Below are 113619 nucleotides of genomic sequence, written 5' to 3'. Positions count from 1 at the left end.
CAGCGCGCAGGAGACGCAGGCCACCGCCATGCAGCTCGCGGAAGCCGCCGAACACCAGGCGCAGGAGATCGGCTCGGCCTCCGAGCGCATCAACGAGATCGCGCTCTCGATCGACCAGGTCTCGAAGAACTCCGCCGAGTCCGCGGAGGTGGCGCAGCGCTCGGTGCAGATCGCCGCGAAGGGTGCGGGCGTGGTGCGCCAGACGATCGCCGGCATGGACTCGATCCGTGACCAGATCCAGGAGACGTCGAAGCGAATCAAGCGCCTCGGCGAGAGCTCGCAGGAAATCGGCTCGATCGTTGAACTGATCAACGACATCTCCGAGCAGACGAACATCCTCGCGCTGAACGCCGCGATCCAGGCGGCCTCGGCCGGCGAAGCGGGCCGCGGCTTCGCGGTCGTCGCCGACGAAGTGCAGCGACTCGCGGAGCGCGCGTCCAACGCGACGAAGCGAATCGAGACGCTGGTCCAGACGATTCAGAGCGATACCAACGAAGCCGTCAGCTCGATGGAGCAGACGACCTCGGAAGTCGTCTCCGGTGCGCGCCTCGCCGAGGACGCGGGTACCGCGCTGGGCGAGATCGAAAAGGTCTCGACCGACCTCTCGAGCCTCATTCAGGGCATCTCGCAGGCCGCGCAGCAGCAGTCCCACGCCGCGTCGAGCATCACCCAGACGATGACCTCGATTCAGTCCATTACCGCGCAGACCTCGCAGGGCGCCAGCCAGACGGCGGCCTCGATTGGAAACCTCGCGCAGCTCGCCGCCGACCTGCGCCGCTCGGTCGCCGACTTCAAGCTGCCGGCCTGACCCCCGACGGACCTGCGAATGAACCTGGTTGCACCTGGCTGCTGCGGCACGATGTCCCTTTTCCCTGACGGATCGGGACGCCGTGCGCGCGCCGAGGCGCGAGGTGCACGATGATCGCGATGCGCGAAGTGATCGATACGACCACACTCGGCTGGATCAAGCCGGAAATCGACGAGACCCTCCGGCAGGCCCGGCAGGAGATCGAGGCCTACCTCGACAACCCGTCGGACACCGCGCGCATGCGCGCCTGTGCCGCGTTCCTGCACCAGGTGCACGGCACGCTGCACATGATCGAGCTCGACGCGCCGTCGATGGTCGCGTCGGAGATGGAACAGCTCGCCGTCGCGCTGCAGAACGCGGCCGTCACCGATCGTGACGAGGCCTGTGCGGCGCTGCTGCGCGGCGTCGTGCAACTCCCCGATTACCTGGAGCGCCTGCAAGGCGGGCATCGGGACATCCCGATCGTGCTGCTGCCGCTGCTCAACGAGCTGCGCGAGGCGCGCGGCGAGGTGGGACTCAGCGAGAGCGTGCTGTTCGCACCGGATATCGAGCGGCCGGTCCCGGCGCCCTCGGCGCAGGGCGGTGACGCCCGCGCCGCGGCGACGCGCTTTGCCGACGCGCTGGCTGCATGGCCCGAAGAGGGTGCACCCGCCGATCCGGCCGGGCTCGCCGCCGCGCTCGACGAGCTCACCCAGGCGGCCCAGGGCGAAGCCGTGCAGCGCATGCTGTGGGTCGCCTCCGGCGCCGCCGCGGCCGTCGCCGACGGTGCACTGGCGCCCGAACGGGGCCTGCGCCAGGCGTTCTCGGCCGTGGAGCGTGCATTCCGTGACGCGGGCGAGGGCGCGACCCTGTCGACGGGCGACCTCACCGGCGAGCCGACCCGCCAGGTGCTCTATCACGTCGCCCACGCGCCGGCGGGCCATGCGCGCCTCGACGAGCTGCGTGCCACCTTCGAACTCGACGCGATCCGCGCGACCGACAGCGAGATCGCGCATGCACGCGGCTCGCTCAGCGGCCGCAATCGCGCGCTACTCGACACCGTGTCGGCGGCGATCAAGGAAGACCTGATGCGCGTCAAGGACGCGCTCGACATCCACCTGCGCACCGGTCGCATCGAAGTCGCCGAGCTGCGCCCGCAGGTCGACGCGCTGACGCAGATCGGCGACACGCTCGGCATGATGGGCCTCGGCGTGGCGCGTGGCGTGGTGATGCAGCAGCGCGACGCGATGGCCGACGTCGTGCACGGCCGCCGCCCCGCCGACGAGCACGCGCTGCTCGACATCGCCGGCGCGCTTCTTTATGTCGATGCTTCGCTCGACGACCAGGTCGCCCGCCTCGGGCTGGACCAGGCCGAGGACGACAGCGGCGACGCACTCGCCCGCGAGTCGCGCAAGGTGCTCGACATCGTCGTGCGCGAGGCCATCGCCAACTTCGGCGACGCCCGCCAGTCGTTCGTCGCCTTCGTCGAGACCGGCTGGGACCATGCCGAGCTCGCGGAAGTGCCGCGCCTGCTCGAGGAGGTCGCCGGCGCGATGCGCATGGTGAACCTGCCCGATCCGGCCGAATACCTCGTCGCCGTCGCGCGCTACACGCAGCAGCGCCTCGTCGATCGCCACCACGTGCCGACCAGCGTCGAGCTCGACGCCCTGGCCGATGCGCTGGCGAGCCTCGAGTACTACCTCGAAGCCCTGCGCGACCAGCGCCCGAACCGCGAGGGCATGCTCGACATCGCGCGCACCAGCCTCGAATCGCTCGACTTCTGGCCGATGCCGGGTGGCGCGAGCGTCGACGCCGCCGACGCCGAGCCGCCGATCGAGGCGCCTCTCGCCGCCGAGCCCGCGGTCGATGCCGCGATCGCCGAAGCCGTGCACGAGGCCGAGGACAACGGCCTTGAGCACGATGCCCAAGAGGACGCGCTGCTCGCCGAGATCGCGCAGTCGCTCGCCGTCGTCGACCTGCAGGCGCGCGACGAGGACACGCCCGTCGTGCACGAGTCGCCCGTGGTGGACGTTGCCGCCCTGGACGCCGTCAGCCCGATCGCCGAGGTCGACGCGGTGCCAGCCGACGGCTCCGTCTTCGGTGGCTTCGAGGCGAATGCCGACATCGACGACGACATCCGCGAGGTCTTCCTCGAGGAGCTGTCGGAGGAGATGGACAACCTCGCGACGCTGATGCCCGAGTGGCGCGCGGCGCCGCAGGACAACGACCGGCTGCGGCCGATCCGTCGTGTCTTCCACACGCTCAAGGGCAGCGGCCGCCTCGTCGGCGCCAAGGTGCTCGGCGAGTTCAGCTGGAAGGTCGAGAACATGCTCAACCGCGTGCTCGACGGCACGCGGCCGGCCTCGCCGGCGGTAATGGCGATCGTCGACCGCGCCGCTAGCACGCTGCCGGAATTCCATGCCGCGCTTGCGGGCACGGCGTCGGTACGCGCCGACCTCGCGGGCATCGAGGCGGTCGCGGACCGCGTCGCCGCGGGCGAGGAAGCCTTCTACACGCCGGCCGCCGCACTGCCGGCCGCGCCGGTGGTCGAAGAGATCGCGATTGCGGAAACGGTGGCGCCGGTCCTCGAAGCCCCCGTCGTCATCACGGCCGATGCGGGCGAGCCCGCCTACGTCGATCCGGTGCTGCTCGAGATTCTGGCCACCGAGGTCGACGGCCACCTCGCGACGATCGACGCGTGGCTCGAGACGGCGCGTCGCCAGCCGCAGCGCGTCGAAGACCGCCTGCAGCGCGCGATCCACACGCTCAACGGCGCGTTCGCGATGACCGAGGTGCCGGTGATCCCGGCGGTCACCGGCCCGGCCGAGACGTACGTGAAGCGCCTGCTCGCCTCGGGCACCGCCCCGAGCGCGGACGGCGTCGCGGCAATCGGCGAGGTCGCCGACGCGATCCGCACCACGCTGGCCACGCTGCAGGCCGAGCGCCCGCACGTGCCGCATTTCGAAGGCCTCGCCGGGCGCATCGCCGCGCTGCGTGACAGCCTGCCGGATGCGCGGATGGCACCGGTCGAGGATCCGTCCGCCGAGGCCGACTTCCTGCAGCTCGAAGCCGCGCAGGCCGAAGCCGAGCGCGCGGAAGCCGAGCGCGCCGAACAGGAACGTATCGAGCAGGAGCGGATCGCCGCCGAACAGGCGGAGGCCGAGCGTCTGGCGGCCGAGGAAGCCGCGCGCGTCGAGGCCGAGCGCGTCGAGCAGGAGCGCATCGCGGCCGAGCAGGCCGAGGCGGCGCGTCTGGCCGAGGAAGAAGCGGCGCTTGTCGACGCCGAGCGCCTGGCGGCGGAAGAAGCCGCCCGCGCGGAGGCCGAACGCATCGAGCAGGAGCGTCTCGCGGAGGCCGAAGCCGAGCGTGTGGCCGCCGAGCAGGCCGAAGCCGAGCGTCAGGCGGCCGAGCAGGCACGCCTCGAGGCCGAAGAGATCGAAGCCCGTCGCCTCGCCGACGAGGCCGCGGCGCGGGTGGAGGCCGAGCGCCTCGCCGAGGAAGCGGCGCGCGCCGCGGTCGACGTCACGGGTGTGACGGGCAACGCGGCCGCCGTCGACGGGTCCGAGCATGCGGATGCCGACGAAGGCGGACGCATCGAGGCCGAGCGCCTTGCCGCGGAGGAGGCCGAGCGCGCCGAGGCCGAACGCCTTGCTGCTGAGGAAGCCGAGGCGGAGCGTCTTGCTGGCGAAGCCGCCGAAGCCGCCGCACGTGCCGAGGCCGATCGGGTTGCCGCCGAGCAGGCGGACGCCGTGCGCCGGGCCGAGGAAGCCGAGCTGCAACGCCTCGCGGACGAAGAGGCTGCGCGTCTGCAGGCCGAGCGCGTCGCGGCGGAGCAGGCCGAGGCCGAAGCCGCCGAGCAGGCGCGTCTCGAAGCCGAGCGTCTCGCCGCGGAGGAAGCCGAGCGTGTGGCAGCGGAGGAAGCCGCCCGCGCCGAAGCCGAGCGGGTTGCCGCCGAAGAAGCCGCGCGTGTCGAAGCCGAGCGCCTCGCCGCCGAGGAAGCCGAGCGCGCCGAAGCCGAGCGCATCGCTGCGGAACAGGCCGAAGCGGAGCGTCTCGCCGCAGAAGAAGCGGCGCGCATCGAAGCCGAGCGTGCTGCCGCGGAGCAGGCTCGCCTGGAGGCGGAGCGCGTCGAACGCGAGCGCATCGAGGCCGAGCGCCGCGAGGCGGAGCGCTTGGAGCAGGAGCGTCTCGAGGCCGAACGCCGAGAACAGGCCCGGATCGAGGCGCAGCGCGCCGAGGCCGAGCGCGTGGAGCGCATCGCCGCCGAGCAGCGCATGGCCGAGCAGGTGCGCACCGCCATCGCGGCCGCGGCCGCCGCTGTGCAGTCGGGTGATGCGCTGCCGCCCAGCGTCAGCGATGAAGCCGATCCGGACGAGGCACTCGACCTCACCGGCCTCGACCCCGAACTCGTCGACATCTTCGTGGAGGAGGGCGTCGACCTCCTCGACCATTCCGACAGCCTGCTGGCCCGCCTGCGCGAGCAGCCGGACGACCGCGACACGCTGGTCGGCCTGCAGCGCGACCTGCACACGCTGAAGGGCGGCGCACGCATGGCCGGCATCATGCCGGTCGGCGAGCTCGGCCACGTCATGGAATCGCTGCTCGAGTCGGTCGTCGAACACCGCGGCGAGCTCGGCCGCGACGGCGTGCCGCTGCTCGAGCGCGGCTTCGACCGCCTGCACGGCATGGTGACCCGCGTCGGCGAGCGTCGTGCGATCGGCATGCCGCTCGCGCTGATCGCGATGTTCGAAGCCCGGGCACGTGGCGAGCGCCTGCCGGCGTCGATGCTCGAGGCGATCGCGCCGTCGGTGCCTGCAGTGCCGGCACCGGTTGCGGAGCTCAAGCCGCTGTCCGCGCCGATCGGCGACCAGCCGGTGCTCGGCGACGAGGACGACATCGCGATCCGCGCGCCGCAGGAGCAGGTGCGCATCCGCGCCGACCTGCTCGACCGGCTCGTCAACTACGCCGGCGAGGTCGCGATCTACCGCGCCCGCCTGGAGCAGCAGCTCGGCGCGTTCCGCTCCGCCATCGGCGAAATGGAAGCGACGAACACGCGTATGCGTGACCAGCTGCGCCGCCTCGAGATCGAGACGGAAGCGCAGATCGTCGCCCGCTACCAGCGCGAGGACGTCGCCGAGCGCACGTTCGATCCGCTCGAGCTCGACCGCTTCTCCACGTTGCAGCAGCTGACCCGCGCACTTTCGGAGTCCGCGGCCGACCAGACGTCGCTGCAGAACACGTTCGACGACCTGACCCGCCAGTACGAGACGCTGCTGCTCCAGCAGTCGCGTGTCTCGTCCGAGCTGCAGGAAGGCCTCATGCGCACGCGCATGGTGCCGTTCGACGGCCTGCTGCCGCGTCTGCGCCGCGTGGTCCGCCAGGCGTCCGGCGAGCTCGGCAAGCACGTCGTGCTCAAGCTCGAGGGCACGCAGGGCGAGCTCGACCGCAACGTGCTCGAGCGCATGACGGCGCCGCTGGAGCACATGCTCCGCAATGCCGTCGCGCACGGTCTCGAAGCGCCGGAGCAGCGCAGTTCCGCCGGCAAGCCCGAGGAAGGCACGATCCGCATCGCGGTCCGCCGCGAAGGCTCGGAAGTCGTGCTGGAAGTCGGCGACGACGGCCGCGGCCTCGACCGCGAGGCGATCCGTCGCCGCGGCATCGAGCGCGGCCTGATCCGCGAGGACGCACCGCTCGCGCAGTCCGACCTCGACATGCTGATCTTCGAGCCGGGCTTCTCGACGGCCGACGAGGTCAGCCGCCTCGCCGGTCGCGGCGTCGGCATGGACGTGGTCGCATCGGAAGTGCGCCAGCTCGGCGGCACGATCGACATCCGCACCGAGCAGGGCCGCGGCACCACGTTCACCCTGCGCCTGCCGCAGACGCTCGCGGTCACCCAGGCGGTGTTCGTGCGCATCGGCGAGACGAACTTCGCGGTGCCGATCGCGTCGGTGCGCGGCGTCGGCCGCATCTCCCGCGAAGACCTCGCCAAGGCGATCGAGAGCGAGGACGGCGGTACCTTCCGCTACGGCGGCGAGGACTACGCGGTCCACGACCTCGGACGCCTGCTCGGCGGCGCCTCGGCGAAGGCTGAAGGCCTGCTGCAGATCCCGCTGATCCTCGTCCGCGCCGGCGAACTGCGCGCCGCGGTCACCGTCGACCAGGTCATCGGCAATCGCGAAATCGTGGTCAAGCCGGTTGGCCCGCAGGTCGCCTCGGTGCCGGGCATCTTCGGCGCGACGATCATGGGCGACGGTCGCGTCGTCGTGATCCTCGACGTCGCGCCGCTGGTGCGCCGCCAGGCCACGCTGCCGCGCGACTACCAGCCGGTGCTGCCGCAGGTCGAGAAGCGCGTCGTGCCGCTGGTCATGGTGGTCGACGACTCGGTCACGATGCGCAAGGTCACCGGCCGCGTGCTCGAGCGCCACGGCTTCGAAGTGGCGACGGCGAAGGACGGCATCGACGCGCTCGAGCGCATGGCCGACGTCGTGCCGGACCTGATGCTGCTCGACATCGAGATGCCGCGCATGGACGGCTACGAGCTCGCGCAGGCGATGAAGAGTGATCCGCGCCTTCGCAACGTGCCGATCGTGATGATCACCTCGCGTACCGGCGACAAGCATCGCCAGCGCGCCTTCGACCTCGGCGTCAACCGTTACCTGGGCAAGCCGTACCAGGAGCCGGAGCTGATGCGCAACGTCAACGAGCTGCTCGGACTGGTCACCGCGCATGAATGACACCACTCCCCGCGTCGCCCTGCTCGCCCGCGCCGGCACCGCCCGCGACTGCGTGCGCGGCGCCTTGCTGGAGATCGGTGCCGACGTGGTCGTCGAGGCCGATCCGGCGAGCGTCGAGCCCGATGCCATCCGCAGCGCCGCGCCGCGCGTGGTCATGGTGGTGCTCGACGCGGTCGCCGAGGACGCGCTCGGCCGCCTCGACGACGTGCTGGCCGATCCCGGCATCGAGGTGATGTTCGAGGAGGCCGAGATCGCCGCCGCGCGCGAAGGCTGGGAAGCCGCGCGCTGGCGCCGGCATCTGGCTGCCAAGCTGCTGCATCGCGGCGATGTCTTGCCGCCCGTCGCTGGCGCAGGTGTCGTCGCCGCCGTCGATCCGCTGTCCGTGCAGCTCGAGGACCTGATCGCGAGCGACGAGGATGGCCTGCCGCCGCTCGTCGCGGCCGAGCCGATCGAGGCGCCCGCGGGCGGCAGCGATTTCTCCATCTTCGACCCTGTCGCCGCCGAGGCCGCGCTGGAGCCGTCCGGCGATTTCGTGCTGACGCTCGAGGGCCTCGAGCTCGAAGGCGCCGGTGGTGCCGCGCTGCCGCCGGTGACCGGCCCGGATTTCGCGGCGAGTGACTTCGATCCGCTGCTCGCCGAGCTCGACGCGCAACTGCCGGAACCCGCACCGCTGCCGGCGACCGACTGGGACGGTGGGCTGGTCGAATCCTTCGACGTCACCGAGGCCGCGGAAACCACGCGGGCGGCGACCGGGCAGGCGAATGAAGCTGCTACCGGCGGCTTCGGCGAGCTCAGCCTCGCCGACGACGTCGCCCCCGTGGGTGGCGCAGCGGCCGGTGGTGCGCGCTTCTCTGCGGACCTCGACGACCTCGAGCGCCGCATCTCGTCGCTGAGCCTGGTCGACGACGCGCCCGCGCCCGGCTCGGCGTTCGCGTCGGCCGCGGCGGTCACGCCGGGCGCCGACGCCTCGTCCGCGATTCCGGCGCGCGGCGCGCCCGGCGCGGTCCTCGTGCTCGCCGGCATCGGCGGGCCCGACGCGGTGCGCCAGTTCCTCGGCGGACTGCCCGCAGGCTTCGGCCGCGCGGTGCTCATCCGCCAGCGCCTCGACGGCGCGCGCTACGACAAGCTTGTCGCGCAGATGCAGCGCGCCACGTCGCTGCCCGTCGCCCTCGCCGACGCGGGTGGACCGGTGCTGCCGGGCCACGTCTACATCCTCGGCGACGACGTCGGCCTCGCGGACACCGGCGGTCTCGTCTTCGTCGCCGATGGCGGTGCGTCGCTGCTCGATCGCCTGCCCGCCGGCGAATCGGCGGTGATCGTTCTCAGCGGCGCCGATCCGGCGCTCGCGAACGAGATCACCGCACTCCGCCAGCGCGGTGCCTTCGTGGGCGCGCAGACGGACGAGGGCTGTTACGACGCCGCCGCGGCCACGGCCGTGGCCGAGCGGGGCGCGATGCGTGCGCTGCCGTCCGAACTCGCCCGCCAGCTCGACGGGCGCTGGAGTTCCTGAGAGGTCCACCGTGTCGAAGAAGAAGCGCAATCGCCGTCCCGCCCCCGCTCCGGCCCCTACCGCGTCGCCCGGGAGCACCGCGCCGTCGCTGGACGCCGTGCTCGAAGAGATGAGCGAGGACATCGCCGCCGAGGCGCAGGCCGACGCCGAGATCCATGCGGCGGCCGCCCCGGTCGTCGAGGCCGCGCTCGCACAGGCGGCCTCCGCCGACCGCTCGCAGCGCGCGCATGCCGCCCCGGTCGCGGTCGACGCGCCGCAGGACGCCCCGCCGACGCCCGCACTGGTGCCGTCCTGGGCGACGCACGAGTCGGGCGACATCCGCGGCGTGCTCATCCAGGTGGCCGGCGGCCGCCTGCTGCTGCCGAACGCGACGATCGCCGAGGTGCTCTCCTACGCCGAGCCCGAGCGCGAGGCCGATGCCGCCGACTGGATGCTGGGCCGCCTGCGCTGGCGCGGCTGGTCACTGCCGCTCGTGGCCTTTTCGCAGTTCGCGGGGCTGGGGCAGGAGCGTCCGGGCTTCGGTAGCAAGGTCATCGTGCTCAAGGCGCTCGGTGGCGATCGCAGGCTGCCGTTCTTCGCCGTGCTGACGCAGGGCTTTCCGCGCCTGGTCACGGTGTCGCGCGCCGCGCTTGAGGTGGAGGCCGCCGAGGGCGAGCTGCCCGCCGGCGTGCAGGCACTGGTGCGCCTCAACGACGAGCCCGCACTGCTGCCGGATCTGCTGCAGATCGAGGCGAAGCTGCGCGAGGCCCGCGAGGCGCGCGACGCGGCCTGAGCGTCGAATTCTCAATGTCGTCGACGGCCGCCTCCGGGTGGCCGTCGTCGTTTTGAAAGACGGGGGCGTGCCTTGTCGGCGGCGCGGCGTGCACTCGCCCGGCGCGCCGAATGCAATGAACTCGGCTGCAATGCGTCCGCGGTCGGACCGGACGCAAACTCCGTCGTTCATCCCGCCTCGGTCGCCCGTCCTAGCCCCAGTCGCCGAAACGCGCCTGCAGCGCGGCGATGGCCGCGAGTCCCGCGGTTTCCGTGCGCAGGATGCGCGGACCCAGGCGCAGGCCTTCGAACCCGGCGGCCTGCAATTGCTCGCGATCGAGCGGCGACCAGCCCCCTTCGGGTCCCACGGCGAGGCACAGGCCCGCCTCGCCGGGCGCCGGCATCGCCTGCAATGCGTGTGCACCCGATGGATCCAGCCAGAGGCCGCGGATGCCCGGCGGCAGCGCGGCGAGCGCCGCGGCGAGCGGAACCGGTGCGGTCACGTCCGGCACGACGGCACGTCCGCACTGCTCGCAGGCCGAGGCGACCACGCCACGCCAGTGGTCGAGCCGCTTGGCGGCGCGCGCCTCGTCCAGCCGCACGTCGCTGCGCTGCGACCACACGGGCCGCACGCCGTGCACGCCCAGCTCGGTCGACTTCTGCAGGATCAGGTCCATCTTCTCGCCGCGGGCGACGCCCTGCAGCAGCACGAGCCGGAGCGGCGATTCGCGGTGGACCGGACTCGCCGTGCCGATGCGCAGCCGTGCCTCGCGCTTGCCCACGCTCGCGAGCGTCGCCGCGTAGTCGTGGCCGTCGCCATTGAAGGCGACGCAGGCATCGCCGACGGCAAGTCGCAGCACGCGCGTGAGGTGCGCGGCCGGACCTTCGGGGAGCACGACCTCCGCGCCCTCGGCGAGCGGCTGCGGGATGTGCACGCGGGTCAGGCGCATGGAACCTCCATCGCGGCGATGTCGATCACCTCGGCGGTGACGCGCCCGAGCTGCGCGAGCGCTTCCTCGCCGATGCAGTACGGCGGCATCCAGTACAGCACGTCGCCGAGCGGGCGCAGCAGCACGCCGCGGTCGAGCGCCGCGCGATACGCATGCAGGCCACGACGGCCCGGCGCTTCGCGCGCGACGCCGTCCGCGCCGGGCACGGCGCCCGGCGCCATCTCGATCGCGGCGATCATCCCCGTCTGCCGCACGTCGATCACGGCGGGATGCGCGCGCAACGGCGCCGCGAGCCGCGCCATCGCCGCGCTCGTCGCGCGGTTGCGCTCCAGTACGCCGTCGGCTTCGAAGATATCCAGCGAGGCGAGCGCGACGGCGCAGGCGAGCGGATTGCCGGTATAGCTGTGCGAATGCAGGAACGCGCGCTCGCGCGAATCGTCGAGGAAACCATCAAAGATCGCCTGCGTGGCGAGCACCGCCGCGAGCGGCATCGCGCCACCGGTCAGGCCCTTCGACAGGCAGAGCAGGTCCGGCGCGATACCGGCCTGCTCGCACGCGAACATCGTGCCGGTGCGGCCGAAGCCGACCGCGATCTCGTCGGCGATCAGGAAGACGCCGTGCGCATCGCAGAGCTCGCGCACGCGGCGCAGGTAGGCCGGATGGTGCATGCGCATCGCGCCCGCACACTGCACGAGCGGCTCGAGGATCAAGGCGCAGACATCGCCGCCGTGGCGGTCGAGCAGCGCGCCGAGTGCGTCGGCCGCGCGGTGGGCGCGCTCTTCCGCGGTCTCACCCGGCACCGCGAGGAATGCGTCGGGCGACGGCGCGAACAGTGCCTCGGCGAGCAGCGGCGCGTAGACGCGGCGATACAGCGGGATGTCGCCCACCGCGAGAGCGCCGAGCGTCTCGCCGTGGTAGCCGTTCTCGAGCGCCACGAACTTCGTGCGCCGGTCCTCGCCGCGGTTGCGGAACCAGTGGAAGGCCATCTTCAGCGCCACTTCGACGCCCGCCGAGCCGTTGTCGGCATAGAAGACCTTCGCGAGCGGGGCGCGCCCGGCCTCGCGCGGCGCGATCGCGAGCAGGCGCTCGGCGAGCTCGACGGCCGGCGCATGCGAGCAGCCGGCGAGGATCACGTGCTCGAGCGTGGACGCCTGCTTCGCGAGCGCGGCGGCCAGGCGCGGCTCCGCATGACCGTGGATGCAGGTCCACCAGCTCGACACCGCATCGAGATAGCGCCGCCCGTCCATGCCGACGAGCCATTCGCCCTCGCCGCGCGCCACCGGCAGCAGCGGCAGCACGTCGGGGTGTTCGCGCATCTGCGTGCACGGATGCCACAGCACCGCGAGGTCGCGGCGGCGCCAGGCGTCGGCGGGGCTTTCGCGGGGCTCTGCTAGCATCGCGGCATCGTGATCGAACCTGTCCATCCCGCCATTATCCCGCGGCTTCGCGTCGCGGCGTCGCGTCCGGGCGCGACGGCATGAAGACGCTGCCGACCATCCACCGCATCACCGAGCACGAGGCCGGCCCGTACCGCATGGAGCGGCTCGACCTCGAGTTCAGCAACGGCGAGCGCCGCCAGTTCGAGCGGCTGCACGGGCGCGGGCATGGCGCGGTGATCGTCGTGCCGATGCTCGACGACGACACCGTGCTGCTGGTGCGCGAATACGCCGCGGGCTTCCACCGCTACGAGCTCGGCCTGGTCAAGGGCCGCATCGACGCCGGCGAGACACCCGAGCAGGCCGCGGACCGCGAGCTCAAGGAAGAAGCCGGCTACGGCGCGCGCTCGCTGCTGCGCCTGCGCGAGCTCACGCTGGCGCCGACCTACATGTCGCATGCCGCGCAGCTGGTGATCGCACGCGACCTCTATCCGGAGCGGCTGGCGGGCGACGAGCCCGAGCCGCTCGACGTGGTGCCCTGGAAGCTCGACGACCTCGGCCAGCTGGTCCTGCGCGACGAGTTTTCCGAAGGCCGCTCCATCGCGGCACTGTTCATCGCCCGCGAATGGCTTAGGCGCCCGGCATGATCGATCCCACCCTGCGCGAGGACGTCATCGCGCTCGCCTACGCCGCCGCGCGCGAGATCCTCGTGGTCTACGGCGAGGATTTCGACGTCGAGCGCAAGACCGACGCCTCGCCGCTCACGCAGGCCGACCTCGCCTCGCACCGCTGCATCGCCGACGGCCTCTCGCGCCTCACGCCCGACATCCCGGTGCTCAGCGAGGAGGCCGAGCACAAGGTCGCGGCGGACATCCGCCGCAGCTGGCCGCGCCTGTGGATCGTCGATCCGCTCGACGGCACGCGCGAGTTCGTCAAGCGCAACGGCGAGTTCAGCGTGAACATCGCGCTGGTCGAGCATGGTGTCGCGGTATGGGGCGTCATCCAGGCGCCGGTCACCGGCGTCGCCTGGCACGGCGGGCCCGGCCTCGGTGCCTTCCGTCGCGAGCAGGCGCAGGCGATCGACCGCACGATCGCCGTGCGCACGGCCCAGCCGCCGCTGCGCATCGCCGCGAGCCGCTCCCATCGCGACGGCCGAAGCGAGGCCTTCATCGACGCCGTCGCGCGTGAGCGTGGCGACGTGGAGCAGCTCAACCTCGGCTCGTCGCTCAAGTTCTGTCGCATCGCCGAGGGCGGCCTGGACCTCTATCCGCGGTTCGGCCCGACCTGCGAATGGGACACGGCCGCGGGGCAGGCGATCCTCGAAGGCGCCGGCGGGCGCGTGGTCGATCCGCGCGGCCGGCCGCTGCGCTACAACCAGCGCGACACACTGCTCAACGGCGACTTCGTGGCGGTCGGCGACACGGCGTTGCCGTGGGCCGACTGGGCCGAGGCCGCGAACCGCATCGCGCCACGCGCATGAGCGCAGGCGATCCGCGCGACATCGACACGCTGCTCGCGGTGATGGCGCGCCTGCGCGATCCGCAGCGCGGTTGTCCGTGGGACCTGCAGCAGACCTTCTCGACGATCGCGCCGTACACGATCGAGGAGGCCTACGAGGTCGCCGACGCGATCGAGCGCGCGGACCTCGACGACCTGCGCGGCGAGCTCGGCGACCTGCTGCTCCAGGTCGTCTTCCACGCACGCATGGCCGAGGAACGCGGCGCGTTCGATTTCCGCGACGTGGTGGCCGCGATCGTCGACAAGATGGTGGGCCGCCACCCGCATGTCTTCGGCGATGCGGACATCGCCGACGCCGAGGCGCAGACCGCGAGCTGGGAGGCCATCAAGCGCCGTGAGCGCGAGGCGGCAGGCGACGACGACCGCTCCGTGCTCGCAGGCATCGCGCGTGGCCTGCCCGAATGGCAGCGCGCGGTGAAGCTGCAGAAGCGCGCGGCGACGATCGGCTTCGACTGGCCGGGCCCGGGGCCGGTGATCGACAAGCTGCACGAGGAGATCGACGAGGTGCGCGTGGAATTCGCCTCGCTCGCGGCAGGCGAGGCTGGGGCGCATGATCGCCTCGAGGACGAGCTCGGCGACCTGCTGTTCGTCGCGGCGAACCTCGCGCGGCATGCCAAGGTCGACCCGGGTGCGGCCCTGCGTCGCGCGAACGCGAAGTTCGAGCGGCGCTTCCGTGCGATGGAGCGCCTCGCGGCCGCCGATGGCGTGGACCTGGCAAGCCTGGGTCTCGACGCACAGGACGCGTACTGGCTGCGGGCGAAAGCGGAAGAAAAGCGCGACGCCTGAGATCGGCGGGTCGCGGGCACGGTGACGGCAGATGTGCGTATCGCGCGAAGGCGCTGGCCTGCCGGGCTCGCGACGAGCGGTCGATCGAGACGGCGTGCATCGGTCGATCCGCGGTGTCACACGCTGTTGCCGCTCACCTGCGGTGCCGGCCGCTCCACGTGGCATTTCCGGTCGCCACCTACAATCGCCCGATGGACTACCAGCTCGTCATTAAGCTCTATCGCAAGGCGCTCGCGGACGAGGGCTTCCTCGCCACGCTGGAGAGTGACCTCAAGGCGGCGCTCGGCGCTGCCGTCGAGACCGAAGGCCACGATGTGAAGCCCAAGGAGATCGTGATCTACATGCTCGCGGCCGATCCACGCGTCGCCTTCCGCAAGGCGCGCGACGTGCTCGCACGGCACGGGGTCGAGAACGGCGTCTCCGCGGCGTTCCGCAACGCGGGCGGTGCGCAGTTCACGTCGATCTGGCCGCTGCGGCCGATGCGCAAGTTCACGCTGCCGTAGCGCGATCGACGCGTGTCGCGACGGCGCAGCGGTCGCTCAGTCGAGGAAGATGAGCCAGGCCGCGACGACGACGAGCGCGAAACCGGCCCAGTGGTTCCACTTGAGCGGCTGGTCGAGATACCAGGTTGAGAAGCCGGCGAAGACCAGCAGCGTGATGATCTCCTGCATCCCCTTGAGCTGCGGCGCGCTGTAGACGGTGCTGCCGATCCGGTTGGCCGGTACCATCAGGCAGTATTCGAACAGGGCGATGCCCCAGCTCGCCGCGATGGCGAGTGCGAGCGGGGCGGTGCGGTACTTGAGGTGGCCGTACCAGGCAAACGTCATGAAGAGGTTCGAGCCGAGCAGCAGCAGGACGGGCAGGGTGTAGGCGTTCATCGTCGTCAGGGGAAGTTGAGTGAATGCGGGCGTCTTCACGGCGCCTCGACCGGGCAGGCGGCACCTTTCACAAAACTGAAGGAGGGCTCCCACCATGCAGACCAACCGCGACGGCGGCCTCGTGCTCATCATCGAGGACAACCGCAACATTTCCGAGATGATGGGCGAATACCTCGAGAGCCGCGGCTTCGAGGTGGACTACGCTGCCGACGGCCTCGACGGCTACCGGCTGGCCGCCGAGAACAGCTACGACGTGCTCGTGCTCGACCTGATGCTCCCGCGCCTGGACGGCGTGGAAGTGTGCAAGCGGCTGCGCGAGGAAGCGCGCAAGTCGACCCCGGTGCTGATGCTGACCTCGCGCGACACGCTCGACGAGAAGCTCACCGGCCTGTCCGCCGGCGCCGACGACTACCTGACCAAGCCCTTCGCGATCCAGGAACTCGAGGCCCGCCTGCGCGCCCTGATCCGCCGCGAACGCCGCCAGGTGGGTGGCGAGGTGTTGAAGGTGGCGGACCTCGTCCTCGACCCGGCCTCCCTGCGCGTGACCCGCGGCGGCGTCGAGCTGCAGCTCTCGCCGATCGGCCTGCGCCTGCTCACGATCCTGATGCGCGAGTCGCCCCGCGTGGTGAGCCGCCAGGAGATCGAGCGCGAGATCTGGGGCAATGGCCTCCCGGATTCCGACACGCTGCGCAGCCACCTGTACAACCTGCGCAAGACGATCGACAAGCCCTTCGACAAGCAGCTCCTGCATACCGTGCAGTCGGCCGGCTATCGCATCGCGGATATTTCGCAGCCGCCGGAGTAATCCGGCGACTCCATGCCGCACGCGCTTCCCCGCAAGATCAAACTCGCGTTCATCGCCCAGGCGCTCATCGCCAGCCTGGTGATGGCGCTCGGCATCGCCGCCGCCGCCACCGGCGTGCGGCAGGTGCTCGTGCGCGAGCGCGTGAGGCAGGAGGCCGCCGAGACGTGGCGCCGGATCGAGGCCGACGCCTCGGTCGGCCTGCCGGGCAATTCCCGCATGCAGACCTACTTCGTGCCGGCCGGCGGGGCCTTCGAGGCCGTGCCTGCGGCCTACCGGCCGCGTGAGCCCGGGCTGCGCCTGCCGCTGTGGGGACGTCCCGCGGTGCTGGTCGAGAAGCGCGGGCAGGGGACGCTCGTCACCGTCTTCAACCCGACCCTCAGCGACAACGCGATCGTCTGGACGGCCGGGCTCAGCCTGCTCCTCGCGCTGCTCGTCACGTACGTCTCCGCCTGGCTCACCTACCGGAGCTCCAGGCGGCTCGTCGCACCGGTGAGCTGGCTCGCGGGCGTGGTCGCGCACTGGGACCCGCGCGCGCCGAATGCCGGTGCGCTGAGCCCGCAGCGCCTGCCGGTCGACGCCGGCACCGAAGTGCGTCGGCTTGCCCGCGCGCTCAACGGCCTCGCCGGCCGGGTGGCCGAATACATCGAGCGCGAGCGCCATTTCACCCGCGACGCCAGCCATGAGTTGCGCACGCCGCTCACCGTGATCCGCGTGGCCACCGACATCATGGCCGCCGACCCCGAACTGCCGCCGCGCATGCATCGTGCGGTCGGCCGCATCCAGCGCGCCGGGCACGACATGCAGGCGGTGATCGACGCCTTCTTCATTCTGGCCCGCGACGCCGAGATCGAAGCCGAGAGCGAGCGCTTCGACGTGCACGAGGTCGTCGACGACGAGGTCGAGTCGGCGCGCACGCTGCTGGGCGACAAGCCGATCGAGCTGCTCGTGACCGACCGTGGCGGCGGCTACATCGACGCGCCGCGGCGCGTGCTGTCGCTGATGGTCGGGAACCTGCTCAGCAACGCGATCCGCTTCACCGAGCGCGGCCGGGTGGAGGTGGTGATCGAGAACGATCGGATCGAGGTGCACGACACGGGCGTCGGCATGTCGGAGGAAGCGATCGCCAAGGCCTTCGACGCGTTCTACCGCGAGGACCGCGACCGCGAAGGCGGCATGGGCATCGGCCTCTCGATCGTGCGCCGCTTGGGCGAGCGCTACGGTTGGCCGGTCGAGCTCGCGAGCACGCCCGGCCGCGGTACGGTCGCGACGATCCACCTCGCGCGCTGAACGCCCGCCCGCATCGCGTCAACCGCACGCCGCGGCGTGCGTTATGCACGTTTTCGAGTCCAGAGCGCCCATGTCCCCGACCCCGCCCGCCGCGCCCCGCCGCTCCCGCCGCCGTTTCGTGGTCGCTGCGCTGGTGGCCCTCGCTGCGGCCGCATTCGCCGCGTGGTGGCTGCGCGGACGCGTGCCGGACGAGGCCGACTCGGGCTTCCGCACCGCGCGCGTGGAGCGTGGCGACATCCGGGTGAGCATCTCCTCGACCGGCGCGCTGAGCGCGATCTCCACGGTGGTGGTCGGCAGCGAGATCTCCGGGCGCGTCACCGACGTGCTCGTCGACTTCAACGACACCGTGCGCAAGGGGCAGGTGCTCGCGCGGCTCGATCCGAGCACGTTCGAGGCCCAGATCGCGCAGGGCAGCGCCGCGATCAACGCCGCGCAGGCGAATGCGGCGCAGGCCGCGGCCGCGCTCCGCAATGCCGAAGCCGATTACCGCCGCAAGGCCGAACTGGGGCGGCAGCAGCTGATCGCCCGCGCCGACGTGGACCTCGCCCGCGCGAACCTCGAGCAGGCGCGCGCGCAGCTCGGGGCGTCGCGCGCGCAGGTCGCGCAGCAGCAGGCGGGCACGCGCACGACGAGGCTCAACCTCGGCCGCACCGAGATCCGTTCGCCGGTCGATGGCGTGGTGCTCACGCGCACCGTCGAGCCCGGCCAGACGGTCGCCGCGAGCCTGCAGGCGCCCGAACTGTTCAAGCTCGCCGAAGACCTCTCGAAGATGCAGATCGAGCTCGCCGTCGACGAGGCCGACATCGGCCAGGTCAAGGTGGGCCAGCGCGCGACGTTCACGGTCGATGCCTTCCCCGAGCGCCGCTTCGTCGGCGAGGTCGCGCAGGTGCGGCTGTCGGCGACCACGACGAACAACGTGGTGACCTATCCGGTGGTGATCGCCGTCGACAATGCCGACGGTGCATTGCTGCCCGGCATGACCGCCAATGCCGAGATCGTCGTCAACCAGAAGGCGAACGTGCTGCGCGTGCCGAATGCCGCGCTGCGCTACAAGCCCGCCGACAACGCAGCGGGGCCCCAGGGCGGCGGCGCGCCACCCGCGGGCGCGGGTCGTGGTGGCGGCATGGGCATGGCCGAGGACCTGCAGCGCCTCGCGGCTTCGCTGCAGCTCTCGCCTGCGCAGCGCGTGGCCTTCGATGCCGCGCTCGGCCAGATGCGCGAGCGGATGCAGGCGCGCACGGCGGCCGCACCGGGCGGCGGGGAGGGCGGGAGCCGGCTGTTCGGCGGTGGGCCCGGCGGGCCGGGCGGTGGCGCGCAGCGCCGCGCGGGCGGCAACGGCGGCGATGCCGGCGCGTTCCGCCAGCGCATGGTCGAGCGCATGGGCCAGCAGTTCGCCGCCTTCCGCGCGACGCTGTCGCCCGTGCAGCAGCAGCGCTGGGATGTCGGCCTGACGGAGCTCGCTGCCGCGCGTCGCGCACCGCTCTACCTGCTCGTCGACGGCCGCCCGAAGCTCGTGACGGTGCGCGTCGGCGCGAGCGATGGCACCTCCACTGAGGTCTCCGGCGCGGTGAAGGAAGGCGACGTCGTCATCACCGGAACCGAGCGCGCCACAAAATGAGCACGCCCGTCATCGAGACGCGCGGGCTCGGCAAGGTCTATTCGGCGGGCACCGAGGCGGAGGTCGTCGCGCTTCGCGGCGTCGACCTGCGCATCGACCGCGGCGAATTCGTCGCGATCATGGGGCCGTCGGGCTCGGGCAAGTCGACGCTGATGAACCTGATCGGCTGCCTCGATACCCCCAGCGAGGGTGCGTACCTCTGCGACGGCATCGATGTCGCCACGCTGGACGCCGAGGCGCGCGCGCAGCTGCGCCTGCACAAGATCGGCTTCGTCTTCCAGGGCTTCAACCTGCTCACCCGGCTCGATGCGCTGGAGAACGTGGCGATGCCGCTGGGCTATGCCGACATCCCGCGTGCCGAGCGTCTGGCGCGCGCGCAGGCGGCACTGGAGGCGGTCGGGCTCGGCGCGCGTGTCCACCATCGGCCGAGCGAGCTCTCCGGCGGCCAGCAGCAGCGCGTGGCGATCGCCCGGGCCCTGATCAATCGCCCGCCCGTGCTGCTCGCCGACGAGCCCACGGGCGCGCTCGACACGAAGACCGGCGAGGAGATCCTCGCGCTGTTCAAGCGCCTGCGCGACGAGGGCCACACGATCGTTCTGATCACGCACGATGCGGAGGTCGCCGCGCATGCAGACCGCGTGTTCGTGATGCGCGATGGCGAACTGCATACGCAGACCGCGGACGAGGCGGCGCACCTCGCGGAGGTCGCGCAGGCGATGGGCGTCGCCGTCCCGGCCTCGCCGACCGCGCCCGGAGCGCCGCGATGAAGCTCGGGGAAGTGATCCGCACCGCCACGCATTCGCTGCGGGGCAACTGGCTGCGCAGTGCGCTGACCTCGCTCGGCGTGATCATCGGCATCGCCGCGGTGATCGTGATGGTTTCGGTCGGGCAGGGCACGCAGGCGGAGATCGACAAGCTCGTCTCCGGCCTCGGCTCGAACCGGCTCGACATCATGTCCGGCGCGGGCCGCGGCTTCGGCGGCGTGCGCACCGGCTCGGGTTCGAACTGGACACTCACCGAGGAGGACGCCGACGCCGTGCGGGCCGAGCTGCCGGAAGTGCAGTACGTGGCCGCGAGCCTGCGTGGCGGCACGCAGGTGGTCTATGCCGAGGCCAACTGGTCGACGCAGTGGCAGGGCGTGCAGCCCGACTGGTTCGCGATCAACGGCTGGGAAATCGCGAGCGGCGAGGGGCTGCAGGCGTCGGACTACGGCGGCGGCAAGTCGGTGGTGCTCGGCGAATCCGTGCGCCGCGAGCTGTTCGGCGACGAGGACGCGGTCGGCCAGACCGTGCGCATCGGGCGCGTGCCGTTCACGGTGGCCGGCGTGTTGAAGTCCAAGGGGCAGGGCGGCTTCGGGCAGGACCAGGACGACCTGGTCGTGGTACCGCTCGAGACCGCGCGGCGCCGGCTGATGGGCGCGACGGGCGCACCGCCCGGAGCGGTGCAGCAGATCGCGGTCGGCGTGGCCAATGCGGACGACATCGCCTACGTGCAGGGCGAGATCGAGGCGCTGCTGCGCCAGCGGCATCGCATCCAGCCGGGCGACGAGGACGACTTCTCCGTGCGCAACATCGCCGAGGTCGTCGCCACGCGCACGCAGGCCACGCGGCTGATGAGCCTGCTGCTCGGCGCGGTGGCGAGCATCTCGCTGATCGTCGGCGGCATCGGCATCATGAACATCATGCTGGTGTCGGTGACCGAGCGGATCCGCGAGATCGGCCTGCGCATGGCCGTGGGTGCGGGACCGCGCGACATCCGTCGACAGTTCCTCGCCGAAGCGATGCTGATCTCGCTCATCGGCGGGGCGCTCGGCATCGTGATCGGCATCCTCGGCGCGCTCGCGGTGGAGAAGTTCGGCGCACTGCCCGCGAAGCTCGACGCGCAGGTGATCCTGCTCGCCGCGGGCTTCTCGATCGCGACGGGCCTGTTCTTCGGCTACTACCCGGCGCGCAAGGCGTCGCGGCTCGATCCGATCGAGGCGCTGCGCTCGCAGTGACCGATACGGCGGAGGCGGCCCGAAGGCCGCCTCCGCGATGCGCCGTCCATGGCGCGTGCTGCGATCAGCGCGAGTAGAGGAGGCGGTCGGGCGAGCCGTTCTCGCCGGAGACGCGGCCGGTGGTCGCGTTGTTCGTCAGCCAGCTCTTCACCGTGGCCGGCGACGCCGACGGGCTGCGCTGCAGGTACAGCGCCGCGGCACCGGCCACGTGCGGCGAGGCCATCGACGTGCCGCTGATGGTGTTGGTCGCGGACGTGCTGGTGTACCAGGCCGAGGTGATCGACGAGCCCGGCGCGAAGATGTCCACGCAGGTGCCGTAGTTCGAGAACGACGAGCGCGCGTCGGTGTTCGTGGTCGAGCCCACCGTGTACGCACCCGAGGCGCGCGCCGGCGAGTAGTTGCAGGCGTTCGAATTGTCGTTGCCCGCGGCCACCACCACCGTCACGCCCGCCGCGTTGAGGTTGTTCACCGCGGTGTCGACCGCCGAGGACGCGCCGCCGCCGAGCGACATGTTCGCGACCGCCGGCTTGACGTGGTTCGTGCGCACCCAGTCGATGCCCGCGATCACGCCGGAGTTGGTGCCCGAGCCGTTGCAGCCGAGCACGCGCACCGGCACCAGCGTGACCGACTTCGCGACGCCGTAGGTGGAGCCGCCGACCGTGCCGGCCACGTGCGTGCCGTGGCCGTTGCAGTCGTTGCTGCCGCGGCCGTCGTTGATGGCGGTGTAGCCCGAGCTCACGCGGCCACCGAACTGCGAGTGGTTGGCCAGGATGCCCGTGTCGATGATGTAGGCCCGCACGCCGGCGCCGGTGTAGTCGTAGATGTAGGTGCCGTTGAGCGGGCGATCGCGCTGGTCGACGCGGTCCAGGCCCCAGGTCGCGCCGCTCTGCGTGGCGTTCACGCTGACGACGGCGTCCTCCTCGATGAAGGCCACGCGCGGGTCCTTCAGCATGCGCGCGACCACGCGCTCGTCGCCCTTCAGCACGAAGCCCTGCAGGGCGTTGCGGAAGACGTGGTTCACGCCGCCGCCATGGCGCGCGGCGAGGTCCACCGCGGCGCTCTCGGCGGCGATGGCAAGGCCCTGCGCGCGCGCGACGCCAGCGGGCGTCTGCAGGCTGCTGGGCTTGAAGACGACGATGTACTGGCCTTCGATCCGGTTCTGGGCCCGGACGAACTCGCCGGCGGTCGCTGCGGTGGTACCGAGGACGAACGTGACGGCGACGGCGAGGACGTGCTTGCTGATCATGTGAACTCCATTCGGGGGATATGGATCGGTGGGCGCGCGCATTCCTGCGCCGCGCACCGCGATTCGCTCGCGGCGCGGCGAGAGTTCGAAGCGCGCCGAAAACGTGTCAACCGGACGGTTGCGTATGTGCAGGCGTCTTCACGGTGCGCCTGATGTGAAGGCGCGCGTGAAGGCGGCTGTATCAGCCTTGAAACACGGGCACTGCGGTGTGAAGGGCGGCGGCCGGATTGCGTTCGGAAAACTCGTCGTCGCGTGAAGAAGATCATCGCGATTCGTGTTGCAGCGCACAGTGCGTGTGCGCAGGCGGTAAAAACGACAGACGAGCCCGCAAGCGGCCAACACGGGGTGCGGAGCGTTCACCGACGTCATCGTTCCGTATGCTCTGGCGGTCCTTCCGGAGCCCTCCATGCGCGCCTTCCTGCCCGTCCTGCTCGCCGCCGCCGCGACCGCCGCCCACGCCGGATCGCCGTCTCCCACGCCGCCTGCCGGGCGCACGGCCCTGGTGATCCACGGCGGTGCCGGCTTCGTGCCGAAGGAATCGCTGAGTGCGGCCGACCTGCGCGACGTGCACGGCACGCTCGGCCGCGCGCTGGATGCCGGCAATGCCGTGCTGCAGCGCGGCGGCAGCGCGCTCGATGCGGTCACGGCCGCGGTGCTCGTGCTGGAGGAGAGCCCCCGCTTCAATGCCGGCAAGGGCGCCGTCTTCAACGCGGTGGGCGGCCATGAGCTGGACGCCGCGATCATGGAAGGCCACACGCGCCGCGCGGGCTCCGTGGCCGGCGTCTCCACCGTGCGTAATCCGATCCGGCTGGCGCGCGCCGTGATGGAGAAGAGCCCGCACGTGATGCTCGCCGGCGCGGGCGCCGAAGCCTTCGCCGATACGCTGCCCGAGATCGAGCGCGTCCCCAACGACTGGTTCGACACGCCGCACCGTCGCCAGCAGTTGGAGAAGGCGCAGCGCGAGGAGAAGGCGAAGCGCGCCGCCTCGCGCGACGCGCCGACCGACCAGCCGACCTACTTCGGTACCGTCGGCGCGGTCGCGCTCGATCGCGACGGGCGCATCGCGGCGGCGACCAGCACCGGCGGCATGACCAACAAGCGCTGGGGCCGCGTCGGCGATGCGCCGATCATCGGCTCGGGCACGTGGGCCGACGACCGCTGCGGCGTCTCGACCACCGGCTGGGGCGAGTTCTACATCCGCGCCGCCGCGGCGCATGACATCTGCGCGCGCATGGCGTACCGCGGCGACACGCTCGCAGCAGCGTCGGACGAGGTCATCAACCGCGTGATCCCGGCCCTGGGGGGCGACGGTGGCGCGATCGCCATCGATCGCGAGGGCAACATCGCGATGCCGTTCAACAGCGGCAGCATGTTCCGGGGCTGGGTGCTCCCCGACGGTCGCCGCGGCACGGCGGTGCACGGGCAGGGCATGGAGCGCTGAGCGGCGGCGCTTCACTCGCAAGGCATCGGTCCGATCCGACGCCGCCCGCGTCGGCGGCCGTGCACCGGCGGGACTGGAGCGCCGAGGGCGCGGCATCGCGCAGGCGGCTGTCGGCATTGGACGTCCGGCGTGTGCCCGGCTGCACCTTGAACGCGCCGGCTTGCGGTGGCTCCGCCTTCGCCGCATGTACGCGACGCGAGCCATCACGCCGACGCCCCCTCACAGGCCGCCCGCCACCGGCCCGAGCCGGCACCCCGCCCGCCGTATGGCAGAATCCCCGCCTCGCCGGCGCCGCCCGGGCCGGCCGCGAGCCCTTCGATGACTTCCGCATTCCCGGTGCCCGGCGCCGGATCCACGACGCCCACGGGACGCGCCCGCCATGGCTGACCACATCGGCCACCTGCCGCGCCACCCGATGCGCATCCTCAAGGCGGCGCGCTGGTCGCTGCAGGGGCTGGCCGCGGCGTGGCGGCACGAGTCGTCGTTCCGGCTCGAGGTCTGGCTGTTCGTGGTGCTCGCGCCGCTCGCCTGGTGGCTGGGCGCATCGGCGGTCGAGCGCGTGCTGCTGATCGGCTCGATGCTGCTGGTGATGGCGGTCGAGCTGCTCAATTCGTCGGTCGAGGCCGTGATCGAGCGCTACGGCGCCGAATTCCACGAGCTCGCCGGCCGCGCGAAGGACATGGGCTCGGCGGCCGTCTTCGTGACCATGCTCGTCGTCGTGCTGACGTGGGGCGCGCTGCTCGGCCCGCGCCTGCTCGCCGCATCGTGATACCGCGCGGCCTGCCGCGCCTGCTCCCTTAAGGAACCACGTTCGATGGAAATGCTCTTCGACCCCCAGACCTGGATCACGCTCGTCACGCTGAGCGCGATCGAGATCGTGCTGGGCATCGACAACCTCGTCTTCATCTCGATCGCGGTCAGCAAGCTGCCCGTGCACCAGCGCGACACCGCGCGGCGCTTCGGCATCGCGGTGGCCTGCATCACGCGCATCGCGCTGCTGCTCACGCTCGCCTGGCTCGCCGGCCTCACCGATCCGCTGTTCTCGATCTTCGGCATCGGCATCTCGATCCGCGACCTCGTGCTGATCGTCGGCGGCCTGTTCCTCGTGGTGAAGGGCAGCGCGGAGATCCGCGACCTCATCGTCGGCGAGCCCGACGAGGAGGACATCCACACCAAGCCGGCCGCATCGTTCGGCATGGTCATCGCGCAGATCGCGGTGATCGACATCGTGTTCTCGCTCGATTCGGTCATTGCCGCGGTGGGCATGGCGAACCAGAAGGCGGTGATGGTGACGGCCATCCTGCTCGCGGTAGCGGTGATGCTGCTCGCCTCCAAGCCGCTGGGCCGCTTCATCGACGCGAACCCGACGGTGAAGATGCTCGCACTGGCTTTCATCGTGCTGGTGGGCGTGTACCTGATCGTCGACGGCTTCGGCGTGCACCTGCCGAAGGGCTACATCTACGCGGCGATGGGCTTCTCGGCGCTGGTCGAGGTGCTCAACCTCGCGGCCAAGCGCCGCGCGCTGCGGCAGGCGTTGCCGGACTGACGTCCGCCACCGTGCACGCCGTCCACGGGCCCGCCTCGCGCGGGCCCGTTCCGTTCGGGCATCACGTCGTGTTTATTGCCGCTGGCGTGTAGTTCGCCGGCCGGCGCCGACCGGCGCACCGAACGAGGACACCCATGCGCAAGCTGCTCGCCGCCCTGTTGCTGTCCGTCGTCGCGACCCTGCTGTCGGGCTGCGGCTACAACCAGATCCAGCAGAAGGACGAGGCCGTCGATGCCGCCTGGTCGCAGGTGCTCAACGTGTACAAGCGCCGCGCCGACCTCGTGCCGAACCTGGTCGCCACCGTGCGCGGCTATGCGAGCCACGAGCAGCAGGTTCTGACGCAGGTGACCGAAGCGCGCTCGCGCGTGGGCTCGATCAACGTCAACGCGAACGACCCCGATTCGCTGCGCCAGTTCCAGCAGGCGCAGGGCGAGCTGCAGAGCGCGATCTCGCGCCTGCTGGTGGTGAGCGAGAACTACCCGCAGCTCAAGGCCGACCAGAACTTCATCGCGCTGCAGACGCAGCTCGAGAGCACCGAGAACCGCATCGCGGTGGAGCGCCAGCGCTACATCGAGGCGGTGCAGGACTACAACACCTACATCCGCAAGTTCCCGGTGAACCTGACCGCGATGATGTTCAATGCCGAGCGCCGACCGAACTTCACGGTCGAGAACGAGGCGCAGATCTCCCATGCGCCGACGGTCGACTTCGGCAATGCGCCGCAGGTGCAGATGCCGCCCGCGCCGGGCGCCGCCCCGCAGCCGGTGCCGCCCGCGCCGGCCCAGCAGCAGGCCCCGGCGCTTCCGCCGCCGGCCACGGGGCCGCAGCCGCTGCCGCCGGCCTCCGGCGCGCAGCCGACGACGCCCGTCCCGGCGCCCGCACCCGTCCAGCGCTGATCGCGCCGCATGCGGCGCAGCGCGCTCCGGGTCCTGCTCGTCCTCGCGCTGGTCGCCGTCGCGTTCGCGGCGGCGGCGCAGAAGATCGCCGCGATCCCGCCGCTGACGTCGCCTGTGATCGACACCACCGGCACGCTCGATGCGGCGAGCCGCCAGCAGCTGGAGCAGCAGGCGCTGGCGCTGCGCCAGCGCAAGGGCGCGCAGCTGCAGATCCTGATGGTGCCCACCACGCAGCCGGAGGACATCGCCTCGTTCGCGGTGCGCGCCTTCGACCAGTACAAGCTCGGCCGCGAGAAGGTCGACGATGGCGTGCTGATCGTGGTCGCCAAGGACGACCGCCGGGTCAAGATCGAGACCGGCTACGGGCTGGAAGGCGCCATTCCCGACATCACCGCGCATCGCGTGATCCAGGAATACATGGTGCCGAGCTTCCGCCGCGGCGACTACGCCGGCGGCTTGCGCGAGGCCACCGCGGTGCTCACCCGCCTGATCGATGGCGAGGCGCTGCCGGCGCCGATGGCGCAGCAGGTTCCGGGTGGCGTCGCACCGGGCATCGGCGGCGCGCCCGCCTCGCGGGGCAATCCGATCCTCGGCCTGATCGCCGCCCTGTTCGTGGCCCAATTCGCGCGGGCACTGTTCGGGCGCGCACCGGCGTTCGTGCGCGGCATCGCCGGTGCGGGCTTCGCAGGCGGGGCGGCGCTGCTGCTCTCGTCGCTCGCTTTCATCGGCCTGATCGGCGCCGGACTCGGCTTCTTCCTCGGGCTCACAGGCGGGCGGCGCGTGCGCTATGCGCGCGATGTCGGCTACGGCGGCTTCGGTGGTTTCGGCGGCTTCGGCGGGGGTGGCTTCGGCGGTGGCGGCGGCTTCGGTGGCGGTGGTTGGGGCGGTGGTGGTGGCATGAGCGGAGGCGGCGGCGCCTCCGGGAGCTGGTGAGCATGCGCGTCCTCCGCCATCTGCTCGCGCCCTCGTCCGCACGCCGCTTCCCGCCGGCGTGCCTGGAGCGCATCGCCGGGGCGATCGCCGCCAGCGAAGCCCGCCACACCGGCGAGATCTGCTTCGCGGTCGAGGCCGCGCTGCCGCTGCAGGCCGTGCTGGTCGGGCTGCGCACGCGCGAGCGTGCAGCCGAGATCTTCACGCGCCTGCGCGTCTGGGACACCGACGGCAACAACGGGGTGCTCGTCTACCTGCTGCTCGCCGACCACGCGATCGAGATCGTGGCGGACCGCGGCTTCAATGGACGCGTCGGCGACGACGAGTGGTCGGCGATCTGCATGCGGATCGCCGATGCATTGCGCGCCGGGGAGGGCGAGGCCGGCATCCTGCGCGCGATCGAGTCGATTTCCGCGATCCTCGAACGCCACTTTCCGCGCGGGGAAGGCTACATCGATACCAACGAGGTGCCGGACCGCCCGCACCTGCTGTAGCGGCCGCGCGCCCGCGGGGCGACAATGGCCGCCCCGCCACGGACCGCCGGCCTGATGACGATCCTGCACGACATCGACCCGATCGCCCTGCACCTCGGCCCCGTGCAGGTGCACTGGTATGGCGTGATGTACCTGCTCGGCTTCATCGTGGCCTGGTGGCTCGGACGGAGTCGCGTGCGCGCCGGCCGGCTGCCGGGCGTCAACGAGCAGGCCTTCGGCGACCTCCTGTTCTACGGGATGCTCGGCGTCGTGCTCGGCGGCCGTCTCGGCTACGTACTGTTCTATGCGTTCGGCGACGTGCTGAAGGACCCGCTGATGCTCGTGCGCATCTGGCAAGGCGGCATGAGCTTCCACGGCGGGCTACTCGGCGTGATGGTGGGGGTCTGGCTCTGGTGCCGCCGGCATCGCATGCACTTCATGGACGCGATGGATTTCGTCGCGCCTCTGGTGCCGTTCGGGCTGGGCTTCGGCCGGCTCGGCAACTACATCGGCGGCGAGTTGTGGGGCAAGGAGACCGGCGCCGGTTGGGGCGTGATCTTCCCGCGCGGCCTGCCCGACGCGCTCGCCGGCGCGCCGATGGCCCAGCTGCGCGAACTGCATGCGCAGGGCACGCTCGGTGCCTTCGCGCGGCATCCCTCGCAGCTCTACCAGGCGGTGCTCGAGGGCATCGTCATGGGCGGGCTGCTGTGGTGGTACTCGCGCCGGCCGCGCCCACGCTATGCGGTGGGCGGCATGTTCGCGCTGCTCTATGGCGTGTTCCGCTTCCTCGTCGAATTCGTGCGGGAACCGGATCGCCAGCTCGGCTACCTCGCCTTCGGCTGGCTCACGATGGGCCAGGTGCTGAGCCTGCCGCTGATCCTGCTCGGGCTGTTCTGGCTGTGGTATTCGCGCCGCCAGCCGACGCTGCAGCCGGCGCCCGTCGCCACGGCAGGCTGACATGCAGCAGTACCTCGATCTCCTGCGCCACGTACTCGAGCACGGCACGGAGAAGTCCGACCGCACCGGCACCGGCACGCGCAGCGTCTTCGGCTGGCAGATGCGCTTTCCCCTCGCCGACGGCTTCCCGCTCGTCACCACGAAGAAGCTGCACCTGCGCTCGATTGTCCACGAGCTGCTGTGGTTCCTGCGCGGCGAGACGAACATCGCCTACCTGCGCGAGAACAAGGTCAGCATCTGGGACGAATGGGCCGACGAGGCCGGCGAACTCGGCCCCGTCTACGGGAAGCAGTGGCGCCGGTGGGCGGGCAGCGACGGCACGGAGATCGACCAGGTGCGCTGGGTCGTCGACGAGATCCGCCGCAATCCGGACTCGCGCCGCCTGATCGTCAGCGCCTGGAACGTGGCGGACCTGCCGAAGATGGCGCTCATGCCGTGCCACACGATGTTCCAGTTCTACGTGGCCGACGGAAAGCTCAGCTGCCAGCTCTACCAGCGCAGCGGCGACATCTTCCTCGGCGTGCCGTTCAACATCGCGAGCTATGCGCTGCTCACGCACATGGTCGCGCAGGTCTGCGGGCTCGGCGTCGGCGACTTCGTCCACACGCTCGGCGACGCGCACCTGTACTCGAACCATTTCGAGCAGGCACGCGAGCAGCTGACGCGCACGCCGCGCGCCCTGCCGACGCTCCGGCTCAACCCGGCCATCGACGACCTGTTCGCCTTCACGTTCGACGACATCGCGATCGAAGGCTACGACCCGCATCCGGCGATCAAGGCGCCGGTCGCGGTCTGAGCGCGATGCGCATGCGCGACACGGCCGCCAGCCCGCTCGCGCGACTCGAGCACCGGCTCGCGCGCCATCCGGACATCGGCCTGCTGCTGCTTCGCATCGTGATAGGTGGGCATCCGGTGGTGATGACGTGGGACAACGTCACCTCGTGGGCGCGCATGCTCGAGTTCCGCGACTTCCTCGCGCACCACGGCTTCGCGTTTCCACTCGCCTGCGCGCTGCTCTCGGTGGCCGGGCAGTTCCTCGGCGGACTCGCGCTCGTGCTGGGCTTGTGGACGCGCCCGGCCGCGCTCGTCGTCTGGTTCAACTTCATCGTCGCGATCGCGATGGTGGATGCGAAGGCGCCGTATCCGGCCGCCTTTCCCGCGCTAGCCCTCGTTGCCGGCGGGTTGTGCCTCGCCTCCACCGGGGCCGGGCGGCTGTCGCTCGACGCACGCCTGCGCGAGCGGCTCTGATGCGCGTCTCGATCGTCGTCGCCTACGACCATGCACGCGCGATCGGCGTCGACGGCGGCTTGCCCTGGCACCTGCCGGACGACCTCAAGCGCTTCAAGGCGCTGACGCTCGGCAAGCCGCTGCTGATGGGCCGCCTCACCGCCGAGTCGCTCGGTCGCGCCTTGCCCGGGCGTACCAATCTCGTCCTCACGCGCAGTGGGCGGGTGCCATTCGCGGGCATGCAGGCGGTGGGATCGTTCGACGAGGCGCTCGCCGCGGCGCGCGCGGAGTCGGCCACCGAGCTCGCGGTCATCGGCGGCGGCGCGGTGTTCGAGGCGGCGCTGCCGATCGCGACGCACCTGCACCTCACGGAGGTGGACACGCGCGTGCCCCGCGCCGACGCCTGGTTCCCGCCGATCGATGCGCAGGGCTGGCGGGAAGTGCGCCGTGAGCATCATGCCGCGGACGCGCGCCATGCGTTCGCGTTCGACTTCGTGGACCTCGAGCGCGCCGGCAGCACGGCTGCGGAGGCCCCGCGCATCGACTAATGTCGCTTTGCCACCGCGTCGCTCCGGCGTGGTGTGGCGACGCGGGCGGGGAGGCCCGAATGCATGGACGAACCTGTCGCGGAATCCACCGGTAAATCGAGGCGCGTCGTGCACCACGCGGACGACAATCCGTATTCGCGCCCGCATGCTGCGGTGGCCGAGCCGATCGCACGGCGCCACTTCTGGATCGCGGCCCTTCCGGTCGCCGTGGTCGCCGCGCTCGTGGTGCCGCTGCTGATCGCGGGGATCTCGTCCGTCCGCGGCGGCAGCGCGCCGGCCTTCCTCGCCAGCCCGGGTTTCATCGGCTCGCTGCTCGTCGCGGCCGTCGCCGCGGCGGCCACGGTGCGCATCCTCGACCTCCCGCGATGGGGGCGCTATGCGCTCGCGCCGCTGCTCGCCGCGGGGCTCATGGTGGTGCTCTCGTTCCTGCGCGACGTCCTGTTCTGATCCACGCGGCACGTTGCCTGCAGCGGGAGCACTCCGCGATGCGGAGCACTCGCGCCGCGGTCAGCTGCGCTCGGGTCCGCGCCCGGGTGGCCGGCCGCGCTGCGGCGGCCGCGGCCCGCGCGGCTTCGGCGGGCTCGCCGGTACGTCGCGGCCGGGCGCCTGCACGACCTGCAACTCGTCGGTGTCCAGTCGAAGCGCGGTGAGCTTGCCGCCCCAGACCGCCCCGGTATCGATGGCATGCACGCCGTGGCCGATGAACAGCCCGAGCGCGGACCAGTGTCCGGAGACGATCTTCAGGTCGCGCTGCACCTGGCCCGGTACCGCGTACCAGGGATAGAGGCCGATCGGCTGCGTGCCGGGCGGCCCCTTGTCCTCGAACGAGATACGTCCGCGCGGGCTGCAGAAGCGCATGCGGGTGAAGATGTTGATGATCGCGCGATGCCGGTCCATCCCCGCGAGCCGCGGGTTCCATACCGGGCCGTCGCCGTAGATGTTCTTGAGCAGGCGCGTGTACTGGTCGCCGTGCAGCACCTTCTCGACCTCGCGCGCATGGCGCTCGGCCATCGCGATCGTCCACTTCGGCGCGATGCCCGCATGCAGCATCGCCCAGCCGAGCTCGCGGTCGACGTGCATCAGCTTCTGCATGCGCAGCCAGCCGAGCAGCTCGTCGCGGTCGGGCGCGGTCACGATGCGCGCGAGGTCGGCGTTGACCTTCTTCTGCTCGTCCTCGCGGCGCTCGCTGACCGCGAGCAGCGAGAGGTCGTGGTTTCCGAGCACGACGACGCTCTGCTGGCGCAACGAATGCACGAGCCGCAGCGTCTCCAGCGACTGGCCGCCGCGGTTGACGAGGTCGCCGCAGAACCACAGCCGATCGCGCGCGGGATCGAACGCGATGCGTTCGAGGAGGCGTTGCGTCGCGTCGTAGCAACCCTGCAGGTCGCCGATCGCCCAGACCGTCATGCCGTCACGTCCGCGCGCATCAGTGCAGCGTGCGCGGCACGGTCAGGGTGAAGGCCGGGATCGGGGCCTCGAACGGGATGCCATCGTCGCCGAGCATGCGGTAGCTGCCGCGCATCGTGCCGAGGTCGGTTTCCAGCACCGCGCCGGAGGTGTATTCGAAGCTCTCGCCCGGTCCGAGCTGCGGTTGCTCGCCGACCACGCCGTCGCCGTCGACCTCACGCACCTGGCCATTGGCATCGGTGATGATCCAGTGCCGGCCGAGCAGCTTCGCGCCGACGGTGCCGGTGTTGTGCAGGCGCACCGTGTACGCGAAGACGTAGCGGTCCTGCGCCGGCTCGGACTGGTCCTCGAGGTAGCGCGTCCGCACCTCGACGCCGATCGCATGTTCGTGGCCGTTGTCCATCCGGTCGAGTTTACGTGCTGCAACGCCCGTCGCGAAGCCGCCCGAGATCAGGCACGCGCCGCGAGCGCGTTCGCGAGGTCGACGAAGGCCTCCACCGGCACCTGCTCGGCGCGCAGGCCGGGCTCCACGCCGCCGGCCTCGATCGCCGCCGCGTCGGCGACGTTCGACAGCGCATTGCGGAGCGTCTTGCGCCGCTGACCGAAGGCGTCGCGCACCACGCGCGCGAACATCGCGCGATCCTGCACACGCACCTCGGCTGCGGGCTTGGGCACCAGGCGCACCACGGCGGAGTCCACCTTCGGCGGCGGACGGAACGCGCCCGGCGCGACGTCGAACAGCGGCGTCACCCGGCAATAGGCCTGCAGCATCACGCCGAGGCGCCCGTAGACCTTCGAGCCCGGACCCGCGGCCATGCGGTCGACCACTTCCTTCTGCAGCATGAAGTGCATGTCGCGCACCACCGCGGCATGCTCAAGCGCGTGGAACAGGATCGGCGAGGAGACGTTGTAGGGCAGGTTACCGACCAGCCGGATCGGCCTGCCGTGCGCGAGCGCGGTGAAGTCGACGTTCAGCACGTCGCCCTGGATCACCGTCAGTGCGCCGTACGCGGCGCCGGCTTCGGTGAGCGGCGCGATGAGGTCGCGATCGAACTCGATGACGGTGAGCTCGCCGTGGCGCTCGAGCAGCGGAAAGGTGATCGCGCCCTGGCCGGGGCCGATCTCCACGAGCCGGTCGCCGGGCTGCGGGTCCACGGCCTGGACGATCTTCGCGATGACCCCGCGCTCGTGAAGGAAGTGCTGGCCGAACTGCTTCTTGGGCGGCTCGGTGAAGGGGCGCGTCGGATCCATCGACGGATTATCGCGCATGGGCCGGCATGACCGGACCGGAGCCGCGCATCAGCGGAGTGACGCGCCCGCGTTCAGCCGCGGCTTCGGCCGATCGGTGCTGGTTTCCCTTGCTATTGCCATCGTGGATGCGGGCGGGGCCGCCACCCGCTCGACGTTCAGACGGCGGCGGCCTGCGCCGCCCGCGCGGCGGCGAGCCGCGCGCAGAGGTCCGCCGCGGCGAAGAGGCTCGACGGATCGGCGCGCCCCGTGCCCGCGAGGTCCAGTGCCGTGCCGTGATCCACCGCGACGCGCGGATAGGGCAGGCCGAGGGTGATGTTCACGGCCCGCTCGAAGCCGCTGTACTTGAGCACCGGCAGGCCCTGGTCGTGGTACATCGCCACCACCGCGTCGAAGCCGCGCAGCTTGGCCGGAAGGAAGGCGGTGTCGGCCGGGAGTGGGCCGGTGAGCTCGAACCCCTCCGACGCGAGCCGGGCGAGCACGGGTGCGATGACCTCGATCTCCTCGCGCCCGAGATGCCCGTCCTCGCCCGCATGCGGATTGAGGCCGAGCACCGCGATTCGCGGGCGTGCGATCGCGAAGTCCCTGCGCATGGCGGCATCGACGACGCGCAGCGTCCGCTCGACCGCACCGGCGGTGATCGCATCGGGCACCGCACGCAGCGGAAGGTGCGTGGTCACCAGCGCCACGCGGAGGTCATCGTGGCCGAGCATCATCACGACCTCGGCGCCCGCGCGCCGCGCGAGCAGTTCGGTGGTGCCGGTATAGGCGATCCCGGCGTCGTTGATGACTGCCTTGTGCACGGGGCCGGTGACGAGTCCGTCGAACGCGCCGGCGATGCAGGCGTCCGCCGCGCGCTCGAGGGCGGCGATGACGGAGCTGGCGTTCGCGACTTCGAGACGCCCCGGCCGGACCGGCTGGGCGACGGGCATGGGGACGACTGCGAGGCTCCCGGCCGCGGTCGCGCGATCGGTCGCGGATCGGAGTTCCAGCGGCAGGCCGAGCCGGGCCGCGGCGGCCGCCAGCACCTGCGGGTCGGCGAAGGCGGTCAGTCCGTAGGCGCGCGGCCGCTGGGCGAGCCGCACGCACAGTTCCGGCCCGACGCCGGCCGGCTCGCCCGGGACCAGCGCGAGCCGGATGGAGTCCACTCAGCCGCCGGAGGCGGCCGGCGCGGGCGCTGCCGGCGTGACGCTGGCCGTGCCCGTGCGGACGTCGACGAAGGCCTCGCCGCGCATCTCGCGCAGGAAGCGGTTCCACTCGTCCTCGAGCTTGCGGCGGCCGATCGTCTCGGCGACCTGCGCGCGCTTGGTCTGGTCCGTGGCATTCGCCTGGCGGCTGCCGACGCGCTGCACGAGATGCCAGCCCGCCTGCGTACGGATCGGCGCGGACACCTGGCCGTCCTGCAGTGCCGAGACGGCCTGACCGAACTCGGGGCCGAACTGGTCGGCGGTGAACCAGCCGAGGTCGCCGCCGCGCGAGGCCGAATTGGTGTCGCCGGACTCGGTGCGCGCGACATCCGCGAACGTCGCGCCGCCGGCGATGCGCGCGGCGATCGTGTCGATGCGCGCGCGGGCCTGCGCCTCGGTGGTGTCGTCGTCGATGCGCACGAGGATGTGGCGCGCGTTGTACTGCGTGACCATCTGCGCCGGCGCCTCGGCCGCGTCGCGCACCTCGACCAGCTTCAGCAGCTGGAAGCCGCTCGGGCCGCGGATCGGCTCGGTGACCTGGCCGGGCTGCATCTGGCGCACCATGGTCGCGAACGCGTTCGGGATCTCGTCGCTGCCGCGCCAGCCGAGGTCACCGCCTTCGAGCGCGTTCGGGCTGTCGGAATAGCGCGCCGCGGCGGCCGGGAAATCCATCTCGCCCTTGTCCAGCAGGCCCTTCACGCCGCGGATCTTCTTCTCGGCGGTGGCAATCTGCTCGGGCGTCGCGCCCTCGGGCAGCGCGACCAGGATGTGCGCGAGGCGGTACTGCGAGCCGGTGGCCGCGGTCGCCGCGACGGCCGCGTCGATCTCGGCCTCGCTTACATTGATGCGGCCCTGCGCGAAGCGCTGGCGCAGGCGCTGCACGAGCAGCTCGTCGCGGATCGACGTGCGGAACTCGGTGAAGGTGGAGCCGTCGGACGTGACGCGCTGGCGCAGCGCATCGACCGACAGGCCGTTCTGTTGGGCGATCCCGGCGATGGCCTGGTCGAGCTCCTCGTCGGTCACGCGCACGCCGGTCTCCTGCGCGCGGGTGACCTGCAGGCGCGTGAGCACCAGCCGCTCGATGACCTGCCGCTCGAGCACGTCGTCCGGCGGGAGTTGGGTCTCGCGGCCGGCGTACTGCGCGCGGATGTTGGCGATCGCGCGGTCGAGCTCGCTGCGCAGGATCACGTCCTCGTTCACCACGACCGCGATGCGGTCGAGGGGGCGCACGTCCTGGGCGAATGCGGTCGGCAGGACGACGGCGGGCGCGGCCAGCGTCGCGGAGAGCAGGCACGCGAGCAGCGTCTTCATCGGGCGGGATGCGGTCATGGGCTCGGATCGGGAGTCGGGGAGTTGCCGCTCGCGCCGTCGGGACGATTCACCGAGGACGGCGGGACGAGGTAGAGGTCGTCGCGGTCGTAGCCGAGAATAGCACGGCGCAAAACGCGCTCCGCCTTCTGGCCGGCCGAGCCCAGGCCCTTCAGTTCAACTTCCAGTTGGAGGGAATCGTTCAGGTTGCCGGACCGGTCGCGGAGGTAGCGGCGGCTGACCAGCCGGACGGCCAGGCAGCAGCTCTCCCATTGGACGCCGCCGATCGTCTCGAGTTCCTTCTTGTCGAGCAGCGAGTAGTAATAGCGCCCGACCACGCTCCAGTTCCGGTTGATCGGATAGAGGAACGAGAAGTCGACCTGCTCGACCAGCGCCTCGCGGTTCAGCGGGCCCTGCGGGATCGAGGCGTTGTAGGACGGGTTGCGGCGATAGCGGTACCCGAGATTGACGACGCCCTCCTCGCCCACCAGATAGTGGGCACGCAGGCTGGCGAGGTTCTGCCCGCGGAGCTTCGGGTCCCACTGGTAGGCGCCACTGATGATCCAGCGGTCGGAGGGAGAGAAGGACGCCTCCGCGACCCACGCCGACTTGCCCTGCGCGACCGCGGTCTCACCGGGCAGCACGACCCGGCTGTCCTCGAAGTAGCGGATCTGGCCGAGGCTGGCCGACAGGCGCTCGCGGCCGTCAGCCTCGCTGATGAAGCGTGTGGTCGCGGCGATCGTCAGCTGGTTGGCGTCCGTCTGGCGGTCGGGGCCGGTGTAGCGGTTGTCGCGGAACAGCTGGCCCCAGCTGAAGGTCATCGGCGCGGTGTCGAACAGCGGGATGCCGCTCTGGTCGCGGTAGGGAACACGCAGGTAATACAGGCGCGGCTCAAGCGTCTGCAGGTAGCGCTCGCCGCGGATCTCGGTCTCGCGGTCGAAGAACATGCCGGCGTCGACGGAGGTGATAGGCAGCGAGCGGTTCGGCGACAACTGGCCGCCGACCTGCGGGCCCCAGCGGTTGTCGAGTTCGTAGGCGGTGTAGCGCCAGGCGAGCTTCGGCCGCACGAACCAGCTCGCCCCCTCGAGGTTCGCGGCGATGTACGGCTTGAGGTCGAAACGCGTGCCGTCGAACTGGTACTGCGCAGGGGTCCGCGCGTCGGCGCGGTAGTCCGCATGAGAGAAGCGCACGAGCTCGCCGTCCACGCCCGCTTCAAGCCAGCGGCCGAACGGCCGGCCCCACTGCGCATAGAGACGCGGAAGCCGGTCATAGGGGAGGTTCGCCTTCGTGAGCGTGTAGTCGGCGAGCTGGTAATGATCGGCGGTGATGCCGGCATTCCAGTAGCGGCCGCGTGCGAACAGCCCGGTCTCGCTGCGCACGAAGTAGCTCGCTACGCCGTAAAGGCTGTTGCTGAAGTCCTCGAGGTAGTGCGTGTCGCTCACCCAGCCGAGGTTCGCGGTCGCGTACAGGTTGGAGCTGAAGTTGTGGATCGCATTGAGCCCGAACTGGCCGCGATTCTCGTCCGGTAGCCCGGACGCGATCGGAATCCCGTTCAGGTCGAAGAGGTAGCGCTCGGCTTCCCGCTCGGGGAGCTCGTCCTTGGGCATCCAGTTGCCCGAAACGATGCCGCGGCCGCGCTCGTACAGCCAGCGGAACTCGCCGCCGATTTGCGCACCGCGCTTGGTCATGATCCGCGGATGCAGCGTGGCGTCGTAGTTCGGCGCGAGGTTGAGGTAGATCGGCTGACGCCAGTCGAAGCCGTTGCGGCCCGACAGAGAGATCGACGGGTAGAGCAAGCCGGTCTGGCGGCGATCGTCGGTCGGGAACGGGAACCACGGCACGTACAACACCGGCACCTTGCCGATGCGCAGCGTGGCGTTGCGTGCGACGCCACGGCCTCGCGCCATGTCGATGTCGATGCGGTTCGCGCGCAGCTCCCAGGCGCGCTGGCCGGGATCGCACGTCGAATAGGTCGCGCCATACAGCGAGCCACGATCCTCGGCCAGCGCGATCTTTTCCGCGCCACCACTGCCGCGCCGGCGCATGAGCTGGTAGTCGAGGTCGTTGATCGTGTGAGTGTCTGTCTCCTGGTTGCCCTCGGCGCTCTTGGCGACGATGCGCATGCCGGCGTCCTGGTAGCGGATGCTGCCCTCGGCGCGGTAGGTGCCGGTCTCCTGGTTGTAGACGAGGCGGTCGGTGCCGAGGAACTGGTCGCCGCGGCGCAGCTCCACATTGCCCTGAACCAGCGTCTCCTGGTTCTCGATGCCCTCGAGCGCATCGCCTTCGATGTCGGTCGGCTGCTGCACGCGCAGCTGCGAGTTGCCGTCGGTGGCGCTGTCGACGCCCGCGAAGGCGGGGACGGCGTCGCGGATCGGGCAGAGGCTCCAGTCCTCCTCGTCCTCGGCGGCCATCGCGGGAAGGGCCATGGCGATGCACAGCGATAACGGGAGCAGGCGGAGAGTCGTGCGCACGCGGCGGTTCCGTTGACGTGATGGGCGGGGGACGGCCCCATCGGGCGGCTAGATTGCCCCATCGCCGACGGAGCGGCAACGCGAGCCCGCGCATGCTCCAATGCCCGCAGTGGAGGACATATGAGTACGTCGAGCATCGAGAAAACCGACGAACAGTGGCGCCAGGAGCTCACGCCGGAGCAGTACGCGGTGTGCCGCTGCTCGGCCACCGAGCGCGCCTTCACGGGCCGGTTCTGGAACCACAAGGCCGCGGGCACGTATGTCTGCGTGGCCTGCGGCACGGCGCTGTTCCTGTCCGTCGACAAGTACGACTCGGGGAGCGGTTGGCCGAGTTATGTCCGCCCGGCGACGCCGGAGGCGGTGAGCGAGCATGCGGACACGAGCCACGGGATGCGCCGGGTCGAGGTGAAGTGCGCGCACTGTGCCTCGCACCTCGGCCACGTCTTCCCGGACGGCCCGCCACCGACCGGCCTGCGCTTCTGCATCAACTCGGCGTCGCTCGATTTCGTGCCCGAGCCGACGGGCTAGCCCCGTAAAAGCAGGCCCGCCGCGCGCCGAGCGCGGCGAGGCCGAGCCCGGCGACGCGCGTGATCCCCAGGTAGGCCGCCGACACGAGCGGCCGCGGCCCGCGTGCGAGCACGAGCACTTCGATGGCGAGCCCGGAGATCGTGGTCAGCCCGCCGATCAGGCTGATCACCCGGAGCAGCCGCAGCGGCTCGAGCGCGGTCCGGCCGTCGAGCCAGGCGACCCGCCCGCCGGCCAAGAAGCTGCCCAGCAGGTTGGCGACGAGCGTGCCCACGGCAGCCCGGCGCCGTAACGCGCGAGCAGAGCCTGCCCGAGCGCCGCCCGCGGCGACGAGCCACCCGGCCTGCGCCGCCGGCGGGCTCATGCCAGGCCGAACGCCTCGCGGGTCAGGTTGAGCGGCTCGCCTTCGGTGCAGACCACGTCATCCTCGATGCGGATGCCTCCGAAGGGCCGGAAGCGCTCGATGCGGTCCCAGTCGACGGCGCCGGCATGCGGCCCGGCGCGCAGGTCCTCGAGCAGCATGTCGATGAAGTACAGCCCAGGCTCGATGGTGACCACCATCCCCGGCGCGAGCGTTCGCGTCAGCCGCAGGTAGGGATGCCCCTCGGGCTTGGCGATCGTGCCGCCGGCGTCGGACTCGGCGAAGCCCGCCACGTCGTGCACCTGCAGGCCGATGCCGTGGCCGATGCCGTGCGGGAAGAAGGTGCTGCTCACGCCGCTTTCGACCGCCGCCTCGGCGCTGGTCTTAAGCACCCCGAAGTCGCGCAGCACGCCCGCGAGCGCGAGGTGTGCGTCGAGATGGATCCGGCGGTAGTCGACGCCCGCGCGGACCTGCGCGCACATCGCCTGCTGGGCGGCGTCGACGGCGTCGATCAGCGCCTGGAACTCGCCACCGGTGTCGCGCGCGTACGTGCGGGTGATGTCGCAGGCATACCCGTGCGCGCTGGCGCCCGCGTCGATCAGGAAGCTGCGGGATTCGGCTGGGGCATCGCGCTGCAGCTCGGTGTAATGCAGCACCGCGCCATGCTCGTTGAGCGCGACGATGTTGCCGTAGGGCAGGTCGTTCGCATCCTGGCGCGCGGCAGCGCAGTAAGCGAGGTGGATGTCGAATTCCGAGCGGCCCTCGCGGAACGCCGCTTCCGCCGTGCGGTGCGCGCGCACGCCGATCGCGGAGGCCGCGCGCATCAGCGCGATCTCGTACGGCGTCTTGTAGGCACGGTGGTACTCGAGGTAGGCGAGCGCCGCCGCGGGATTGTTCGGCGCATAATCGCCGAGCGCGCTCTGCGGCTCGCCGAGGATCGCGCTCCTGTCTGCAGGAGGCAGATGGGGCCGCGCCTGCTCGGGGGACCGGATGACGACGATGTCGAAGTGGTCGACCCACCAGCCCGACGGCGTCTGGGGGACGACGTGCCAGTAATCGCGCGGTTGCAGGTAGATCAGCTTCGGGCGTGCGCCGGGCGTGTGGACGATCCAGCTGCCGGGCGTCCGTACCAGCGGCACCCACGCCTTGAACTGCGGATTGACCGCGTACGGATAATCGCGATCATCGAAGACCTGGTAGTGCGACGTGCCGCTGGGGACGACCAGGTGGTCGAGGCCCGCGCGGGCCAGGGCGTCGTCGGCGCGCTGCCGGATCGCGTCGAGGTGGGCGGCGTAGAGTCGGGCGGGATCAGGGCTGTGCATGACGGTCGTCCGGGGAGGCGCCGTGGATTCTGACGGATTGGCGGAGCAACGCGCACGGGCCCTGCCACGGCTCGTCGCCGCGCCGTGGCTGATGAGCCTGCTCGCACTCGGGCTGGGGCTCGCCGCGACGTTCGCCTTCGCCAGCTGGCGAGAGCGCGAGGCGCGCCGCGAGGACGTGCGCCGGCTCGAGGCCATCGCGCGCAGCGAGCTCGACGCGCTCTCGCGCGAGCTGCGCGGCTTCGACTTCGCCCTGCGGGGGCTGCAGGTCGGCCTCGGCGGCGCGCCGGTCACGCGCGAGCGTTTCGAGCAGGCGGCATCCGACCTCGGCCTGGTCAGCCGCCTGCCGGGCCTGCAGGCCGTGGTCTATTCCGAGCGGCGGCCCGGCCCGCAGGGCGAGGCCTATCCGACAGTCCATGTCTATCCGGCGGCCGGCAACGAGCGTGTGGTCGGGCTCGACGTGCGCTCGCAGGCATCGAACCTGGCCGCCCTGCAGCGCTCGCGAGACACCGATGTCGCCGCCCTCTCGGCGCCGTTCCGGCTCATCCAGGATCCGGTCGGCCATTCGCCGGACGGGCTGCTGCTGCGCCTGCCGCTCTATGGCCCGGGCCCGCGGCCGCTCGACGTGGCCGCGCGACGCGCGCGCTTTGTCGGCTCGTTCGGCATCTCGTTCCGGATGTCGACGCTCGCCGAGCGCGCGTTCCCGTCGGAATGGCGGCGTCAGCTCGCGTTGCGCATCGTCGACCTCGGTGACGGCACCGAGCGCATCGTCCACGACTCGCGGCCGGCGCAGGCCGCCGTGGGCGGCTGGTCGCGGCGCGACGAGATCGACGTCGGCGGCCGCCGATGGCGCGTCGAGGTCGCGGAGATCGCGCCGCCGCGTGCGTTCGGTCGCGCCGGGCTGCCGATGCTCGCCATTGGCGGCCTCGCGAGCCTGCTGCTCTCGCTGTGGATCGCGTCGCTCGCGAACGCGCGACGCCGCGCCGTGGAGATCGGCGAGGCGATGAGCGCGCGCTACCGCGACAGCGAGCAGCGCTTCAGGGCGGTCAACGAGCTGCTGCCCGCACTGGTCGTGCTCGCGCGGGTGGAGTCGGGCGAGGTCACCTACGCCAACCAGGCCGCGCGCGTGCGGCTCGGCGAAGGTGTGGACGGCGCGCGCTTCGAGGACCTGTTCGAGGAACCCGATCGCCGGGCCGAGCTGCTCGCGCCCGGCGGCCCCGACTGGGAAGGCGTCGAGACGGTGCTGCGCAGCACGAACGGCGATCGCTTCTGGGCGAGCCTGTCGATCCGGCGCGTGACGATCGGCGGGCGCGAGAAGTTCCTGCTGGTCGCCTCCGACATCTCGCAGCAGCGCCAGCTCACCGAGCTGCTCACCTACCAGGCGAGCCACGACGCGCTCACCGAGCTCTACAACCGCCGCGAGTTCGAGCGGCTCGTCGAGCGCGCGCTGGCGCATGCCGCGGCGGGTGGCCCCGTCTGCGCGCTGCTTTACGTCGACCTCGACCAGTTCAAGCTGATCAACGATACCTCCGGCCATTCGGCCGGCGACCAGCTCCTGGCGCAGCTCGCCGGGCTGATGCGCGAGCAGCTGCGGGGCAGTGACGCGCTCGCGCGCCTCGGCGGCGACGAGTTCGGCGTGCTCGCCTGCGACGTGCACGACACCGCCGGCGCGCTGCTCGTCGCCGAGCGGTTGCGCCAGCACATCGACAGCTTCACCTTCGTCTGGGACCAGTCGAGCTACGGCATCACCGCGAGCATCGGCGGGGTTCTGCTCGATCCGCAGTCGACGCTGAAGGAAGCGTTCGCGCGCGCGGACACCGCCTGCTACATGGCCAAGGATGCCGGCCGCAACCGGGTGCACTTCTATTCGGCGAGCGACGACGCCGCGGCGCGCCGGCGCACCGAGATGGAATGGGCGCACCGGCTGCGCTGGGCGCTCGACAAGGATCGTCTGCGGCTGTTCTTCCAGGAGGTGCATCCGCTCGCGGGCTCGGGGGCCGGCGACGCCACACGCGTGGAAGTGCTGCTGCGCCTGTGCGACGAAGACGGCCGCATCGTGCCCCCGGGCGCCTTCATTCCCGCGGCGGAGCGCTTCGGCCTAATGCCGGCGATCGACCGCTGGGTGATCGAGACCACGCTCGCGCATCTCGACCGCATCCATCCGCAGGGCGACGCGCTGCAGTTCGTGGCGATCAACCTCTCCGGCGCCACGCTCGAGGACGAAGGCCTCGTCGAGTTCGTGGCCGCGCTCGTCGCCCGCCACGGCGTGGATCCGCGGCGGCTGTGCTTCGAGATCACCGAGACCGTCGCGGTGCGCAACCTCGCGCAGGTCTCGCGGCTGGTCGGCGCGCTGCGCCGTACCGGTTGCCGAATCGCGCTCGACGACTTCGGCGCGGGCATGTCCTCGTTCGGCTACCTCAAGAACCTGCCGGTGGACATCATCAAGATCGACGGCGGCTTCGTGCGCGACCTGCTCAGCGATCCGATGAGCCAGGCCATCGTGCGCGCGGTGACCGACATCGGCCACCAGCGCGGCCTGCAGGTCGTGGCGGAATGGGTGGACAGCCTGGAACTCGTCGATGCGCTCGCCGCGGTCGGCGTCGACCTCGCGCAGGGCTTCGTGCTGCACAGGCCCGAGCTGGCGGTGCTGCACCGCCCGGCGGTCGCTCAGACGTAGGTCGCGCCCGGCGCGTCGATCCAGGCCCGCAGCCGCTCGAGCTGCCCGTCCTCGATCGACAGGAAGCGGAAGCCGATCCAGGCCTGGCCCGGAGGCGCGGCGGCGTTGCGCCAGAGCAGGTGCGCACCGACCTCGAGCGGCACGCCGCGCCCGGGCACGTCCGGGAGCGCGAAGCGCAGCTGGTACAGGCAGTCCTCGTGCAGCGGCGCGCTCGCGAGCAGCAGCAGCCCGCTCTCGGACAGGTTGCCGAGCTGGCCGACCGCGAGCTCGGTCATCGCGTCGACGACTTCGACGCGCTCCTCGACGCGGCGCCGACGGCTGCGGCGGGATTCGTCGACGGGCGTGCTCATGCATCGTCTCCGGCCGCGGACGGCGCCCGCGAGGCATGGGCGCCGAGGCCCTGCAGCGCGGCGCGCCACGCGCGATCGACCAGGCGCCCGTCGATCGCGGTGACGATGCGCGCATCGCCCGAGGCGAGCTGGCGCGCGAGCTCGTCCAGCGTGGACTCGCCCACGCGCTGCCCGCGCGGATTCACGAACAGCGCATGGCCGGTGACCGGACTGGTCCACGACAGGCGCCGACGCAGCGGCCCCGCCGGGCCCGCGAGCTCGAACCAGGCGCCGGCAGGCAGTTCCTGCAGGCGCTCGAGCTGCCCGCGCTCGCCATCGGTCATGGGCGGCAGGTGCGAGGTGTCGGGCAGCGCGTCCTCGCCGAGGCGCGCGCGCGCCTTGAGCTTGAGCGCGAGTTCGGTGCGGGTCGACGCGGCATCCTCGTCGTCGTCCTCGTTCGTCTCGCCGGCGAGCAGGCGTGCGATACGGCCGGCGTCGTCGGCGTGGTAGCCCACGGCCACCAGCCATTGCTCGACGTTGTCCGCCAGCCCCGGCACGGCCGGCCCGCCCGCGGCGGCGCGCACGAGATCGGCGGTCGCCTCGACGAGCACCTGCCAGTCCGGCCCCTGCTCGCCGTGGCGCAGGTGGCCCAGCGTGAGTACGTCGGCCCAGGCGTGGCGGAGCATGCCGCGATGGAAGACGGGCACGCGCGCGGTCGCGAGGGCGGCCTCGATCACGGCGGTGGCGCGCTGCCGGGCGACGGCGAGCTTCTCCTTGCCGCGCGCGGCCTCGACGTTGCGCCGCTCGGCGATGTCCGCGCGACGCATCGCGGCCTGCATCTGCGTGTCGAGGGACTGCACCGCGGCGCGGAACGCCTGCATCGGGTCGGCTGCGCCGGCCACGTCGGCGACCACCCGCTGCAGGTGCGCGTGCAGCTGCGGATCGATGTCTTCCGGCGCGTACCAGCGCGCGGCGGACTCGGCGACGGCGTTGAGCAGCTCGCGCGCCGGATGGCTGCTGCGCACGAAGAACGCCGCGTCCGCGAGGCCGGTGCGCAGCAGCGGCAGCTTGAGCGCGTCGAGCATGGCGAGCGGCGCCGGCTCCGGCCGTACGTCGCGCAGGACATGCGCATACATAAGACCCAGCAGCTCGAAGGTGTCGCTGTCCTGCGGCGTGAGTGCGACGGCGTGGCCGCGCGCGCGTCGTCCCTGCAGCAGCAGCCACTGGCGGATCGCCTCGATGTCGTGGCCCGCGAGGCTGCGGTCGGCCTGCGCCAGGAACTCCAGGACCTCGGCCGTGCCGAGCTCGGCGCGCTTCTCGGCCAGCGCCTCGCCCGGCCCGCGGAAGCGGTCGGCGATCGCCCGGCGCGAGGCGAGTAGCTCCTGCAGCAGCTGGAACGTGAGGTGGTCGGCCTCCGCGGAGGCATCGGCGGTCCAGCCGGTGAGCGGGCGATCCTGCTCGGCGAGCGCGTCGGTCGCCGGCGCCACGGTGCGCGGCCGCGGGCGCAGCGGCACGTAGGACAGGCCGGGCATGATGCGCTGGCGTGCGAGCAGGTCGTTCGCCGCCTCGGTGATGCCCGGGTACTCGGCGAGCACGCGGCGGTCGAATTCGCGAAGGATCGCGATCCGCAGGCTCAGGCTGAAGCCGTTCGCCGTGGCCGCCTCGAGCATCAGCTCGCACAAACGGCGCGGCCCGAGCGGCACGGTGGCGACGTCGAAGGCCGGCGACTCGGCAAGCACCGCGAAGCGCTGGCAGAGCAGCTGCAGCGGGAGCGCGGCGCGCGCTTCCTGGCGCAGCGCGATCGCGCGCACCTCGGTCGCCTCGTCCTCCTCGTCCTCCTCCACGATGCGCAGCTCCTCGAAGCTCGGCATCGCCACGGGCACCTCGGCCGGCGGCGGCGGCGACCGCGCGCGATCGCGCAGGCCGCCGAGCTCGGCGTCGATCGCCTGCATGTAGGCGGCGATGAAGGCGGCCTGCCGGCGCTGGAGGATCTGCGCCTGCGCCATGTAGCTGACGCTCACGGTGTGCTGGGCGCCACGATCCTGCAGGTGCGCGAGGCGTGCCTCGAGCTCGGGGAGCAGGCGGTCGAGCGGGTCGACGATCAGCTCGAAGGCGAGCGCGTGGATCGATTCGAGCGTCTCCCGCACGCGCCGCGGCAGCGCCGCAGCCGGGAAGGCCGCCGCGGGGATGCGCGAGCTGGGAGGAAACGGGACGGACATCGGGGCCCCACCGATCGTTTCGCTATGAGACCACGGTCACGCGCGGATGTCAGCCGCACAGGGCGCCTCGAGGAACAGTTCGAGGACGTCGTTCAAGAAGCGCTGGCCGAGCGGCGTCGGGCGCACATGCCCGTCGGCCTCTTCGAGCCAGCCGCGTTCGAGGGCGTCGCCCACCGCGTCGGCGATCACCGCGCGCGGCAGGCCCGTGCGCGACTCGAACTGGAGCCAGCTGAAACCTTCATGCAGGCGCAGCGCGTTGAGCATGAACTCGAAGGGCCGACGCGCGGGCCCGATCACCTCGTCGCCGCCGAGCGCGGCAGGCGTGCCTGCGGTCTCCATGTACTTGGCCGGATGCTTGTGCTTCCAGCGGCGCAGGATCGTCTGGTCGGCGCCGAGGCTGATCTTGCCGTGCGCGCCGGCGCCGACGCCGAGGTAGTCGCCGTAGCGCCAGTAATTCACGTTGTGCGCGCAGCGGTGGCCGGGGCGTGCGTAGGCGCTGGTCTCGTAGTGCCCGTAGCCCGCGTCGGCCAGCCGCGCCTGGCAGGCCTCCTGCATGTCCCAAGCGATGTCGTCGTCCGGCAGGCCCTGCGGCGGGCGGGCGGCGAAGACGGTATTGGGCTCGAGCGTGAGCTGGTAGTGGCTGACATGGGTCGGCGCGAGTGCGACCGCGCGGTCGACGTCGGCCTCGGCCATCGCGAGCGTCTGGCCGGGCAGGGCGTACATCAGGTCGAGGTTGATCTCGGCGAAGCCGGCCTCCTGCGCCTGGCGCACCGCGCCCTCGGCCTGCGCGGAATCGTGGATGCGCCCGAGCCGCTCCAGGCAGCCGTCGTCGAAGCTCTGGATGCCGAAGCTCAGGCGGTTCACGCCGGCTGCGCGGTAGTCCGCGAGCCGGCCGTACTCGGCGGTGCCCGGATTGGTCTCGAGCGTGATCTCGCAGCCGGGCGCGAAGCGCAGCCGGCTGCTCGCCTGCTGCAGGAAGCGGTCGACCAGCGCCGGCGGCATCAGGCTCGGCGTGCCGCCGCCGAAGAACACCGTCTGCACGGTGCGGCCCCAGACGAGGGGCAGGTCGAAGTCGAGGTCAGCCAGCAGCGCGTCGACATAGGCCGCCATCGGCAGCTCGCCGCGCCCCTGGTGCGAATTGAAATCGCAGTAGGGGCATTTTCGTACGCACCACGGCACATGCACGTAGAGCGAGAGCGGCGGGGGAATGAGGCTCATGCGTGGTGGGCGTCGCGCGGCAGGCTGGCGGGCGCATGCTCGGGCATGGCGGCCAGCGCGTCGAGCAGGGCCGGATCGATCCGGGCCCGCCGACGGCCGTGGACGATCATCCACAACGTCAGGGCGCGCAGCGTGGCGCAGTCGGGGGAGGGGGCCTGCACGACAAGGATCGGGCGCTCGGCGCCGCGGTCCTCGACCTGCAGCCGGCAGTGCGGCAGCAGGGTGCGGCGGAACTCGACGCGACCGAACTCCCGTGCGGCGGCGTCACGATAGACGAAGCCCGAGCCCAGATCGCGGATGCGCAGCAGGCTGCCGTCGATGACCGCCCACTGCAGGCGGCCGAGCGCGGCGAGGGTCGCGGCGAGCAGCGCCAAGGCGGCGGCAACGGGGCCGGCGAGCGTGAGCGCGGTCGAGGCCACGAGCATGGCGACCGCCGCCATCAGGGCGACGAGGAACGGCTGGCGTTGCCAGCCGGTCTGCAGGATCTGGACGACCGAGCTCATGCGGCTTCCCCGGCAAGGCGCTCGCGCAGGACGGCGACGGCGCGGCCGCGATGGCTGCGGCGCGCCTTCTCGGCCGGATCGAGCTCGGCGGCCGAGCGCCCGGTCGCGGGGTCGAGGAAGACGGGGTCGTAGCCGAAGCCCGCATCGCCCCGCGGCTCGCTCAGGATCGAGCCGTGCCAGCTGCCTTCTGCGATCACCGGCTGGGGGTCGGCGGGATGGCGCAGCAGCACGATCACCGCATGGAAATAGGCCTCGCGGTCGGCGTCGGGTCGGTCCCTCAGCTCGCCGAGCAGCTTGGCGATGTTCGCCTGCGCGCTCGCGGTGGGGCCGGCGTAGCGCGCGGAGTACAGGCCGGGCGCGCCATCGAGCGCCTTCACGCAGAGCCCCGAGTCGTCGGCGAGCGCCGGCAGGCCGCTGGCCCGCGCCGCGTGGCGGGCCTTGAGCAGCGCGTTCTCGACGAACGTGGTGCCCGTCTCCTCGACGTCCTCGATGCCGAGCGCCTGCTGCGGCACGCAGTCGAACCCGAGCGGGGCGAGGAGTTCAGCGAATTCGGCGAGCTTGCCCGGATTGCCGCTGGCGACGACGACCTTCATGCGTCGCATCCTGCAGCGCCCCCGGTGTAGGCGCGGTGGATCAACCGGCCAGCGCGGCCTGCTGGAGCGTGACCAGCTGTGCAATTCCACGCTCGGCGAGGTCGGTCAGCGCCGCGAGCTCGTCGCGGCGGAAGGCATGCCCCTCGGCGGTGCCCTGCAGCTCGATGAAGCCGCCGCCGTCGTTCATGACCACATTCATGTCGGTGTCGCAGTCGCTGTCCTCGGCATAGTCGAGGTCCAGCACCGGCACACCGCGGTAGACGCCCACCGACACCGCGGCGACCGCGCCGAACAGCGGATCGCGCTTGATGTCGCCGCGCGCGAGCAGCCAGCGCGTCGCGTCGACGAGGGCGACATAGGCCCCGGTGATCGCCGCGGTGCGGGTGCCGCCGTCGGCCTGCAGCACGTCGCAGTCGAGGGTGATCGTGCGCTCGCCGAGCAGGCGGCGGTCGACGCAGGCACGCAGCGATCGGCCGATCAGGCGCTGGATCTCCAGCGTGCGGCCGCCCTGCTTGCCGCGCGCGGCCTCGCGGTCGTTGCGGGTGTTGGTCGAGCGCGGGAGCATGCCGTATTCGGCGGTCACCCAGCCCTCGCCCTTGCCCCGCAGGAAGCCCGGTGCCTTGTTGTCGACGCTCGCCGTGCACAGCACCCTGGTGTCGCCGAACTCGACCAGCACCGAGCCTTCCGCGTGCCGCGTGTAGCCGCGGGTGATCCGCACCGGGCGGAGTTCGTCCGGTGCGCGACCGCTCGGTCGGGCGAAGGCGGGAGGCGTGGCGGCCATCGGGCTATCCGGAAAAACGGCGGCTGAGCGTACCATTCGCGCCCCGGCCGCCGGCCGGCAGGAGATGCGCATGTCCATCCGCAGCATGACCGCGTTCGCCAGCGCCGAGGCCAGCACGCCCTGGGGCACGCTCGCCTGCGAGCTGCGCTCGGTGAACCACCGCTTCCTCGAGATCGCGGCCCGACTGCCCGACGACCTGCGCGCCGTCGAGCCGGCGCTGCGCGAGCGCATCGGTGCGCGCGTGAGCCGCGGCAAGGTGGACGTGGCGCTGCGCTTCCGCGCCGCCGATGCGGCGGCCTCGCTGCAGGTCGACCGCGATCGCCTCGTCGAACTCTCGCGGCTCGCGCGCGAACTCGAGGGCCAGTTCCCCGGCCTGACGACCGACTTCTCGCAGCTGCTGCAGATCCCCGGCGTGGTGCGCACCGAAGGCGTCGATGGCGCCGCCCTGCAGGCCGCGGCGCTGGAACTTCTCGACGCCGTGCTCGACGAGTTCGTCGCCTCGCGCGAGCGCGAGGGCGGCAAGCTCGCGCAGGCGATCACCGAGCGCCTCGACGCCATCGCCGGCATCCGCGACACCGTGCGCGACTGCCTGCCCGCGATCCGCGAAGGCCAGCGTGCACGCCTCGCCGCGCGCCTGGCCGACCTGCCGCAGCCGGTCGATGCCGGTCGGCTCGAGCAGGAAGTCGTGATCGCGCTGCAAAAGCTCGACGTCGACGAGGAGCTCGATCGCCTCGACGCGCACCTCGCCGAGGCCCGGCGCGTGCTCAAGCTGCGCGAGGCCGTCGGCCGCCGGCTGGACTTCCTGCTGCAGGAGTTCAATCGCGAGGCCAATACGCTCGGCAGCAAGTCGGTCGACAGCCGCACGTCCACTGCGGCGATCGACCTCAAGGTGCTGATCGACCAGATCCGCGAGCAGGTCCAGAACATCGAATAGGGCGATCGGCGCGATTCCTGCCGCCCAGCGGTTAGGATTCGACGCACGCCCGGCGCCGCCGACCCGACTCCCGCTCCCGACCCGATCCCATGCGCGGAACTCTCTTCATCGTCGCGGCGCCCTCCGGCGCGGGCAAGTCGAGCATCGTCAACGCGGTGCTCGCCCGCGATCCGAACATCTGCCTGTCGATCTCGTTCACCTCGCGCGCACCGCGCCCGGGCGAGCGGCATGCCGAGCACTACCACTTCGTCGAGGCCGCGCAGTTCGAACAGATGGTCGCCGACGGCGACTTCTTCGAGCATGCGCGCGTGCACGGCGACTGGAAGGGCACGGCGCGCCAGTCGGTCGAGCCGCAGCTGGCGGCCGGCCGCGACGTGCTGCTGGAGATCGACTGGCAGGGCGCGCGCCAGGTGCGCGCCAAGGTGCCGGACGCGATCTCGGTCTTCATCCTCCCGCCCTCGCGTGCCGCGCTCGAGGAGCGCATGCGCAAGCGCGGGCAGGACAGCGAGGAAGTGATGGCCCAGCGCCTGCAGGCCGCGCGCGAGGAGATGAGCCACTACGGCGAGTTCGACTTCCTCATCGTCAACGAGGACTTCGGGACCGCGGTGGAGGAGATGTGCGCGATCTTCACCGCGAGCCGCCTGCGGCGCGACCGGCAGGTCGCCCGCCATGCCCGCCTGATCACCGCGCTGCTGGCCGACGACCCGGGTTGACTGCATCGGTCCGACCAAGTCGGTAAATGACTGATTCGTAAGGGAAGGCTTGCCTCGGCGGCGGGTGGCGCCTACACTTGCCGCCCCTTACCGCATTCGCATGGCGCGCCGACCGGCCGCCGGGAGCCCCATGGCCCGCATCACCGTAGAAGATTGCCTGCAGGTCGTCGACAACCGCTTCGAGCTGGTCATGATGGCCGCCAAGCGCGCCCGCCAGCTCGCCGCCGGCGTCGACGCCCAGCTCGAGAATGAGTCCAACGACAAGCCGACCGTCCTCGCCCTGCGCGAGATCGCCGCGCGCCGGATCGACAACGAATACATCGACGCGGTCGAGAAGGCCGAGCGCGAGCGCAAGGAGCGCGAGGCGCTGGAGTGGGCCGCCGCCGAGGTGGTCGCCGACGACGACCTGTCGAAGGGCGACGACTGAACATCGCGCCACGCGTCACCGAGAGCCCCGCCAACGGCGGGGCTTTTCGTTTGTAGGCCGTCACCCCGCGTCGATCCGCGTGAATAAGGCGACGCACCGCGCGTTTGCCGGCGTTGCACCCCGGTGACGCGGCCGTATAGTCGATCCCGATGAGTTCCTTCGACCGCGTCGCCAGCACGAGCGCCCCCGTCCCCGCACCGGCTGCACCGGACGAGGTGCCGCCGTACGTGCTCGAGCTCGAGCGCGCCGCCGCCTACCTGGGCGACGAGCAGCGCGCGCTCCTGCGCAAGGCGTGGCGCCTCGGCGCGGAGGCCCATGCCGGGCAGACGCGCAAGTCCGGCGAGCCCTACATCACGCATCCGGTGGCCGTAGCCAAGGTGCTGGCCGAGCAGGGTCTCGACGTCGAGACGCTGATCGCCGCGATCCTCCACGACACCCTCGAGGACACCGAGCTCAGCCACGAGCAGCTCGCCGCCGAATTCGGCGAGACGGTCGCCGAGCTTGTGGACGGCGTCACCAAGCTCGACAAGCTGCAGTTCCGCGACCGCCAGGAAGCGGCGGCCGAGAGCTTCCGCAAGATGCTGCTCGCGATGAGCCGCGACCTGCGCGTGATCCTCATCAAGCTCGCCGACCGCCTGCACAACATGCGCACGCTCGGCGCGCAGAAGCCCGAGTCGCGCATGCGCATCGCGCGCGAGACGCTGGAGATCTACGCGCCGATCGCGCAGCGGCTCGGCATGAACCTGTTCAAGGCCGAGCTGCAGGACCTCGGCTTCCGCGGTATGCACCCGTGGCGGCACGCCGTCATCGAGAAGCGCATCCGCACGCAGCCGGTGATGCGCCGCGAACTGCTCGCGCAGATCGAGGCGAACCTCGCGCAGAAGCTCGCCAAGGAAAAGCTCATCCACCGGCTGGTGAGCCGGGTGAAGTCGCCTTGGAGCATCTACACCAAGATGCGCATGGAGCAGAAGAGCTTCCGGCAGGTGATGGACGTCTTCGGCTTCCGCGTGGTGGTGCGCAATGTCGGCGACTGCTACCGCGCGCTCGGCGTGGTGCACAGCGCCTACAAGCCGCTCGACTCGCGCTTCCGCGACTTCATCGCGATCCCGAAGGCGAACGGCTACCAGTCGCTGCACACCGTGCTGTTCGGGCCCTACGGCTCGCCGGTGGAGGTGCAGATCCGCACCGAGGAGATGGACCTCGTCGCCGAGCGGGGCATCGCCGCGCACTGGTCGTACAAGTTCGGCGGCGAAGGCTTCAACGGCGCGCAGAGCCGCGCGCACCACTGGGTGACGAACCTCGTCGAGTCGCAGCGCTCGGCGGGCTCGTCCCTCGAGTTCCTCGAGAACGTGAAGGTCGACCTGTTCCCCGACGAGGTCTACGTCTTCACGCCGAAGGGCGACATCCTCAGCCTGCCGCGCAATTCCACCGCGCTCGACTTCGCGTATGCCGTGCATACCGACATCGGCAACACCGCGGTGGCCGCGCGCGTGGACGGCAAGCTCGTGCCGCTGCGCACGCGGCTCGCGAGCGGCCAGCGCATCGACATCATCAGCGCGAAATCGGCGACGCCCAAGCCGCAGTGGCTCGAATTCGTCGTGACCGGAAAGGCGCGCACCGCGATCCGCCAGCAGCTCAAGCAGCTCGGGCACGAGGACGCCGTGCAGATCGGCCACCGCATGCTCGATCGTGCACTGGAAGCGATGGACACCTCGCTCGAGCGCGTGCCGGCGACGCGGCTGGAGGCCTACCTCGCCGAGCATCGCTATCCGCGGCTGGAGGCGCTGCTCGCCGACATCGCGCTCGGCACGCGGATGCCGCAGCAGGTCGCGCTGGTGCTGCTGCGCGAGCGGCCCGGCAACCTGCGAAGGCGCGACGAGGACGTTCGCGGCCCGTCCGCCGAGAAGATCCAGATCACCGGCACCGAGAAGGGCGTCATTTCGTTCGCCAACTGCTGCCTGCCGGTGCCGGGCGACGAGATCATGGGCTACCACACTGCCGGCAAGGGCATCGTGGTGCATCGCCTCGACTGCCCGAACGTCGGCGAGTACCGCAAGTCGCCCGACCGCTGGGTGCCGATCGGCTGGGATCGCGAGGTGCAGGGCGATTTCCATGCTGCACTGAAGATCGAGGTCGACAACCGGCCGGGTGCGCTCGCGCAGATCGCTGCGGCGATCGCGGAGGCCAAGGCCAACATCGACCGTGTCGAATACCTCGAGCGCGATGCGAACGTCGCGGTGCTGCGCTTCGGCATCGAGGTGACCGACCGCCGGCATCTGGCGGACGTGATCCGCAAGGTGCGTCGCGTCACGGTCGCCCTGGGCGTGGCGCGCATCTAGAGGTTTGCGTAATCCGGGGCAGTCGACAGGCGCGGCCTCATCGGGATCGCCAGGTGTCTCTGCACACTGCGGATGTCCGTGGCATGCGTTCCGGCCAGCGAGCCAATGTCACCCTGCGGCGCCGATGTGGCGCGGTACGCGATCCCACGTCGTGGCACGCCTGCGCGGATCGCGTCGCATTCGGCATCGCGAGCTCGCGGCAGGTACACGCCAGCGCGCCGTCACCGGCATTCGCAGGCCTTGAGACGCCCCGCGCCACAATCGCCCGACGGCCAGCGCGTACCATGCGCCGCATCCCACCACGAGGCGACCCATGCGCCAGCCCATCCAGACCGACCGCGCCCCCGCCGCCATCGGCCCGTATTCGCAGGCCGTGCGCGCCGGCCAGACCGTTTTCCTGTCCGGCCAGATCCCGCTGGATCCGTCGACGGGCGAGCTGGTGCAGGGCGATATCGCCACGCAGGCCCGCCGCGCGTTCGACAACCTTCGCGCGGTCTGCGAGGCGGCCGGCGGCTCGTTCGATGGCGTCGTCCGCCTCGGCCTTTACCTCACCGACCTCGGCGACTTCGCCGCCGTGAACGCGGTGATGGGCGAGTATTTCCAGGCGCCGTTCCCCGCGCGCTCGACGATCCAGGTCTCGGGCCTGCCGAAGGGCGCGCAGTTCGAGGTCGACGCGATCCTGGTCCTCGGCTGATCGATGCCCCGCGCGGCGCGACCGACGCCCGCCCTCGCGCCGGCCGGCGACGCGCCGCTGACGTCGCTGCGCGGCTGCGGCCCGGCGCTCGCCGAGAAGCTCGCGTCGCGCGGGCTGTCGACGCTGCAGGATCTGTGGCTGCAGCTGCCGCGCGGCTACGAGGACCGCACGAAGATCGTCGCGATCCGCGAGCTCCAGCCGGGGCATGCGGCGCAGGTCGAGGGTGTGGTCGAGGCGGTCGAGAAGGCCTTCCGCTACCGGCCGATGCTCAAGGTCGCGATCACGGACGAGTCGCGCGGCACGCTCGTGCTGCGCTTTTTCCATTTCCGTGCCGCCCAGGTCGCGCAGTTCCAGCCGGGCACGCGGCTGCGCTGCTTCGGCATGCCCAAGCTGGGCCCGCAGGGACTCGAGATCGTGCATCCGAGCTATCGGGTCGTCGAGCCGGACGAGCTGCTCGGCAGCACGCTCGATCCGGTCTATCCGCAGATTGAAGGCGTCGCGCCGGCGACGCTGCGACGCCTGATCGGCCTCGCGGTCGACCGCCTTCCGCCGGACGAGGCACTGGAGCTGCTGCCCGCCGACTGGTGGGCGGATCTGGGCCTGCCGTCGCTGCGGAATGCGCTGGTGACCGTCCACCGCCCGGCGGCGGGTGACGACGTCGCCGCGTTGCTCGCCGGCCGGCATCCCGCGCAGCGCCGCCTCGCGCTCGAGGAGCTGCTCGCGCACCACCTGAGCCTGCGCGGCCAGCGCCGCGTGCATCGCGCGCAGCGGGCGCCGGCGCTCACCGATCCGCACCTGGCGATGCGCCTGCGCGACGCGCTGCCGTTCCGGCTCACCGGTGCGCAGCAACGCGTCTTCGCCGAGGTCGCGCGCGATCTCGCGCAGCCGGTGCCGATGCTGCGCCTGGTGCAGGGCGACGTCGGCTCCGGCAAGACGGTGGTCGCCGCGATGGCCGCGTTGCTCGCCGTCGGCAGTGGACGGCAGGCCGCGCTGATGGCACCGACGGAACTGCTCGCCGAGCAGCACCTCGTGAACCTGCGCAACTGGCTCGAGCCGCTCGGCCTGCGCGTGGCCTGGCTCGCGGGCAAGGTCACCGGGCGCGCCCGTGCGCAGGTACTTGCCGACGTCGCCTCGGGCGCGGCGCAGGTCGTGGTCGGCACGCATGCCTTGATGCAGGAGGGCGTCGCCTTCCACGACCTCGCGCTCGCGATCGTCGATGAGCAGCACCGCTTCGGTGTGCACCAGCGCCTCGCGCTCGTCGACAAGGGCGCGAGTGATGAGCCTGCGGCGCGCACGGTGCCGCACCAGCTCGTCATGACCGCGACGCCGATCCCGCGCACCCTCGCGATGGCGGCCTACGCGGACCTCGACGTGTCCACGATCGACGAGCTCCCGCCGGGCCGCACGCCCGTGACCACCGTCGTGCTCGCGCAGGATCGCCGCCCGGAGCTCGTCGAGCGCATCCGCCGCGCCTGCGCGGAAGGGCGGCAGGCCTACTGGGTCTGCACGCTGATCGACGAGAGCGAGGAGCTCGAGGCACGCGCCGCGCAGACGACGTTCGACGAATTGACCGCGCAGTTGCCGGAGTTGCGCCTTGCGCTCGTGCACGGGCGCATGCGCCCCGCCGAGAAGCAGGCCGCGATGGCGGCGTTCAAGGACGGCGCGACGCACGTGCTGGTCGCCACCACCGTCATCGAGGTCGGCGTCGACGTGCCGAACGCCTCGCTGATGATCATCGAGAATGCCGAGCGCCTCGGGCTGTCGCAGCTGCACCAGCTGCGCGGGCGGGTGGGGCGGGGGAGCGCGGTGTCGAGCTGCGTGCTGCTCTACCAGCCGCCGCTGTCGCAGATGGCCCGCGAGCGCCTCGCCACGATGCGCGAGACCAACGACGGCTTCGTGATTGCCGAGCGCGACCTCGAGCTGCGCGGCCCCGGCGAGCTGCTCGGCACGCGTCAGACCGGCCTCGCCGGCTTCCGCGTCGCCGACCTGCAGCGCGACGCCGACCTGCTGCCGCGCGTGCAGGCGCTCGGCGAGCGCATCGCCGGGCGCGCGCCGCAACTGGCGGACCGGATCGTCGCGCGCTGGGTGGGCGGGGCGGTGAGGTACGCGTCGGCCTGAGCGTCAGGTCCCGGGGGGCGTCGCCGGCACCGGCACGCGGTCGACGCGCTACTCTCGCGCGTTCCCTGTTCCGGCCCGCGCCCATGTCCGACCGCATTCCCCTCCTGATCGACACCGACCCCGGGGTCGACGACGCGCTCGCGCTGCTGATGGCCTTCAACGACCCGCGGCACGAGGTCGTCGGCCTGACGATCGCGGCGGGCAACGTCGGCCTCGCGCACACGGTCGCGAACGCGCTGAAGCTGTGCGAGGTGGCGGGCGTGGACGTGCCGGTGTTCGCCGGCTGCGCATCGCCCATGCTGCATCCGGCACGGGACGCCGCCTACGTGCACGGGCTGGACGGCTTCGGCGACGTCGGCTTCGAGGCCGCTCGGGCGCAGGCACAGGCCGAGCACGCGGCGCTCGCGATCCTGCGCCTGTCGCACGAGCATGCCGGCCGCCTGCTGCTGGTCGCGCTCGGGCCGCTCACCAACGTCGCGCTGGCGCTCAAGCTCGATCCCACGTTGCCTTCGCGCGTGGCGCGCTTCGTCGTGATGGGCGGGGCGGTCACGGCGCACGGCAACATCACGCCGGCGGCGGAGTTCAACGTCGCCTTCGATCCCGAGGCCGCGCACATCGTCTTCGAGGGTTTTCCCGCGATCGACCTGGCCGACTGGGAGGCCACGATGGCCCACGGCTTCGCGCATGCCGAGTTCGAGCGCTGGCTGCAGGCGCCGTCGCCGCGTGCCCGGTTCTACGATGCGATCTCCGCGAAGACCCGCGCCTGGTCCGAGGGGCGCCGCGGCGAGCACTGGCATTCGGCCGACGCGCTCGCGATGGCCTATGCCCTGGAACCGGACGGTGCGGTCGAGGTGGCCGCGCGGCCGGTGGCCGTCGAGCTCGAAGGCCGCCTCGCGCGCGGGGCCACGATCGTGGACTGGCGCCGGGAGGGCGGGGCGCCGGACAACTGCCGGATCCTGCTGCGCTACGACCAGAGCCGCTTCGAGGGCCTGATGCGGGGCGCACTCGGGGTCTGACGCGGCCGGCGCCCTCACACGGCTTGCACGCCCGGGAGACGGTCCGTATACTGCGCGGCTCCCTGAATCTCTTATTGGTGAATGCCATGAAGAACGGCATCCATCCCGAGTACCGCGAAGTCGTCTTCCAGGACGTCACCACGGACTTCTCGTTCCTGACCCGTTCCACGCTCGGCTCCAAGGAGACGATCAAGTGGGAAGACGGCAACGACTACCCGCTGGTGAAGGTCGACATCTCGTCGGCCTCGCATCCGTTCTACACGGGCAAGAACAAGATCATCGACACCGGTGGTCGCGTCGACAAGTTCCGCCAGCGCTACGCGAAGAAGTAATCCGGCTCCACCGGGTCACCGCGAAGCCCGCGCACGACGGCTGCCCTCCGGGGCGGCCGTCGTCGTTTGCGTGTCCGGCGGCGATCTGCTCCCTGCCGGTGACCGTGTTGGCGCGTCCTATGGCGGGTGGCCGAGCCGGGTGACCCGGGGCGGTTCGCCGGTACCGTTGCCGGGCGAGTTGAACGAGGGCGCCCTCCACTCGGCGATGCCCGCGATGCCCGTCCATTGGACCTTGGTCGCGCACTGCCTGCGCAGGCGCATGTGCGATAATCCGCCGCTTGCGGTCCGTCCGCGAACGACCTTTCTCCTCTCGCCGCGACATGCGCGCGGCACGCTTTCCTGGAGCGCTCCGTGTCCGAGAACACCACCGGCCTGCAGCAGGTCACCCTGACCGCCGGCGACACCAACGTGACCCTGCCCGTGCTGCACCCGACCCTCGGCGCGCCGTGCATCGACATCGCCAAGCTGCCATCGGCGACCGGCGCCTTCACCTACGACAACGGCTTCACCGCGACGGCGAGCTGCAAGTCGGCGATCACCTACATCGACGGCGATGCCGGCGTGCTGCTCTACCGCGGCTATCCGATCGAGCAGCTCGCCGAGAAGTCGAGCTTCCTCGAGGTCGCCTACCTGCTGATGAACGGCGAACTGCCGACCACGCAGGAGTTCGACAAGTTCGAGCACGAGGTCACGCATCACACGATGATGCACGAGGCCTTCCGCACGTTCCTCTACGGTTTCCGCCACGACGCGCATCCGATGGCGATGCTCGTCGGCATGCTCGGCTCGATGGCGAGCTTCTACCACAACGAGCTCGACCTCGAGGATCCGGAGCAGCGCCGCCTCGCGGCGATCCGCCTGATCGCGAAGGTGCCGACGATCGCCGCGGCCTGCCATCGCTATTCGATCGGCTGGCCGATCCGCTATCCGAAGAATTCGCTCGAGTACACCACGCGCTTCCTGCACATGATGAAGGAAGTGCCGGCCGAACCGCTCGAGCTCAATCCGGTGGCCGCCAAGGCACTCGACCTGCTCTTCATCCTGCACGCCGACCACGAGCAGAACGCGTCGACGTCGACGGTCCGCCTGATCGGTTCCACCGGTGCGAACCCCTACGCCTGCATCGCGGGCGGCGTCGCGGCGCTGTGGGGGCCGGCGCACGGCGGCGCGAACGAGGCGGTGCTGAAGATGCTCGCCGAGATCGGCCGCCCCGAGAACGTGGGCAGCGCGGTCGACAGGGCGAAGGACAAGAACTCGGGCTTCCGCCTGATGGGCTTTGGCCACCGCGTCTACAAGAACTACGACCCGCGCGCCGCGCTGGTCCGCAAGATGACGCACGAGGTGCTCGGCGCGCTCAATATCAACGATCCGCTGCTCGAGGTCGCGATGCGACTCGAGGAGGCCGCGCTGAAGGACGAGTACTTCGTCGCGCGCAAGCTCTATCCGAACGTCGATTTCTACTCGGGCATCATCTACAAGGCGCTCGGGATCCCGGTGGAGATGTTCACCGTGATGTTCGCGATCGCGCGCACCGCGGGCTGGGTCAGCCACTGGCTGGAGCAGCAGAACGACCCGGAAAACAAGATCGGCCGTCCGCGCCAGATCTATACGGGCGCCACGCAGCGCGACTACGTGGGCGTCGACCAGCGCTGACGATGCACCGTGCATCGCACCCGATCGAGAAGCCGCGGCCCGTCCGCGGCTTCTTCGTTGCGGGATGGCGGTTCGTCGCGTTCAAGTGGAGCGTCTATGCGCTGCTCGCGCTGAACGTCGCGCTCTATGGGGCGCACGGCAGTTCGACCGAGCAGCTCGACACCGCGGCATGGCTCGCGCTGCTGCTGCTCTTCGAGTGGGAGACCGGCAACTGGTCGATGCGGCCGGGCGCGCGGCTCGTCGTCCATAGCCTGCGCCTGGTCGCATCCGTCGCGGTCGTGGCGGCGTGCGCCGGCTATGCGCTGCAGCGGGAATGGCTCGACTTCGCGAACGCGGCGACGTGGCTGGCCGTGGTCGGGTCGCTGGAGCTGGAAGTGCGCGTGCCGGCGCACCGGACGCGCGTCCATCGCGTCCGCCATGCCGTCACGATGCTGCTCTACCTCGCGCTCGCGGGTTTCGTCGCGGCCTGGCTGGCGATCGGTCTTGCGCAGGGCGGGGCGGGGGCGTGGCTCGACGCCTGGGACGGCGCGCTCTGGCTGCTCGCGTTCGCGGCGATCGAGCTCAATCTCTTCGGCGGACGCCTTACGCACGGCCGCAGCGCGGTCGACCCGTCGCCCGCCCCGCGGACACGGCCCTAGCCCAGCCCGGACTCGAAGCCGTCGATCTCGGCCTCGGCCATCAACTGTCGCAGCTGGCTCGCACTCGCGCGGCGCATCGGCTTTTCGTCGACCGGCGAGAGCGGTGCCTGCCGCAGGACGTCGTGCGGCAGTACGGTCACGTCGAAGGGCAGGTCGTCCGCGCTGAAGATCCACGCGGGAAATTCGTCGTCGCGATGGCGGTCGAGGCGCAGGCGCCGGCTGCGCGATTGCGCGGGGATCCGATGCTCGTCGAAGAAGCGCACGAGTGCATCGGCATCGTCGACGTGCAGGTGGAGGGTCACCGGCGAGCGCGCGTCGGCGGTTCCCTCGAGCACCGGCCCGACCAGGCGGGGGTCGAACGCGCGGAAAAAGCGCATCGCCTCGAGTGCGGCCTCGCGACGGCGCTGGAGCTCGCCGGCGGCGTCGCGGCGGAACAGGCGCTGATACTGGCGCAGCGCGGCCTCGATCTCGGTGTTCCGCGGCAGCGAGGCGTCGTCGAAGATGCCGAGCCGCTCCGCGGCCTTGAGCTTGGCCTGGTGGTAGTCGGCGATGCCGCTCTCGGCCATCAGGCGGGCGGCTTCGCCGGCGAGGCGCTCTCGACGCTCTCGCAGCCGCGACTGGGCGTGCTGGTGGGCGTGCTGACGGGCAGGGCGCATGGCGAGGCTCCGTGGCAGGCGAGGCGGGGTCCGCCGCCGGCTGGGGCACCGGCGCAGCCACGCTAGCACGCCCCTTCGACACCCGCGTTCGCGCGGTCGCCACGTCGCTGTGCGAGTCAGCCTCGCGTCATCATCCTGTGACTGCCGCGCGGCAATACCGCGCGCTGCCGTCAGAAGATGTCGAACGATTCCTCGCTGCGCTCGCCCGAGGACGAACTCGACGGGCCGTAGTCGACGTCGGCCTCCATGCGCTCGAGGTCCTCGGCCTTGACCCACTCCGTGATGCCACCGCCGGTACTGCTCGGGACCAGTCGCCCGCCGGCGCCGACGGCCACTTTCACCATGCCGTCCGGCGGATCGTTCGCCTTGATCGGCACGTCCTTCAATGCGACGCGCATGTAGTCGATCCAGATCGGCAGCGCGGCCTTGCCGCCATACTCGCGATAGCCCAGCGACTTGAAGTCGTCGCGGCCGACCCAGACGGTGGTCACGAGCGGGCCGCCGAAGCCGGAGAACCAGGCGTCGCGGTGATCGTTCGTCGAGCCGGTCTTGCCGCCGACGTCCTCGCGGCCGAGCACCTTCGCCGCGGTGCCGGTGCCGCGCTGGACGACGTCGCGCAGGATGGAGACGATCTGGTAGCCGATGCGCTCGTCGATCGCGCGCGGGGCGAGCAGCATCTTGCTCGTGTCCACCTTCGGGCGGGCAGGGGCGGCGGCGGTCTTGGCGTCCTTGTCCTTGTCCTTCGCGTCCGCCGGCTCGGCTGCCGCGCCCGGCGCAGGACCGAGGTCGAAGCCGTCGACCACCGTCGGGGGTGCCTTGACCTCGCCGCCCGCAGCCGTCGCGGCGCCGCCGCAACCGTGGCAGCCCGTCGCGGGCTTTTCCTTGAAGACGACGGCGCCGTTGCGGTCCTTGACGGTGTCAATGAACCAGGGCGTGACGCGGAAGCCGCCGTTCGAGAACACCGCATAGCCGCGCGCGACCGACAGCGGCGTCAGCGAGGCCGTGCCGAGCGACATCGACAGGTTCGGCGGCAGGTCCTTTTCGTCGAAGCCGAAGTGGCTGATGAACTTGCGCGCGTAGTCGACGCCGATCGCGTCGAGCAGGCGCACCGACACCAGGTTTCGCGACTGCACCATCGCCTCGCGCAGGCGCATCGGGCCGGCGAAGTTGCCCGTGTCGTTCTGCGGGCGCCACAGGTGGCCGACGCGATCGCGGAAGACGACCGGGGCGTCGAGCACGATCGAGGCGGGATTGAAGCCGCGCTCGAACGAGGCCGCATAGACGAACGGCTTGAAGCTCGAGCCCGGCTGGCGCTTGGCCTGCGTGGCGCGGTTGAACTTGTTGCCGGCGAAGCTGTAGCCGCCCGACAGCGCGCGCAGTGCGCCGGTCATGGCGTCGATCGAGACGAGTGCGGCCTGCGCGCGCGGAAGCTGGTCAAGCCGGTAGCTCACCTTCCCGGTGGTGGCGACGGCACCCGGCGTGGCGGCCGCGGCCGCATCCTGGGTGGACGCCGGCTCGCCCTTCGGCATCTCGACGCTCCGGCGCAGGCGTACCACGTCGCCACGCTTGAGCGCGCCGAGGCTCGCGCCCGGCCAGCCGCGGCTGCCGTCGAGCTCGACCGTCTCGGCGTTGCCCAGCACGAACTCCGCGCGACCGCTGCGGGCCGACACGACCACGGCCGGGACGAGGTCGCCCTGGGCGGGAAGATCGCGCAGGCGCTTCGCGGTGGCTTCCACGCTCTCGCCTTCCGCGAGGTCGAAGTGCTTTTCCGGGCCGCGCCAGCCGTGACGGCGGTCGTAGGTGTGCAGGCCCTCGCGCAGGGCCTGGTCGGCCGCGGCCTGCAGCGTCGGGTCGATCGTCGTGGTGACGTGGTAGCCCTTCTTCAGCGCCTCGGGGCCGAAGCGCTCGATCATCTCCTGGCGCACCATCTCGGCCACGTAGGGCGCATAGACCTGCACCGGGCGCTCGTGCGGGCTGGCGTGCATCGGCACGGCCTTCGCCTGGTCGGCCTCGGCGCGCGAGACGAACTTGAGCTGCGCCATCCGGTCGAGGATGTAATCGCGGCGCTCCTTGGCGCGGGCGGTGTTGCTGATGGGGTTCGCCGCCGACGGGAACTTCGGGATGCCCGCGAGCGACGCCATCTCGTCCAGCGACAGCTTGTCGAGCGGCTTGCCGTAGTAGAACTCCGACGCCGCCCCCACGCCGTAGGCGCGATTGCCGAAGAAGCTCACGTTGAGGTACAGCTCGAAGATCTCGTCCTTGCTGAGCTCGCGCTCCATCCGCACGGCGAGCAGCATCTCGGCGAGCTTGCGCGTGTAGCTGTACTCCGAGCTCAGGAAGAACTGGCGGGCGACCTGCTGGGTGATGGTCGATCCGCCGGGCACGCGCCGGTCGTCGGTCGTCGCCAGCAGCCAGACCGCGCGCGCGATGCCTTTGAAGTCCACGCCGTGGTGCTGGTAGAAGCGTGCGTCCTCGATCGCGATGAAGGCCTGCTTCAGGCGCTCGGGCACCTTCTCGATCTGGACCGGGTAGCGCCGCGACTCGCCGAACAGCGCCATCAGGCGCCCGTCCCGCGAGTAGACGTACATCGGCTCCTCGAGCTCGACGTTGCGCAGCGTCTCCACATCCGGGAGCTTGGGCGCGATCACGGCATACAGCGCGCCGGCGGTGATCAGGCCGAGCACGACGAGGCCGGCGGTGGCGAACAGCGCCCAGCGGAGCAGGCGACGGAAACGGGGCATCGGGGGCTTCCCGGAGCGGAACGCGGGGGCCGGCAGTATAGAGGAGCCCCTCGGCGCTTCACTTCGACCTGGCGCCGGAAATCCGGCGAAAAACGGACGGTGACGTTCAGGAATCCGCTGACGGCTTTTTGTCGGAGCCGATCACGAAACGTGATGTCCCGGTTGCCACGGGGTGAAAAGTCCGTTATCTAGGCTCTGCCACACGAAGTGCATCGGAACGCCGTGGCAGGGGAGATCTGAAGTGGGCGTGATCACGAAGAGCCAGCCGGCGATCGTCGGCGTGGATATCAGTTCGACCGCCGTCAAGCTGTTGCAGCTCTCGCGAGCCGGCAACCGCTACCGCGTCGAGCACTATGCGGTGGAACCGCTGCCGCCCAACGCGGTCGTCGAGAAGAACATCGTCGAGGTCGAGGCGGTGGGCGAGGCGATCAAGCGGGCCGTCGCACGCTCGGGCACCCGGGCCCGACACGCGGCCGCGGCGGTCGCCGGCTCGGCGGTGATCACCAAGGTGATCCCGATGCCGTCCGACCTCGATGGCGACGAACTCGAGGCGCAGGTCGAGCTCGAGGCCGCGAACTACGTCCCGTACCCGATCGACGAGGTCAACCTCGACTTCGAGGTGCTCGGACCGATGCCGAACACGCCGGACATGGTGCAGGTGCTCCTCGCCGCGTCCCGCTCCGAGAACGTCGAGATCCGCGCATCCGCGCTCGAGCTCGGTGGGCTCAACGCGAAGGTCATGGACGTCGAGAGCTTCGCGATCGAGAACGCCTTCGCTCTCCTCGCCGAGCAGCTGAAGACGCCGCGCGACGGGCTCGTCGCGATGGTCGACTCCGGCGCCACGATGACTACGCTCTACGTGCTCCGCAATGGCCGCACGCTGTATTCGCGCGAGCAGGTCTTCGGCGGCAAGCAGCTCACCGACGAGGTGATGCGCCGCTACGGCCTGTCCTACGAGGAAGCCGGCCAGGCCAAGCGCCAGGGCGGGCTACCCGAGGGCTACCAGACCGAGGTGCTCGAGCCGTTCAAGGAGGCAATGGTCCAGCAGATCTCGCGCCTGCTGCAGTTCTTCTACGCGGGCAGCGAATTCAACCGGGTCGACCAGCTCGTGATCGCCGGCGGTGGCGCCGCGATCGCCGGCATCGACCGCATGCTCGAGGACCAGCTGGGCATCCCGACCATGGTCGCGAACCCGCTGGCCAACATGACGCTCGGCCCGCGCGTGCAGCCGCACGCGCTCGCGCAGGACGCGCCGTCGCTGATGATCGCCTGCGGCCTGGCCCTGAGGAGCTTCGACTGATGGCCCGCATCAATCTCCTCCCCTGGCGCGCCGAGCGGCGCAAGCAGCGCCAGAAAGAGTTCACGCTGATGCTGGGCGCCACGGCGATCGGTGCCCTGGTGCTCGCGCTCGGCATCAACAGCTACTACGGCTCGCAGATCGACGGCCAGAACGCGCGCAATACGTTCCTGCAGGGCGAGATCACCAGGGTCGAGTCGCAGATCACCGAGATCGACGAGCTCAACAAGACCAAGGCGCGCCTGCTCGCGCGCAAGGACGTCATCGAGAAGCTGCAGTCCAGCCGCTCGCAGATGGTCCACCTGTTCGACTCGCTGGTGCGCACGATTCCCGACGGCGTCGTCCTGATGTCCATCAAGCAGGACGACCAGCTGCTCACGCTCGAAGGGCGCTCGCAGTCCAACGCGCGCGTGTCGACCTACATGCGCAACCTCGAGGGTTCGGGGTGGATGACGAATCCCGAGCTTTCCGTGATCGAAGCGAAGGGCGACGACAAGGGCCTGCCGTACGAGTTCAGGCTGCAGGTGACGCTGGCGAATCCGAACGCGCCGCGCGATACCGATAACGACGGCCTGCCCGACGCGCCGAGTGCGCCGGCCGCTGCGGCCGTGCCTGCCACGACGGTCCCGGAGCAGGTGCCGCCTGCCAGCAGCGCGGCTCCAGCCGGGGCGACCGGCGCAGCAGAGACGAGCACGCCCGCGGCACCGGCCGCGCCCGCCGTTTCGTCGCCGACTACGCCCTCGAACAGCGACTCGGCCGCGCCCTCCGGCCGACGCGATGCGGCTCAGGGAGGTGCCCCGTGAGCAAGAAGATGGATCTGAAGAATCTCGACCTAAACAACATCGGCTCGTGGCCTACTGCGGCGAAGGCGGTGTTCTGCGCGTTGGTCGGGCTCTTGATCATCGGCCTCTTCTGGTCGCTCTTCATCTCCGACAAGACGTCGGAGCTCGAGCGCCTCGAGGGCGAGGAGGCACGGCTGCGCGACGAATTCGTCACCAAGCAGGGCCAGGCCGCGAACCTCGGTGCCCTCAAGCAGCAGCTCGTCCAGATGGAGCAGCAACTCCAGCAGATGCTTCGCCAGCTGCCGAGCAAGAACGAAATGCCGGACCTGATCGTCGACATCTCGCAGACCGCGCTCGCCACGGGCATCACGAACGAGCTGTTCCAGCCCGGGCAGGAGCTGCCGAAGGACTTCTACGCCGAGAAGCCGATCGCGCTGCGCATGGTGGGCACGTACCACCAGTTCGGCGCCTTCGTCAGCGGCGTGGCCTCGCTGCCGCGCGTGGTGATCATGACCATGCACGACATCTCGCTGAAGCCCAAGGGCGCCGCGGCCCCCGGCGTCACCGCCGCCACGAACACGGGGCAGCTCGAACTGTCGGGAACCGTGAAGACGTATCGCTACCTCGACGAAGAAGAAGTCGCTGCAAGCCAGGCCGCCGCGCCCGGCGCGGCGCCTGCGACCGCTCCGGCGCCCGCGCCGGCGGCGAATGGAGGCTGACATGGAGATCCGTATCCTCCGTTCTACGATGTCCGGCCTCGCGGTCCTCGTCCTCGCCGGCGGTTGCGCGCGTGGGGTGACGAGCAAGCCCGGCGACGCGCCGAACCTCGAGAATTTCGTTGCCGAGGTGCGCCGCCGCCCGGCGCCACCGCTCGAGCCTCTGCCGGTGATGCAGCAGTTCGAGACCTTCCAGTACGCGGCGCAGGGCCTGCGCGATCCGTTCAGTCGCGCATTCGCCGATCAGGGCGGCGGCAGTGGGCCGCGTCCGGATTCCGACCGCCGCAAGCAACCGCTCGAAACGTTCCCGCTCGACAGCCTCGACATGGTCGGCACGCTCGGCAAGGGGCCCGGGCTGGTCGCGCTGGTCATGGCGCCGGACAAGGTGACCTACCGCGTCCGCATCGGCGACTACATGGGCCAGTCGGACGGGCGCGTGACCTCGATCCATGACGACCGGATCGAACTGGTGGAACTCGTACCCGACGGAGCCGGGGGCTGGCTGGAACGGCCTGCCACCGTGGCTCTCGACGAACAATAAGCTGAGGGGAATGCGACATGACTTCTAACAACGCCCGCTCCGTGAGGACGGCAAGCCCCTCGAAGCATGGGGTCCGGCTGGCAGGGATCGCTCTCGGACTCGTCGCCGCCATCGGCAGCCTGCAGGCCGCGCCGCAGGCCGCCGCGCCCGCCGCCGTCGCGCCGATGCCGAGTTCTGGCCCGGGCAAGCAGCTTCCGGGTACCGTCGCGGTGTCCGCCATCGACTTCAAGCGTGGCGAGGACGGCTCGGGCCGCCTGATCGTGCGCTTCAGCGGCGACGGCGCCACGCCGGACCTGCGCAAGACGGGTGCCAGCGTCGTCGTCGACGTCGGCAATGCCCAGCTCCCGGCGGAGCTGCGTCGTACCCTCGACGTCAGCGATTTCGCCACCCCGGTGCGCCGGATCGATCCGCGCTCGGCCGGCACCGGCACGCAGCTGGTGCTCGACACGTCGGGCGCCTTCGACTCGATGGCCTACCAGACGGGCCGCGAGTACATCGTCGAAATCACTCCGAAGGCCGCGTCGTCGAGCAGCCGCGCGATGGGTGCGACCGCGTCCGTGCAGGCGGCCGCCTCGCAGGTCATCGCAGCGAACGGCAGCACGCGCTACACCGGCAAGCCGGTGACCTTCAACTTCCAGGACGTGCCCGTCCGGACGGTACTGCAGCTCATCGCCGAAGAGTCCGGCCTCAACGTGGTCGCTGCGGATACGGTGACGGGCAATGTCACCCTGCGCCTGATCAACGTGCCGTGGGACCAGGCGCTCGACATCGTCCTGCAGGCCAAGGCGCTCGACAAGCGCCGCAGCGGCAACGTGGTCTGGGTCGCGCCGCAGGCGGAGATCGCGAAGTACGAGCAGGACCGCGAGGACGCACGCATCGCGATCGACAACCGCGTCGACCTCGTCACCGAATACGTGCAGATCAACTATCACAATGCCGAGGCGATCTATAAGGCACTGACCGAGGCGAAGGGCATTGGCGGGGCTGGGGGCGCTGGCGCGCAGGGTGCGGGCGCCGGTAGCTCGCAGACGGGCGATACGGGCTTCCTCTCCCCGCGCGGTCGTCTCGTCGCCGATGCGCGCACGAACACCCTGATGATCAGCGACATCCCGAAGAAGGTCACGCAGATGAAGGAACTCATCCGCGTGATCGATCGGCCGGTCGACCAGGTCGTGATCGAGGCGCGCGTCGTAATTGCCACGGATACCTTCGCTCGCGAGCTCGGAGCCAAGTTCGGCATCAGTGGCGCGAGCGGTGCCCCGGGTGACCGCAGCAGCCTGGGCTTCGGCGGCAATGCCGACGCGTCCAGCGCGAACGCGCTCGCACGGAGCAACGCGGTGCAGAACGGTGCACGAGGCTTCACGGCAACCCGCGCACTCATGACGAATCTCCCCGCGGCGAACGCCGCCGGCGCGATCGGCCTCTCGATCCTCAATGCCGGCTACCTCCTCGACGTCGAGCTGTCGGCATTGCAGGCCGAAGGCCGCGGCGAGGTGATCTCGAATCCGCGCGTGGTCACCAGCAACCAGCGCGAAGCGGTCATCACGCAGGGCCAGGAAGTCGGCTATGTGACGATCCAGGCCGCCCAGCCCGGGCAGGTGCCGACGCCGAGCGTGCAGTTCAAGGACGTCGTCCTGCAGATGCGCGTGACGCCGACCATCACCAACGACGGTCGCGTGTTCCTGAACATGGCGGTGAAGAAGGACGAGATCGCCGGCTTCGTCGATACGTCGATCGGCGACGTGCCGCAGATCTCCAAGCGCGAGGTGAACACGGCGGTGCTCGTCGAGGACGGCCAGACGGTCGTGATCGGCGGCGTCTACGAGTTCAGCAACCGCGAAGACGTGACCAAGGTGCCGTTCCTGGCCGACATCCCGTTCCTCGGCAACCTGTTCAAGAAGCGCGGCAAGACCAACAACAAGGCCGAGCTGCTGATCTTCGTGACGCCGAAGGTGCTGCACGTCGCCCAGCGCTGATCGCGCATCGCCGTGTGGATCGCATCGGGGCCTTCGGGCCCCGATTGCGTTTCGGGGCGTGAAGGCGCCGTCGGAACCCGCGGCCGCCGTTGCGGTCAGAATGCGACGGTGAACGACGAGGCCCGAATGGACGACGCGACCGATACCACACGCCTGCATCGCATGTTCGCCGACCTGCGCGGTGCACTGGCCGGGGAGATCGTGGGCCAGGCCCTGCTGGTGGAGCGCCTGCTGGTCGCACTGCTGGCCGACGGGCATCTGCTCGTCGAGGGCGCACCGGGGCTCGCAAAGACGAGCGCGATCCGCGCGCTGGCCGCACGGCTGCAGGCGGACTTCGCACGCGTGCAGTTCACGCCCGACCTCCTGCCCGCCGATCTCACCGGCACCGAGGTCTGGCGCCCGCAGGACGGCCGCTTCGAATTCCAGCCCGGACCGATCTTCCACCACCTGCTGCTGGCCGACGAGATCAATCGCGCGCCGGCGAAGGTGCAGTCGGCCCTGCTCGAGGCGATGGGCGAGCGCCAGGTCACGGTCGGCCGCGCGACCTATCCGCTGCCGCCGCTCTTCCTCGTCATGGCGACGCAGAACCCGATCGAGCAGGAGGGCACCTTTCCGCTGCCGGAGGCCCAGCTCGACCGTTTCCTGATGCACGTGCAGATCGGCTATCCCGAGGCGGCGGCGGAGACCGAGATCCTGCGGCTCGCGCGTGAGCGTGCGCAGCGCCAGCTCGACGGGATCGACACGACGGCCGCCGAGGCGCCGGCGCGCATCGGCATCGACGACGTGATGGCCGCGCGCCGCGCCGTCCTGGCGGTGCACGTCGCGCCGGCGGTGGAGCGCTATCTCGTCGAACTCGTGCTCGCCTCGCGTGATGCGGGTCGCTACGACGCCACGCTCGCGCGGCGCATCGCCTGGGGCGCGAGCCCGCGCGGCTCGATCGCGCTCGAGCGCTGCGCGCGGGCCCATGCCTGGCTCGCCGGCCGCGACTTCGTCACGCCCGACGACGTACGCAGCATCGCGCCGGACGTGCTGCGCCATCGCGTGCTGCCGAGCTTCGAGGCCACCGCCGAGGGCTGGGACGGCGGCCGCCTGGCCGGCGAGCTGCTGTCGAAGGTGCCGCTGCCCTGATGCGGCGGCGCACGCGCGCCTGCCGGGTCGGCGCGGCCGGGCGGTCCACCGGTGGGGCGCGCCATGTCTGACGGCGTGGTGCCGAGCCTCGCGGAACTCGTCGCGCTTCGCACCCGCGTGAGCGGGCCGCGGCAGCCGCGCCGCTCGCATGCGCTGCAGGCGGGGCTCGCGCCGTCGCCCGCACGCGGTCGCGGCATGGAGTACGCCGAATCGCGCGAGTACACGCGCGGCGACGATGCCCGGCATGTCGACTGGCGCCTCACGGCGCGCACCGGCAAGCCGCACACGAAGGTCTTCCACGCCGAGCGCGAACGCCTCACGCTGCTCGTCGCCGATACGGCGCCGGCGCTGTATTACGGCACGCGCGTGCGCTTCAAGTCCGTGCAGGCCGCGCGTGTCGGCGCGTTCGCGGCCTGGCACGCGGTCGGCGAAGGCGATCGCATCGCCGCGCTGCGCGGTGGGCCGCGCGAGGCGCCCGTCGGCCCCGGCGGGGGGCCGCGCGGTGCATTGCACGTGATCGACGCGCTCGTACGCTGGTACGCACGGCGGCCGGACGACGACGGCGGGCTCGCGGTGGCGCTCGATCGGGCGCAGCGCCTCATGCGACCGGGCGCGCGGCTCATCGTGTTGACCACGGTCGATTCCGTCGCCGCGATCGAGCCTTCGCGCTGGTCGGCGCTCGCGCGCCACCATGACGTGGGCATCCTGCTGGTGACCGATCCGATCGAGACGGCCCCGCCGGCCCGGCGGCTGCCGCTTGCCGGAGCGGACGGGCGCATCGAGGTCGACCTGGAGTCGCGCGACGCGCGCGCGCGCTGGCTCGCGCGCTTCGCCGCGCCGGTGCAGCAGGCGCTGCACGACCTGCCCGCACGGGGCGTGCGCGTTATCGCGGTCGCGACGCCGGAGCCCGCGGACGCCTGCCTGCCGCTGCTGCGCGGGCGTACCGCACAGGTCGCCTGATGGGGCGCCTCGTGCTGCGCGACGTGCATCTTCCGCCGGCGCCGCCGTGGTGGCCGCCCGCGCCCGGGTGGTGGCTGCTCGCCGGCGCGGTCGCGCTGCTTCTGCTGGTCACCTTCACATGGCGGCGGCGGCAGGCTTCGCGCCGCCGTGAGGCCGATGCCCTGTTCGACGCCGGGCTCGCCGCCGCCGCATCGCCGGCCGGGCGCGTCGCGGCGGCGTCCGAGCTGCTCCGTCGTGCCGCGCGCCGTCGACGCCCCGACGCCGACCGCCTCGCCGGCGATGACTGGCTGCGCTTCCTCGACTCCCCACGTGCCCGCTTCAGCGAGGGCGCCGGGCGGCGCCTGCTGGACGGTCCGTTCCGGCCGGACCTCGCCGAAGACGATGCCGAGGCGGTCGTCGCCCTCGCGCGGCGACGCTTCGCCGAGCTCATGGGCGCCTGATGGACGCGCTGCAGGCCGCCTTCGCCATGCTGCACTGGCCCGCCTGGCTGCTGGCCATTCCCCTGCCGTGGCTGCTGGCGCGCATCGTGCCCGTACCGGCGGCGCAGGGCGATGCGCTGCGCCTGCCGATCGCGGACGCCGCGCAGGCCATCGCCACCGGCCCCGCCGCGCCCTCCACGCGCCGCTTCGGCGTGCTCGCGGCGCTCGCCTGGGCGAGCCTGTGCATCGCCGCCGCGCGCCCGCAGTTGCTCGGTCCGCCGATCGCGCCGCCGGTGCAGGGCCGCGACATCCTGCTGGCGCTCGATCTCTCCGGCAGCATGCGCGAGACCGACATGGACCTCGGCGGCGGCGCCGTCGACCGCCTGACCGCGGCGAAGGCGGTGCTCGCGGACTTCATCGATCGTCGCGCGGGCGACCGCCTGAGCCTGCTCGTCTTCGGCCGCCAGGCCCATGTGCTCACGCCGTTCACGCCCGACCGCGCGAGCGTGCGCGAACAGCTCTCAGACGCCGTCGTCGGCCTGGCGGGACAGGAGACCGCGATCGGCGACGCGATCGGCTTGGCGACGCGCCGTCTGCGCCTGCAGCGCAGCGGCCAGCGCGTCGTCATCCTGCTCACCGACGGGGTGAATACCGCCGGCGCGCTGGAGCCGCTGCACGCGGCGCGCATCGCCGCCGACGACGGCGTGCGGATCCACACGATCGCGTTCGGCGGGGACGGCATGCTCTCGCTGTTCGGCTTCCGCAGCCCGATCGGCGCCACCGAGCTGGACGAGGCGATGCTGCGCCAGGTCGCGCGCTCGACCGGCGGGCGCTTCTTCCGCGCCCGCGACGTCGAGGAGCTCGCGCAGATCTATGCCGAGATCGATCGCATCGAGCCGGTCGACCGCCCCGGACGCGCCGTGCGCCCGCGTCGCGAGATGTACGCCTGGCCGCTCGCCGCGGCGCTCGGCTTCGCACTGCTCGCCGCCCTGGTCGGAAGGCGGACGCGATGATCGACACCGGCGCACTCGGCTTCCTTCGCCCCGCGTGGTTCGTCGCACTGGCGCTGTTGCCGCTCGCATGGCTGTGGTGGTGCCGGCGTGTGCCGGCGCGCCGCTGGGAAGGCATCGTCGACGCGCACCTGCTGCCGCATCTGCTCGAGCGCGGAGCGGGACGTCGCACGCCGGCCGCGCCGCTCGCCGCGCTCGCCTTCGTGTTCGCCGTGGTCGCGCTGGCCGGACCGACCTGGCGCTCGGCGGACCAGCCGCTGTGGCAGACGCGCAGCCCGCTGGTGATCGCCGTCGACCTCTCCAGCGCGACGCTCGCGGCCGACCTGCCGCCCACGCGCCTCGCGCAGCTGCGCGCGCGACTCGGCACGTTCGTGCGCGAGCATCGCAGCGGGCCGGTCGCGCTCGTCGCGTTCGCGGGCGATGCGTTCACGGTCGCGCCGGTCACCGACGACGTCGCCAACGTCGGCCTGTTCGTCGACGCGCTGCATCCGGACGTCATGCCAGTGGACGGGCAGGCGGTCGACCGCGCGATCGCGTGGTCGCGGCAACTGATCGAACGCGCCGGCTTCGGTCGCGGGCACGTGCTGGTGGTGACGGACCATGCCGATGGCGCCGCGCTGCGCGCCGCCGCCGCGTCGCGCGATGCCGGCGTCGCCGTCTCGGTGCTGGGGCTGGGCACGCCGGCCGGCGCCGAGGTGCGCACGCTGGAGGGCCGCATCGCGCGCGTGCGCCTCGACGAGGCCTCGCTGCGCGAGCTCGCATCGCGCGGTGGCGGACGCTATGCGCGCATTGCGATCGACGGTCGCGACAGCGCGGTGTTCGCACAGGGGAACGATGCGACGCTCGGCGCATCGCGCGGCGACCGCATCGGCATCGACGAAGGCTTCCGGCTCGTGCCGGTGGTGATGCTGCTCGCGGCCGCCGCCTGGCTGCTGCGTGCGCCAGGCGTCGCGGTGCTCGTGCTGGTGCTCGCGTGGCCGCGGCCGGTGCCTGCCGCCGATCTGTGGCGCCGCCCGGACCAGCAGGCGCATGCGGCGATGCGCGAGGGTGTCGAAGCGTACCGGCGCGGGGACTTCCGTCGCGCGGCCGAGGCGTTCGCGCGCGCGGACACCGCGGAGGCGCATTACGACCGTGGCAATGCGCTCGCGCGCAGCGGCGCGCTGGAGGATGCGGTCGCGGCCTATGACGAGGCGCTGCGACGGCGGCCCGGCATGGCCGATGCGGTCGCGAACCGCGCGGCCGTGCTGCAGGCGCTCAAGCGTCGCCAGCCCGGGCGCGGCGGCCCGGGCCGGCCGTCGTCCTCGGGCGGCGCGAACGCGCAGCCGCAGGTCTGTCCTCCGGGCGATCCGCGCTGCACCGGGCGCGAGGCCTCGCCGCAGCGCGCGCAGGCGCCCGCCACGCGCGGGCCGGGACAGGGCACGCCGACGCGCACCGCGCAGGGACGGCAACAGGCCGAGGCCGATGCGGCGCAGCGCGAGCGCATGCGTCGCGCGCTGCAGCGCACGCGCCCGCAGGCGCCGTCGCGCACCGCCGCAACGCCCGCGGAACGTGCGCGCCGCCTGGCGAACGACGCCGCGCTCCAGCGCGTGCGCGACGAGCCGGGCAACCTGCTGCGCGAGAAGTTCCTGCTCGAGTACGAGCGTCGGCACGGTCGCGACGCACCATGACGCTCCGGCTCGCCGCGCTGCTCGTGTTGCTCGTCCTGCTGCCGGTCACGCTGCAGGCCCAGACACGCGCCTGGCTCGAGCGCGAGCGCATCGCCGACGGCGAGACCACCACGCTCAACATCGAGACCGATGGGCGCGGCATGCCCGACTACGCGCCGCTGCTCGCAGACTTCGACCTCAGCGGGCATTCGAGCCGGCAGCAGGTCGAGTGGAGCGCAGGGCGCGCCCGCGTGCGCAGCGTCTACGCCGTGGCGCTGCGGCCGCGCCGCATCGGCGAGCTGCGCATCCCGCCCGTGCGCGTCGGCGCGGCGACCACGCAGGCGCTGCTGCTGCGGGTCACGCCGGCCCCAGCGCCATCCGCGAACGCCGGGCGCGATGTCTTCGTCGAGAGCGAGCCCGACGACCGCGACCCGTACGTGCAGCAATCCGTGGGCTGGGTGGTGCGCGCGCATGCCGCGGTGCCGCTGATCGCCTACGAGCTGACGCAGCAGGCGCCGACCGGCGCGACGATCCTGCAGGTCGGCGGCGACGTGCAGTACCGCCGCACGCTCGGCAGTCGCACCTACACCGTGATCGAGCGCCGCTACACGCTGGTGCCCGAGCGGCCCGGCACGCTCACGCTGCCGGCGGCGCGCTTCCAGGGGCAGGCGGTCGGCGGCTTCTTCGACCGCCTGTTCGGCGACGGCCGCACCGACCTCGCGGCGCTGGCGCCCCCGCGATTGCTGCAGGTGCGCGCGATCCCGGCCAACGCGCCGCAGCCGTGGCTGCCCCTGCATCGCCTCGCCCTGCGCTACGTGCTCGTGCCGGGCGAGCTCCGTGCGGGCGCCGCCGCGGCGGTGGTGGTCGAGCTCGATGCCGACGGCACGGGCGCGGCGCAGCTGCCCCCGCTCGCCTTCGGTACCGTGCCCGGCGCACAGGTCTTCGCCGAGCGGCCGGTCTTCGACGAGTCGGTCGTCGACGGCCGGCCGCGCGTGCGGCTCACCCAGCGCTTCTCGATCGTGCCGACGCGTGCGGGCGCGTTGCGCCTGCCCGGGCCGTCGATCGACTGGTGGGACGTGGGCGCCGGGACGCCGCGCCGCACGCTGCTGCCGGCGATCGAGGGTGCCGTGCTGCCGGGCGCGACCGCCGATGCGGATACATCGCGCGGGGTATCGACCGGAATCGCCACGGCACGACCCGGACGCAATCGGGGCCACGGCCTCTGGCTCGCGGCCGCCGCCCTGCTGGCTCTGGGCATCGCGGCCGTTGGCCTCTGGCGGCGGCGCGGCGCGGTGGCGCCGGATGCGTCTACGGCGACCGGGCTGTTTGCGACGCGCCGTGTGGCGGATGTTCCCCTGGGCGATCCACGCGCACCGGCATCCGCGGACGTGGCCGTCACCACCGCGTCGCGCCCACCGGCACTCGCGCGGCTGCTGGAGCTCGGCGACCTCGCCGACATCGAGACGGCGTTGCGCGCCGCCGCGCCCTCCGGTCCGCACGACCTCGACGCCGTGATCGCCCAGCTCGACGATGCCGCGCAACGCGAGGCCGTCGTCGCCCTGCGCGCCGCGCGGTGGGCGGGCGGCGATCCGGCGTCGGCCCGCGAGGCGCTTCGCCGCGCATTCGCCCGAGGCCCAAGCTGGCACGCGCCAGCCGCGAGCGCACCCTCGCGCCTGCCCCCGCTGTATCCCGACCGCTGACGCCGACGCGGCGTGGCGCACCGCCCGCGAAGCCGACCGCCGGCCGTTTGCTAAGCTCCGGCGCTCGCTGGGGGATCCCGATGTCCGACACCGCACGCACCGCTTCGACGCCCGCCCGCCGGCGCATGCCGCTGCACTGGAAGATCGCGATCGGCTTCGTCGCCGGCCTGCTGATCGGCCTCGCGATGTACATGGCCGGTTACGGCGGGCTCGCACCCGCGGGGCTGAATGCGCCCGGCTGCACGGGCGACGGCGCGTCGTGGCTGTGCACGCCCTGGGTCGAGCTGCTGAGTGGCAGCATCGGCCAGCTGTTCCTCAACCTCATCTTCATGCTGGTGGTGCCGCTGCTGTTCTCGGCACTCGTCATCGGCGTGAGCGACATGGGCGACATCCGCTCGTTCGGCCGCGTCGGCTGGCGCACGCTCGGCTACACGGTGGTGATGTCCGCCATCGCGGTGCTCATCGGCCTCGTGCTGGTGAACGTGCTTCGCCCGGGCGCCGGCGTCGACCCCGCGCTCGCCCAGCAGCTGCTCAGTGAGAACGCCGAGCGCGCGAAGGGCATCGTCGAGGACAGCGCGAACGCGCCTGCCGGCATCGACCTCCTGATGTCGATCGTGCCCAGCAACGTGGTCAAGGCGGCTGCCGAAGGCACGGTGCTCGCGGTCATGTTCTTCGCGCTGATGCTGGGCCTGGGCATGGTGCTCACGCCGGGCCGTGGCACGGACGCGCTCCGCGCCGCCATCCAGGGCCTGTTCGATGTCTCGATGACGCTGATCGGGCTGGTCATCCGCCTCGCGCCGTACGCGGTATTCGTCTTCATGCTCGAGCTCGCCGCGACGTTCGGCTGGGAGCTGCTCGGCAAGCTCGCCGGCTACGTGGCGGTCGTCGTGCTCGCGCTGGCGATCCACCTGTTCGTGAGCTACGGGATCGCGCTCAAGCTCGCGGGCCGCTCACCGCTGCGCTTCTTCCGCGACGTGCAGGAGGCGATGCTGCTCGCGTTCTCCACCGCGTCGAGCAATGCCACGCTGCCCACCTCGCTGCGCGTGGCCGATACGCGCCTGGGCCTGCCACCGAAGATCTCGCGCTTCGTGCTTACGGTGGGCGCGACCGCCAACCAGAACGGCACCGCGTTGTTCGAAGGCGTCACCGTCATCTTCCTCGCGCAGTTCTTCGGCGTGGATCTCTCGCTCGGCCAGCAGGCGCTGGTGATGCTGGTCTGCATCCTCGGCGGCATCGGCACCGCGGGCGTGCCCTCCGGTTCCCTGCCGGTGGTGGCGATGATCTGCGCGATGGTCGGCGTCCGCCCGGAGGGCATCGCGCTCATCCTCGGCGTGAACCATTTCCTCGACATGTGCCGCACCACGCTCAACGTAACGGGCGATCTGGCGATCGCCACGCTGGTCTCGCGCGGGGAGAGCGATGCCACGATGCAGGCGCTGCCGGAGTCGCCGGTCCCCTGAGGCACGCTCCGGCGCATTCGACGCCGGGCCGGCTGTCGGTTGCGCCAGTGGCCGCGCACGGCCGCTCCAGCGGACGTGGGACAATAGCGGGCTCCCGCCGCCCGCTCCGGTGACCCCGGATTCCCACGCCCGATGACCACGCCGACCCGTCGCGACCTCGCCAACGCCATCCGTTTCCTCGCCATCGACGCGGTACAGGCCGCCAATTCCGGCCATCCCGGCATGCCGATGGGCATGGCGGACATCGCCGAGGTGCTCTGGAACGATTTCCTGCGCCACAACCCGGCGAACCCCGGCTGGTTCAATCGCGACCGCTTCATCCTGTCGAACGGCCACGGCTCGATGCTGCAGTACGCACTGCTGCACCTCGCGGGCTACGACCTCAGCGCCGACGACCTGCGCGCGTTCCGCCAGCTCGAATCGAAGACGCCGGGCCATCCCGAGAACTTCATGACGCCGGGCGTCGAGACGACGACCGGCCCGCTCGGCCAGGGGTTCGCGAACGCCGTCGGCCTCGCGCTGGCCGAGAAGCTGCTCGCGCAGCGCTTCAACCGCGACGGCCACGCGATCGTCGACCACCGCACCTGGGTCTTCATGGGCGACGGCTGCCTGATGGAGGGCATCTCGCACGAGGCCGCTTCGCTCGCCGGCACCTGGGGCCTCGGCAAGCTCGTCGCGTTCTGGGACGACAACAAGATTTCGATCGACGGCAACACCGACGGCTGGTTCACCGACGACACGCCGGCGCGCTTCGAGGCCTACGGCTGGAACGTCGTACGCGGCGTCGACGGCCATGACGCCGATTCGATCAAGGCCGCGATCGGGCAGGCGATCGCATCGAGCGACAAGCCCACCCTGATCTGCTGCCGCACGACGATCGGCTACGGCTCGCCGGCGAAGGCCGGCAAGGAGTCGAGCCACGGTGCCCCGCTCGGCAAGGACGAGATCGTCGCCACCCGCGCGGCGCTCGGCTGGACCGCGGGCGACTTCGAGGTGCCGCAGCCGATCGCCGAGGCCTGGCGTGCGACCGATCGTGGCGCGCAGGCCGAGGCGCAGTGGCAGCAGGCCTTCGACGCCTATGCCGCCGCGTTCCCCGAGCAGGCCGCCGAGCTGTCGCGCCGCATTCACGGCGCGCTGCCGGAAGGCTTCGTCGAAGCCGCCGACGCCTACATCGCCAAGCTGCAGGCCGAAGGCCCGGTGGTCGCCTCGCGCAAGGCCTCGCAGATGGCGATCGAGGCGTTCGCGCCACTGCTGCCCGAGCTCGTCGGCGGCTCGGCCGACCTCGCGCATTCCAACCTCACGCTGTGGAAGGGCAGCAAGTCGGTCGCCACCGACGATCCGAACGCCAACTACATCTACTTCGGCGTGCGCGAGTTCGCGATGAGCGCGATCTGCAACGGCCTGGAGCTGCACAGCGGCTTCATTCCGTACGACGCCACGTTCCTCGTCTTCAGCGACTACGCCCGCAACGCGGTGCGCATGTCGGCGCTGATGGGCGCGCACGTGATCCACGTCTATACGCACGACTCCATCGGCCTCGGCGAGGACGGCCCGACGCACCAGCCGATCGAGCACCTCGCGAGCCTGCGCTACATCCCGCACAACGACGTCTGGCGCCCGTGCGATGCGGTCGAGTCGGCGGTCGCGTGGAAGCAGGCGATCGTGCGCAACGACGGCCCGAGCTGCCTCGTGTTCTCGCGCCAGAACCTGCCGCACCAAGCGCGCTCCGCGCAGCAGGTCGCCGACATCGCGCGCGGTGGCTACGTGCTGCGTGACAGCGCCGGCACGCCCGACCTGATCCTGATCGCGACCGGCTCGGAAGTCGGCCTCGCGATGCAGGCCGCGGACGTGCTCGCCGGCGAAGGCCGCGCGGTGCGCGTGGTGTCGATGCCCTCGACCGACGTCTTCGACCGGCAGGACGCCGACTACCGCGAGTCCGTGCTGCCGCATGCCGTGCGGCGCCGCGTCGCCATCGAGGCCGCCACGGCGGACTACTGGTACAAGTACGTCGGCCTCGACGGCGCGGTGGTCGGCATGCACGGCTTCGGCGCGAGCGCGCCGGCCGAGAAGCTGTTCCCGTTCTTCGGCTTCACCCTGGACGCGGTGGTCGAGGCGGCGCGCGCGCTGCGCTGAGGCATCGCCCGCGGCAGCCCGGGCATCGGGCTGCCGTGGCGGTATCGGCGCGACAGGCGGCCGGCCGCTGCACGGATGATCAGGCGCCGACGGTGCTCGCTTCGGGCATTCCGACCTGCGAGGCCGGTACGCAGCGGCCGATGTGATAGCCCTGCGCGCGATCGCAGCCGAGCGCGCGCAGGATCTCGAGCGTCTCGGTGTCCTCCACGCCCTCGGCGACCACGTTGACCTCCAGCTGGTGGCCGAGGTCGATGATCGAGCGCACCACGCGCGTCGAGCGCGCATCATGGCGCATGTCGCAGACGAAGCTGCGGTCGATCTTGAGTTCCGTCGCCGGGAACTGCTTGAGGTAGGCGAGCGAGGAATAGCCGGCGCCGAAATCGTCGATCGCGATGCCGAGCCCGACCGCGCGCAGCGTGTGCATCACGCGCAGGCTCGCGATCGGGTCCTCCATGAGCGCGTTTTCCGTCACCTCCAGGGTGACGGCCTGCGCGGGCACGTCCCAGACCGCGAGTGCGCTCGCGATCTGCTCGACGAGGTCGCGCTGGCCGAATACGCGGGGCGAGACATTCACCGAAAAGCGCAGCCCGCCGTCGTGCTTGCGGATGCGCGCGGCGTGGCGGAGCGTCGCATTGAGGCTCCAGCGGGTGAGGTCGGCGATCAGGCCGGTGTCTTCCGCGAGCCGGATGAAGACGTCCGGCCGGATGGTGCCGCGCTCGGGCTCGCTCCAGCGCGCGAGCGATTCGTAGCCGTGCACCCGATTGGTGCGCAGGTCGAGGATCGGCTCGAAATGCGCCTGCAGGCGATCGCCATGCAGCGCTTCGTGCAGCCATTCGTAGGGCACCGTGGCGCGCTCGGTGCCAGGGCGGTACAGCGCGCAGCGATCGCTGCCGCGCTTGGCGTCGCGCAAGGCGATCTCCGCGCGGCGCAGCAGGGCGTCGGCGTCCGTGCCGTGGTCGGGACAGATGCTGATGCCCACGGCGACCGGCGTCACCACGGCGTGCTGCGCGAAGGTGAGTGGCGCTTCGAACGCGCGCACGACCCGACTGCCCGCGAGCATCGCGTGGCCGACGTTGCGCAACTCGGGCAGCAGCGCGATGAATTCGTTCTCCGCCACCTGCATCAGCTCGTCGACCGGCCGCAGCAGGCCGCGGATGCGCGCATAGGCCGACGCGCCCACCGCGTCGCTGGCCTCGTAGCCGTGCACCAGCCGGAATTCCTGCAGGCGCTGGATGCGCACGAGCATCACGCCGAGCGTGCGCGCGGTGTCGCCGGCCGCGAGGAACGCCCGCAGCCGGCGCGCGAGCATGGCGCGGTTCACAGGTAGAGCTCCGCGAGGTCGATGCCGGCGTGGCCTTCGGGCAGTGGACGCCGGATCTCGATCGCGGGGGCGCTCGGGTCCTGCGCGAGCAGGTCGAGGCTGCGGAACTCCGTGCGCAGCACACCGTCGGGGTCGGTCAGCACCAGCACGCGTGGGCGAAGCCGACGCGCGGGGTTCTGCGCCATGATGGCGACGATCTCCCCCGTGCTGAGTTCCGCAAGCGAGCCCGTGGGGTAGGCGCCGAGGCAGCTGATGAACTGTTCGACGAGCTCGGGGTAGTAGCGCGTCTCGCGCGCGCGGTAGAGCTCCTGGAGCGCCTCGTGCTGCGGCCGCGCGGCGGCATGCGGGCGCTCGCTCGTCATCGCGTCGAAGCTGTCGACGATCGTGGCCATGCGCACGTGGAGCGGAATCTGGCCTGCCATGCGCCGCGCCGGGTAGCCCGTGCCGTCGGCGCGCTCGTGGTGCCCCTGGACCATGTCACGGACGATGTCGCTGAAGTCGCCGTCGCCGAGGATCTGCACGCCGAGCTCGACGTGCCGGCGCACGCGCGCCATCGCCATCGGGTCGAGCGGGCCGGCATGGGCGAGCAGTTCCTCGGGCACGCCGGTCTTGCCGATGTCCATCATCAGCGCGCCGGAGGCCAACTCGACGAGGGTCTCTTCCGGCAGGCCGAGGTGACGGCCGAACGCAGCCGCGAGCGCGCTGCACTTGATCGCATGGCTGTAGGTATAGCCGTCGTGGCGGCGCAGCGCATTGACCCAGAACACCGCATCGGCATTGCGCAGCACGCTCGCGACGATCGGCGCCGCGGCCGAGCGCACATCGGCGGGCGCGACGGCGAGCCCCCGGCGGATGTCGTCGATCAGCCGCGCAGCGATCGTCGCCGCGCCTTCGAGGGCGTGGCGCGCGCCTTCGGTCTCTTCTTCCAGCGTGTGGCTGTCCCGGTACCGGTGGCGCCCGACCAGATCCTCGATCGATGCCGGTGAGGCAGGCGCGGGCTCGGCCGGGGCCTCGGTCGCGGCAGCGGACCGGGCGGTGGCACGCGGCAGGCTGCGCAGGCGATGCGCGACGTCCTCGTGGCCGAGCTCGATGTCGATCCAGAGCCGCCGGCAATGCTCGCGCAGCAGGGCGACCTGTTCCGCGTCGCGGACGAGGAAGCCCTGCAGCGGAAACGGCGTGTCGGTCCAGGGACGGTCGAGACGGCAGACATACATGCCGATCGCCACCTGGTCGACCGCGATTTCGCGTTCCTCGATCCGCATCACCGCTCCGGCTCCCGATCGGGAGCGTGGTCGCCCAAGAGTAATGCGCCTTTGGGCCGGCAGGGAACCTTGCGTTGATCGGTGCTCCGGCGCCGCGGCCGGGCGTGTTCAGGGGGCGAGCGCGGCGTTCAGCAGCTGCGCGAGGCGGGACCCGGCGCGCCGCAGCTGCTCGTCGGCGATGGGCGTCCACGCGGCCATGTAGCCTGCGGGCACATTCGCCGTTGCCGGGTAGAGGCCCGGGCGCATCGCGATCGCACACGCATGCTCGGCCCAGGCGTGCGCCGCCGGGGGCACGGCGGGGCCGCCCTGCTCGATCGCCAGCGGAAGTCGCTCGAGGCGTGCGAGGTAGTCGGGCTCGGACAGGCCGGTGTAGTCGACGAGGCCCCGGTCCCACAGGCCGTGCAGGTTGCCGCCGCGCTCGCCGCCGCCGTGCTGCGGAATGCGCACCTGGACCTCGTTGCCGCCCTTGTCGCCACGGTTGTTGGCGTGCAGGGGCTGGTGAACGTCGCCGACGAAATGCACCACGAACTTCAGCGCCTGCCGTCGATCCGCCAGGCTGCGCCCGCGGTCTGCGAGGATCGCCACCTGCGCGCGGATCGCCTCGACCACGCAGTCGCCGCCCGGGCAGTCGCGCGCGGCGTCGTAGGCGCAGTCGGGTGCGCGCATGGTGACGTAGTGCCATGGCGCGCTGCGCCGGCCGAGCACCGGATCGTTCGCGCGGACCTCGTCGGCCCAGGCACTCACGCCGGCAAGCGTGGGCTCGGCCTCGCCGGCGAGGAGCCGGTCGACCTCGGCACGCGCCCGCGGCGCGAGCTCGCGCTCGGCGAGCCCGCCGACGAGCCGATGGCCGCGGACGCTCCAGGCAGAGGCGGAAGGCGCGAAGGCGAGGAGGGCAACAAGGGCGGCGAGCAGGGCCGCGGCGACACGCGAAGGCTGGTGCATCCGCGAATGGTAAGCCACGCCCGGTGCGCGGTCCGTGGAGCCGCGCGCGGGCCGGGCCGCGTCGGGGCCGCTGCTAGACTATGCGCCTCGATTCCGGCCGCGCCGGACCTTCCGCAGGAGCTCCCCATGACGATCAAGGTAGGCATCAACGGCTTCGGCCGCATCGGCCGCAACGTGCTGCGCTCGGCCGTGCAGAATTTCGCAGGCGACATTCAGATCGTCGCGATCAACGACCTGCTCGAGCCCGACTACCTCGCCTACATGCTCCGCTACGACTCCGTGCACGGCCGCTTCGACGGCGACGTGTCGATCGAGGACGGCGTGCTGGTCGTCAACGGCCAGAAGATCCGCCTGACCCAGGAACGCGACCCGGCCAACCTCAAGTGGGACGAGGTGGGCGCCGACGTCGTCATCGAGTCGACCGGCCTGTTCCTCGACAAGGCCACCGCGCAGAAGCACCTCGACGCCGGCGCGAAGAAGGTGATCCTCTCGGCGCCCTCGAAGGACGACACGCCGATGTTCGTCTACGGCGTCAACCACGAGACCTACAAGGGCGAGGCGATCATCTCCAATGCCTCGTGCACCACGAACTGCCTCGCGCCGCTGGCGAAGGTGCTCAACGACAAGTGGGGCATCAAGCGCGGCCTGATGACCACGGTGCACGCGGCGACGGCGACGCAGAAGACGGTCGACGGCCCGTCCAACAAGGACTGGCGCGGCGGCCGCGGCATCCTCGAGAACATCATCCCGTCGAGCACCGGCGCCGCGAAGGCGGTGGGCGTCGTCATCCCCGAGCTCAACAAGAAGCTCACGGGCACGAGCTTCCGCGTGCCGACGTCCGATGTGTCGGTGGTCGACCTCACCGTCGAGCTGAACAACCCGGCGACGTACGAGGAGATCTGTGCCGAGATGAAGGCGCAGTCGGAAGGCGCGCTCAAGGGCGTGCTGGGCTACACGACCGACAAGGTCGTGGCCACCGATTTCCGCGGCGACACGCGCACGTCGATCTTCGATGCCGAAGCCGGCATCGCGCTCGATCCCACGTTCGTCAAGCTGGTGAGCTGGTACGACAACGAATGGGGCTACTCGAACAAGTGCCTGGAAATGGCCCGGGTGGTCGCGCGCGGCTGATCCACGCCGATCACGCGCAAGAAAAAGCCCCGCGCGAGCGGGGCTTTTTCTTTGCGCTCCATCGGGGCGAGGCGTCGCCTGATGGGCTCGGTCACCGTCGCGCCTGCCTCCGCGGCCGCAGGAGCCGGGCAGGGTGGCACAGGGCCGATGCGATCCGTCCGAAGCATCGCAGCGTGCTCGCACGTGCTGCAGCTGATCGTCGGCTGGACCGGGCCCGCATCGCCGTAAAGACCGACCGTGGAACCCGTGCCTCAGCGTGCCGGCGCGGCCTGCGCGCCGCCTGGCTCGACCTGGATCCGCGCATCGCTGCCGCTGCCCTCGACGCGGACGCGCGAGCCCACCTCGACGCCGGCGAGGTCCACGCGCTTCTGGTTGATGCTCAGCACCTTGCCGCGATCGAGGCGGACCTTGACCATGTACTGCGTCGACGGACCCGGGCCGCCGATCTTCTCGCCGACCTTCGCACCGACGGTGGGGGCGGCCCCGACCGCGACCGCCGTGGCATCGCTCTGTCGCCCTGTCCGTGCGCCCAGGAGTGCGAGGCCGTTCCCGACGAGCCCGCCGACCGCGGCGCCCAGCTGGCGTCGCTTGCCCACCTCCGGGTTCTCGTCGGAGCCCCGGTTCTCGATCGGTGTCATCTCGGTGACGACGCCGTAGCGGGTCGCCGCCGATGCATCGAGGGCCGCCGCGAGGGCAAGGGCGGTGTAAAGCAGAATGCGGTGCTTCATGGTTCCTCCTTGAACGGAATCGCCGCGGTCAGTCGCGGTTCTTGGGTCGCTTGATGTCCTGCACGCAGACATCGCCTTCGTATCGCCAATGGCGAATGATCCCTTCCGGGTCCGCGGTGAAGACGATCGTGCAGCGGTGCTGGGCCGGGACGAAGACCTGGTCGGTATAGACCGTCTCCTGGTAGATCGGGGTCCCGCGGTCGACGCCGATCATGTGCTGGTCGCTGCCGGTGACGACCGTCTTGTAGTAGGCGTCGTCCCACGTTCGGAAGATGTAGCGCGTCTCGTCGGTCGCCTCGTCCTCCTCGATCTCGACGCGCCCGCCGTCCACGCGCAACTGCAGCAGCAGCTCGGAGGCGTCGCGTCCGACCCACTCGTCGGCCTTGCGCTTCGCGCGGCCTTCCCCCCAGGCGTGCGCAGGCGTCGTCGCGAAGGCCGTCGCGGCGATGAGCAGGAGAAGGGGGAGCAGGTATCGCATGACCGCCTCCGTGCGGATCCGTCGGCGCGTCCTGCGCCGGTGGCGCGATCGTAGTGGATCGGCCGGGCCGCGGCCAGTCGTGGCCCATCGGCCCTTGGCAGGCGCCGGGGCGCGCCGGATACTGCCGCCGGGCCCGGCCCATTCCCAGGGGATACAAGGACATTCCATGAGCAAGCACGTAGCACTCGCCTGCGGTATCGCATTGATCGCGTTCGGGGCCGCACCGGCCTTCGCCGCGAAGAAGGACGAGAAGTCCGACGAGATGCCGACGCAGGAGGTCACCGGCCGCAAGGGCGTCGAGGGCGAGATCCTCGGCACGCCGATCGCCGGAAGCCCGTTCCAGAAGCTCGAGATCGGGATGTCGCAGAAGCAGGTGGTCGACGTGATCGGCGACGATCGCCAGGACGACGCCGACTGCGGCTCGTACATGACGGGCAAGTCGTTCATCCCCTTCCATTTCGGCGGCGACAAGGTGCGCCACGAATGCGCGTACAAGGGTCTCGGCCGGCTGGTGTTCACGTCGCAGTCCGACTTCGACATGCGCGCCGTGCTGATCAAGGTGATCTACGACGCCAGCGAGGACGGCTACCGCGAGTAATCCGGTCGCGTCGTTCCCGACGATGCCCCGCGCGAGCGGGGCATCGTCGTTGTGCGCGTTGAACGACGTCGGGCGGAGCGTCGAGTTGGGTCGCAGGCGCGGTCGGACGCCCGGTTGTGGGCGCGTGCAGGGCCGGCGCGCGCGCAGCGGCGTCGTTCGGATCGAACGACCGCGTCGGGCCGGGCGATGGGGGCGATGCGGTTGACCGCGTCGCGAGCAGGGCGCGGTGGTACCGTGCCGCGAGCAGGAGGGGGCAATGGAAGGTCTGGTCGTGATCCTGGGGCTGGTGCTGCTCGCGGTGCCGGTGCTGGCCATCGCCGCGCTGGTGCTCGTGCTGGGGCTGCGTGCGCGCGTCCGCGAGCTCGAGGCGCAGGTCGGGAGACTCTGGCGCGAGGTGCTCGCGGCTTCGCAGCACGTGGCGGTGTCGCCGCTGCATGGCGACGTCGCGTCGCCGATGCCTGCGGCGGCCGACGCGGCACCGGAACGGGAGCCCACGCTCGCCGAGTTGCTGCGCAGGCCTGACGCCGCCGGGGTGCACGCGTCCGTCGCCGCGGATGTCCAGGCCGGAACGGCTGGCCCTACGCGCCCCGAGGCGCCGGGCGCGGCGCCTGCATCGGTGCCGCCCCCGGCCGGCATGCCACCACCGCTTCCGCCGCCCTTGCCGCCCGATCGCCCGGCGCGGCCCGGTCTCGTCGAGACCGCGATACGCGCCGTGCGTCGCTGGTTCACCGAAGGCAACGTGCCGGTCAAGGTCGGCGTGCTGGTGCTGTTCGCGGGCGTCGCCGCGCTGCTCAAGTACGCGAGCGACCAGGGCGTCCTGCGGCTGCCGATCGGGCTGCGGCTGGCGGGCGTCGCATTGGCCGCGCTGGCCGCGCTCGTCTTCGGCTGGCGACAGCGCGAGATCCGGCGGAGCTTCGCGCTCGCGGTGCAGGGCGGGGCGGTCGGTGTGCTGCTGCTGGTCGTGTTCGCCGCGTTCCGGCTGTATGCGCTGATTCCCGCGGGCGCGGCATTCGGCTTGAGCGTGGCGCTCATCGCCGGGCTCTGCGTGCTCGCGGTACGGCAGGATGCGCTCGCGCTCGCGGTGCTCGGCGTGGTCGCGGGATTCCTCGCGCCGATCTGGCTGTCGACCGGGCAGGGCGACCACGTCGCGCTGTTCGGCTACTACGCGGTGCTCAACGCGGGCATCGTCGCGATGGCCTGGCGACGGCCGTGGCGACTGCTCAACGTGCTCGGCTTCGTGTTCACCTTTGGCATCGGTACGGCCTGGGGCGTGCTGCGCTACCGCCCCGAGCACTTTGCGACGACCGAGCCGTTCCTCGTCCTGTTCTTCGCGATGTACCTCGCATTGCCGATCCTCTACGCGGCGCGGCGCGCTCCCGCTCAGCGTCGCGTGCTGGATGGCTGCCTCGTCTTCGGCACGCCGCTCGTCGCGTTCTCGCTGCAGGCCGGCCTCCTCGAAGGCGCGCGCCTGCCGCTCGCGTTCTGCGCGCTCGGCATGGCCGCACTGCACGCCGCGCTCGCCGCGGCGCTGCGGCGGCGGCCCGCATTCGCGCCGCTGGTGGCGCCGTATGCGGTGATCGCCGTCGGCTTCGCGACGCTGGCGGTGCCGCTCGCGGTGTCCGCGCAAGCGACCGGCGCCATCTTCGCGCTCGAAGGCGCCGGCCTCGTCTGGCTGGCACTACGCCAGCAGCGTCGCCTGCCGCTCGCGACGGGCGTTCTCCTCCAGCTCGGTGCCGCGCTCGCCCTGTCGATCGCCGACCCCGTCGCCGCGACTGCGCCGGCGGTGCTCAACGGCGCGTTCATGGCCGGGTTGCTGATTGCCGTGTCGGGCCTCGCGACGGCGCTCCTGCTGCATCGTGCCGGGCACGGCACGGCGGCACTCGTCGCCTACCTGTGGGGACTCGGCTGGTGGCTGGGCGGCGGCCTGAGCGAGATCGGGCGCGGCGTCGCGCTCGCGCATCGCGTCGATGCGGTGATGCTGTTCGTGCTCGCGACGGGTGCGATCGCGGCGGAAGCCCGGCGGAAGATCGCGGCGCGTGCGCTCGAACTGACGGCCGCGGGGGCGGTGGTCGCGCCGGTGCTGCTCGTCTTCGCGCAGGACGCCGAGCATGGCCATCCCTTCGCGGGGCTCGGAGCCGTCGCGTGGCTCGCTTACGGCCTTGCCGGCGCGAGGCTGCTTGCATCGATCAGGAATGCCGACGGTCCGGCGCGTGCGATCGCGCACGTCGCGTGGTGGCTCGCCTGGGCGACGGCCGCCTCGCTCGGGCTCGACGCGCTCGCGTCGGGCGCGGGCCTCGCGCAGGCCTGGCGCTACGGCGCGGTCGCGCTGCCCTGGCTCGCCCTGGGCGCCGCGACGTGGCGCCGGCCCGCTCTCGTCGCGGTGCCGATGGGCGCCGTGTTCGAGCGCTGGCACACGCACCTCGCCGGCGCGGTCGCACTCGTGCTGGTCGCGCTGCTGGCGGTGGGCTGCGTTCTCGCGGGCTCGATGGCGCCGCTGCCCCATGTGCCGCTCGCGGGTCCGCTCGAGCTCGCGCAGATCGCGGCGCTCGGGCTGCTGCTCGGCCTGGCCGACGGGCGGATCCCTCGGTCCCTGCGCACGCGCTTCGCGGCGGGCGCGACCTTCGTGCTCGCCACCAGCATGCTGCTGCGCGCCGTGCACCACTGGGGCGGCGTGGACTGGGATGCGTCGATGTTCTCGACCGGGCTGGTGCAGACCGCACTCACCGTGCTCTGGAGCCTGATCGGCATGGCCGCGTGGGTCGCGGGCTCGCGACGCGCGCGCCGCGACGTCTGGCAGGCCGGCGCGGTGCTGATGGCGGTCGTGCTTGCCAAACTCGTGCTGGTCGACCGCCAGTACCTCGGCAACCTGCTGGGCATCGGCTCGTTCCTCGCCTTCGGCCTGCTGTGCACCGCGGTGGGCTACGTCGCGCCGGTGCCGCCACGGCGTGCGACGCAGGAGCCCGTTTGATGCGCGTCCGTCCGCTTTATGTGCTGGTCGCGCTGCCGCTGTTGCTCGCCGCGTCGGCGGAGGCCGACTATGCGCGCCAGTGGCCGTTGGCGCTCCAGGCGCCCGCCTCGCCGGCCCACGAGGTCGTGCTCGATGCCGACGTCTACCGCGCGATGCACGACCGCGCCGGCCGCGACGTCGACGTGCTGGACGCACGCGGCACGCCGCAGCCCTCGTTGCTCTCGCCGCCGCCCCCGCCCCGCGTGCAGCAGGCGCGCGTCGCCCTGCCGTATTTCACGCTCCCCGTGGTGGCGGGCGACGCCACCGGCTCGCGGCTGGTCGCCGAAACCGACTCGGCGGGACAACTGCGCCGCGTCGAGCTGCGCGGCGGCGTCGAAGTGCCGGGCATGCCCAACGAGGCACTGCTGCTCGACCTCGCGCCGGCTCGCGGCACGATCACCGCACTCGAGCTGCACTGGCAGCCGTCGGGTCCGGTCGACCGCGGTTATTCGATCGACGCCAGCGACGACCTCCAGGAATGGACGCCGGTCGCGGCGCGCGGGCGCGTGGTCGACCTCGCCGGGAACGGCCGCCGGTTGGTGCAGCGTCGCCTCGTGTTCGATGCCCCGCCGAATGCGCGTTTCCTGCGCCTCTCGCCGGAGGTCGATGGCCGCCGGCTGCACCTGCATCGCGTCGACGCCCTCATCGCGCGCTCCATCGGGCCCGCCGTGCAGTGGCTGACGATTCCCGCGCAGCCGCGGGCCGACGACGGCGCCTATCGGTTCCGCCTCGCCGGTCGCGTGCCGGTCGAGCATGTCGACGTGCGGTTGCCGGGTACCGGCGCGATGCGCTGGCGCCTCGAGAGTCGCGATGCCGGGGATGCCGACTGGCGGACGCGCGCATCCGGCAGCGCCTTCGACGTGCCGGATGGGGCATCGCGCCGGCGCCCGCCGCCGCTCGTGCTCGCGCAGCCGGTGCGCGATCGCGAATGGCGGCTGGTGCCGCTCGACCGCGCCAATGCCGCGCCGGCATTGCGACTGGGCTATCGGCCGGAGCGGCTCGTCTTCCTCGCGCAGGGCACGCCGCCGTACCGGCTCGTGGCGGGGAGCGCGCATGTGCGGCGGGTGGACGCGCCGGTCGGCGCCGTGATCGACGAGCTGCGCCGTTCCAACGGCGCGGCCTGGTCGCCGCCGACGGCCCGGATCGGCGCGGCGCGCCCGCTCGCGGGCGAGGCGGCCCTCGCGCCGAAGCGCGACTGGACCACATGGACGCTCTGGGCCGTGCTCGGCATCGGCGTGCTGGTCGTTGCCGGCTTCGCCCTGCGCCTGCTGCGCGAGCCGCCGCGCGCCTGACCGCGGCATTCCGCACGCCGCGCCGAGCGGCGACAATGGCGCCCTCGGCGCGCCATGCCTGCGTGCCCGCCTTGTCCCCTTACAGCGAGCCCGCCCATGACGATCCTGCGGATGTCCGACCTCGACCTTTCCGGCAAGCGCGTGCTGATCCGCGAGGATCTCAACGTGCCGATCAGCGAGGGCCGCATCACGTCCGAGCAGCGCATCCTCGCCGCGCTTCCCACCCTGCGGATGGCGCTGGAAAAGGGCGCGGCGGTGATGGTGATGTCGCACCTGGGCCGGCCCAAGGAAGGTGCGTTCAGCGAGGAGGACTCGCTCGCGCCCGTCGCGCGCCGCGTGGGCGAGCTGCTCGGCGTGGACGTGCCGCTGGTGCGCGATTGGGTGGCCGGCCTCGACGTCGCGCCCGGCTCGATCGTGATGCTCGAGAACTGCCGCATGAACGTCGGCGAAGGGAAGGACGACGACACGCTTTCGAAGGCCTATGCCGACCTCTGCGACGTCTTCGCCATGGACGCCTTCGGCACCGCGCACCGCGCGCAGGCCTCGACGCATGGCGTGATCCGCCACGCGAAGGTCGCCTGCGGCGGCCCGCTGCTGATGGCGGAGCTCGATGCGCTCGCCAAGGCCTTGCATGCGCCCGCGCGACCGCTGCTCGCCATCGTCGCCGGCTCGAAGGTCTCCACCAAGCTCGAGCTGCTGTCGAACCTCGTCGGCCGCGTCGACCAGCTGATCGTCGGCGGCGGCATCGCGAATACGTTCATCGCCGCGCTCGGCCACGATGTCGGCAAGTCCCTCGTCGAGCGCGACCTCATCGACACCGCGAAGAAGATCATGGACGACGCGCGTGCCCGCGGCGCGGAGATCCCGATGCCGGTCGACGTCGTCGTCGCACCCGAATTCAAGGCCGACGCCCCCGCGACGGCGAAGGCGATCGACGCCGTAGGCCCGGACGACATGATTCTCGACATCGGCCCGCAGACCGCCGCGCGCTATGCGGAGATCGTGCAGCGCGCCGGCACCGTGGTGTGGAACGGGCCGGTCGGCGTCTTCGAGTTCGACGCCTTCGGCCAGGGCACCGAGGCGCTCGCGCGGGCGATCGCGTCGAGCCCGGCGTTCTCGATCGCCGGCGGCGGCGACACGCTCGCGGCGGTCGACAAGTACGGCATCGCGGACGACGTGGGCTACATCTCCACCGGTGGCGGCGCGTTCCTGGAGTTCCTCGAAGGCAAGACGCTGCCAGCGGTCGCGGCCCTCGAAGCGCGCGCGGGCTGACGTGGCGACACTGCTGTTCGACCTCGACGGCACGCTGATCGACTCGTCCGTCGGCATCAGTCGATGCGCCGCGCACGCCTTCGAGCGGCTCGGCGAGCCGGTGCCCGATCAGGCCACGCTGCGCAGCTGGATCGGCCCGCCTCTGCGCACGAGCTTCGCGCCGCTGCTGCGCGACGAGGCGCGCGTGGAGCAGGCCGTCGAGTTCTACCGCGAACGCTTCGAGACGCACGGCTGGACCGAGCACGAGGTCTATCCGGGAATTCCGGAGGCGATCGAGGCCCTGCATGCGCAGGGCCACCGCCTCGCGGTGGTGACTGCGAAGAACGAGCCGCATGCGCGCAAGATCCTCGCGACGCTCCCGTTCGCGCGGCATTTCGACGAGATCGTCGGCGCCACGACCGACGGCCGCCTGAGCCACAAGCCGGAACTCATCACCGAGGCGCTGCGTCGCCTCGGCTGCGATGCGCGTGAGTGCCGGATGATCGGCGACCGCCGCATGGACATGGAGGGCGCGCGCCACCACGGCATGCCCGGCATCGGCGTGCTGTGGGGCTTCGGCGACCGTGCGGAACTCGAGGCGGCGGGGGCATCGCGCCTCGTGGAGACACCGGCCGACCTCGCGGCATAATCCCGCCCGGGGAGGCGGCCGCACGGTCGCCCGCGACGGGGACGGGGACATGCGGGTCTGGAAACGCGCGGCGCTCGCTGCGCTGCTGTTGGCTGCACTGCAGGTGCACGCCGAGGAACATGTACGCGGCGCGTACCGCTTCGAAACCACGTCGGAGCCCGACTTCGTGGTGCGTTCCGATGTCCCGGCCGCGTGGCCCGACAAGGCCCCCGGCGTCGACGACGCGCGCTGGCGCTACTGGCTCTACGACGTACAGACCGACCATCGCGCCGGGCGCGACCGCGTCTATGTCGAGCGCGTGTTCGAGCCGCGCAGCGCCGCGGTGCTCAACGAAGCCGGTCGCTTCGAGATCGGCTTCAATCCCGATTACCAGAAGCTGCAGATCCATCGCCTCGAAGTCCGGCGCGACGGGACGTGGACGACGCGGCTGGACCCGGCGCGCATTTCGCTGGCCCGGCGCGAGGACGACTTCGAACAGGACCTCGCCAACGGTCTCGTCTCGGCATTGATCGTGCTGCAGGACGTCCGCGTCGGCGACGTCGTGCGCGTGTCCTACACGCTCGAAGGTTCCAATCCCGTCCTCAAAGGCCAGGACACCGACTGGATGTACCTCGGCTACGGGCAGCCCGTGCTCGACGCGCGCGCCCGCATGCTCTACGACGCCGGCACGCGCCTCGCGGTGCGCCAGGAAAACACGGCGGTGCGCCCCGTGATCCGGACGGTCGCGGGCTCGGTCGAGGCGAGCGTGCGCCACGCGCGGTCTCCTGCGGTCGTTTATCACGGCGACTACCCGGTGTGGCACCACCCGTACCCGGCGGTGCAGGTCGGTCCCGAGCAGGCATGGTCCGACGTCGTCGACTGGGCGCTGCCGCTCTATCCCGCGGTGACCGGTCCGCTGCCCGCCGATCTCGAGCGCCGCATCGAGGAGTGGTCGAAGCTCGGCAAGCCCGCCGGCCTTGCGGCAGCGCTCCGTGCGGTCCAGGACGACGTGCGGTACTTCGGCCTCGAGCTGGGCGAGAGCACGCACAGGCCGCACCCGCCGTCGGAGACGTGGTCACGTCGCTTCGGCGACTGCAAGGACAAGGCCTATCTCCTCGTCACGGTGCTGGCGCGCCTCGGCATCGACGCGGTTCCCGCCCTGGTGTCGTCGGGCGATGGCCGCGCGGTGGCCGCCCGGCTTCCGGCAGCGGACGCGTTCGACCACGTGATCGTCCGCGCGATGCTCGACGGCAAGGCCGTCTGGGTCGATCCCACCCGCACGCAACAGGGCGGCGACCCGCGACGCGTGGACCTCAGTGCACTGGGCGTCGGCCTGCCGATCGCGGCGGGCGTCACCGCGCTCGTGCCGATCGAGCGGCCCGCCGACCGCGACGACGGGGTCGAGTCGCGCGAGACCTATCGCATCGAGAGGGCGGATACGCCCGTGCAGTTCACGGTCGAGACCACCTACCGCGGCAGTGCGGCCGACCACGCGCGGCGCACTGTCGGAAGCGAGCGCAACGAAGACCTCGCGCGGCGGTACGCGGAGTACTACGGCAAGCGCTACGGCGCCCTCGAGCACGTCGGGTCCCCTGTCGTCGACGACGATCGGACCGCGAACATCCTGCGCGTCCGTGAGAGCTATCGCCTTGCCACGGCGCTGGAGGCCGCGGGCAACGTCCGTTCCCTGGACGTCTACGCCGATGCCCTCGGTGCGCCGGCGCAGCTCCCCAAGACGATCCGCCATCCGGGGCCGTTGCGGCTGCCGAACGCTCCGGGGAAATACCGGCACGTGATCGAGGTGATCGCACCCGCCGACTGGAGCCCGGCGTTCGGCAAGGAGCGGATCTCGCACGAGTCGCCCGCATTCGCCTTCTCGCGCGCGATCGACATCGACGGTTCCACCACGCGCGTCACCTATGAATTCGACCAGGGCACCGACGAGATCGTCGGCGACGGTGTCGCCGGCCACCTCGGCGAGATGCGCAGCGTCCGCGACCGCCTGCAGGCGAGCCTGCGTTACCAGCTGCCGGCCGCAGTGCAGGCCGAGGAGCGTGAGCGCCGCCTGCGTGCGCTCCTTCGCGACAGTCTCGACGCCGGAGCGACCAAATGAAGCAGCACCTCCTCGCCCTGGCGCTCCTGATCGCCCCGTTGCACGCGATCGCAGCCGATGCGCCGATCGATGCGGCCGCGATGTGGAAGGACTTCCTTGGCCGTACGCGCTACGACGACATCAACCGAGCCTACGGCGCCTTGACCGAAGTCGGCTACGGGGCGAGCGGCGTCACCGCGGAAGGGTGCAGGACGAACGCGACTAGCTTGACCGATGCGGTCCGCAAGGTCCCGGTAAGCCTGGCGCTCCGCCATGCGGCGATGCTCTGCGCGGAAGTCGTCGGCGATGCGGCCGGCGCCGAGGCGCACATGCAGGTGCTGGGCGCGCTTGCGGCACATGCCGCGCGTGACAGCGGTGATGTCGACTGGGACGTGCCCATCCGGGTGGTCCGTCCGGAGGATGTCGGCGTCTTCCTGCAGCTCGGTGGCTACGAGCGGCGTTACGACTACCTCCCGCAGCTGCACGCAAGTCGCTATTTCCCGCTGGTCGCGGTCGTTTTCGACAAGGACGCGGGCCTCGAGCGACGCTTCGCCTTCGACTGGGTGGACACGCTCACCCAGCTCCCCGACGAGAGCGATGTCGAGGGCTTTCCGTACGAGCGGGAACTCATCGCACGGGCGTACCGCGAGGCATGGGTCCGCAGCGGTGACATCGAGGCGGTCGATCACGACGCGCTGCTCAATGCCTGGTACGAGGCCGAGCCGGCCGCGAAGCGCGACCGCCTTCGCGCGGGTGCCGGGCGAGGGGGCGTGCTGTCCGCGCGGTCCTGGCTGCAACTCTGCCTTCAGCGCCCCTTCCCGGGTTGCCATGACGGTTGGGTGGACGCCGTCCTGCCCATGGCCGAGGCCGGCCATGGTATTCCCCGCGCTCTGCTTGCACTCGCCTACCTGCAGGGGATGGGCGTCCCGAAAGACGAGAAGGCGGCACGCACCCTGCTCGATGCGGCGGATCGCACGTCGGCCGACCGCACGCCGATCATCGAGGCTGCCTCGCTGCTCCAGCAGGCGGGCAAGTCATGGCCCGCATGGCTTTCCGACCGCCTGGAGTCGATCGCCGATGCAGGCAGCCGCGACGCGCGCGTGCTGCTCATCGCCCGCGCGGCGGCCGACGGTCGGAAGCCGGTGCTCACCGCGGAAGACCGTCGCATGCTCGAGGCGCCCGAGAACAATCGGCGTGGTCGCGGTCTGGCGATGCTGCTGGCCTACGGCGACTCCGAGGACGACGCGCGCTCTGCACTGCTCGAGCGTGCGGCCGCCGCGGGATCCGCCGATGCGCAGGCATCGCTCGGCGTCGAACGCACGCAGCGGGATGTCCGCGACGCCGCCGCGCTCGCGATGCTGCAGGACGCTGCACACGGCGGCAGCGATCTCGCCGGTCGCTGGCTGTCGCACCTCGCCGGCCTCGACAAGCGATGGAAGGACGCCGAGCAATGGCTCCTGCTGCCCACGGTGACGGGCGACGTGGATGCGCGGCTGCTGCTCGCGGATCTCTACGCCTCCGGCGTCGAGGGTTTCGAGGACCACCTCCCGAAGGCACTCGAGACCTTCGAGGACCTCGCCGACGTATCGCCGGAAGCACGAGCCCGCCTCGTGCGACTGCTGCTGGACGATGAACGCGTGCCGCGCGATCCCCGTCGTGCCCGCGAACTGCTCGAACCGCATGCACGCAAGGGCGATACCGGCTCGCAGCTGATGCTTGCGGGCCTGATGCTCGACGGCAGCCTGGGGCCGGGGCTCGACGCCGCCGGCCATCGCTGGTTCGAGACGGCGGTCGCCTCCGGCTCCGCCGACGCCCGCAACGAGTACGGCCTGTGGCTCTACAACCATCGCGCCGCCGATCCCGCCACGCGCGCCCGCGCGCTCGGGATGCTGAAGGAGGCCGAGGCGAAGGGCTCGGAGCTTGCACGGAACAACCTCGCCTGGGTCCTGTGCGTCTCGCCGTTTGAAGACGTCTTCGACGGCGCCGCGGGCCTCGCCCTCGCCCGCGAACTCGGCGACCCCAACGAGCTGGATCCCGGGACACTCGACACCGTCGCCGCCTGCGAAGCGGCGGCTGGAAATGCAGATGCGGCCGTCCGATTGCAGGAGCGCGTGCTTGAGCGTGTCCCTGCGACGCCCGACGTGGCCGCCATGATCGAGCGGATGAAGGGCCGCCTCGCCGATTACCGGGCCGGTCGACGCCACACGGAGCAGCCGGGTACGGACGACGACTGAAAACGAATGCGGCGTCGACGCGCCGCGGAGCATGCTAGCTTCCGCTGCTGAACAGGGAGCTGCCGCTGCATGAGTCAGACCACGCGCCGTACCAAGATCCTCGCAACGCTCGGCCCGGCCACCGATGCGCCGGGCGTGCTCGAATCGCTGCTCGAAGCGGGCGTGGACTGTGTCCGCCTCAACTTCTCGCACGGTGATCCGTCGGCGCAGGTCGCGCGCGCCGAGGCCGTCCGTGCCGCCGCGCAGCGGGTCGGGCGCGAGGTGGGCATCCTGGCCGACCTGCCGGGCCCGAAGATCCGCATCGAGAAGTTCGAGAACGATCGCATCCAGCTCAAGCTCGGCGACAGGTTCGACCTCGTCGCGCGCGAGGATGCGCCGCTCGGCAACGAGCGGGAGGTCGGCGTGAGCTACCTCGGGCTGCCGGGCGACGTCGTCGCCGGCGACACACTGCTGCTGGACGACGGCATGCTGCAGCTGCAGGTCGACGCCGTCGAGGGCGAGCGCATCCGCTGCACGGTGCTCAACGATGGCGCGCTCTCGAACCGCAAGGGCCTCAACAAGCAGGGCGGCGGGCTCTCGCTCGGTGCGCTCACGCCGAAGGACGAGGAGATCATCAAGGTCGCCGCGCAGATCGGCGTCGACTTCATCGCCGTCTCGTTCTGCCGCAATGCGCAGGATATGCATGATGCGCGGCGGATCGCGCAGGAGGCGGGCAGCAACGCCGCGCTGGTGTCGAAGATCGAGCGCGCCGAGGCGATCGAGAACCTGCGGGAGATCGTGGAGGCGAGCGACGTGGTGATGGTCGCTCGTGGCGACCTCGGCGTGGAGATCGGCGATGCCGAGCTGCCCGGCCTGCAGAAGAAGATCATCCGCGAGGCGCTGGGCTGCAACCGCGTGGTGATCACGGCCACGCAGATGCTGCAGTCGATGGTCGACAGCCCGATCCCGACGCGCGCCGAGGTGCTCGACGTCGCCAACTCCGTGATCGACGGCACCGACGCGGTCATGCTTTCGCAGGAGACCGCGGCCGGCAAGTACCCGCTCAAGGCGGTGCAGGCGATGGCGCGCGTCTGCCTCGGTGCCGAGCGGCAGTTCGCGCATGACACCGACTTCGAGGCCGCGCCCCGCAACCTCGACCGCGCCGACCAGGCGATCGCGATGGCGGCGATGTTCCTGTCCGAGCACATCGGCGTGCGTTCGATCGTCGCGATCACGGAATCGGGCGGTACGCCCCGCTTCCTTTCGCGCTTTCGCTCGCCGGCGCAGATCATCGCGCTGTCCAGCGACGAGGCGGCGCGCCGCAAGATGGCGCTGATGCGCGACGTGACCGCGCTGCCGTTCGAGAGCACCGGCATGACCGCCGGCGTCGCGGCCCGCGCCGCCGCGAAGGTGCTGTTCGAGCGCGGCCTGCTCGACGAGGGCGACCGCATCATCTTCACCAGCGGCGAGATCATGCAGCAGCACGGCGCGACGAATACGTTGCGCCTGCTGCAGATCGGGCCCGAGGGGCGCGCGGAAGGGCTCGGCGAGCTCTGACGGTCGCGTGCGGCCCGCCGTGGGGCGGTATGAAATCGTATGCAGTGCCGGCCGGTATAATGCCGGCCCCTCACTTCCTGCGCGCATGGACCCCGAATGAGCATCGAACAGCTTGCCGAGACCGCCCAGGCGATGGTCGCCCCGGGCAAGGGCATCATCGCGATCGACGAGTCGACCACCACGATCGCCAAGCGCTTCGCCGGCGTCGGCATCGAGAACACGGAAGAGAACCGTCGCGCCTACCGCGAGCTGCTGCTCACCACGCCGAACCTGTCCCAGTACATCTCCGGTGCGATCCTGTTCGACGAGACGCTCCGCCAGTCGACCAGGGACGGCACCCGCTTCGCCGACCTGATGGTCGCCAACGGCATGATCCCGGGCATCAAGGTCGACAAGGGCCCGCAGCCGCTGGCCGGCTTTCCGGGCGAGGTGGTGACTGAGGGCCTCGACGGCCTGCGCGCGCGCCTGGAGGAGTACTACAAGCTCGGCGCCCGCTTCGCGAAGTGGCGCGCGGTGATCAACATCGGCGACGACATCCCCACCGGCACCGCGATCGAGGCCAACAGCCATGCGCTCGCCCGTTACGCCGCGCTCTGCCAGGAGCAGGGCCTGGTGCCGATGGTGGAGCCGGAAGTGATCATGGACGGCGCGCATGACATCGACACCTGCTTCGAGGTGACCGAAGTCGTCCTGCGCTCGCTGTTCGGCTCGCTCTACGAGCAGAACGTCATGCTCGAGGGCACGGTCCTGAAGGCCTCGATGGTCATCCACGGCACCGAATCGGCCGAAAAGGCCTCGCGCGAGGAAGTGGCCGCCGCCACGCTGCGCTGCCTCAAGGCCACCGTGCCGGCCACGCTGCCGGGCATCGTCTTCCTGTCGGGCGGCCAGTCCGACGAGGACGCGACCGCGCACCTCGACGCGATGAACCGCGTCGGCAACCTGCCGTGGCCGCTGTCGTTCTCCTACGGCCGCGCGATGCAGCAGGCCGCGCTCAAGCTGTGGGCGCAGGATATGCAGGGCAACTTTGCTGCCGCTCAGGAGACGGTCTTCGCCCGCGCCCGCGACAACGGCCTGGCCGCGCTGGGGCAGTGGCAGGGCGCATAAGCCGCCCGCTCGGATCGCTCGGAAACGCCGGCCTCGTGCCGGCGTTTCCGTATGCGGCACATGCCCGGGCGGAGGGGAGCGGCTAGACTCGGCCGCCATTGCAGGGACGCAGGGGAATCGGCCATGAAATCCGGCAGCTGTCATTGCGGCGCCGTCCGCATCACCGTCGAGGGCGAGCCCGGGGGTGTCATCGACTGCAACTGCTCGCACTGCAGCCGCAAGGGCTTCCTGCTCTGGTTCGTGCCGCGGGCGTCCCTTGAGGTCAGCGGCGAGGAATACCTCGCGACCTACACCTTCAACCGGCACGTGATCGAGCATCGCTTCTGCCGCATCTGCGGCTGCCAGCCGTTCGGCCTAGGCCGCATGCCCGACGGCACCGAGACGGCCGCGATCAACATCCGCTGCCTCGACGACGTCGACCTCGAGTCGATCCCGCGCACGGCGTACGACGGCCGCGCCGGCTGAGCGCGGCGCTGCGTACGAGCGGGACGGGCCGTCGGTTGACGCCGCCGGTGCAACGCTGCGATTCGAACGGCACCATGCGTGGAATGACCACCGACACGGGCCGTCACGGACACGCTCGATAGAATCGCCGGCTCCCCCTGCCGGACCGAGCGCCCATGCGATCCATCGTCCTCGCCCTGCTGTGCGCCACGCTCGTCGCGGGCACGGGTTGCGGGAAGAAGGAGGCGGCGGGTGGGCCCGGCGGCGGACCCGGCGGACCCGGCGGGCCGGGTGGGGGCGGCGATCGTCCGACTCCCGTGACCCTGCAGATCGTGCGGAGCGAGGCCTTCGCCGACACGCTGCAGGCGCTGGGCACGGTCAAGGCGCGCGAGTCCATCGCGGTCACCGCGAGCGTGAGCGAGAAGGTGCAGCGCGTGCATTTCGACAGCGGCGACGCGGTGGGCGCCGGCGCGCCGCTGGTCACGCTGAGCGGGCAGGCCGAGCAGGCCGCGCTCAACGAGGCGCGTGCCACGGCCGCCGAAGCCGACCGCCAGTACCGCCGGCAGGCCGAGCTCGCCGCGCAGCAGCTCGTCGCACGGTCGCAGCTCGATGCGCAGCGCGCCACGCGCGATGCCGCGCAGGCACGCGTCGCCCAGGTCAGCGCGCAGCTGGCCGACCGCGTGATCCGCGCGCCGTTCGCGGGCGTGCTCGGGCTGCGCCAGGTCAGCCCCGGCTCGCTCGTCACGCCGGGCACCGTGATCACCACGCTCGACGACATCGCGAGCGTGCACGTCGACTTTCCCGTGCCGGAGACGCAGCTCGCGCAGGTCGCCTCCGGCCAGACGCTTGCCGGCACCGCCGCGGCGTATCCGGGCCGTACGTTCGAAGGCCGCGTGGCGACCGTCGACGCGCGCGTCGATCCCGCCACGCGCGCGGTCATCGTTCGCGGCACGTTCCCCAACGTCGACCGCGCGCTGAAGCCGGGCATGCTGCTGCAGGTGCGCGTGAGCCGCGCCGAGCGCCCCGCGCTGCTCGTGCCGGAGATCGCGGTGGTGCAGGTGGGCACGGAGTCCTACGTCTTCCGCGTGGTGGACGGGCAGGCCGAGCGCGCCGACGTGCGCCTGGGCGTGCGGTCCGGTGGGCGGGTCGAGGTGCTGGAAGGCCTGAAGCCCGGCGACGCGATCGTGGTCGACGGCGTGGGCAAGCTCCGGCCGGGCGCGAAGGTGGTCGACGCCGCGAAGGCGGGGTCCGGCCCGGGCGGCGGGAAGGACGGCGCGCCGCGCGGCGACGCCCGCGGCGGCCGTGCCTGACGTGGGGCGCGCGATGCGAGCGACCGCCGCCGTGGCACTGCCCCCCAACCTGCGCGACGGAGCCGGCGCCCGATGAGCCTGTCCGAACTTTCCATCCGCCGCCCGGTCTTCGCGACGGTGATGTCGCTGCTGCTGATCGTGCTCGGCGTCATGGCCTTCACCCGCCTTACCCTGCGCGAGCTGCCCGCGATCGATCCGCCGGTGGTCTCGGTCGACGTGAGCTATCCGGGCGCGTCCGCCGGTGTCGTCGAAACGCGCGTCACCCAGGTACTCGAGGATGCGCTCTCGGGCATCGAGGGCATCGAGGCGATCGAGTCGCGCAGCGCGAACGGTCGCGCGTCGATCTCGATCGAGTTCACCCTGCAGCGCGAGATCGAGGCCGCGGCCAACGACGTGCGCGACGCGGTGAGCCGCGTGGCGAACCGCCTGCCCGAGGAAGCCGACCCGCCGCAGATCGAGAAGGTGGAGAGCGACGCCGACCCCATCCTGTGGCTCAACATGAGCTCCACGAAGATGGACACGCTGCAGCTGTCCGACTACGCCGAGCGCTACGTGGTCGATCGCCTCGCCTCGGTGGAGGGCGTGGCACAGGTGCGGCTCGGCGGCCAGCAACGCTACGCGATGCGCGTCTGGCTCGATCGCGACGCGATGGCCGCGCGCGGCATCACCGCCACCGACATCGAGAACGCGCTGCGCGCGGAGAACGTCGAGTTGCCGGCCGGCCGCATCGAGTCGCAGACGCGCGACTTCTCGCTGCGCGTGGCCCGTGGCTACCAGCGCCCGGAGGATTTCGCGCAGATCCCGCTCGGCAAGGGCGCCGACGGCTACGTCGCCCGCCTCGCCGACGTCGCGAAGGTCGAGCTCACCTCAGCGGAGCGGCGCGCCTACTACCGCAGCAACGGCGAGCCGAACATCGGCCTGGGCATCGTCAAGACGTCGACGGCCAACAGCCTCGAGGTCGCGCAGGCCGCGCGCGAGGCGGCCGACGCGATCCGGCCGTCACTGCCGCAGGGCACCGACATCTTCGTGGCCTTCGACACCACCACGTTCATCGACTCCGCCGTCGAGCGCGTCTACCACACGCTGATCGAGGCCGTGGTGCTGGTGCTGGTGGTGATCTGGCTGTTCCTCGGCAGCTTCCGCGCGGCGCTGATCCCGGCCGTCACCGTGCCGGTCTGCCTGATCGCCGCGTTCATCCCGCTCTACGTCTTCGGGTACTCGATCAACCTGCTGACGCTGCTGGCGCTGGTCCTGTGCATCGGCCTGGTCGTCGACGATGCGATCGTGGTGCTGGAGAACATCCAGCGCCGCGCCGACCTCGGCGAGCCGCGGCTGGTGGCCGCGTCACGCGGCACGAAGCAGGTCGCGTTCGCCGTGATCGCGACCACCGCGGTGCTGGTCTCGGTGTTCCTGCCGATCGGCTTCATGCAGGGCAACACCGGGCGGCTGTTCCGGGAACTGTCCGTCGCGCTCGCGGGCGCGGTGGCGCTGTCGGCGTTCGTCGCGCTCACGCTCACGCCGATGATGTCCTCGCTGCTGGTGCGGCCGCACAGCGAGGAGAAATCGAACCCGGTCACGCGCTGGGTGAACACGAGGCTGGAGCGCACCAGCGCCGGCTACCGGCGCTTCCTCGACCGCACCGTCGAGCGGCCCTGGCTGTTCGGCGTGCTGATGCTGGTGGCGCTCGCGGCGAGCTTTGTGCTGTTCAAGATCGTGCCGTCCGAGCTTGCGCCTGCGGAGGACCGCGGGTCCTTCCAGATCTCGATCCAGGGGCCGGAAGGCGCCGGCTTCGACTACACCGTGAAGCAGGTGCAGCAGGTCGAGCGCATCGTGGCGAAGCACACCGGCGACGATCAGGTGATCCGTCGCTACAACCCGCGCGTGCCCGGCGGGTTCGGCGCGAGCGAGGAGATGCACACCGGGCGCATCGCGGTCTTCCTGCAGGACTGGGACAAGCGCGAGCAGACCACCGCGGACGTCGCCGACAGCCTGCGCAAGGAGCTCGGGCGCCTGCCCGGCGTGCGCGCGAATCCGCAGGTCGCGGGCGGCCTCGTGCGCTCGCGCGGGCAGCCGATCAACATCGTGCTCGGCGGGCCGGAGTATGCCGAGCTCGCACGCTGGCGTGATGCCCTGGTCACGGCGATGGAGAAGAACCCCGGCTTCTTCTCGGTCGACTCGGACTACAAGGAAACGCGGCCGCAGATGCGCGTGGAGATCGATCGCGCGCGTGCCTCGGACCTCGGCGTGAGCGTGGTCGACATCGGCCGCGCACTCGAGACCATGATGGGCAGCCGGCGCGTGACCACGTTCGTGCAGAACGGCGAGGAGTACGACGTCATCCTGCAGTCGGCGCGCGAGCTGCGTGCGTCGCCGGCCGATCTCTCCGCGATCCAGGTGCGTTCGCGCGACGGTGCGCTCGTGCCGCTGTCGAACCTCGTCACCCTGCGCGAACTCGCCGAGCCCGGCACGCTCAACCGCTTCAACCGCCTGCGCGCGATCACGATCTCCGCCGGCCTGTCGCCGGGCTACACGATGGGCGATGCGATCGGCTGGCTCGAGTCCACCGTGCGGCAGGAGCTGCCCGAGCAGGCGCAGATCGACTGGAAGGGCGAGTCGCGCGAGTTCCAGCAGGCCGGTGGCGCGGTGCTGCTCACCTTCGCACTCGCGCTGCTGATCGTGTTCCTGGTGCTCGCCGCGCAGTTCGAGAGCTTCGTGCATCCGCTGGTGATCATGCTCACGGTGCCGCTCGGCGTGCTCGGCGCGCTGCTCGGCCTGTGGCTCACCGGGGGCACGCTCAACCTCTTCAGCCAGATCGGCATCGTGATGCTCGTGGGCCTCGCCGCGAAGAACGGCATCCTGATCGTCGAGTTCGCCAACCAGCTCCGCGACGAGGGTCGCGGGATCCACGAGGCGATCGTCGAGAGCTCGGCCGTGCGCTTGCGCCCGATCCTGATGACCTCGATCGCCACGATCGTGGGTGCGATCCCGCTCGTGGTCGCGGGCGGTCCGGGCTCAGCGAGCCGCGCCGCGATCGGCATCGTCGTGGTCTTCGGCGTCGCATTCTCGACACTGCTCTCGCTGTTCGTCGTGCCGGCGTTCTACGTGCTGCTGGCGAAGTACACGCGCTCGCCCGAGGCGGTCGCGCACGAGCTGGAGCGCCTGGAGAAGATCACGCCGCAGGCCGACGGCCACGCCTGACGTCGACGCCATGGCCACGCGCAAGACGCGAGGCTGTGGCGATGCAGCAGACGGATGTGTTGATCGTGGGCGGCGGCCTCGCCGGCCTCGCCTGCGGGGTCGCCCTGTCCGACGCCGGGCTGCGCGTGCGCGTGCTGGAGGCCTCGGGCACGCTCGGCGGGCGTGCGCGCAGCTGGACCGAGCCGGTCACCGGCGATCGCGTCGACATCGGACCGCACATCCTGCTCAGCGCGTACCGGAACATGCGCGGCCTGCTCGAGCGCCTCGGTACGGCCGACCGCGTGTACTGGCAGCAGGACAAGTTCCTGACACTGGTCGACACGCCGCATCCGCCCGTCGACATCCGCGTGCGGCGCCTGCCGCCGCCACTGCACATGCTGCCGAGCATGCTGTCGATCCCGCAGCTGTCGTGGTGGGATGTCGCCTCCAACACGCGGCTGATGTGGCGCACCGCGCGGCTCACGCCGCAGGCGATGGACGCGCTCGACGACGTCCCGGCTCTCGACCTGCTGCGACGCGAAGGCGTGTCCGAGCGCTACATCGACTGGTTCTGGCGCACGGCCTGCATGACGGTGATGAACGCGCCGGTCGAGGAGACGTCGTCGGCGGCGCTGCTGCAACTCTTCCGCTACCTCATGGGCGTGGGCGGGTACGAGGTCGGTTTTCCGAAGATCGGCCTCGGTGACCTCTATGCACCGCTCGCGCAGGCCGCGATCGAGCGCGCGGGCGGCGAGGTGCGGCTGCGCGCACCGGCATGCGCGCTCGTGGACGAGGACGGCCGCGTCGTCGGCGTGCGGCTGCAGGACGGCGAGGTGCTGCGGGCGCGCCACGTGGTCGTCGCGGTGCCGCCGCACGCGCTGCGCGACCTCCTGCCGCCGGCATGGCGTGGGCGCGCGCCCTTCGACACGCTCGGCGACTTCCGCCCGAGCCCGTACGTCAGTACCTACCTCTGGTTCGACCGGCCGCTCACGAACGCGCGCTTCTGGTCGAAGGTGTGGACGCCCGAGGCGCTCAACTTCGACTTCTACGACCTCTCGAACATCCGCGACGACCTGCCGCGCGATCGCGCGCTGATCTGCAGCAACATCATCGACAGCCGCCGCCTGCCGCCGATCGACGATGCCGCGATCGTCGACGCCACCCTGCGCGAATTGCGCGAGTACCTGCCGCAGGCCGCCGATGCGCGCCTCGTGCACGCGGACGTGCATCGCATCCCGATGGCGATCCCGCTGCCGCTGGCCGGAAGCGAGTCGATGCGACCCGGCGTGGAGGCGCCACTCGGCGGGCTGCTGCTTGCCGGCGACTGGCCGCACACGGGGCTGCCGGCCTCGATGGAGAGCGCGGTGCGCGCGGCGCGGCTCGCGGCCGAGGTCGTGCTCGCGCGCGAGGGGCGGCCGCAGCCGCTCGCGGCGCCGCTGCCGCAGGTCGAGGGCCTGGTGGGCCTCGTCGGACGCGGACGGATGCCGTGATCACCCGGTCGGCTGCGACAATGCGGGCTACCCGAGCCGATGCGACGCACCGATGAACCGACCCCGTGATCCGCGCGACCGCTCGCCCTGGTCGTCGTCGCGACCGCCTCGCGACGCGAACGGCCCGCGCGAGACGGGCCCCCGTGACGACGCACGCCCCGGCCCTGCGGAAGGACCCTACGGTGGGCGCGATGCAAAGCCCGCCCGGCCCAGTGCAGACCGGCCGCGAGCGGGCGCTCCGGGTGACCGCGGCACGAGGGGTACGTCGCACGGGGCGCGGGGCCCGGAGGGGGCGCAGGCGCCCATCGGCCGCGCGCCCTGGAGCGCGGAGCGCGCGCGCCCGGCCGGCCACGACGCGGCGCGCGATGGCGAAGTGGGCGAGGGGCGTCCCACGGGCCGCGAGGAGCTGCGCCTGTACGGCCTCAATGCGGTCGATGCGGTCTTCCGCCGGCGCCCGCAGGCCATCCGCAAGGTCTACCTCGCCGAGGCGCGCATCCCCGCGGTGCAGCCACTGCTGAAGTGGTGCGTGGCCAACCGCGTCGGTTACCGCGTGGTCGACGAGCCCGACCTGCAAAAGCTCGCGGCGAGCACCCACCACGAGGGCATCGTCGCGGACGTGCTGCGCGCGCCACCGGTCGCCCTGTCGACGTGGCTGCAGGCGGCCGACGGCCCGCAGTGCGCGCTGTGGCTCGACGGCGTCGGCAATCCGCACAACTTCGGCGCGATCCTGCGCTCGGCCGCGCACTTCGGCGTGGGCGCGATCCTGCTGCCGAAGGAGTCGACGCTCGCGCTCTCGGGCGCCGCGGCGCGCGTGGCCGAGGGCGGCGCGGAATCGGTCCCGCTCGTGCGGCTCGGGCGCACCGACAACGCGATGGCGCAGCTGCGCTCGGCCGGCTTCGCGCTCGCGGCGACGGTGGTCGCGGGCGGCCAGGACGTGTTCGCCGCCGCGCTGCCGCAGCGGCTGGTCTACGTGATGGGCGCGGAAGGCGAGGGCATGGACCGCGCCCTCGCACAGGCCTGTGACCTGCGCCTGTCGATTCCCGGCAGCGGCGCGGTGGAGAGCCTCAACGTGGCCGCGGCGACCGCCGTGTTCGTCGCGCAGTGGCGACGATCGCTGGCGGGCGCCTGACGCGCGCGCGCCGATTCAGTAGCGACGTGCGCCCAGCAGGCCGACCGAGAAGCCGGCCTGCTTGAGCCGCGCGGTCGCGCGATTGTTGAGGAACAGGAGCGCGAGCAGGCTGACCAGCGGGACGAGCATCGCCGCGAGGCAGAGCAGGCGGGCCCACAGCGGGTAGCGCAGCCCGCGCGTGATCTTGTAGATGCCGCTCCAGCCCAGCCCGATCGAGATCAGGATCGCGGCGATGAGCAGGAAGAACCACAGCGCGCCGAGCAGCGGCGCGGCCAGGTAGAGCAGGATCGCCCAGATGATGCTCTTCTGCCCGTAGGCCACGTCGTCGAGGCGGTCGCTGTACTTCTCGCGGACGACACCGGTCGCGACGGCGGCCGTCGGCATGCTGTAAGGATTGTCCACGAGGCCCCCCGACCCCGGATGACGCGCGATCGCGCGGCCGGCTGCGCCGACGCGGCGAGCTTACCGGCTTTCACCCGGGGATGGATCGAGGGGGCGCATGGGCGCGGCCGCGAGCGGCAACGCGGCCTCGACCCGCGTGCGTCCGGCCGCCCCGACAATCGCGAATCGCCCGCCGAGCTGCTCGGCGCGCTCGCGCATGCTCACCAGCCCGAGCCCGGAGTGAAGGTCTGCCGGCAGGCCGCGACCGTTGTCCTCCACCGCGAGCCGGAGCCAGGCCTCGTCGCAATCGAGCTCGAGCCGCACATGCGTGGCCCGCGCATGCCGGAGGACATTCGTGAGTGCTTCCTGCGCGATGCGGAAGCAGGCCAGCTCGACGTCGCGCGGCGGCCGGCAGTCCAATGGCGCGACCGCCAGCTCGAGCGCGGGTGCATCGCCCCGGAACAGCGTGCCCGCCTGCCAGCGCAGCGCGGCCTCGAGGCCGAGCGCATCGAGCTGCGGCGGACGCAGCAGCAGCGAGATGTCGCGAAGGCGCGCGACGGTCTGGTCGGCGATCCCGATGATTTCCTGCGCGGTCTCGCGCACCAGCCGTGGATCGGACTCGCCGAGCAGGGCGACCGCGGACAGCTTGATCGCGGTGATCGACTGCCCGATGTCGTCGTGCATCTCGCGCGACAGCGTCGCGCGCTCGTCCTCCTGCACGGTGAGCAGGCGTCGCGCGAGCGTGCGCAGTTCCTCACGCTGGCGCGCGAGCTGCGCGGCGAGCGCGTGGACGTCGTCGGGGCGTGGGGCATCCATGCACGGAGTCTGCCATGCGCGCGCGTGAGCGCCCGGCGCAGGCGCGCAGCGGTGCATGCGCGACGGGCGGCAGGCGCGCGCGAACCGGTGCGCGCACCGCGTGGGGGCGTGGCGCCGCCCCACGAAGGTACGCCCGCATCACCGGCCGGCATCGCGTGGTGGCGGATGTGCAGGACGCGGGCGCGCACGAAAAAGGCCGCCGGGCGATGCCGGCGGCCTTCGGTGTCGCGGCGTCCTCGACGCGCAGCGTCAGAACAGCTCGATGCCGCCGGCGTCCATCGACTGCTGCATCACCGGCTTGTGCGGCGGGCGTTCCCACTCACCGCGCATCGAGGCGATGCGCTGGGCGATCTGGCCGAGCGCGCGCTGCACTTCGACGTCGTGATGCGGGCGGTGCAGGAGCTCCTGCAGCGCCACGGCCTCGCGATTGATCGCCGACAGGCGCTCGAGGTGCACGTTCGCTGCGCCGAGGGCCTGCGTGGCGATGTCCTCGAACTGCAGCGAGCGCACGGCCTCGGAGACCGAGCCGTCGATGGCACGGCCGCAGGCCGAGATCTCGTTCATGCCGTTGCCGAGCGAGCGGTTGATGCCTTCCACGCGATCGAGCATGGCGGCGGCTTCGCCGCGCGCCGTGCGGGCACGGTCCATGTCGCGGCTGGCCATCGTCGTCACGGTGTCGCGCACCTTGGCGATGGCGTCCTTCGACGAGTAGGCGAGCTTGCGGATCTGCTCGTTGAACGCCGTGCTGCGCTCGGAGAGGTTGCGGACCTCGTCGGCGACGACCGCGAAGCCGCGGCCCGCCTCGCCGGCGCGCGCCGCCTCGATGGCCGCGTTGAGCGCGAGCAGGTTGGTCTGGTCGGCGATCGACTTGACGTCCTCGAGCAGGGCGAAGATGCCGTCGAGGTGCTCGGCCATCGCGTCGATGTGCGTGACCGTGTGGCTGCTCTGGCCGCTGACGGCCTCGAGCGCCTCGACGAGCTGCTCCATCTGCTGGCTGGCCTGCACCGCGAAGCGCTGCACGTCGACGCCGCTGCCGGCGTCGGAGCGGTCGATCAGGCGGGCGACCACCTGGTTCTGCTCGCGCGACTTGCGGTTGACGGCCTCGAAGCTCGTGCCGAGCTTGGCCACGGACTCGCGGATGAGGTCGCGGGTGCGGTCGATCTCGTGCTTGGAGCCGTTGATCTCGGTCGTCACGAAGGTGCGGAGCTCGTCGAGCACGCGCATCTGCTCGCGCACCATCGAGACCTGCCTGCCGCCGATACGGGAGACCGACCAGGCGAAGGCGAGCCAGGCGCCGAGCATCGCCACCAGCGCGCCCCACTGGACAGCCGCGGGCCAGTCGAGCCCGACGGCGAGCATGACGAGGAAGGTGAGCGCCACCGGCGCGGCGATTCGGATGAGTACGCGGGAGTCCATCGCGGCTCTCTGCAAGAGGTTCAAGGGCGATAACGGCATGCGGGCCGCGCGCTTTAGCGCACCGCGTCGCGAAACGTCATGCGGCTTCGCGATCGGTGCTCGCCAGCAGCCTCTGCGCGATCGATCCGAGCGGCAGCACCGCCTGCGCCGCGCCGCGCGCGACGGCCGCGCCGGGCATGCCCCAGACCACGCTGGTGGCCTGGTCCTGCGCGAGCGTGACGGCGCCGACCTCGCGCAGCTTCAGCAGCCCGCGTGCGCCGTCGTCGCCCATGCCCGTGAGCAGGGCGGCGCTGGCGTTGCGGCCGGCATGCTCGGCGACGGACTCGAACAGCACGTCGACGCTCGGGCGATGCCCGCTCACCGGCACGTCGTCGCCGAGCCGGCAGTGCCAGCGCGCGCCGCTGCGCTGCACGCGCAGGTGGCGGCCGCCGGGCGCCACGTAGGCGTGGCCCGGCATGATCTGCTGGCCGTCCTGTGCCTCGAGCACGGTCATCTTCGAATGCTTGTCCAGCCGCTCGGCGAAGGCGCCGCTGAACTGCGCGGGGATGTGCTGCGCGATGACGATTGCCGGTGCGTCGGCCGGCATCGCGGCGAGCACGTCGCGGATCGCCTCGGTGCCGCCGGTGGACGCGCCGATCGCGAGCAGGCGGTCGGTGGTGCGGTAGGTCATCGCCGACGGCAGCTCGGCCGGCAGCGGCCGCGCCTCGACCCGCGCGACGCGGGCCTTCGCCGCGGCGCGCACCTTCTGCTGCAGCACGCCGGCGTACTCGGCCATGCCGCGCGCGACGTCGATGCTGGGCTTGGCGACGAAGTCGACCGCTCCGAGGGCCAGCGCATCGAGCGTGACGGTGGCGCCGGCCTGCGTCAGCGAGGACACCATCACCACCGGCATGGGCCGCAGCCGCATGAGGTTCTGCAGGAAGGTCAGGCCGTCCATGCGCGGCATCTCGACGTCGAGGGTGAGCACGTCGGGCTGGAGCTGCTTGATCTTGTCGCGTGCGATGAAGGGATCGGCGGCAGTGCCGACCACCTCGATGCCGGGATCGGCGGCGAGCAGCTCGGTCATCAGCTGGCGGATCAGCGCCGAGTCGTCGACGACGAGCACGCGCACCGGGCGGGTCGCGCCCGGTGCGGCGTTGGAGAGGATCATGAGAACAGTTCCACGCTGCCCGCCACGGGCGTATGGGTGAGGCGGCCGTAGAGTGCGCGCTCGGCCTTGACGATCTCGGCGTCGCGGGTGACGGGCAGGTGGCGGACCAGCGCGCGTCCGCTCTGCACGAAGAAGCAGACCTTGCGCGGATGGATGTCGCCGAGGTCCTGCGCGATGATCGGGATGTCCTCGGCCTCGAGGTAGTCGACCACGAAGCGCGCATTGCGCGTGCCGATCGGGTCGCTGGTGAAGCCGCGCAGCACGTTGCCGCCGCCGAACACCTTCGCCTGGAGGCGCGCGCGACGCGCGCCGCGCTTGAGCAGGTCGTTGATGAGCAGCTCCATCGCATGCGCGCCGTAGCGCGCGCTGCCGTCGGAGCTGGCTGCCATCGACGACGGCTGACTGTCGGGCAGCATGAAGTGATTCATGCCGCCCACCCCGAGCGCGGGATCGTAGAGGCAGGCCGCGACGCACGAGCCGAGCAGGGTCACCAGCGCGATCGGCTGGTCCGTCACCCGGTATTCCGCCGGTAGCAGCCGGAAGGCATGCGTCTGCAGCGCGGCGTCGTAATACGTGCCCGGTTCGGCCAGGGCGGCCGCGGGAAGGCTCATCGCGCGGGCCTCGGCGTATAGATCGTGCGCCCGGCCGGAGTGAACAGGTCGGTGGCGTGGTTGAAGCTCTCCGAGTGGCCGGCGTAGAGCCGGCCGGCCGGCGCGAGCAGCGGACGCATACGCTCGAGCACGCCGTACTGCGTAGGCTTGTCGAAATAGATCATCACGTTGCGGCAGAAGATCGCCGCGAGGCCGCCCTGCACGGGGTAGACGGCATCGAGCAGGTTCAGGGGCGCGAACTCGACGAGCTCGCGCAGCGCCGGCTTGACGCGGCACTGCCCCGAATTGGGCCCGGTGCCGCGCTGGAAGAACGCCTGGCGCCGCTCGTCCGACAGCCCGGCGATGCGGTCGAGCCCATAGACGCCGCGCGCGGCCGTTTCAAGCACCTGCGTATCGATGTCGGTCGCCAGGATCCGCACCGGCGGCGTGGACGTGCCGAAGGCTTCGCAGGCGGTGATCGCGAGCGACCACGGCTCCTCGCCGGTGGACGCCGCCGCGCACCAGATGCGCAGCGGCGGCGCACCCGCCGAGGGCGCCTGCTCGCGCAACTGCGCGATGAGTGCCTCGAAGTGGTAGGCCTCGCGGAAGAACGAGGTGAGGTTCGTGGTCAGGCAGTTCACGAACGCCTGCCACTCGTCGGCATCGTCGCGGGTCTCGAGCAGGTCGAGGTAGTCGACGAAGCGGCTGACACCGTATGCGCGCAGGCGGCGCACCAGCCGGCTGTAGACCATGTCGCGCTTGTGCGTGCCCAGGCTGATGCCCGCGCGCTGGTGGATCAGGCGGCAGATGCGGCGGAAATCGCGATCGTCGAAGGCGAACGTGCGCTCCAGCGCGCTGCCCACCGGTGCCTCGCCCGCCGCCGCCGCGCGCCCGCGCGTGCGCATCTCAGCCATCGTGGCGTTCCCGCTGCCAGGGCGCGTTGGCGGGGTCCCGCACCTGCGCGGCGAGCCAGTCCTCGAAGGCCCGCGGCGCGAGCGCCGGCGCGTAGAGGAAGCCCTGCGCGGAGTCGCAGCCGATGCCGCGCAGCAGCTCGGCCTGCGCATGGTTCTCGACGCCCTCGGCGGTCACCGCCAGCTCCATGTTGCGGGAGATCAGCACGATCGAGCGCACGATCGCGGCGTCGCCGTGGTTCTCGAGCATGTCCCGCACGAAGGAGCGGTCGATCTTGACGCGGTCGATCGGGAAGCGCTGCAGCATCGACAGCGAGGCATAGCCGGTGCCGAAGTCGTCGAAGGAGAGCTTGACGCCGCGCTCGCGCAGCGCGGCGAGGGCGCGTGCGGCGTTGTCGTCGGGCTTGAGGGCGATCGTCTCGGTGATCTCGAGCTCCAGGCGGTCCGCGGGCAGGCCGGTGGCCGTGAGCGCCTCGTCGACCTCCTTGCCGAGGTCGGTTTCGTGCACCTGCCCCGGAAACAGGTTGATGCTGATCGCGATCTTGCGTCCGCCGACTTCGGGCCATGACGCCGCGTCGCGGCAGGCCTGCCGGATGATCCAGCCGCCGACGTCGTTGGCGAGCGCGCTGCCGGCGAGCACGTCGAGGAAATGGATCGGCGAGAGCAGGCCGCGCTCGGGATGGCGCCAGCGCAGCAGCGCCTCCGCGCCGAAGGTGAGGCCGTTGGCGAGGTCGATCTGCGGCTGGTAGTGCAGCTCGAATTCCCCACGCGCATGCGCGCGCCGCAGCTCGACCTCGAGCATGCGGCGGTCGATCACCTCACGGCGCATGCCGAGGTCGTAGCGGCACCACTGGCGCCCGCCCTTGGCCTTGGCCTTGTAGAGCGCGAGGTCCGCGCGCGCGATGAGTTCGCTCGCGCTCGCCGGGCCGGCATCGGACTGCGCGTCCTCGCGCGTCGCGACGCCGATGCTGGCCTCGAGGTGGATCGGATGGCCCGCCACGTCAAGCGGCTCGCCGACGGCATGCAGCACACGCGCAAGGCGCTCGCCGAGCGCGAGGTCGTCGTGGCCCGAGAGCAGCACGGCGAACTCGTCGCCACCGAAGCGGCCCACGGTGACCCCGGCCGGGACCGCACCGCGGATGCGCGAGGCGGTGGCCTGCAGCACGCCGTCGCCGGCCGCGTGGCCGAGGGTGTCGTTGATCGTCTTGAAGTTGTCGATGCCCAGCAGCGCGAGCGCGAGCGGCTCGTCGGCGGCTTCGAGGCGCGCGGTCAGCATCTCGACGACGGCGCTGCGGTTGGGCAGCCCGGTGAGCGCATCGTAGAGCGCGATCTGGCGCAGGGTCGCCTGTTGCTCGAGGTCGTCGGTGAGGTCGCGCAGGATGATCGCGTGGCCCTGGCCGCGGCCGAGGCGCCAGCTGCAGCGCGTGGCTTCCAGCGTGCGCACGTCGCCGCCGCGCCCGAGCGCGCGCAGGCGGTACTGCGGCTCGCGGCCGATCACCGCGTCGAGGTCGTCGCCGTTGAGCCACGTGGTCGCGGCGACGGGATCGTCCTGCAGGTAGGTGGGGAACAGCAGCTCGATCGGCATGCCGCGCATGCGGCGCTCGCGCAGGCCGAACAGCGTCTCGGCGGCGCGGTTGGCCTGCGTGACCTGGCCGAGGTCGTCGGTGACGATCATCGCGCTGAAGGTGGCCTGCATGATCTGCGTGGCGATGCGGCTGCGCCGCTGCAGCTGGTGGCGCTCGATCAGGCGTTCGCCGAGGCCGGCCAGGCGCTCGATCGCGCGCAGCACGTCGCGGCCGCAGGCCTCGCGCGGGAGCGGGTCGGCCACCGCGAGCACGCCGGTCTGACGACCGTTCTCGCCGAACATCGCCTGCGCATGGAAGAAGCGCACGCGCGGATGGCGCGTGACCAGCGGCTCGCCGATGAGGCAGGGGTCCTCGTGCGCGTCGGGTACGGTCATGCGCGGCACGTCGGGCTGGATGCCCGCCGCCATCGTGAGCAGGTGTGCGTCGGCGTTCGCATCGACCCCGTGGCGGGCGATCACCCGCAAGCGCTCGTCGCCGTCGAACGCGCCGAGCCAGGCCATGGGCGCCTCCGCGAGCCGCGCGGCGAGCGCGACCAGGTCACCGAACTCCTCGCCGCTGACGGGCGCGTCCTGGAGCGAGTCGGCGATCTGCAACGGCAGCGCGTCGTTCGCGTCACCGGGCTGCGGCGGGGCGGTGTAGGCCATGGGGCGTCCTGGGTCCTGGGCCGGGTGGCGTGCGCCACGCGGGCGGTGCGCGCCCTCCGGGCGCGGCTTCCCGCTACCGACTTAACGGCGCCTGTGGTGCCTGGCTGAAGGCGGGCTGTCGACGCACCGTCCGCCGGCGTCCGGATCGGCAACAGCGGTCACGTTTCGCAGCGCCAAAACGACGATCGCCGGCACGGGGCCGGCGATCGTCGCGCGCGACGGCGGCAGCCGTCAGAACTCCTGCCAGTGCTGGTCGCCGGCGCCGCTCTTCACGGTGCGGACCTTCGCCGGCGCCGCGGTGGCGACCGCCGGGCGGCGCGAACGCGCCGGACCGGGGCCGGCAGCGGCCTTGACCGGCTCGACCGCGCGGGCGAGGGCGGCACTGACCTCCGCGCTCGCCTCGTCGAGGCGGAACGCGGCCACGGTCTCCACCAGCTGCACGGCCTGCTGCTCGAGCGAACGCGCGGCGGCGGAGGCTTCCTCCACCAGCGTGGCGTTCTGCTGGGTGGACTCGTCCATCTGCAGCACCGCCTGGTT

Annotated in this window: 95 protein-coding genes and 2 pseudogenes (1 of these 97 only partly in view); 64 read left to right on the top strand and 33 right to left on the bottom strand. The window is 71.5% G+C overall.

The genetic code is table 11. The features are described 5' to 3' along the window. The 4 genes from ACYVJJ_RS00485 to ACYVJJ_RS00470 all read left to right on the top strand — a co-directional run. A protein-coding gene (locus ACYVJJ_RS00485; protein WP_460830233.1) for a methyl-accepting chemotaxis protein crosses the window boundary here: on the top strand, window positions 1-808 show its final stretch. It extends 1214 nt beyond the left edge of the window; only the last 808 of its 2022 coding nucleotides appear in the window; the start codon falls outside the window, past its left edge; the stop codon is at window positions 806-808. 110 nt (window positions 809-918) lie between these two features. Beyond that, window positions 919-7521 carry an Hpt domain-containing protein gene (locus ACYVJJ_RS00480; RefSeq protein ID WP_460830231.1) on the top strand — a complete coding sequence of 2201 codons (6603 nt, stop codon included), beginning with the start codon at window positions 919-921 and terminating at the stop codon, window positions 7519-7521. Then, entirely contained in the window at window positions 7514-9031 is a 1518-nt protein-coding gene (locus ACYVJJ_RS00475; protein WP_460830230.1) for a chemotaxis protein CheB, read from the top strand. The genes ACYVJJ_RS00480 and ACYVJJ_RS00475 overlap by 8 nt, the downstream gene beginning before the upstream one ends. A gap of 10 nt (window positions 9032-9041) precedes the next feature. After that, window positions 9042-9803 (top strand): chemotaxis protein CheW, encoded by a 762-nt coding sequence (locus ACYVJJ_RS00470; RefSeq protein ID WP_460830228.1) that lies wholly within the window; start codon window positions 9042-9044, stop codon window positions 9801-9803. A gap of 190 nt (window positions 9804-9993) precedes the next feature. Here the strand turns inward: ACYVJJ_RS00470 and ACYVJJ_RS00465 are convergent, their stop codons facing one another. Then, complete coding sequence (locus tag ACYVJJ_RS00465; protein WP_460830227.1) at window positions 9994-10731, bottom strand: 16S rRNA (uracil(1498)-N(3))-methyltransferase; 738 nt, start codon at window positions 10729-10731, stop codon at window positions 9994-9996. Beyond that, window positions 10722-12155, bottom strand: a complete 1434-nt coding sequence (locus tag ACYVJJ_RS00460) for an adenosylmethionine--8-amino-7-oxononanoate transaminase (protein WP_460830226.1) — start codon at window positions 12153-12155, stop codon at window positions 10722-10724. Before ACYVJJ_RS00460 ends, ACYVJJ_RS00465 begins: the two co-directional genes overlap by 10 nt. Window positions 12156-12208: 53 nt before the next feature. On the opposite strand from ACYVJJ_RS00460, the gene nudE reads away from it, so the two are divergent. The 4 genes from nudE (at window position 12209) to ACYVJJ_RS00440 (ending at window position 14914) form a co-directional block, all read left to right on the top strand. Continuing rightward, the gene (nudE, locus tag ACYVJJ_RS00455; protein WP_460830224.1) at window positions 12209-12754 is read left to right on the top strand and encodes an ADP compounds hydrolase NudE; all 546 of its coding nucleotides are present in this window, start codon (window positions 12209-12211) and stop codon (window positions 12752-12754) included. Further along, window positions 12751-13587, top strand: coding sequence for a 3'(2'),5'-bisphosphate nucleotidase CysQ (cysQ, locus tag ACYVJJ_RS00450; RefSeq protein WP_460830223.1), 837 nt, complete (start codon window positions 12751-12753; stop codon window positions 13585-13587). The genes nudE and cysQ overlap by 4 nt, the downstream gene beginning before the upstream one ends. Further along, window positions 13584-14411, top strand: coding sequence for a nucleoside triphosphate pyrophosphohydrolase (gene mazG / locus ACYVJJ_RS00445; protein WP_460830222.1), 828 nt, complete (start codon window positions 13584-13586; stop codon window positions 14409-14411). Before cysQ ends, mazG begins: the two co-directional genes overlap by 4 nt. 191 nt (window positions 14412-14602) lie before the next feature. Further along, window positions 14603-14914, top strand: coding sequence for a hypothetical protein (locus tag ACYVJJ_RS00440; RefSeq protein WP_460830221.1), 312 nt, complete (start codon window positions 14603-14605; stop codon window positions 14912-14914). 36 nt (window positions 14915-14950) lie between these two features. Here the strand turns inward: ACYVJJ_RS00440 and ACYVJJ_RS00435 are convergent, their stop codons facing one another. Then, a complete protein-coding gene (locus ACYVJJ_RS00435) occupies window positions 14951-15289 on the bottom strand; it encodes a DMT family protein (RefSeq protein WP_460830219.1) in 339 nt (112 codons plus the stop codon). Between the two features lie 94 nt (window positions 15290-15383). Here ACYVJJ_RS00435 and ACYVJJ_RS00430 point away from each other — a divergent pair, with 94 nt between their 5' ends. From ACYVJJ_RS00430 to ACYVJJ_RS00410, 5 genes are all read left to right on the top strand, one after another. Beyond that, window positions 15384-16094, top strand: a complete 711-nt coding sequence (locus ACYVJJ_RS00430) for a response regulator transcription factor (protein WP_027081995.1) — start codon at window positions 15384-15386, stop codon at window positions 16092-16094. A 12-nt stretch (window positions 16095-16106) separates the two neighbouring features. Next, window positions 16107-17381, top strand: a complete 1275-nt coding sequence (locus ACYVJJ_RS00425; RefSeq protein ID WP_460830218.1) for a sensor histidine kinase — start codon at window positions 16107-16109, stop codon at window positions 17379-17381. Between the two features lie 70 nt (window positions 17382-17451). Next, on the top strand, window positions 17452-18999 hold the full coding sequence (locus ACYVJJ_RS00420) for an efflux RND transporter periplasmic adaptor subunit (protein WP_460830215.1): 1548 nt from the start codon (window positions 17452-17454) through the stop codon (window positions 18997-18999). Further along, complete coding sequence (locus ACYVJJ_RS00415) at window positions 18996-19766, top strand: ABC transporter ATP-binding protein (RefSeq protein ID WP_460830214.1); 771 nt, start codon at window positions 18996-18998, stop codon at window positions 19764-19766. Before ACYVJJ_RS00420 ends, ACYVJJ_RS00415 begins: the two co-directional genes overlap by 4 nt. Next, complete coding sequence (locus ACYVJJ_RS00410; protein ID WP_460830212.1) at window positions 19763-20995, top strand: ABC transporter permease; 1233 nt, start codon at window positions 19763-19765, stop codon at window positions 20993-20995. Before ACYVJJ_RS00415 ends, ACYVJJ_RS00410 begins: the two co-directional genes overlap by 4 nt. 64 nt (window positions 20996-21059) lie before the next feature. On the opposite strand, the gene ACYVJJ_RS00405 is transcribed toward ACYVJJ_RS00410, so the two are convergent. Continuing rightward, complete coding sequence (locus tag ACYVJJ_RS00405) at window positions 21060-22241, bottom strand: S8 family peptidase (protein ID WP_460830211.1); 1182 nt, start codon at window positions 22239-22241, stop codon at window positions 21060-21062. A 406-nt stretch (window positions 22242-22647) separates the two neighbouring features. Here ACYVJJ_RS00405 and ACYVJJ_RS00400 point away from each other — a divergent pair, with 406 nt between their 5' ends. From ACYVJJ_RS00400 to ACYVJJ_RS00350, 11 genes and pseudogenes are all read left to right on the top strand, one after another. Then, entirely contained in the window at window positions 22648-23682 is a 1035-nt protein-coding gene (locus ACYVJJ_RS00400; protein WP_460830210.1) for an isoaspartyl peptidase/L-asparaginase family protein, read from the top strand. A gap of 379 nt (window positions 23683-24061) precedes the next feature. Further along, the gene (locus ACYVJJ_RS00395; protein ID WP_460830209.1) at window positions 24062-24451 is read left to right on the top strand and encodes a diacylglycerol kinase; all 390 of its coding nucleotides are present in this window, start codon (window positions 24062-24064) and stop codon (window positions 24449-24451) included. A gap of 45 nt (window positions 24452-24496) precedes the next feature. Further along, window positions 24497-25228, top strand: a complete 732-nt coding sequence (locus ACYVJJ_RS00390; protein WP_460830208.1) for a TerC family protein — start codon at window positions 24497-24499, stop codon at window positions 25226-25228. Between the two features lie 134 nt (window positions 25229-25362). Next, window positions 25363-25983 (top strand): annotated as a pseudogene (locus ACYVJJ_RS00385) (LemA family protein); the annotation flags it as partial. Window positions 25984-26133: 150 nt separating this feature from the next. Next, entirely contained in the window at window positions 26134-27057 is a 924-nt protein-coding gene (locus ACYVJJ_RS00380; RefSeq protein ID WP_460830207.1) for a TPM domain-containing protein, read from the top strand. Between the two features lie 2 nt (window positions 27058-27059). Further along, window positions 27060-27548, top strand: coding sequence for a TPM domain-containing protein (locus tag ACYVJJ_RS00375; protein ID WP_460830205.1), 489 nt, complete (start codon window positions 27060-27062; stop codon window positions 27546-27548). Between the two features lie 54 nt (window positions 27549-27602). Further along, window positions 27603-28484, top strand: coding sequence for a prolipoprotein diacylglyceryl transferase (gene lgt / locus ACYVJJ_RS00370; RefSeq protein ID WP_460830203.1), 882 nt, complete (start codon window positions 27603-27605; stop codon window positions 28482-28484). A gap of 1 nt (window position 28485) precedes the next feature. Beyond that, window positions 28486-29280 carry a thymidylate synthase gene (locus ACYVJJ_RS00365; protein ID WP_460830201.1) on the top strand — a complete coding sequence of 265 codons (795 nt, stop codon included), beginning with the start codon at window positions 28486-28488 and terminating at the stop codon, window positions 29278-29280. Between the two features lie 11 nt (window positions 29281-29291). Next, window positions 29292-29732 carry a DoxX family protein gene (locus ACYVJJ_RS00360; RefSeq protein WP_460830199.1) on the top strand — a complete coding sequence of 147 codons (441 nt, stop codon included), beginning with the start codon at window positions 29292-29294 and terminating at the stop codon, window positions 29730-29732. Then, the gene (locus ACYVJJ_RS00355; RefSeq protein ID WP_460830197.1) at window positions 29732-30259 is read left to right on the top strand and encodes a dihydrofolate reductase; all 528 of its coding nucleotides are present in this window, start codon (window positions 29732-29734) and stop codon (window positions 30257-30259) included. The genes ACYVJJ_RS00360 and ACYVJJ_RS00355 overlap by 1 nt, the downstream gene beginning before the upstream one ends. 63 nt (window positions 30260-30322) lie before the next feature. Next, window positions 30323-30706: a hypothetical protein gene (locus tag ACYVJJ_RS00350; RefSeq protein WP_460830195.1), complete on the top strand. Its 384-nt coding sequence runs from the start codon at window positions 30323-30325 to the stop codon at window positions 30704-30706. A 60-nt stretch (window positions 30707-30766) separates the two neighbouring features. On the opposite strand, the gene ACYVJJ_RS00345 is transcribed toward ACYVJJ_RS00350, so the two are convergent. The 6 genes from ACYVJJ_RS00345 to lptD form a co-directional block, all read right to left on the bottom strand. Next, the gene (locus ACYVJJ_RS00345; RefSeq protein ID WP_460830193.1) at window positions 30767-31666 is read right to left on the bottom strand and encodes a symmetrical bis(5'-nucleosyl)-tetraphosphatase; all 900 of its coding nucleotides are present in this window, start codon (window positions 31664-31666) and stop codon (window positions 30767-30769) included. 19 nt (window positions 31667-31685) lie between these two features. Further along, entirely contained in the window at window positions 31686-32069 is a 384-nt protein-coding gene (gene apaG, locus ACYVJJ_RS00340; protein ID WP_460830191.1) for a Co2+/Mg2+ efflux protein ApaG, read from the bottom strand. 47 nt (window positions 32070-32116) lie between these two features. Next, window positions 32117-32917: a 16S rRNA (adenine(1518)-N(6)/adenine(1519)-N(6))-dimethyltransferase RsmA gene (gene rsmA, locus ACYVJJ_RS00335; protein WP_460830189.1), complete on the bottom strand. Its 801-nt coding sequence runs from the start codon at window positions 32915-32917 to the stop codon at window positions 32117-32119. A gap of 155 nt (window positions 32918-33072) precedes the next feature. Beyond that, the gene (pdxA, locus tag ACYVJJ_RS00330) at window positions 33073-34062 is read right to left on the bottom strand and encodes a 4-hydroxythreonine-4-phosphate dehydrogenase PdxA (protein ID WP_460830187.1); all 990 of its coding nucleotides are present in this window, start codon (window positions 34060-34062) and stop codon (window positions 33073-33075) included. Beyond that, window positions 34063-35430 carry a peptidylprolyl isomerase gene (locus ACYVJJ_RS00325; protein ID WP_460830186.1) on the bottom strand — a complete coding sequence of 456 codons (1368 nt, stop codon included), beginning with the start codon at window positions 35428-35430 and terminating at the stop codon, window positions 34063-34065. Next, on the bottom strand, window positions 35427-37880 hold the full coding sequence (gene lptD, locus ACYVJJ_RS00320) for an LPS assembly protein LptD (RefSeq protein WP_460830184.1): 2454 nt from the start codon (window positions 37878-37880) through the stop codon (window positions 35427-35429). Before lptD ends, ACYVJJ_RS00325 begins: the two co-directional genes overlap by 4 nt. A 120-nt stretch (window positions 37881-38000) precedes the next feature. Here lptD and msrB point away from each other — a divergent pair, with 120 nt between their 5' ends. Then, window positions 38001-38408, top strand: coding sequence for a peptide-methionine (R)-S-oxide reductase MsrB (msrB, locus tag ACYVJJ_RS00315; RefSeq protein WP_460830183.1), 408 nt, complete (start codon window positions 38001-38003; stop codon window positions 38406-38408). Here the strand turns inward: msrB and ACYVJJ_RS00310 are convergent. Together ACYVJJ_RS00310 and pepQ are read right to left on the bottom strand one after the other, a co-directional pair. Continuing rightward, window positions 38365-38769, bottom strand: a complete 405-nt coding sequence (locus ACYVJJ_RS00310) for a CrcB family protein (RefSeq protein ID WP_460830181.1) — start codon at window positions 38767-38769, stop codon at window positions 38365-38367. The two genes, msrB and ACYVJJ_RS00310, sit on opposite strands and share 44 nt — an antisense overlap. Continuing rightward, window positions 38766-40088, bottom strand: a complete 1323-nt coding sequence (gene pepQ / locus ACYVJJ_RS00305; RefSeq protein WP_460830180.1) for a Xaa-Pro dipeptidase — start codon at window positions 40086-40088, stop codon at window positions 38766-38768. Before pepQ ends, ACYVJJ_RS00310 begins: the two co-directional genes overlap by 4 nt. Window positions 40089-40110: 22 nt before the next feature. Between pepQ and ACYVJJ_RS00300 the strand changes: the two genes are divergently transcribed. Further along, window positions 40111-42762 carry a bifunctional diguanylate cyclase/phosphodiesterase gene (locus tag ACYVJJ_RS00300; protein WP_460830178.1) on the top strand — a complete coding sequence of 884 codons (2652 nt, stop codon included), beginning with the start codon at window positions 40111-40113 and terminating at the stop codon, window positions 42760-42762. Here ACYVJJ_RS00300 and ACYVJJ_RS00295 read toward each other — a convergent pair. The 6 genes from ACYVJJ_RS00295 to rph are packed head-to-tail and all read right to left on the bottom strand — an operon-like array spanning window position 42753 to window position 48405. After that, window positions 42753-43112: a PilZ domain-containing protein gene (locus ACYVJJ_RS00295; RefSeq protein WP_460830177.1), complete on the bottom strand. Its 360-nt coding sequence runs from the start codon at window positions 43110-43112 to the stop codon at window positions 42753-42755. The genes ACYVJJ_RS00300 and ACYVJJ_RS00295 overlap by 10 nt on opposite strands. Continuing rightward, a complete protein-coding gene (locus ACYVJJ_RS00290) occupies window positions 43109-45310 on the bottom strand; it encodes a DUF1631 family protein (RefSeq protein WP_460830175.1) in 2202 nt (733 codons plus the stop codon). The genes ACYVJJ_RS00295 and ACYVJJ_RS00290 overlap by 4 nt, the downstream gene beginning before the upstream one ends. 36 nt (window positions 45311-45346) lie before the next feature. Further along, the gene (gene hemW, locus ACYVJJ_RS00285) at window positions 45347-46528 is read right to left on the bottom strand and encodes a radical SAM family heme chaperone HemW (protein ID WP_460830174.1); all 1182 of its coding nucleotides are present in this window, start codon (window positions 46526-46528) and stop codon (window positions 45347-45349) included. Then, the gene (locus ACYVJJ_RS00280) at window positions 46525-47031 is read right to left on the bottom strand and encodes a hypothetical protein (RefSeq protein WP_460830173.1); all 507 of its coding nucleotides are present in this window, start codon (window positions 47029-47031) and stop codon (window positions 46525-46527) included. Before ACYVJJ_RS00280 ends, hemW begins: the two co-directional genes overlap by 4 nt. Next, window positions 47028-47624 carry an RdgB/HAM1 family non-canonical purine NTP pyrophosphatase gene (gene rdgB, locus ACYVJJ_RS00275; RefSeq protein WP_460830171.1) on the bottom strand — a complete coding sequence of 199 codons (597 nt, stop codon included), beginning with the start codon at window positions 47622-47624 and terminating at the stop codon, window positions 47028-47030. The genes ACYVJJ_RS00280 and rdgB overlap by 4 nt, the downstream gene beginning before the upstream one ends. Window positions 47625-47664: 40 nt before the next feature. Further along, on the bottom strand, window positions 47665-48405 hold the full coding sequence (rph, locus tag ACYVJJ_RS00270; protein ID WP_460830170.1) for a ribonuclease PH: 741 nt from the start codon (window positions 48403-48405) through the stop codon (window positions 47665-47667). 85 nt (window positions 48406-48490) lie between these two features. On the opposite strand from rph, the gene ACYVJJ_RS00265 reads away from it, so the two are divergent. The 10 genes from ACYVJJ_RS00265 to ACYVJJ_RS00220 all read left to right on the top strand — a co-directional run bounded on the left by ACYVJJ_RS00265 (window position 48491) and on the right by ACYVJJ_RS00220 (window position 59269). Beyond that, on the top strand, window positions 48491-49339 hold the full coding sequence (locus ACYVJJ_RS00265; protein WP_460830857.1) for a YicC/YloC family endoribonuclease: 849 nt from the start codon (window positions 48491-48493) through the stop codon (window positions 49337-49339). A gap of 89 nt (window positions 49340-49428) precedes the next feature. After that, the gene (gene gmk / locus ACYVJJ_RS00260; RefSeq protein ID WP_460830169.1) at window positions 49429-50052 is read left to right on the top strand and encodes a guanylate kinase; all 624 of its coding nucleotides are present in this window, start codon (window positions 49429-49431) and stop codon (window positions 50050-50052) included. Between the two features lie 130 nt (window positions 50053-50182). After that, complete coding sequence (rpoZ, locus tag ACYVJJ_RS00255) at window positions 50183-50479, top strand: DNA-directed RNA polymerase subunit omega (RefSeq protein WP_460830167.1); 297 nt, start codon at window positions 50183-50185, stop codon at window positions 50477-50479. Window positions 50480-50628: 149 nt separating this feature from the next. Then, complete coding sequence (locus tag ACYVJJ_RS00250; RefSeq protein WP_460830165.1) at window positions 50629-52818, top strand: RelA/SpoT family protein; 2190 nt, start codon at window positions 50629-50631, stop codon at window positions 52816-52818. Window positions 52819-53131: 313 nt separating this feature from the next. Continuing rightward, window positions 53132-53512 (top strand): RidA family protein, encoded by a 381-nt coding sequence (locus ACYVJJ_RS00245; RefSeq protein ID WP_460830163.1) that lies wholly within the window; start codon window positions 53132-53134, stop codon window positions 53510-53512. A 3-nt stretch (window positions 53513-53515) separates the two neighbouring features. After that, the gene (recG, locus tag ACYVJJ_RS00240) at window positions 53516-55630 is read left to right on the top strand and encodes an ATP-dependent DNA helicase RecG (RefSeq protein ID WP_460830161.1); all 2115 of its coding nucleotides are present in this window, start codon (window positions 53516-53518) and stop codon (window positions 55628-55630) included. An 83-nt stretch (window positions 55631-55713) separates the two neighbouring features. Further along, window positions 55714-56646 carry a nucleoside hydrolase gene (locus tag ACYVJJ_RS00235; protein WP_460830159.1) on the top strand — a complete coding sequence of 311 codons (933 nt, stop codon included), beginning with the start codon at window positions 55714-55716 and terminating at the stop codon, window positions 56644-56646. Window positions 56647-56732: 86 nt separating this feature from the next. Further along, complete coding sequence (locus ACYVJJ_RS00230) at window positions 56733-56978, top strand: type B 50S ribosomal protein L31 (RefSeq protein ID WP_460830158.1); 246 nt, start codon at window positions 56733-56735, stop codon at window positions 56976-56978. Between the two features lie 351 nt (window positions 56979-57329). Beyond that, complete coding sequence (locus tag ACYVJJ_RS00225; protein ID WP_460830156.1) at window positions 57330-58631, top strand: citrate synthase; 1302 nt, start codon at window positions 57330-57332, stop codon at window positions 58629-58631. A gap of 2 nt (window positions 58632-58633) precedes the next feature. Then, window positions 58634-59269: a hypothetical protein gene (locus ACYVJJ_RS00220; RefSeq protein ID WP_460830155.1), complete on the top strand. Its 636-nt coding sequence runs from the start codon at window positions 58634-58636 to the stop codon at window positions 59267-59269. Here ACYVJJ_RS00220 and ACYVJJ_RS00215 read toward each other — a convergent pair. Together ACYVJJ_RS00215 and ACYVJJ_RS00210 are read right to left on the bottom strand one after the other, a co-directional pair. Continuing rightward, window positions 59266-59925, bottom strand: a complete 660-nt coding sequence (locus ACYVJJ_RS00215; RefSeq protein WP_460830153.1) for a hypothetical protein — start codon at window positions 59923-59925, stop codon at window positions 59266-59268. The two genes, ACYVJJ_RS00220 and ACYVJJ_RS00215, sit on opposite strands and share 4 nt — an antisense overlap. 170 nt (window positions 59926-60095) lie before the next feature. Beyond that, window positions 60096-62666 carry a penicillin-binding protein 1A gene (locus ACYVJJ_RS00210; RefSeq protein ID WP_460830152.1) on the bottom strand — a complete coding sequence of 857 codons (2571 nt, stop codon included), beginning with the start codon at window positions 62664-62666 and terminating at the stop codon, window positions 60096-60098. A 241-nt stretch (window positions 62667-62907) separates the two neighbouring features. Between ACYVJJ_RS00210 and ACYVJJ_RS00205 the strand changes: the two genes are divergently transcribed. The 13 genes from ACYVJJ_RS00205 (at window position 62908) to tkt (ending at window position 78434) form a co-directional block, all read left to right on the top strand. After that, window positions 62908-63966 carry a pilus assembly protein PilM gene (locus tag ACYVJJ_RS00205; protein ID WP_460830150.1) on the top strand — a complete coding sequence of 353 codons (1059 nt, stop codon included), beginning with the start codon at window positions 62908-62910 and terminating at the stop codon, window positions 63964-63966. Further along, window positions 63966-64766 (top strand): PilN domain-containing protein, encoded by an 801-nt coding sequence (locus ACYVJJ_RS00200; RefSeq protein WP_460830148.1) that lies wholly within the window; start codon window positions 63966-63968, stop codon window positions 64764-64766. The genes ACYVJJ_RS00205 and ACYVJJ_RS00200 overlap by 1 nt, the downstream gene beginning before the upstream one ends. Continuing rightward, on the top strand, window positions 64763-65464 hold the full coding sequence (locus tag ACYVJJ_RS00195) for a type IV pilus inner membrane component PilO (RefSeq protein WP_460830147.1): 702 nt from the start codon (window positions 64763-64765) through the stop codon (window positions 65462-65464). The genes ACYVJJ_RS00200 and ACYVJJ_RS00195 overlap by 4 nt, the downstream gene beginning before the upstream one ends. 28 nt (window positions 65465-65492) lie before the next feature. After that, window positions 65493-66002 (top strand): pilus assembly protein PilP, encoded by a 510-nt coding sequence (locus ACYVJJ_RS00190; protein ID WP_460830856.1) that lies wholly within the window; start codon window positions 65493-65495, stop codon window positions 66000-66002. 17 nt (window positions 66003-66019) lie between these two features. Then, window positions 66020-67978 (top strand): type IV pilus secretin PilQ, encoded by a 1959-nt coding sequence (locus tag ACYVJJ_RS00185; protein WP_460830145.1) that lies wholly within the window; start codon window positions 66020-66022, stop codon window positions 67976-67978. 126 nt (window positions 67979-68104) lie between these two features. Then, on the top strand, window positions 68105-69106 hold the full coding sequence (locus ACYVJJ_RS00180) for an AAA family ATPase (protein ID WP_460830143.1): 1002 nt from the start codon (window positions 68105-68107) through the stop codon (window positions 69104-69106). A 63-nt stretch (window positions 69107-69169) separates the two neighbouring features. Then, a complete protein-coding gene (locus tag ACYVJJ_RS00175; RefSeq protein WP_460830141.1) occupies window positions 69170-70066 on the top strand; it encodes a DUF58 domain-containing protein in 897 nt (298 codons plus the stop codon). Beyond that, window positions 70066-70506: a DUF4381 family protein gene (locus ACYVJJ_RS00170; protein ID WP_460830140.1), complete on the top strand. Its 441-nt coding sequence runs from the start codon at window positions 70066-70068 to the stop codon at window positions 70504-70506. The genes ACYVJJ_RS00175 and ACYVJJ_RS00170 overlap by 1 nt, the downstream gene beginning before the upstream one ends. After that, window positions 70506-71498, top strand: coding sequence for a vWA domain-containing protein (locus ACYVJJ_RS00165; protein WP_460830138.1), 993 nt, complete (start codon window positions 70506-70508; stop codon window positions 71496-71498). The genes ACYVJJ_RS00170 and ACYVJJ_RS00165 overlap by 1 nt, the downstream gene beginning before the upstream one ends. Then, window positions 71495-73162, top strand: a complete 1668-nt coding sequence (locus ACYVJJ_RS00160; protein ID WP_460830137.1) for a vWA domain-containing protein — start codon at window positions 71495-71497, stop codon at window positions 73160-73162. Before ACYVJJ_RS00165 ends, ACYVJJ_RS00160 begins: the two co-directional genes overlap by 4 nt. Next, a complete protein-coding gene (locus tag ACYVJJ_RS00155; protein WP_460830135.1) occupies window positions 73159-74841 on the top strand; it encodes a BatD family protein in 1683 nt (560 codons plus the stop codon). The genes ACYVJJ_RS00160 and ACYVJJ_RS00155 overlap by 4 nt, the downstream gene beginning before the upstream one ends. 80 nt (window positions 74842-74921) lie before the next feature. Further along, window positions 74922-76301 (top strand): dicarboxylate/amino acid:cation symporter, encoded by a 1380-nt coding sequence (locus tag ACYVJJ_RS00150; RefSeq protein WP_460830134.1) that lies wholly within the window; start codon window positions 74922-74924, stop codon window positions 76299-76301. A 132-nt stretch (window positions 76302-76433) separates the two neighbouring features. Beyond that, entirely contained in the window at window positions 76434-78434 is a 2001-nt protein-coding gene (tkt, locus tag ACYVJJ_RS00145; RefSeq protein ID WP_460830132.1) for a transketolase, read from the top strand. Window positions 78435-78513: 79 nt separating this feature from the next. Here the strand turns inward: tkt and ACYVJJ_RS00140 are convergent, their stop codons facing one another. From ACYVJJ_RS00140 to ACYVJJ_RS00130, 3 genes are all read right to left on the bottom strand, one after another. Continuing rightward, entirely contained in the window at window positions 78514-79755 is a 1242-nt protein-coding gene (locus ACYVJJ_RS00140; protein WP_460830130.1) for a putative bifunctional diguanylate cyclase/phosphodiesterase, read from the bottom strand. Continuing rightward, complete coding sequence (locus ACYVJJ_RS00135; protein ID WP_460830129.1) at window positions 79752-81017, bottom strand: HD-GYP domain-containing protein; 1266 nt, start codon at window positions 81015-81017, stop codon at window positions 79752-79754. Before ACYVJJ_RS00135 ends, ACYVJJ_RS00140 begins: the two co-directional genes overlap by 4 nt. A gap of 108 nt (window positions 81018-81125) precedes the next feature. Then, window positions 81126-81959, bottom strand: a complete 834-nt coding sequence (locus tag ACYVJJ_RS00130) for a S1/P1 nuclease (protein ID WP_460830128.1) — start codon at window positions 81957-81959, stop codon at window positions 81126-81128. A gap of 126 nt (window positions 81960-82085) precedes the next feature. Here ACYVJJ_RS00130 and gap point away from each other — a divergent pair, with 126 nt between their 5' ends. Beyond that, window positions 82086-83090, top strand: a complete 1005-nt coding sequence (gap, locus tag ACYVJJ_RS00125) for a type I glyceraldehyde-3-phosphate dehydrogenase (protein ID WP_460830127.1) — start codon at window positions 82086-82088, stop codon at window positions 83088-83090. A gap of 251 nt (window positions 83091-83341) precedes the next feature. On the opposite strand, the gene ACYVJJ_RS00120 is transcribed toward gap, so the two are convergent. Together ACYVJJ_RS00120 and ACYVJJ_RS00115 are read right to left on the bottom strand one after the other, a co-directional pair. After that, window positions 83342-83818, bottom strand: coding sequence for a hypothetical protein (locus ACYVJJ_RS00120; protein WP_460830126.1), 477 nt, complete (start codon window positions 83816-83818; stop codon window positions 83342-83344). A 28-nt stretch (window positions 83819-83846) separates the two neighbouring features. Further along, window positions 83847-84296, bottom strand: coding sequence for a hypothetical protein (locus ACYVJJ_RS00115; protein ID WP_460830124.1), 450 nt, complete (start codon window positions 84294-84296; stop codon window positions 83847-83849). A 166-nt stretch (window positions 84297-84462) separates the two neighbouring features. Between ACYVJJ_RS00115 and ACYVJJ_RS00110 the strand changes: the two genes are divergently transcribed. The 14 genes from ACYVJJ_RS00110 (at window position 84463) to ACYVJJ_RS00045 (ending at window position 105588) form a co-directional block, all read left to right on the top strand. Next, window positions 84463-84894: a hypothetical protein gene (locus ACYVJJ_RS00110; RefSeq protein ID WP_460830123.1), complete on the top strand. Its 432-nt coding sequence runs from the start codon at window positions 84463-84465 to the stop codon at window positions 84892-84894. A 256-nt stretch (window positions 84895-85150) separates the two neighbouring features. After that, on the top strand, window positions 85151-87862 hold the full coding sequence (locus tag ACYVJJ_RS00105) for a DUF2339 domain-containing protein (RefSeq protein ID WP_460830122.1): 2712 nt from the start codon (window positions 85151-85153) through the stop codon (window positions 87860-87862). After that, complete coding sequence (locus ACYVJJ_RS00100; RefSeq protein ID WP_460830120.1) at window positions 87862-89193, top strand: DUF3999 family protein; 1332 nt, start codon at window positions 87862-87864, stop codon at window positions 89191-89193. Before ACYVJJ_RS00105 ends, ACYVJJ_RS00100 begins: the two co-directional genes overlap by 1 nt. 96 nt (window positions 89194-89289) lie before the next feature. Then, window positions 89290-90465, top strand: a complete 1176-nt coding sequence (locus ACYVJJ_RS00095) for a phosphoglycerate kinase (RefSeq protein WP_460830119.1) — start codon at window positions 89290-89292, stop codon at window positions 90463-90465. A gap of 1 nt (window position 90466) precedes the next feature. Next, window positions 90467-91093, top strand: a complete 627-nt coding sequence (locus tag ACYVJJ_RS00090) for an HAD hydrolase-like protein (protein WP_460830118.1) — start codon at window positions 90467-90469, stop codon at window positions 91091-91093. A gap of 49 nt (window positions 91094-91142) precedes the next feature. After that, complete coding sequence (locus ACYVJJ_RS00085) at window positions 91143-93185, top strand: DUF3857 domain-containing transglutaminase family protein (RefSeq protein WP_460830116.1); 2043 nt, start codon at window positions 91143-91145, stop codon at window positions 93183-93185. Then, window positions 93182-95398 (top strand): hypothetical protein, encoded by a 2217-nt coding sequence (locus tag ACYVJJ_RS00080; protein ID WP_460830115.1) that lies wholly within the window; start codon window positions 93182-93184, stop codon window positions 95396-95398. The genes ACYVJJ_RS00085 and ACYVJJ_RS00080 overlap by 4 nt, the downstream gene beginning before the upstream one ends. Window positions 95399-95467: 69 nt before the next feature. Continuing rightward, a complete protein-coding gene (pyk, locus tag ACYVJJ_RS00075; RefSeq protein WP_460830113.1) occupies window positions 95468-96934 on the top strand; it encodes a pyruvate kinase in 1467 nt (488 codons plus the stop codon). A 96-nt stretch (window positions 96935-97030) separates the two neighbouring features. Further along, on the top strand, window positions 97031-98038 hold the full coding sequence (locus ACYVJJ_RS00070) for a class I fructose-bisphosphate aldolase (protein WP_460830112.1): 1008 nt from the start codon (window positions 97031-97033) through the stop codon (window positions 98036-98038). Between the two features lie 123 nt (window positions 98039-98161). After that, window positions 98162-98503 (top strand): GFA family protein, encoded by a 342-nt coding sequence (locus ACYVJJ_RS00065; protein ID WP_460830110.1) that lies wholly within the window; start codon window positions 98162-98164, stop codon window positions 98501-98503. A gap of 155 nt (window positions 98504-98658) precedes the next feature. Continuing rightward, entirely contained in the window at window positions 98659-99792 is a 1134-nt protein-coding gene (locus ACYVJJ_RS00060; protein ID WP_460830109.1) for an efflux RND transporter periplasmic adaptor subunit, read from the top strand. 72 nt (window positions 99793-99864) lie between these two features. Next, window positions 99865-102990, top strand: coding sequence for an efflux RND transporter permease subunit (locus ACYVJJ_RS00055; RefSeq protein ID WP_460830107.1), 3126 nt, complete (start codon window positions 99865-99867; stop codon window positions 102988-102990). Between the two features lie 41 nt (window positions 102991-103031). Beyond that, entirely contained in the window at window positions 103032-104459 is a 1428-nt protein-coding gene (hpnE, locus tag ACYVJJ_RS00050) for a hydroxysqualene dehydroxylase HpnE (RefSeq protein WP_460830106.1), read from the top strand. A gap of 304 nt (window positions 104460-104763) precedes the next feature. Then, entirely contained in the window at window positions 104764-105588 is an 825-nt protein-coding gene (locus ACYVJJ_RS00045) for a TrmH family RNA methyltransferase (protein WP_460830855.1), read from the top strand. Between the two features lie 15 nt (window positions 105589-105603). On the opposite strand, the gene ACYVJJ_RS00040 is transcribed toward ACYVJJ_RS00045, so the two are convergent. The 8 genes and pseudogenes from ACYVJJ_RS00040 to ACYVJJ_RS00005 all read right to left on the bottom strand — a co-directional run. Then, window positions 105604-105972 (bottom strand): hypothetical protein, encoded by a 369-nt coding sequence (locus ACYVJJ_RS00040; RefSeq protein ID WP_460830105.1) that lies wholly within the window; start codon window positions 105970-105972, stop codon window positions 105604-105606. A 78-nt stretch (window positions 105973-106050) separates the two neighbouring features. After that, window positions 106051-106785 carry a sensor histidine kinase gene (locus ACYVJJ_RS00035; protein WP_460830103.1) on the bottom strand — a complete coding sequence of 245 codons (735 nt, stop codon included), beginning with the start codon at window positions 106783-106785 and terminating at the stop codon, window positions 106051-106053. A gap of 249 nt (window positions 106786-107034) precedes the next feature. Further along, complete coding sequence (locus ACYVJJ_RS00030) at window positions 107035-108201, bottom strand: methyl-accepting chemotaxis protein (RefSeq protein ID WP_460830102.1); 1167 nt, start codon at window positions 108199-108201, stop codon at window positions 107035-107037. Window positions 108202-108277: 76 nt separating this feature from the next. Then, complete coding sequence (locus tag ACYVJJ_RS00025) at window positions 108278-109351, bottom strand: protein-glutamate methylesterase/protein-glutamine glutaminase (protein WP_460830100.1); 1074 nt, start codon at window positions 109349-109351, stop codon at window positions 108278-108280. Then, window positions 109348-109962, bottom strand: coding sequence for a chemoreceptor glutamine deamidase CheD (cheD, locus tag ACYVJJ_RS00020; RefSeq protein WP_460830099.1), 615 nt, complete (start codon window positions 109960-109962; stop codon window positions 109348-109350). The genes ACYVJJ_RS00025 and cheD overlap by 4 nt, the downstream gene beginning before the upstream one ends. Beyond that, a complete protein-coding gene (locus ACYVJJ_RS00015) occupies window positions 109959-110846 on the bottom strand; it encodes a CheR family methyltransferase (protein ID WP_460830853.1) in 888 nt (295 codons plus the stop codon). The genes cheD and ACYVJJ_RS00015 overlap by 4 nt, the downstream gene beginning before the upstream one ends. Before the next feature lies 1 nt (window position 110847). Continuing rightward, window positions 110848-113082, bottom strand: coding sequence for a putative bifunctional diguanylate cyclase/phosphodiesterase (locus ACYVJJ_RS00010; protein ID WP_460830097.1), 2235 nt, complete (start codon window positions 113080-113082; stop codon window positions 110848-110850). A gap of 231 nt (window positions 113083-113313) precedes the next feature. Continuing rightward, window positions 113314-113619, bottom strand: a pseudogene (locus ACYVJJ_RS00005) (methyl-accepting chemotaxis protein); the annotation flags it as partial.

This window comes from Lysobacter humi (ex Lee et al. 2017) (assembly GCF_054781815.1).
The sequence above is the reverse complement of the archived record's forward strand: the minus strand, read 5'-3'. Positions and strand labels throughout refer to the sequence as shown.

What these genes read in the sequence shown, in the direction of transcription:
- ACYVJJ_RS00215 (WP_460830153.1), bottom strand. Translation starts at nt 59,925, where the DNA reads ATGCGCCCTGCCCGTCAGCACGCCCACCAGCACGCCCAGTCGCGGCTG.
- mazG (WP_460830222.1), top strand. Translation starts at nt 13,584, where the DNA reads ATGAGCGCAGGCGATCCGCGCGACATCGACACGCTGCTCGCGGTGATG.
- ACYVJJ_RS00245 (WP_460830163.1), top strand. Translation starts at nt 53,132, where the DNA reads ATGCGCCAGCCCATCCAGACCGACCGCGCCCCCGCCGCCATCGGCCCG.
- nudE (WP_460830224.1), top strand. Translation starts at nt 12,209, where the DNA reads ATGAAGACGCTGCCGACCATCCACCGCATCACCGAGCACGAGGCCGGC.
- ACYVJJ_RS00185 (WP_460830145.1), top strand. Translation starts at nt 66,020, where the DNA reads ATGACTTCTAACAACGCCCGCTCCGTGAGGACGGCAAGCCCCTCGAAG.
- ACYVJJ_RS00025 (WP_460830100.1), bottom strand. Translation starts at nt 109,351, where the DNA reads ATGATCCTCTCCAACGCCGCACCGGGCGCGACCCGCCCGGTGCGCGTG.
- ACYVJJ_RS00165 (WP_460830138.1), top strand. Translation starts at nt 70,506, where the DNA reads ATGGACGCGCTGCAGGCCGCCTTCGCCATGCTGCACTGGCCCGCCTGG.
- ACYVJJ_RS00365 (WP_460830201.1), top strand. Translation starts at nt 28,486, where the DNA reads ATGCAGCAGTACCTCGATCTCCTGCGCCACGTACTCGAGCACGGCACG.
- hpnE (WP_460830106.1), top strand. Translation starts at nt 103,032, where the DNA reads ATGCAGCAGACGGATGTGTTGATCGTGGGCGGCGGCCTCGCCGGCCTC.
- ACYVJJ_RS00175 (WP_460830141.1), top strand. Translation starts at nt 69,170, where the DNA reads ATGTCTGACGGCGTGGTGCCGAGCCTCGCGGAACTCGTCGCGCTTCGC.
- ACYVJJ_RS00280 (WP_460830173.1), bottom strand. Translation starts at nt 47,031, where the DNA reads ATGAGCTCGGTCGTCCAGATCCTGCAGACCGGCTGGCAACGCCAGCCG.
- hemW (WP_460830174.1), bottom strand. Translation starts at nt 46,528, where the DNA reads ATGAGCCTCATTCCCCCGCCGCTCTCGCTCTACGTGCATGTGCCGTGG.
- ACYVJJ_RS00030 (WP_460830102.1), bottom strand. Translation starts at nt 108,201, where the DNA reads ATGGACTCCCGCGTACTCATCCGAATCGCCGCGCCGGTGGCGCTCACC.
- ACYVJJ_RS00160 (WP_460830137.1), top strand. Translation starts at nt 71,495, where the DNA reads ATGATCGACACCGGCGCACTCGGCTTCCTTCGCCCCGCGTGGTTCGTC.
- ACYVJJ_RS00345 (WP_460830193.1), bottom strand. Translation starts at nt 31,666, where the DNA reads ATGACGGTCTGGGCGATCGGCGACCTGCAGGGTTGCTACGACGCGACG.
- msrB (WP_460830183.1), top strand. Translation starts at nt 38,001, where the DNA reads ATGAGTACGTCGAGCATCGAGAAAACCGACGAACAGTGGCGCCAGGAG.
- ACYVJJ_RS00220 (WP_460830155.1), top strand. Translation starts at nt 58,634, where the DNA reads ATGCACCGTGCATCGCACCCGATCGAGAAGCCGCGGCCCGTCCGCGGC.
- ACYVJJ_RS00350 (WP_460830195.1), top strand. Translation starts at nt 30,323, where the DNA reads ATGGACGAACCTGTCGCGGAATCCACCGGTAAATCGAGGCGCGTCGTG.
- ACYVJJ_RS00155 (WP_460830135.1), top strand. Translation starts at nt 73,159, where the DNA reads ATGACGCTCCGGCTCGCCGCGCTGCTCGTGTTGCTCGTCCTGCTGCCG.
- gmk (WP_460830169.1), top strand. Translation starts at nt 49,429, where the DNA reads ATGCGCGGAACTCTCTTCATCGTCGCGGCGCCCTCCGGCGCGGGCAAG.
- ACYVJJ_RS00070 (WP_460830112.1), top strand. Translation starts at nt 97,031, where the DNA reads ATGAGCATCGAACAGCTTGCCGAGACCGCCCAGGCGATGGTCGCCCCG.
- recG (WP_460830161.1), top strand. Translation starts at nt 53,516, where the DNA reads ATGCCCCGCGCGGCGCGACCGACGCCCGCCCTCGCGCCGGCCGGCGAC.
- ACYVJJ_RS00065 (WP_460830110.1), top strand. Translation starts at nt 98,162, where the DNA reads ATGAAATCCGGCAGCTGTCATTGCGGCGCCGTCCGCATCACCGTCGAG.
- pyk (WP_460830113.1), top strand. Translation starts at nt 95,468, where the DNA reads ATGAGTCAGACCACGCGCCGTACCAAGATCCTCGCAACGCTCGGCCCG.
- ACYVJJ_RS00100 (WP_460830120.1), top strand. Translation starts at nt 87,862, where the DNA reads ATGCGCGTCCGTCCGCTTTATGTGCTGGTCGCGCTGCCGCTGTTGCTC.
- cysQ (WP_460830223.1), top strand. Translation starts at nt 12,751, where the DNA reads ATGATCGATCCCACCCTGCGCGAGGACGTCATCGCGCTCGCCTACGCC.
- ACYVJJ_RS00010 (WP_460830097.1), bottom strand. Translation starts at nt 113,082, where the DNA reads ATGGCCTACACCGCCCCGCCGCAGCCCGGTGACGCGAACGACGCGCTG.
- ACYVJJ_RS00110 (WP_460830123.1), top strand. Translation starts at nt 84,463, where the DNA reads ATGAGCAAGCACGTAGCACTCGCCTGCGGTATCGCATTGATCGCGTTC.
- ACYVJJ_RS00290 (WP_460830175.1), bottom strand. Translation starts at nt 45,310, where the DNA reads ATGTCCGTCCCGTTTCCTCCCAGCTCGCGCATCCCCGCGGCGGCCTTC.
- ACYVJJ_RS00040 (WP_460830105.1), bottom strand. Translation starts at nt 105,972, where the DNA reads ATGCCGACGGCCGCCGTCGCGACCGGTGTCGTCCGCGAGAAGTACAGC.
- ACYVJJ_RS00400 (WP_460830210.1), top strand. Translation starts at nt 22,648, where the DNA reads ATGCGCGCCTTCCTGCCCGTCCTGCTCGCCGCCGCCGCGACCGCCGCC.
- ACYVJJ_RS00440 (WP_460830221.1), top strand. Translation starts at nt 14,603, where the DNA reads ATGGACTACCAGCTCGTCATTAAGCTCTATCGCAAGGCGCTCGCGGAC.
- ACYVJJ_RS00360 (WP_460830199.1), top strand. Translation starts at nt 29,292, where the DNA reads ATGCGCGACACGGCCGCCAGCCCGCTCGCGCGACTCGAGCACCGGCTC.
- ACYVJJ_RS00295 (WP_460830177.1), bottom strand. Translation starts at nt 43,112, where the DNA reads ATGAGCACGCCCGTCGACGAATCCCGCCGCAGCCGTCGGCGCCGCGTC.
- ACYVJJ_RS00115 (WP_460830124.1), bottom strand. Translation starts at nt 84,296, where the DNA reads ATGCGATACCTGCTCCCCCTTCTCCTGCTCATCGCCGCGACGGCCTTC.
- tkt (WP_460830132.1), top strand. Translation starts at nt 76,434, where the DNA reads ATGACCACGCCGACCCGTCGCGACCTCGCCAACGCCATCCGTTTCCTC.
- gap (WP_460830127.1), top strand. Translation starts at nt 82,086, where the DNA reads ATGACGATCAAGGTAGGCATCAACGGCTTCGGCCGCATCGGCCGCAAC.
- ACYVJJ_RS00080 (WP_460830115.1), top strand. Translation starts at nt 93,182, where the DNA reads ATGAAGCAGCACCTCCTCGCCCTGGCGCTCCTGATCGCCCCGTTGCAC.
- ACYVJJ_RS00395 (WP_460830209.1), top strand. Translation starts at nt 24,062, where the DNA reads ATGGCTGACCACATCGGCCACCTGCCGCGCCACCCGATGCGCATCCTC.
- ACYVJJ_RS00180 (WP_460830143.1), top strand. Translation starts at nt 68,105, where the DNA reads ATGGACGACGCGACCGATACCACACGCCTGCATCGCATGTTCGCCGAC.
- ACYVJJ_RS00425 (WP_460830218.1), top strand. Translation starts at nt 16,107, where the DNA reads ATGCCGCACGCGCTTCCCCGCAAGATCAAACTCGCGTTCATCGCCCAG.
- ACYVJJ_RS00210 (WP_460830152.1), bottom strand. Translation starts at nt 62,666, where the DNA reads ATGCCCCGTTTCCGTCGCCTGCTCCGCTGGGCGCTGTTCGCCACCGCC.
- ACYVJJ_RS00480 (WP_460830231.1), top strand. Translation starts at nt 919, where the DNA reads ATGATCGCGATGCGCGAAGTGATCGATACGACCACACTCGGCTGGATC.
- ACYVJJ_RS00380 (WP_460830207.1), top strand. Translation starts at nt 26,134, where the DNA reads ATGCGGCGCAGCGCGCTCCGGGTCCTGCTCGTCCTCGCGCTGGTCGCC.
- ACYVJJ_RS00190 (WP_460830856.1), top strand. Translation starts at nt 65,493, where the DNA reads ATGTCCGGCCTCGCGGTCCTCGTCCTCGCCGGCGGTTGCGCGCGTGGG.
- ACYVJJ_RS00460 (WP_460830226.1), bottom strand. Translation starts at nt 12,155, where the DNA reads ATGGACAGGTTCGATCACGATGCCGCGATGCTAGCAGAGCCCCGCGAA.
- ACYVJJ_RS00120 (WP_460830126.1), bottom strand. Translation starts at nt 83,818, where the DNA reads ATGAAGCACCGCATTCTGCTTTACACCGCCCTTGCCCTCGCGGCGGCC.
- cheD (WP_460830099.1), bottom strand. Translation starts at nt 109,962, where the DNA reads ATGAGCCTTCCCGCGGCCGCCCTGGCCGAACCGGGCACGTATTACGAC.
- ACYVJJ_RS00230 (WP_460830158.1), top strand. Translation starts at nt 56,733, where the DNA reads ATGAAGAACGGCATCCATCCCGAGTACCGCGAAGTCGTCTTCCAGGAC.
- rph (WP_460830170.1), bottom strand. Translation starts at nt 48,405, where the DNA reads ATGGCCGCCACGCCTCCCGCCTTCGCCCGACCGAGCGGTCGCGCACCG.
- ACYVJJ_RS00235 (WP_460830159.1), top strand. Translation starts at nt 55,714, where the DNA reads ATGTCCGACCGCATTCCCCTCCTGATCGACACCGACCCCGGGGTCGAC.
- ACYVJJ_RS00250 (WP_460830165.1), top strand. Translation starts at nt 50,629, where the DNA reads ATGAGTTCCTTCGACCGCGTCGCCAGCACGAGCGCCCCCGTCCCCGCA.
- ACYVJJ_RS00420 (WP_460830215.1), top strand. Translation starts at nt 17,452, where the DNA reads ATGTCCCCGACCCCGCCCGCCGCGCCCCGCCGCTCCCGCCGCCGTTTC.
- ACYVJJ_RS00170 (WP_460830140.1), top strand. Translation starts at nt 70,066, where the DNA reads ATGGGGCGCCTCGTGCTGCGCGACGTGCATCTTCCGCCGGCGCCGCCG.
- ACYVJJ_RS00415 (WP_460830214.1), top strand. Translation starts at nt 18,996, where the DNA reads ATGAGCACGCCCGTCATCGAGACGCGCGGGCTCGGCAAGGTCTATTCG.
- ACYVJJ_RS00035 (WP_460830103.1), bottom strand. Translation starts at nt 106,785, where the DNA reads ATGGATGCCCCACGCCCCGACGACGTCCACGCGCTCGCCGCGCAGCTC.
- ACYVJJ_RS00135 (WP_460830129.1), bottom strand. Translation starts at nt 81,017, where the DNA reads ATGCGGATCGAGGAACGCGAAATCGCGGTCGACCAGGTGGCGATCGGC.
- ACYVJJ_RS00390 (WP_460830208.1), top strand. Translation starts at nt 24,497, where the DNA reads ATGGAAATGCTCTTCGACCCCCAGACCTGGATCACGCTCGTCACGCTG.
- rsmA (WP_460830189.1), bottom strand. Translation starts at nt 32,917, where the DNA reads ATGGATCCGACGCGCCCCTTCACCGAGCCGCCCAAGAAGCAGTTCGGC.
- ACYVJJ_RS00375 (WP_460830205.1), top strand. Translation starts at nt 27,060, where the DNA reads ATGCGCGTCCTCCGCCATCTGCTCGCGCCCTCGTCCGCACGCCGCTTC.
- lgt (WP_460830203.1), top strand. Translation starts at nt 27,603, where the DNA reads ATGACGATCCTGCACGACATCGACCCGATCGCCCTGCACCTCGGCCCC.
- ACYVJJ_RS00405 (WP_460830211.1), bottom strand. Translation starts at nt 22,241, where the DNA reads ATGATCAGCAAGCACGTCCTCGCCGTCGCCGTCACGTTCGTCCTCGGT.
- rdgB (WP_460830171.1), bottom strand. Translation starts at nt 47,624, where the DNA reads ATGAAGGTCGTCGTCGCCAGCGGCAATCCGGGCAAGCTCGCCGAATTC.
- ACYVJJ_RS00200 (WP_460830148.1), top strand. Translation starts at nt 63,966, where the DNA reads ATGGCCCGCATCAATCTCCTCCCCTGGCGCGCCGAGCGGCGCAAGCAG.
- ACYVJJ_RS00095 (WP_460830119.1), top strand. Translation starts at nt 89,290, where the DNA reads ATGACGATCCTGCGGATGTCCGACCTCGACCTTTCCGGCAAGCGCGTG.
- ACYVJJ_RS00015 (WP_460830853.1), bottom strand. Translation starts at nt 110,846, where the DNA reads ATGCGCACGCGCGGGCGCGCGGCGGCGGCGGGCGAGGCACCGGTGGGC.
- pepQ (WP_460830180.1), bottom strand. Translation starts at nt 40,088, where the DNA reads ATGCACAGCCCTGATCCCGCCCGACTCTACGCCGCCCACCTCGACGCG.
- ACYVJJ_RS00465 (WP_460830227.1), bottom strand. Translation starts at nt 10,731, where the DNA reads ATGCGCCTGACCCGCGTGCACATCCCGCAGCCGCTCGCCGAGGGCGCG.
- ACYVJJ_RS00475 (WP_460830230.1), top strand. Translation starts at nt 7,514, where the DNA reads ATGAATGACACCACTCCCCGCGTCGCCCTGCTCGCCCGCGCCGGCACC.
- ACYVJJ_RS00435 (WP_460830219.1), bottom strand. Translation starts at nt 15,289, where the DNA reads ATGAACGCCTACACCCTGCCCGTCCTGCTGCTGCTCGGCTCGAACCTC.
- ACYVJJ_RS00150 (WP_460830134.1), top strand. Translation starts at nt 74,922, where the DNA reads ATGTCCGACACCGCACGCACCGCTTCGACGCCCGCCCGCCGGCGCATG.
- ACYVJJ_RS00105 (WP_460830122.1), top strand. Translation starts at nt 85,151, where the DNA reads ATGGAAGGTCTGGTCGTGATCCTGGGGCTGGTGCTGCTCGCGGTGCCG.
- ACYVJJ_RS00410 (WP_460830212.1), top strand. Translation starts at nt 19,763, where the DNA reads ATGAAGCTCGGGGAAGTGATCCGCACCGCCACGCATTCGCTGCGGGGC.
- ACYVJJ_RS00055 (WP_460830107.1), top strand. Translation starts at nt 99,865, where the DNA reads ATGAGCCTGTCCGAACTTTCCATCCGCCGCCCGGTCTTCGCGACGGTG.
- ACYVJJ_RS00310 (WP_460830181.1), bottom strand. Translation starts at nt 38,769, where the DNA reads ATGAGCCCGCCGGCGGCGCAGGCCGGGTGGCTCGTCGCCGCGGGCGGC.
- ACYVJJ_RS00265 (WP_460830857.1), top strand. Translation starts at nt 48,491, where the DNA reads ATGACCGCGTTCGCCAGCGCCGAGGCCAGCACGCCCTGGGGCACGCTC.
- ACYVJJ_RS00060 (WP_460830109.1), top strand. Translation starts at nt 98,659, where the DNA reads ATGCGATCCATCGTCCTCGCCCTGCTGTGCGCCACGCTCGTCGCGGGC.
- ACYVJJ_RS00325 (WP_460830186.1), bottom strand. Translation starts at nt 35,430, where the DNA reads ATGACCGCATCCCGCCCGATGAAGACGCTGCTCGCGTGCCTGCTCTCC.
- apaG (WP_460830191.1), bottom strand. Translation starts at nt 32,069, where the DNA reads ATGGACAACGGCCACGAACATGCGATCGGCGTCGAGGTGCGGACGCGC.
- rpoZ (WP_460830167.1), top strand. Translation starts at nt 50,183, where the DNA reads ATGGCCCGCATCACCGTAGAAGATTGCCTGCAGGTCGTCGACAACCGC.
- ACYVJJ_RS00130 (WP_460830128.1), bottom strand. Translation starts at nt 81,959, where the DNA reads ATGCACCAGCCTTCGCGTGTCGCCGCGGCCCTGCTCGCCGCCCTTGTT.
- ACYVJJ_RS00085 (WP_460830116.1), top strand. Translation starts at nt 91,143, where the DNA reads ATGCGGGTCTGGAAACGCGCGGCGCTCGCTGCGCTGCTGTTGGCTGCA.
- ACYVJJ_RS00430 (WP_027081995.1), top strand. Translation starts at nt 15,384, where the DNA reads ATGCAGACCAACCGCGACGGCGGCCTCGTGCTCATCATCGAGGACAAC.
- ACYVJJ_RS00355 (WP_460830197.1), top strand. Translation starts at nt 29,732, where the DNA reads ATGCGCGTCTCGATCGTCGTCGCCTACGACCATGCACGCGCGATCGGC.